Genomic DNA, 105443 nt, shown 5'->3' on the forward strand with positions numbered 1-105443 from the left:
GGCGTTCACGGAAGCAAAATCCAAACGGGATCAGTCTGCCGTTGTATGTCAACTCCAGCAATGGATTGCGAGTTTGCCCAATTATATCAAGGCTTTGTTCGGAAAATTAAGCTGCGAAAGTTGAGTTACGAATAAATTGCGCATCTATTAAGTTAAGTGCGTCGACTGCCAACCAATAATTTACTTTACTAAAGCGACGATCGAGGCGTATAATCCGTTCAGACATCAGAGAGAGCAGGGGGAATGAATGATGAACAACGGATTGATCAACGCGATCATCGCGTATATCATGTGGGGGGTTCTCCCTCTTTATTGGAAATTGTTTGACCATGTGCCGGCAGGCGAAATTCTGTCACACCGGGTTGTCTGGTCGTTCGTCTTCATGGGTATTCTCGTCGCCGTCCAGCGCCGCTGGGGCGACATGAAGCGGATTGCGGCTAGCCGCTCGCTCCTGCTAGCGCTCACCGCCAGCGGGCTGTTGATCGCCGCTAATTGGCTCATCTTCATCTGGGCAGTCAACAACGGCCATGTCGTCGAGACTAGTCTCGGCTATTATTTGAACCCGCTGCTGAACGTCCTGCTAGCGGTCTTCTTCCTTCGCGAGAAGCCAAACCGCGGCCAATGGCTCGCGATTGCCATCGCAGGCGCCGCGGTGCTCATCATCGCCATCGACTACGGGCGGTTCCCGTGGGTCGCGATCTCGCTGGCCGCGTCGTTTGGCTTGTACGGCCTCGCGAAGAAAAAGATCGTGCAAGACGCTTCCGTAGGCTTGTTGTCGGAGACGGCTGTCGTTTTGCCCGTCGCGCTCGGCTACTGGATCTATTTGGCCGCCGCGGGAAAGGCGACGGCATGGACGCTGCCTGCGTCCATGTTCGTCGAACTGCTTCTTTCCGGCGTGGTAACGGCGCTGCCGCTGCTCTTTTTTGCGCGGGCGGCCGCCCGGATGACGCTGTCCGCGCTCGGCTTCGTACAATACATCGGGCCGACGATCATGTTGCTGCTGAGCGTATTCGTGTTCAAGGAATCGGTTTCGCCGGTTCTGCTCATCGGCTTCGCGCTCATCTGGACGGCGCTCGTTGTATATGGTGCGGCATCGGTTCGCGGCACGAAAATCGCAAAGGCGGCTGACGGCAAAGGCGTCCCGGTTCCGTCAAACCGCAATATGCGATCAAGCCGTTAATGAAATGACGGAATTGTTCGGAGAGTAACTTTCCCGTGAGAAGCCAGTTGCCCTGTTGGGCAGCTGGCTTTCATATGGTTCGTCCGGATGGCTAAAGATCAGAAAGGTTAGCTGAACGGAATCCGACGGTCCCCAGCCCAATGACTAACGGATAGTTCTCTCGTAAAAGCATCGAGATGTAGTTCAATACCGGGGGATGGATGCTGCGCAGCTTGTTTCAAACAGCAATTGGCACAGCATGATGAAAATTGACATTGGATGCCTGAATTATGGTACATTAATACCAAGTTCGAAAGATCGGGAGTTGGACAAGTTGCTCTATAAATTCGGTTTTTCCCAGTATGAAAGCAAAGTTTATGAAACGTTGGCGCAGTCGGTGCAGCCGATGGACGCGACGATGATCGTCAAATATTCGGGCGTGCCCAAGGCAAAAATCTACGAGGTCATTTCCCGGATGGTAGAGAAGGGGATGGTGCTCGAGTCGATTTCCGAAAAGAAAAAGCTGTATACGGCGCTGCCGATTCCGCTTGTCGTCGAAAAACTGACGGCCGAGTTTCAGGCGGATATCCAGGAGCTTGAGCGGCAAAAGCCGAAAAAAGAGATCGTGGACGACCGCGTCTGGAGTTTGAAGGCCGACGCCTCGATCCACGCCCAGATCAAGCAAATGCTGCTGGAAGCGAAAAGTTCGATCCGCTATTCGTCGTGGAAGGACGATTTCCAAACGGTTTTGCCGATCCTCGAGGAAAAAGAGCGCGAAGGCGTTGCCGTCGAGGCGCTATCGGTCGGGGAAGTCCAAAGCGGGCTGAAAAAACTGGCCGTGATGGAGCCGAACGAGCAGCATGTGACGCTGGAACGATTCAGGCTGCTGATCGTGGACGACGCGGAAGCGATTTTTGCGGGCATGGAAGACGGCTCCTGGCAGGCGATCAAAACAAGATCGCAGCCGTTTGTGCGCGTCTTTACGGATTATTTCCACCATGACGTGCTGCTGACCCAAATTACGACCAAATATCATGATGTTTTGATGAACGACAAGGAAATCATGGCCCAGCTCCTGCAGCTGCGGTACTGATCCGCGTCGGACGCTGACAGACGATCCCCTCAAGCGGGCGGAGCTTATGCTCTGCCCGCTTTTTTATGCGATCCGCCGGAAGACGAGTCAAAAACGGCTCATGAATCGCCGGATGCGACTTCTTGGGCAGCTGAGCCTGGAAGGAAAAAAATGTGCTTGCTCACGAATTTGATATAAGTTACTATTACGGTAGTAACCAAAGAGCGACAACCAGAGAGAAGGGAGCAACACCGGCATATGAATTTTAAAATTTACATTTTGGCGATAGCCTGTTTCGTGACCGGCATGGTCGAGCTGATCGTCGGCGGCATTTTGGATTTGATCTCCAGGGATCTTCACATTTCCCTAAGCGCCGCCGGGCAGCTCATTACGCTGTATTCGATCGTGTTTGCGATTTCCGGCCCGCTGCTGCTGACGGCAACGGCACGCATGGAGCGGAAGCGGTTGTACCAATGCGCGCTCCTCGTCTTTATTGCCGGGAACGTCCTGTCGATGGTCAGCCCTAATTTTGCGACGATGGTCGTCGCGCGGATTTTGTCGGCGGCCAGCAGCGCGCTGATTACCGTATTGTCGATCACGATGGCTTCAAGAATGGCCAGCGAGGAATTTAAGGCCAGAGCCATCGGCGTCATTTTTATGGGCGTGAGCGGTTCGCTGGTGCTGGGGGTGCCGCTGGGCATGATGCTTGGAAACGCGTTCGGCTGGCGCGCGCCTTTCGTGATGATCACGGTGTTGTCCGTCGTTTCGCTTGTCGCGATTCAGCTTTTGATCCCGAAAACGGAGCCGGAGCCGGCCATTCCGCTGCGCCGTCAGCTGGCTTCCCTGAAGAACGGAAAAATCATTTTCGGGCAGCTGATCTCGGTCTTGATGCTGACCGGACATTTGACGCTTTACGCGTATTTGACGCCGTTTTTGCAGGAGACGCTGCATTTGAGCCCGTCGGTGCTCAGCTTGTTTTATCTCCTGTTCGGCATTGCGGCCGTGCTCGGCGGCGGATTCGGAGGCTGGGTGACGGATAAGTTCGGGGCGGAAAAAAGCATTTTGGCGATCGTAAGCGTATTTGCGGTCATTATGTTCCTGATGCCGCTTTCGACCGTTTCGATGTATGTATGCCTGATCGTCATGCTGGTGTGGAGCGCGCTCAGCTGGTCGATCTCTCCGTCGATGCAAAGCTACCTGATCAAGTCGGCGCCGGAATCGTCCAACATTCAGCAAAGCTTGAACAGCTCGGCGACGCATGTCGGGATCGCCGTCGGTTCCGCGGTCGGCGGGATCGTGATCGAAAGCTCCTCGGTCTATTACAATGCTTGGGTCGGGGTGATTTTCGTCATCCTGGCGCTTGCAAGCGCCGTGGCGTCGATCAAGTGGAAGTCCGCCCGGACGGCAGCCGCCGATGCGGCGGCGACGGCACGGACGCTGCACTAACCATGGATGGGAGGGAATGCCGTTCCCGGCAGTTCGGCGGGGCGGCGGAATGATGAGCGGATCCTATCTTTTGGAATCGGCCAAATCCATGGCTTTGACGCTGCAGCTGATGCAGGGAACTCCCGGGATGGATGGCGGTGCGGCCATGGGCCAGGATCGCCCGGCAGCGGTGTGCGAGCAGCGCGCCGAAACGGCCGCCGCCGGGGCATCGGCAGAAAAGGGCGCCCAAACTCCGGTTTGGCCTGCGGATCAAGCCCGGGGGGAGATCAGCCGGCAATCGCTGCTGGATTTTTACGATCAATTGGCCTTGCTGCGGAGCGATCCGCTGATCAACGGACTTTTGGTCAACGGGGAATTTAAGCTGGCCGCTCCGGAAGATGCCCATGTGTTCGCCTATGAGCGCAGCCTTTCGGGCAGGCGTTTTCTGATCGTATCGAACTGGAGCAAGGAGCCGCTTGATTTTGCGCTCGGCCGCGATTTCGTCGAGGGCAAAGTGCGGGTGACCGTTTATCCGGAAATCGTTTTGACGGAAAAGATGAGGCTGCGGCCATACGAGGCGTTTGCGGTGCTGGTATAGCCCGATATTCATGCAAGGTTATAAATGATGCGAGGCGAACGATTCCGGTTACGGGCGTTCTTTCGATCGCTGCTCTAAGAAAAGGCTTGGCTTATCCGCCAACCTATCAGAGAAACCCTGTCCTTCTTACGGAGGAACAGGGTTTCTTTTTGCGATCTTTGACGTCCATCGCCGCTTTCGTCGTTTTGATGGGCGGTTATTTGATATTATGCATAATTCCACGGTAAAGAAAATCTGCCAAATCCTCATTGCTGTATTGATGAAAGTAATTTTTGAACCGGGCATCGAATTTGTAGGTATGGGCAATGCAAGCCAGCAACTCTGCATCGCACGGCATGAATTGCATTAACATGTTTTTCCACTCCCCGATCCATCGCTGCACTTCATCGGAGGAAGGATCCTGATGGATGCAAGACGCAATTTGCCTGAAAATTTCCTCCATGGAGGAAAAAAGCTTTTCTCTTTCATCTGGACATATTTGTTCCAACGTTGCATTATACGATTTGTACGCCTCGGTTTCGCCGTAAACCCATCTTGCCTCATTCGCGTATTGTTCTTTCAAGGGCAAAGCGGAGGTCGTGTTGAAGATCTGCAAATGACTAATATCATTACCCGATACATATTCTTCGAGAGCTGCCATGATGGTTTCCAGTCTTTGTTTTTTCGATAATAAGGTTTGTCTTTGTTTTTTCAATGTTTGTTGCTGTTCCTGCTTGGGCAACTTTAAAAAGTCCGCAATGTCTTTCAGGGAAAAATCCAATTCCTTTAAAAACAAAATGGTTTGAAGTTTTTCCAAACTGCTTCGGTCGTATAGGCGATACCCTTTTTCCGTCAGATGCGTCGGTTTGAATAAATCAATTCTATCGTAATAATGCAGGGTCCGGCTGGTAATGCCCGTAATCTGGACAATATCATTAACCGTTAATAATGGTTTCTTCATCCCAAAATCCTTTTGCTTCGTCAAGTATTTGATCAGCAGGCGTTAGGGTGGCCTCAAAGATCGTTTTTCCTGTTTTTCTTAAATAATATTGGATCAAATAATATCCGCAAGCGTAACCGGCGCTATAAGGCATATGGACCGGTGTAAAGTTTTGAAGTTTCGCGATCTCGTCGCCGTAAAGATACGGAGCGATTTGATCAAACCCGGTTACGTTCAATTTCTCTCTAATCACAGGCTTGATGTGCCTGTTCAGCGTGTCTGCGTTTGTTTTCGTTACCCAAGGGCCGAGCCATTCTTCGCCAAACATGAGCGTGGCATAGTTTTCAGCCAATCCTTCGCTGACAATGAGTTCGCCCAAATGAACGGTATGATCCCACCGAATAAATTGATAACGCACGTTATGGTTGCATTCATGCGCCAGCGCAACCTTCATCCGGGGAATCGTGTACCCATTCGGCAAGAGCGTGCCCCAGATAAACCCGGGAATGCCCCCGAAGCCGCTGTATCCTTCGTTTATAGTTAAGGAACGGTTTTCAGGATTCCCGAGTTGAACGGTAAACAGATAATCGGTTACGGGGAGGTTTATTCCATGCTCTACAAATAGAGACAAGCTTTTCTTCACAGCCTCCTCACACTCTTGCCAAAAGGATTCGGACGAAATCAGCCCGATCTCTTCCGAAAGCAGAGGGGTAATCTGATCAGGGGACCGATGCATCATGCTATTAAACGCAATCACATCAAACCCATGCGGCTCTTCAGCTTTAAAAGGGATCTGTTGAATTTGCCATTGCTTCATAAAGGGGGCCATCATTTCGTTTCGGAACAATTCAAGTTTTTCTTCGGGCGAAGCCTGGGCAACTTTTTGGTAAATCCGATCTGAACGCAGTGTTTTTATATTCATAACTCTCACTCCAAGTCGTTTAATAGTGAGAATTATGCGCTATGACCTAACGTCATAGTCAAGTACCTTGGATCAAATTCTGAACGGATTTGTTTTTTAACAGTTACGGTCAAGCTTTTTGCAGCCGGCTTATTCCTTTGACTGCTGCAAAATGCCGCTCATGTTGACCTGCTCGATCATATGCCCGATGTTGCCTTCGCCTGCGTACAAGGTCATGTCGAAAAAGTTTTGGCCAAGATCGCTCCAATACAGCTCGTTTTCGTCGCCCACGGCATCGACGTCGCGTTTCAGCCTGCCGGCATACACCTCGACGTAACAGTGCTCAAATAATACGTAAAATCCATGACGTGATGAAGCGTCACGTCTTCCGGGGAGATCCCGGTTTCCTCCATAAGCTCCCGGTAAGCGGCATCCATGCCGCGCTCGCCGGGTTCGATTTTCCCGCCCACCAGATTGCTTAAGCCTTTGTACGGATCTTTCAGGCGTTTGCACATCAGCAGCCGGTCCATGTCTTTGCTGTAGATCATGACGACATTGTATCCTTGCATGTTCGATTCTCCTTATACAGAACTGCATATTTGATCATGACGATAGCATAAAAGAGGGGGGGGCGGACAATGCAAAAGGCGTGCCTGTCGGGAAAACCCGGGCAGCACGCCTTGTTTCGTTTTATCTTGCCATCCAGCCGCCGTCCACGCAGAGGACATGGCCGTTGACGTAATCGGATGCGGAAGAGGCGAGGAAAATCGCCGCGCCCTGGATATCCTCCGGCGTTCCCCAACGTCCGGCGGGGATCCGTTCGGTGATGGATTTTTTGCGTTGTTCGTCGGCCAAAATTTGCGCCGTATTATCCGTGATCATGTATCCCGGCGCGATGCCGTTGACCTGTACGCCGCTGGCGGCCCATTCGTTGGCAAGCGCTTTGGTCAAACCTGCGACGCCGTGTTTGCTTGCCGTATATCCCGGCACGTTGATGCCGCCTTGATAGGAGAGCATCGAGCAAATGTTGATGATTTTGCCGCTGCCGCGTTCGATCATATGCCTGCCGGCTATTTGCGACAGCAGGAACACGGAGTTCAGGTTCAGGTCGATGACGTCGAACCAGTCTTTTTCGCTGTGGTCTTTGGCAGGGGTCCGGCGGATGGTCCCCGCGTTGTTGACGAGTATGTCGATGCTGCCCGTCAGCTGCAAAGCTTCGTCGAACACGGCCTGCAGCCCCGAGGCATCGCTCAGGTCGGCCTTGACGGCAGAAGCTTTGCGTCCCAAAGCCGCGGCCTTTTCGACGGCCGCTTCGGATGAACCGCGGGCCACGCACACGACGTTCGCGCCGGCTTCGGCGAGCCCGATGGCGATGCCCTGACCCAGGCCGCCGGAGGTGCCGGTGACCAGCGCCGTTTTGCCTTCCAAACTAAACAGATTCATGCTTTCATCCGCTCCTTGACTGTGACTTTATCCTTCACCGGTCTCCCGCAAGTTCGATCGGAAGGCCGGCTTTGCGGTACTCCGCAAGCACCGCTTCCGGCAAACCGTCGTCCGTGATGAGACCGTGGAGTTCCTCAAGCCGGGCAAAGGTCCGGAGCGCCGTCTGCCCGAATTTATGATGATCCGCCACCGCGATCCTTTCGCGGGCGGTGTCGATGAGCGCCCGTTTGAATGCGAGCAGTTCTCCGGTATAGACCGACAGCCCGTGCTCCAGATGGATGCCGGTCGCCGAAATAAACGCTTTTTGGATGTTAAGCTCTTTGACGTACGCCACGGCTTCGGGGCCGGTCAAGATGTTGCGCACCCGGTAACCGCCCGGAACCACGAGATTGATTTTGTCTTTTTTGGAAAGCTCGCTGATGATATAGACGTCGTTCGTAATGACCGTATACGGCTGGTTGGGCAGCAGGCGCGCGATTTCCAGCGTGGTGCTGCCGCCGTCGAGGGCGACGATGTCGCCGGGCACGATGCGGTTCAGCGCCGCTTGGGCGATGTTTTTTTTCATCTCCAGGTTTTTGGAAATCGGCTCTTTGGAGGGCAATATGCCGAATTGGTCCGCCTGGGCCAAAACGGCGCCGCCGTGAACGCGGCGAATGAGCCCCTGCTCCTCCAGCTTGGTCAGGTCTTCGCGGATGGTTTTGCCCGTGACCTTCAATATGTCGCTAAGCTCCGCCACCGTAACTTCTTGATTTGTCAGCAGCGCTTCCATAATCTTCTCGTGCCGCAGGATCGGGTTCATGTACAAGCCTCATTTCGAATCAGGGTTAAACTTGAATGCATTTACGTACTATTGTAATTCCTTCATGTCCACCGGGTCCATATCGGTATAAATTTTGTTGTCGCCGGCCATGCCCCAAATAAACGTATAATTGCTTGTGCCCACGCCGCTGTGGATCGACCAGCTCGGAGAAATGACGGCTTGCTCGTTCCGCATGACGATGTGGCGCGTTTCGCTCGGCTCGCCCATCAAATGGAACACGACGGCATCGTCCGGCAGGTCGAAATACATGTATGCTTCCATCCGGCGCGGATGCACGTGCGCAGGCATCGTATTCCACATGTTGCCCGTTTTGAGCAGCGTCATGCCCATGACGAGCTGCGAACTTTGGATGCCGTTCTGATGGATAAAGCGGTAGATGGTGCGTTCGTTGGAATTTTCGATCGAGCCGAGATCGGCCGATTCGGCATCGGCGAGCGTTGCCTTTTGGGTCGGGTACGCTTGATGGGCAGGCGCCGAATTCAGGTAAAACTTGGCCGGAGCGGCAGCGCTTTCGCTTTTGAAAACGACTTCCTTGTTGCCCATGCCGACGAACAGGCATTCCTTGTGGTCCAGCTCGTAAGACTCGCCTTCGACGATGACCGTGCCTTTGCCGCCGACGTTGATGATGCCGATTTCGCGGCGCTCCAGGAAGTAACCTACGCCGAGCTCTTTCAAATCCACGTCCAGACGCACCGATTCGTTCACCGGAAACGCGCCGCCGATGATCATGCGGTCTTCATGCGTGAGGACAAGCTCCAGACGGTCCGGGGTGAACAGCACCGGAATGTGGAATTCTTCGCGCAAACGCGCCGTATCGAACTGTTTTACTTCCCGCGGATGCGATGCATATCTTCTTTCCAAAAGAAACACTCCCTTTTCGTTCATTTATGTTCATATCGTTCACATACGTTCACTTTAGCTCTTTTTGCCGTTCTTGGCAACCACTTTTTGCCGCCGGACCAGGCAGGAACTTTCGAAGGCAAACATGCGGCATGCAAAAAATATTTTGCAAATAATGTCCTTGGTGGATGTACAAAACTTAAAAAAGGTGCTACATTGAATATACATAATCACTTGTATATAAAGGGTTTTTAACAATATTAATGTCCTCTGATTGCGGACACATGTATATTTAGGAGGGATTCGCATGCCGAGTCATTCGCTGGACCGGTTTTTAACGGAAAACATCGAGGATTTAAAAAGCAAAGGCTTGTACAACGTCATTGACCCGCTTCAAGGACCCAACGGACCGACCATCCTGATCGGAGGGAAAACGCTGATCAACCTGTCCTCCAACAACTATTTGGGGCTCGCTACGGACGAACGATTGGTAAACGCTTCCATAGAAGCCGCAAAAACCTACGGCGCAGGCGCGGGGGCGGTCCGGACGATCAACGGCACGTTGGATCTTCATCTGGAGCTGGAACGCAAGCTGGCCGAATTCAAACATACGGAAGCGGTCATCGCCTACCAGTCCGGCTTCAATTGCAACATGGCGGCCATATCCGCGGTCATGGACAAAAACGACGCGATCCTCTCGGATGAGCTGAACCATGCCTCCATCATCGACGGCTGCCGTTTGTCGAAGGCGAAAATCATCCGGTTCAAGCACTCGGACATGGAAGACCTGAGAGCGCAGGCGAAAGCCGCCAAGGAATCCGGTTTGTACAACAAAATCATGGTGATCACCGACGGCGTGTTTTCCATGGACGGCGACATCGCGAAGCTGCCCGAAATCGTGCAAATCGCCGAAGAGTTCGATCTGATCACGTACGTGGACGATGCCCACGGATCCGGCGTGCTGGGCGGGGGAGCCGGGACGGTGAAGCATTTCGGCTTGTCGGACCGGATCGATTTCCAAATCGGCACCCTTTCCAAAGCGATCGGCGTCGTCGGCGGTTACGTGGCCGGCTCGAAAAAGCTGATCGAATGGCTGAAGCTGAGAAGCCGCCCGTTCCTGTTTTCGACAGCTTTGCCGCCAGCGCCCGTGGCCGCCTGCATCGCTTCGGTCGACATTTTGATGAACGACAAGACGCTGATCGAGAAGCTGTGGGACAACGGGAATTACTTGAAAGACGGGCTGAAAAGAATCGGCTTCGACATCGGAAACAGCGAGACGCCCATTACGCCGTGCATTATCGGGGACGAAGTCAAAACCCAGGCATTCAGCAAACGTTTGTATGAGGAAGGCGTATACGCCAAAGCGATCGTGTTCCCGACGGTGCCGAAAGGAACCGGACGGATCCGCAACATGCCGACGGCTGCCCACAGCAAGGAAATGCTGGATCAGGTTCTTGCCGTCTACGAGCGCGTAGGCAAAGAGCTGGGGATTATTTAAGCGGGATCGATTGCGGGATGCTGCAAGTCCGGTTGCCGGGAAGCCAACAGGGGAGGAATAACGATGAAAAAAATATTGGTGACGGGAGCGCTCGGCCAGATCGGGTCCGAACTGGTCGCGAAACTGAGACAACTGTACGGCGCCGATCAGGTCGTTGCGACCGATATCCGAATGTCCGGACATGAGGTGACGCGATCCGGCCCTTTCGAAACGCTGGACGTAACCGACGGAAAAGCGATGTTCGAGCTCGCCAAGCGCCATCGGGTGGACACGGTCATTCATTTGGCGGCGCTCCTCTCCGCAACGGCGGAGGAAAAACCGCTGCTCGCCTGGAACCTGAACATGGGCGGGCTGGTCAACGCGCTGGAAACGGCAAGGGAGCTCGGCTGCCAGTTTTTCACGCCAAGCTCCATCGGGGCCTTCGGCCCGTCGACGCCGAAAAGCCATACGCCGCAGGACACGATCCAGCGCCCGACGACGATGTACGGCGTGAACAAGGTATCGGGGGAGCTGCTCTGCGACTACTATTTTCATAAATACGGACTCGACACGAGGGGGCTGCGGTTTCCCGGGCTCATCTCTTACGTGACCCCTCCCGGCGGAGGCACGACCGATTACGCGGTCGAGATTTATTACGCTGCCGTGAGCAAAGGGCGTTATGCATCGTTTATCGACAAAGGCACCTTCATGGACATGATGTACATGCCGGACGCGCTTGATGCGATCGTGCAGCTGATGGAAGCGGACGGTTCGAAGCTCAAGCACCGCAACGCCTTTAACGTGACGGCGATGAGCGTCGACCCGGAAGCGATCGCCGCTTCGATCCGCAAGGTGCTGCCTTCCTTCGTGCTGGAATACGACGTCGATCCGAAAAGACAGGCCATCGCCGAGAGCTGGCCGGACTGCATCGATGCTTCCGCCGCCGCGGAAGAATGGGGCTTCAAGGCGCGATACGACCTGGATGCGATGACGACGGATATGCTGAGCCAGCTCGGCTCCAAAGAGCGGATGGCCCGGAACGCCTGAATATTTTAACCTTCAGCAGCTGAAGCGAGCTGCCTGCCTTGCCCGATCGGGGGCAAACGCAGGCAGCCGTTTTTTTTGCGGGCAAAAGCGGAATTCGCGAGGCATGCCCGAAGTGGTCATCCGGTCCATGGATCGACTATAATATGAAGCAAGCCCCGGTTTGACCGGAGGTCCATTTTCAGGGAGAAGGAGTTGCATAATCATGATCCAATTTCCGAGGCCTGACGTAGAGCAGTTTTTTCAAACCTATCTCATTCGTTCCTTCGGCATAAGCAAAGATGAAAAGCGGCTGGTTTTCAGCAGCACGCTGAACGGCAAATTCAATTTGTGGGCGATGGATTTAAACGGGGATACGCAGTACCCGTATCCGCTCACGTACAACGATCAGATGTGCAATTTCGTGAAGCCGGACCCGCAGGGCAGACATCTGCTTACGGCCTTCGACCGGGACGGGAACGAAAACTACCAGCTGCACGCCCTTCGCTGGAACGGCGGCGAGCCGCTCCCGCTGTTCGAAAACGCATCGCCGGACGAAAAACATGAATTCGTGCATCTGTCCGAAGACGGCAACCGCGTTTATTACACGACCTCCAAAGACAATCCGAATTTCCTTAACTCCCGTGTTTACGATCTGGAATCGAAGCAGGACAGGCTGCTGCTGGAAGGCAAAGACACGGTGACCATGATCAGCGCCGTCAGTCCGGACGAAAAGACCTTTGCCTACACCAAAATGTACGCCAATACCCACTACGTAAGTTATCTTTTGCTCGAAAACGGCCAAGAGGTCTGCCTTACTCCGTCTCCGGAGCGGCCCCATATGTCGGGCAACGTGCAGTTTCTGGATAACGACAACGTCGTGTTCGCGACGGATTACGATTCGGATTTTACATACATGGCGCATTTCAGCATCAAGGAGGGGGCTTTCAAACGGCTGTGCGGGATCGACCGGGAATCGATCGGCGCCCTTCGCTTGCATAAGGAAACGCAAACCGTCTATATCGTGACGGAAAAAGGCGTCGAAGACCGCCTCTACGCATACGCCTTGGACAGCGGGAAACTGACGCCGATCCCGCTTCCGGTCGATATTCTCGAGCAGATGTTTGTCGCGGCTTCGGGCAACCTGTATATCCTGGGACGAGGCGCGGTGAAGCCGTTGAACATTTACCGCTACGACGGAAGCGGGTGGACGATGCTCACCAAAAACGTGCTGACCGGGCTGACGGAGGAAGATCTTGTCGCGCCGGAAGTGGTGACCTATGCATCCTTTGACGGCATGGAGATCGAAGCGCTCCTGTTCCGGGCCAAAGCGGAAGCCGCCAACGGCTGCACCGTCTTTTGGCCGCACGGCGGGCCGCAGGCGGCGGAACGCAAGCAATTCCGCGCGATGTTCCAATATATCCTGGCCGGGGGATACAACATTTTTTGCCCGAATTTCCGCGGCAGCACCGGTTACGGGAGCTCGTTTACGAAGCTGGTGGAGCAGGATTGGGGCGAAGGGCCGCGGAAGGATTGCCTGGCCGGAATGGATTGGCTGTTCGAGCAGGGCATTTCGAGCCCGGATCGCCTGTTCGTGGTCGGGGGCAGCTACGGCGGCTACATGACGCTGCTGCTGGCCGGGCGGAATCCGGAATATTTCAAGGCGGCCATCGACATTTTCGGCGTCAGCAACCTGTTTTCGTTTTACGGTTCGGTGCCGGACCATTGGAAACCGGTCATGGAGCAGTGGCTTGGCGATCCGGAGCGCGACCGCGAACGTTTCGTCAAGGATTCGCCGATTACGTATCTCGACCAAATGGTCAACCCGATGCTCATCATCCAAGGCGCAAACGATCCGCGCGTGGTCAAGGCCGAATCGGACCAAATCGTGGAGGCGCTGCGGGCGAAAGGGCGCGACGTCGAATATATCGTCTTTGAGGATGAAGGCCATGGCATAACGAAAAAGGCGAACGAAAAAGTCGCTTATGCGCGGATGGTCGAGTTTTTGGACCGCTGCCAAGCGGCCGTTCTTAAGCCGTAAACGGGAGTCTCCCGTTTTAAAGTTCCTACGTAACGCAGATTCCATCGATCAGAGGCGGGGAGCGGCTGCAGCCGGCAAGTTGGGCTGGGGCCGCCCTTATATAAACCGGAGAAAGAACATAGGAAGATGAACGCTTATGCTTTGGCTTACATACTGGATGTATCATATTAGGTATATAGTTTGCATATACAAACCTTAATTTGATATAATCAATCGAGGCATTAGTATGTGAATAAAAGGACAGACTGGAAGTGAGTGGGATGCAGTCAAGCCAAAAACCGCTATACATGATCATCATGGAAGACTTGAAGGAAAAGATCCTCACCGGTCATTACAAAGAAGAAGAGCAGCTTCCGACCGAAGTGGAGCTGGCCGAGCAGTCCGGCGTCAGCCGGATCACGTCCAAACGAGCCCTGATCGAGCTGGAACGCGAAGGCCTGATCTACCGCAAGCGCGGCAGCGGGAGCTACGTCAAGAAGCAGGAGCCGAAACACGCGTTCGAAGGCGGCGCTGCGTCCACGGCCGCTCCGATCATTTCCATGGTTTTGCCCTACATGGCGACAAGCGAGCTTGATTTCATTAAAGGCGCAACGGATTACCTGGATTCGAAAGGTTATTATTTGAGCATCCACAACAGTAACTGGAGCAGCGAACGCGAGCGCGAATTTCTGCTCCGGATTCCGAAAAACGGCTCGGCGGGCATCATCCTGTATCCGATGAGCACAAGCAGCAACATCGATTTGCTGAACATGCTGTATTGGAACGACTATCCGCTCGTGATGATCGATCAGTACGCCGACAGCCTGCCGGTGACGAGCGTCGTCTCGGACAACGTCAAAGGCGGCTACATGACCGCAAAACATCTGCTAGAGCTGGGGCATGAACGAATCGCGTTCATATCCAGCATCAGCATCGATTTCCGCAGCACGGTCCGCGACCGGTACCAAGGCTACTGCAAAGCGCTGCGGGATCACGGGCTGCCGATCGATCCCGAACTTGTGATCACCGACTTTTACCGCGAAGCCGACAAGGACGCGAATGCCTTCTACCCGAAACTCGTCGCCAAGGCGATGGAGCTCGGGGTGACGGCGATTCAGGCCGAACATGACCATTTGGCGGTCGAGCTGCTGCGCAGCGCCATCGGGCTAGGCATTGACGTGCCGGGGCAGCTGTCCATCGCCGGATTCGATAACCATATGATTTCGAGCCTGGTCGAAGTGCCGCTGACCACCGTCGCCCAGGACTACAGCGAAATCGGCCGCAAAGCGGCCGAGCTGATCGCCTCGCGGATCGAAGACCGGGGCAGGCCCGGCGAGCGGGCGCTCGTGCCGGTGCGGCTGATCGAAAGGGCGTCCACCTCCGCGATCGCAACCCGTGTTTCCGAACAGCAACAAACCTGAACTTCGCGGCGGAATTTTTGCCAATACCGTCTTAACCAGCGGGCCCCGGAACGATTTCCGGGGTCCGTTTTTTTGGGGGCGATATCGGGTTCATGACGTTCCCGTTTGTCATTCTCCGATCCTAGTTTTTATTGGCCTATTCGGCTTTGAGTATAATTAATATTATAAAAATAGAATATAAGATATATTCACTATTTACAAAATCTAGGTACCCGATTATAATAACTCGTGTAAGCGGTATAAAAGATATATCTAATATGATATATGACGCAGTTCGTTCTGACTTCCAAGGCTTCAGAATCGCTTTGCATATCGCTTATTTTTTTGTGCAATTCATGTAAGCGCATTCTTTTTGCGGGTTCCGCAAGCGTGCAAAGGGGTGATCCGGTTTTATTGCTTTGAAGTTTCATCGGTCTTTTCTGTATTGGCGATTCAACAATTCTAATCCGAAACGGAAAAAATGGGGGATGAACGCGTGAAGAAGATGAAAGGACTTTCCATGCTGCTTGCAGTGCTGCTGTTCGTATTCGTGATTGCAGGATGCTCGGGCGGCGGCAACAGTGCAAGCGGTTCCAACGAGAGCAATAAAGCCGCGCAGCAGGAGCCTGCGCAGGAGACGGCCAAAGAGCCCGACAAAGACCAGCCGGCCGCGGCGGAAGAGCAAAAAATCGATCTTGGCGGGGACACGATCAAAATCGGCGTATGGTACGACGATGCCGATCCAAGATTGCTGAAGGAAAAAAGCCCTGCGGATGAAGAGCAAATCAAGCTCATCGAAGAAGTGGAAAAGAAATACAACACCAAAATCGAATTCGTCAAATTCGGCGACTACAACAAATACGTCGAAAACTTCACCACGACCTCCCTTTCGGGCGAGCCTTTTGCCGACATCGTGCTGCTGGAGCTGTTCTGGGCTTTCCCGACGCTCGCCAACAAGGATTTCATCCAACCGATCGACGACAAGCTGGATTTGAACGATCCGAAGTACATCGACTGGATGAAAAAAGGCGGCAGCTATAAAGGCAAGCAGTACGGCATGACCGATTCCTCTCCTTCGCCGTACGGCCTGTTTTACAACAAAACGCTCGTGAAAAAACTCGGTCTCGAAGATCCGTACGAACTCCAGCAAAAAGGCGAATGGACATGGGAAAAGTTCCGCGACTTCGCCAAGAAAGCGACGAAAGACACAAACGGCGACGGCAAAACGGATATTTTCGGCATCGCCGGCGCTTACGGCAAAACGAATTATTTCACGGAGCAAATGGTGTACTCCAACAAAGGCTCCGTCGATAAGGATGCCGAAGGCAACATCAAATTCTCCCTGAACAGCGAAAACGCGATCGAAGCGCTTCAATTCGTCGCCGACCTGTACAACAAGGACAAATCCATCATGCAACCCGTTCCGGAAGACGCAAGCAAGGAATTCGTCGCCGGCAAAGGCGTCATGTACGGCGGCTTCAGCTGGGAGCTTGGCGGGCTTCTCGACAACATGAAAAACCAGGAGCTTGGATACGTCTTTTTCCCGAAAGGGCCAAAATCGGATAAATACGTTTCTTATACGCCGTTCGGCAACATGTTCATGGTCGCGAAGTATTCCAAGCATGCCGACGTGGCCGCAAAAATCATGGATGAAATCAGCCTGCACGATGCGGGCAGAAAGCTTGCGCAGCAATCTTGGGAAAGCTCCTACCCGAACAAGGAATCGCTGGATACGCGCAAACAAATGGCGGACAGCATCGATTACATTTCCTACTACGCCATTCCGGACGGCGGAACGCTGTTCGAAAGCGTCGTCAAAGATATCACCGCAGGCAAAATCTCTCCTTCTACCGCCGTCGACAAGGTGAAACCGCAGTTCGAAGCCAACATCAACAAGCTGCTTCAGGACAGCAAATAACCGCGCGGCAGATAACAGCTCTATAACGCATGCCTCTGTTTCCTTTGGATGAAGAAAATGGGGGCATTGCTCAAGAGAAAGGGGGAGCCCATGCACAGACCGATAATGAAGGCAGCATCCGTCCTGCTTGCCGCAGCGATCTCCGCAAGCATGATCGCCGCCGCGCAAGGGCCGCTTTCCCGCGATGTTTCGGCTTCGGCCGCGCAAACGCCGGAAAGGCTGGACTTGAGCGGCATCAAGCCATCCGTGAAAGCGGGCGGATACGAAGCATATTTGTCCAAGCATCAACATGAGGAGCCTTCCGCCGAAGACGTCGTCATTGAAGCAGATGCATTCAGCAAGGCCGAAGGCATGCAGGTGTCCGTCCTGCAGGACTATGAAGGCGAACCGGGCAAGTCCATCCGTACGGCGGATGCCGGCACCGTAACTTGGCAGTTCGATGTGAAGCAGGCGGGGCTCTACAACATACGCCTGAAAATGTTCACGGAGCCGGGCAAAGACTCCGATATCGAGCGGGAGCTGGCCATCGACGGAGCCGTGCCGTTTTCGGAAGCCAAAAGCCTGGTGTTCAACCGGGTTTGGAAAAACGAAAAACAGGAATTCGACCGGGATGCATCCGGCAACGACCTGACGCCGGGGCAAGTCGAAGAGCATGTATGGCAGGAAATCACTTTAAAGGATAGCGCCGGCTCTTATGAAGAACCGTTTATGTTTTATTTTTCCGCAGGCAAGCACAGCTTGTCGCTGACTTCGATCAAAGAACCGATGGTGATCCGTCAAATGACGCTTTTGGCGCCTGCCGGCGCGAAGACGTACGATGAGGTCGCGTCCGAATACGAGCGGCAAGGGATTCAGCCGGCATCGGGCGTTTTCATGAAAGTGCAGGCGGAAAAGGCGGCGTACAAATCTTCGCCGAGCCTGCTTCCGTACAACGACAGGTCCAATCCGGCCGTGGAGCCGTTCCATGTTTCGAAGCTGCGCAACAACGCCATGGGAGGTTACGGCTGGCGGCTGCCGGGGCAATGGATGGAATGGGAAATCGACGTGCCGCAGGACGGATTGTACCAGATCGCGATTAAACATCGGCAAAACTATCTGCGGGGCCTTTCCGTGCTTCGTTCGATTTACATAGACAGCCGGCTGCCGTTCAAGGAGATGCAAAACGTCGCTTTCCCGTACGGCAGCGCCTGGCAAACGAAAGTGGTCGGCCCCGGCGGGGGCGAACCCTATCTGTTCCATCTGACGCAAGGAAAACACCGGATCCGGATGGAGGTGACCCTCGGGGACATCGCTCCGATCCTGCGTTCCGTGGAATCGAACATTTTGGGACTCAACGCGATGTACCGGAAAATCATCAGCTACACCGGCACCGTTCCCGATACGTTCCGCGATTACAACCTGGAGCAGCGCATTCCGGAGATGACGAAAGTATTCCGCGAATCCAGCGAGCAGCTCGAGGCAATCGCCAAAGCCATCGAAGGGCCGTCCGGGCAAAGCGACGAGCGGACCTCGATCATCCACACGGTCGCTTACCAGCTGAAAGACATGGCCGATAAACCGGAAACCGTGCCGTCCCGCGTCGAAACGTTCAAAACGAACGTCGGGGCGCTCAGCTCCTGGATGCTGACGGTCAACGAGCAGCCGCTCGCGCTCGATTACCTGATCGTAAGCTCGCCGGGAAGCAAGCTGCCGGAGGCCCAGGCCGGGGCCTGGAAGAAGCTTGTCACGGGAGTCGACGCTTTTTTTGCTTCGTTTTACGAAGATTATGACGACATTTCAAGCGATGCCGACGGCAAAAACAGCGTTTCCGTATGGGTGACCTCGGCCCGGGACCAGGCACAGGTCATCAAACGCCTCGTCGAGGATCAATTCACGCCGCAGACGGGGATTCAGGTGAACCTGAAGCTGGTGGCGTCGGACGTGATCCTTCCTTCGACCGTCGCGGGCAAAGGGCCGGACATCGCCCTGCAGATCGGGAACGATCTTCCCGTCAACTATGCCAGCCGCAGCGCGCTGCAGGATTTGTCGGCTTTTCCGGACTTCGGCGAAATCAAGGACAGATTTCATGCGAGCGCTCTCGTTCCGTACGAATATAACGGTTCCTATTACGCGCTGCCGGAGCAGCAAACGTTCCCGATGCTTTTTTACCGCAAGGACATTATCGAGGACGAGCTGCATTTGAAGGTGCCGCAGACGTGGGACGACGTATACGAAATGCTGCCCGTGCTGCAAAAGCATAACCTGCAGTTCGGACTGCCGCAGAAGCCGCTCGATTCCTTCGGCAACGAGGTGTCGAACGCCAATATCGCCACGATGGCGCCGAACCCCGCTTTTGCGATGTTCCTGTTCCAGAACCAGGGGCGGTTTTACAAGGACGGCGGCATGGCCGTCGACCTCGATTCCGAGACGGGAATCCAGGAGTTCAAGCAATGGACGGATTTTTACGTCAATTATAAACTTCCGATTTCGGTCGATTTCGCTAACCGGTTCCGCACCGGGGAAATGCCGATCGGGATCGTGGACTACACGATGTACAACAAGCTGAGCGTGTTTGCGCCGGAAATCAAAGGGCTGTGGTCCTTCGCGCCGGTGCCGGGAACGCCCGGGACGGACGGCAAGCTCCACCGCGAGGTCGGCAGCAGCGGGTCGGCGACGGTCATGTTCAAAGGGGCCCGCAATAAGGACGCCGCCTGGCAATTCATGAAATGGTGGACCAGCAAAGAAACGCAGATCGCCTACGGACGCCAAATGGAAATCCGCATGGGGGCTTCGGCCCGTTATCCGACGGCGAACAAGGAAGCCCTGGCCCAGCTCCCGTGGCCGACGCAGGATTTGCGCAAGCTGCAGGATCAGATGCAGTGGGTCAAAGGCATTCCGGAAGTGCCCGGCGGTTATTTGACCGGCCGCAACATCGACAATGCGTTCCGCCGCGTCGTCGTGCAGGGCGAGGATCCGCGCGAGACGATGGATAACTACGTCAGGGCGATGAACGAGGAAATTACGCTCAAACGCAAGGAATTTAATCTCCCTACCCAAGAAACGAGGGACCTTCCATGAAACAGCAAATCGCCAAACGTCCCGTCATGGCGGGAGCGAACGCGCCGGGACGCGGCAAGCCGGGGCGCATGCTCCGGAGCAAGGCCGTCCGGGTATGGACGGAAATGAAAAAAAACAAGCACGCTTATGTGCTGATGGCGCCTTATTTCCTTATTTTTTGCACGTTCACCGTCATTCCGGTGCTGCTGTCCTTCGCTTTAAGCTTCACGAACTTTAATTTGCTGGAGCAGCCCCGGTGGATCGGCTGGCAAAATTACGCGAGATTGTTCGTCCAGGACGACATCTTCCTGATCGCCTTGAAAAACACGCTGCTGTTCGCGGCGATTACCGGACCGATCAGCTACATGGCCTGCTTCATTTTCGCCTGGCTCATCAACGAGCTGCCGCCAAAGCTGCGGGCGGTGCTTACGCTGGTGTTGTACGCTCCTTCCATCTCGGGCAATACCTATTTGATCTGGACGCTGCTGTTTGCGGGCGATTCCTACGGGTATGCCAACTCGTTTTTGATGAAATGGGGTTTCATCATGGAGCCGATCCAGTGGCTGCAGGATACGCGGTACGTGCTGACGATCCTCATTCTGGTTCAGCTCTGGCTCAGTTTGGGGACGTCCTTCCTGGCGTTTATCGCCGGACTGCAAAACGTCGACCGGACGATGTACGAAGCAGGCAGCATCGACGGGATCCGCAACCGCTGGCAGGAGCTGTGGTTCATCACCCTTCCGGCGATGCGCCCGCAGCTGATGTTCGGCGCGGTCATTCAGATCGCTTCGGCGTTTTCGGTCGCGGAAATATCGATCTATCTGCTCGGCTTTCCGAGCGTGGACTATGCCGCGCATACGATCGTCACCCATTTGGTCGACTACGGCACGATCCGGTTCGAAATGGGGTACGCTTCGGCCATCGCGACCGTGTTGTTCACGATCATGCTGACCGTGAATCTCGTAACCCAGAAGCTTCTAGGAAAAGTGGGTGAGTAAAGCGTGAAATTGGTTTTGAAAATGCCGAAACGATTGAACAGGTCCTGGGGCGTCGACATTTTGCTGTTTTTGCTGCTGGGAGGCGTGGCGTGTTTTATGGCGCTTCCGCTCGTCTTTACGATCAGCAACGCGTTTAAGCCGATCGACGAAATTTTTACGTTTCCGCCCAAGCTGTTCGTGCGCAATCCGACCTTCAAAAACTTTACGGACCTGGTAGGGATCTTCAGCGACTCCTGGGTGCCGTTTTCCAGGTACGTATTCAACACGTTTTTTATCGCGATCGCGGGTACGGTCGGCCATGTCATTTTGGCTTCGGCGGCGGCGTATCCGCTGGCGAAAATCCGTTTCCCGGGCAGAAAGCTGCTTTTCAGCATCGTGGTGCTGTCGTTGATGTTTACCGCCTACGTCACCCAGGTGCCGAACTACATGATCATTTCGTACCTCGGCATGATCAATACGTATTGGGCGATATTGCTTCCGGCTTTCGGGATGACGCTCGGGCTGTATTTAATGAGGCAATTCATGGAGCAGATTCCGGACGCGCTGCTTGAAGCGGGGAAGATCGACGGAGCGAGCGAATACCGGATTTACTGGCAAATCGTCATGCCGATCGTGCGGCCCGCATGGCTGACGCTCATCATTTTTTCGCTGCAAAGCCTGTGGACCAACGGCTCCGTCACGAGCCACAAATTTATTTACAGCGAGCAGCTGAAGACGGTGGATTACGTGTTCGGGCAAATCGCAAGCGGCGGCCTGGTCCGGACGGGACCGGTCGCGGCCGTGACGCTGCTGATGATGCTCGTGCCGATTACGGTGTTTATCGTCACCCAGAGCAGCATCATTCAAACGATGTCCACGTCGGGCTTGAAGGAATAACGGAGGGGGCTAACAGATGAAGAGATGGTTCGCTGCATTCATGATCGCGCTGCTCTTGGCCTCCGGCACCGAGGCGGCCCCGGCGTCGGCCAACGATGCTTACAACTACTCGTATTGGGGAACGCCGGTCCCGGCCCCCGATCCTTACGCCTTGGAGCGGGTGATATACGGAAACGAATGGAGCGCGGGCCCGTTGTCCGCGCCCCAGGATCTGTACGCCGGTCCCGGAGGCAAGCTGTACATCGCCGATACCGGCAACAATCGGATCGTCATTTTGGATCGGGATTTGCAGCTTGCGGGAGTCATTGGCGAATTCGCGCATGAGGGCAAAAAAGACGGCTTGAACCAGCCGCAAGGCGTTTTTGTCGACCCGGACGGGAACGTTTACGTTGCCGATACGGATAACCGCCGCATCGTCGAGTTTGACGCAAGCGGTAAAGCGAAAAGAATCATAGGGGAACCGAAGTCGACGCTTCTCCGGCAGGGGTTCCAGTATACGCCGACCAAGCTTGCCGTGGATCAGGCCGGGCGGCTGTACGTGATCAGCCAAGGCAGCTACGAAGGCATCATGGAATTCGAGTCGGACGGCACGTTTAGCGGCTTTATCGGCACCAATCGCGTCAAATTCAGCCCGGTGGATTTGTTCTGGAAACGGATATCCACGAAAGCGCAGCGCGAGCAGATGCAGCAGTTTATCCCGATCGAATTCAACAACTTGGACGTGGACGAGAACGGATTCATCTATACCTCGACCTCCGAGGAAAATTCCGACCAGCCGCTCAAGCGGCTGAATCCCTCCGGCACGGACATTTTGCGCAGCAAAGGATATTTTCCGCCGAAAGGGGACGTCGGCAACCTCGAAGGGGGAAGCGTCACCGGCAGTTCGATTTTCGTCGACGTGACGCCGGACCGGGCCGGGATGTACAGCGCGCTGGATGCGAAGCGGGGCCGAGTGTTCACCTACGACAAGGACGGCAACCTGCTGTATGAATTCGGCGGCCTCGGCAGCCAGCAAAGCAATTTCCGGACGCCGGTGGCGATCGATCTGCTCGGCGACCGGATGGCCGTGCTCGATAAGGACAACAACCGGTTGTCGGTATTTGCTCCGACCACCTACGGCAGCCTGATCCGCAGCGCGGTCGTGGCCTTGAGCGAAGGGCGGACGGATGCGTCCACCGCGGCCTGGAGACGGGTGCTCCAGCTCAACGCGAATTTCGACGTCGCTTATATCGGCATCGGCAAATCGCTGCTGAAGCAGGGCGACAACCGCGAAGCCATGAGCTACTTCAAGCTCGGCAACAGCCGCGAGTATTATTCCGAAGCTTTCAAGCGTTACCGCAAGGAGGTCGTGTTCGAGCATTTCGGCACGATCGTGCTGGTCATCGCAGCGGCGATCGCCGTCGTAGCCGCGGCCGTCAAGCTGGCCGGGCGCAAGGCCAAGGGGCAGTTCTATCGGGAATTCGGCATTATCCGGAACCCCTTCTACACGCTGCTTCATCCGTTTAACGGGTTCTGGGAAATGAAATACGAACGGAAGGGAAGGCTCAGCGTGGCGTTCGCCATCGTGGCGCTGCTTGTCGTGGCGATGATCGTCAAACGCCAGCTCGGCGGCTTTGTCATTAACTTTAACGATCCGGATCAATTGAGCACGCTGAACGAACTCAAATTCATCCTGCTTCCGTTCCTCCTTTGGTGCATCGCCAACTGGTCGCTGACGACGCTGATGGACGGGGAAGGAAAATTTACCGAAATCATGACCGCGACGGCGTATTCCCTGCTGCCGCTGGTGCTCATCTATTTTCCTCAGGTGCTGTACAGCAACGTCATTACGGCGGATGAGAGCTCGTTTTATTATTTGCTGGATACGATCGCGATGATCTGGTTCATTTGGCTGCTGTTTACGGGAACGATGACCGTGCACCAATATTCGGCAGGGAAAACGGTCGTCACGATGCTGCTGACCCTGGTCATGATGGGGATCATCATTTTCCTCGGCGTGCTTTTCTTCAGCATGCTTCAGCAAATGATCAATTTCGCAAGCTCCATCTATAGGGAAATTACATTCAGGCTGTAGGAGGGATGAAACGTGGGCATTCGCAAAAAACAAGCGGCAGGCTTCCTGTGCGTTTTGCTCCTGACGGCGGCGGTTTGGGGCGCCGCGGACAGCGTGCCGCCGCGCAAAGAGGCGGAAGCTTCCGGAGCTCCGACCTCCGAAACGGCGGCTGCGAAATCCGCAGCGCCGCAAACGGATCCGGCCGGTCACAGCGCCATGCCGGCGCTCGCGCGCCATGCGCAGGCCGCTCCAAACACGCCGCAAGAGCTTGCAGCGCTGGAAACGATGGAGGTTGCGGCGGAAAATGAGCGGCTGAAGCTGTTCGTCAACCGGGAGACGGCGGAAATCGCCGTGCAGGAGAAGGACAACGGATACGTATGGTTTTCCAATCCGCCCGGGCGAAACGAAGACCCGAAAGCGTCTCCGCTGTACAAATCCGAGCTGTCCGCACAGGTGCTGCTTACGTATTACAACGACAAAGGCCAGGTCAATGCCTTCAACAGCTTTGACGACAGCGTGGCCAAACAGCAGTTCAAGCTGACGCAGGTCGAAAACGGAATCCGGGTGGACTACCGGATCGGGAACGTGAAGCAGTCCTTCCCGAACATTCCGAAGGTGATCGGCAAAGAGCGTTTCGAGCAGGACATCCTCGCCAACATCCAGGATCCGGACCAGCGGGACGACATCAAATACAAATTCCGCTTCGACGAAAAAAAGCAGGTATACGAAGTGCGGAAGCTGCAGGATTACGTAGCCGAGGAAGTGTCCGCCGTATTGGAGGCGGCAGGCTATACGGCGGAGGATGCCGCTGCCGACAACCAGGCCAACGGAGCGGGCGGCGAGGCGGCATCCGAAGAGCCGGAATTTGCCGTCCCGGTCGTTTATGCGCTTGACGGGGACAGCCTGGTCGTATCGGTTCCGGCAAAGGAGCTGAAGGCCAACAAGTCGTTTCCGATCGCCTCGCTTCAGCTGTTGAAATTTTTCGGCGCGGCGGATACCGGAAAACAAGGATATATTTTTGTGCCCGACGGCTCCGGCGCACTCATCCATCTTAACAATCAAAAGCTTCATGCCGAAGGGTATGACCTGCCGATCTACGGGAATGACGGGGCATTCGACGTGAAGGAGAAAATTCAGACGAACGAGGCGTCCCGCCTGCCGGTGTTCGGATTAAAGCAAAACGACCATGCGCTCGTCGGCATCATCGAGGACGGGGAAGCGGGAGCCAGCGTTGCGGCCGACATCAGCGGGCGCAACGATTCCTACAATACGGTCGGCGCCAAATTCCAGGTCACGGCGATGGACTATTACACGCTGTCGTCCGGCACGAAAACGAGCGCGGTGCCGATGTTCCAAACGGGCAAATATGAGGGGAACCTGCAAGTCCGGTATGCGTTTTTGTCCGGCGATGACGCCGATTATACAGGGATGGCCGCGGCTTACCGCACATACTTGGAAGGCAAATACGGCTTGAAGCCGCTGCAGGCTTCGTCCGGCAGCCCGTTCGTGCTCGAGCTTGAAGGCGCGTTCCGCAAACAGAAATCGATGCTCGGCATTCCTTACCGGTCGACCGAAACGTTAACGACCTTTGAGGAAGCGCAAACGATCGTCGGCGAGCTGAAGGCTGCCGGGGTCCAGAACATCGACCTGCGGTTCGTGGGCTGGTTCAACGGCGGCATTCGCCATGGTTCGCCGGACGACGTTGAGGTGACCGGGGCTTTGGGCGGCAAAAAGGGATTGCTGAAGCTCTCGGACTATATGAAGCAAAACGGATTCCGGTTTTACCCGGACGCCGCGTTCGTGGAAAAATACAAAGGCGGTAAAGGCGCGGCTACGCTCCTCGACCGCAGCAAAGCGGAGGTATTCGCTTATAATCCGGTGACGCATGCGAAGGATACGAGCAAATTTTCGCACTATCTTCTGTCGCCGCATCGGCTGCCCAAGCAGGCGGACGGATTTTTGGCCGATTATGCCAAGCTGGGCGTTCCCGGGCTGTCGCTGCGGGATTTGGGCCGCGAGGTCCATTCCGATTTCGACCCTGCGCATCCCGTGAGCAGGCAGGATTCGCTCAAAGCATCGGTGCAAGCCATGGAGCTTCTCAAAAATAAGACGGGCTCGCTGATGGTTGAAGGCGGCAACGCCTACAGCCTGCCGTATGCCGACGTGATCGTCGATGCGCCGGAGCGCAGCAGCAGGCTTAACATTACCGACGAAGAGATTCCTTTTTTCCAGATCGCGCTCCACGGCTATTTCGATATTGCCGGAGCCCCATACAACATGGGCGGGCTGCAAAATCCGCGCCTGTCCATGCTGAAGTCGCTGGAAACCGGCTCGGCCGTCTATTACCAATGGTTCGCAAGCGACGCGTCCAAGGTAAAGGATACGGACTATAACCACTTGTACGCGCTGAACTACAAGGATTGGATCGGCGAGGCGGCGGAATTGTACAAGGAGTCGAACCGGGTGCTTGCGAAAGTGCGGAATCAGGTCATTACGGCCCACGTCCGCCTGGCTCCGGGCGTCGTCAGAACGACGTACGCAAACGGCCTAACCGTAACCATCAATTACAATCGGGCGGCGGTGGCCGTGGACGGCCTGCAGCTTCAGCCGCAGAGCTATCACGTAGGCGGTGAATAACATGTTCAGAAAATCGTTAACCTTGTCCCAGAAAAAGCAGCTGTACGGCCTGCTGTTCGTCACGCCGCTTATTTTGGGGCTCGTCATCCTGTTCCTGCTGCCGCTGATCCAGTCCTTCCGGTTCAGCCTCAGCACCATTCGGCTCGTTGAAGGCGGCTTTGCCGTCGATTACAAAGGATGGTCCAACTACGGCAGCCTGTTTACGACCAACCCGGATTATCCGCGCAAACTGACCGAATCGGTCGTCAACATGGTCGTCAACGTGCCGATCATCATCATTTTCAGCCTGTTCGCCGCGGTGCTGCTCAACCAGAAGTTCCGGGGGAGGGCGCTTGCGCGCGCGATATTTTTCCTGCCGGTCATTTTGGCGTCCGCGGCGATCGCCAACCTGGATATCAGCAGCTTTGTCGGGGGTTCGACCCTGTCCGGAAGCAGCGGCGAAAGCGGAGGCGGGATGCTGCAAAGCTTCGAGCTCAAAAAAATGCTGACCGAATCCGGGCTTGCGCCGGTGTTCGTCGATTACATTACGGGCGCGGTGGACCGCATATACGAAATCATCAGCTCGTCCGGGGTGCAAATCCTGATTTTTCTTGCCGGGCTGCAGTCGATTTCGCCGGCCTTGTACGAGGCGTCGCGGATCGAAGGGGCGACGGGCTACGAAATTTTCTGGAAGGTGACGTTTCCGATGATGACGCCGCTCATCCTGACGAACACGGTGTATTCGATCATCGATTCTTTCAGCCGGAATTCGATCAATTCCCTCATTTCCGAAACGGCGTTCAAATCGTTCGAATTTGGCCAAAGCGCGGCGATGTCCTGGGTGTATTTCGCGGTCGTGACGGCGATCCTGGGCATTTCGACGGCCATCATTTCCCGAAAGGTATTCTACTATGACTGATAGGAGGAGAAGGCCATGAAATCGCCCGCCGCATACGCGGATATCATCCAGTACCGATTCAATCCCCTGGAAAAATCCAAGCTTTGGCTGTGGAAAGCCGTGCGCACCGTCATGATCGTCGGCTTTTGCTTCATTATTTTGTTTCCGCTGTTTTTGCGGCTCTCGGTAGCCTTTCGCAGCAAAGCCGACATTTACGATCCGACCGTGCTTTGGATTCCGCGGCATTTTACGCTCGACAACATCAAAATCGCGATGGAGGCGACCCAATATTTCCCGGCCCTCCTGAACACGTTCCTCATATCGGCCGGAACGACGATCGTCCAGCTGGCTTCGTGCGCGCTTGCGGCGTATGCCTTTGCAAGGCTGAAGTTCCGGGGCAGCGGCCTGCTGTTCGGCCTCGTCATTTTCACGATCGTGGTGCCGCCGCAAACCATCATGATTCCGCTGTACCTGACGTACCGCTATTTCGATTTGTTCGGTTTGATCAAGCTGTTTACGGGCAAATCCAGCCTGAACCTGATCGATACCTTCTGGCCGTTCCTGATTTCCTCCGCAACCGCGATGGGGCTGAAAAACGGCTTGTACATTTACATTTTCCGCCAGTTTTTCCGCGGGATTCCGAAAGAAATCGAGGAGTCGGCCTTCGTCGACGGCGCGGGCGTGCTGAGAACCTTTTACCGGATCATGCTGCCGAACGCCGTGCCGGCCATCATTACCGTCGTTTTGTTTTCGTTCGTCTGGCAGTGGAATGACAGCTATTACGTGTCGCTTTTCCTGAGCAAGGTCAAAGTGCTTTCCACGCAGCTGATGGACATGGGGTCGGCGCTTGGCAAGGAGCCGGATCTGGTCTACCAGTCGATGCTCCTGAACACGGGCGTGCTGCTCCTGACCGCGCCGCTGATCATTTTATACCTGTTCGTGCAGCGGTATTTCGTGGAAAGCGTGGAACGGACGGGCATCGTCGGTTAAACCGGCACATACGATCGCCTGTTTCATGCATGCGGCCTGCGCATCGTTTGATCGAGGAGCGTTGGCGGACCCGTCATGCGTCATAAGAAAAAATCTTAGAATGGAGAGCGGAATATTGGCACAATCAAAGACGGTACATATCGTTTCGCACACGCATTGGGACAGGGAATGGTATCTGCCTTATGAAAAACATCATGTGCGCCTGGTCAAGCTGATGGACGAGCTGCTGGCTATCCTGGAAAAGGATCCGGATTTCAAAAGCTTTCATCTCGACGGGCAAACGATCATGCTGGACGATTATGTGCAGATCCGCCCGGAAAAGCGGGAGCTTCTCGAGAAATACGTACGCGAAGGCCGCATCCATATCGGCCCGTGGTATGTTTTGCAGGACGAGTTTCTGACCAGCAGCGAAGCCAACGTGCGTAATCTGCTATACGGTCACCGGGATGCGGCCCGTTACGGCGCGATAAGCAAAACCGGGTATTTCCCCGACTCCTTCGGCAATATGGGGCAGGCGCCGCAACTGCTGCGCCAGGCCGGCATCGGGAACGCCTTTTTCGGACGGGGGGTCAAGCCGACGGGGTTCAACAACGAAGTCAGCGAGGCGGCGGCGTACGAATCGCCGTATTCGGAAATGATCTGGGAAGCTCCCGACGGTTCGCGCGTCCTTGGCATTTTGTTCGCCAATTGGTACAGCAACGGGAACGAAATGCCCGTGGAACCCGGGGAAGCGGTGGCCTATTGGGAACAAAAGCTGCAGGATGCGGAAAAGTACGCTTCAACGCCGCATCTGCTGATGATGAACGGATGCGACCACCAGCCGGTGCAGCAGACGGCCGCCGCGGCGATCCAAACGGCGCAAGCCCTGTTTCCGGAACAACGTTTCGTCCATTCCAACTTGGCGGATTACGCCAAGGCCGTATCCGAAAACGTGCCGGAGCATCTGTCGGTCGTCCGCGGCGAACTTCGCAGCCAGCATACGGACGGCTGGTCCACCTTGGTCAACACCGCGTCGTCGAGAATATACCTGAAGCAAATGAACAACCAGGGACAAACGCTGCTGGAAAAAACGGCCGAACCGCTCGCCGTTTTCGCCCATTTGACGGGGAAAGCGCCGTATCCGCATCATCTGTTCGAATATGCCTGGAAAACGCTGATGCAAAACCATCCCCATGACAGCATTTGCGGCTGCAGCGTGGACGAGGTGCATGACGAGATGGTGGCCCGGTTCGCCAAAAGCAGGCACGTGGCCGAAGCGATCGTCAGCGACAGCCTGGACGCGCTTGCGGATGAGATCGATACGAGCCGGTTCGGCCGGTTCCTTCGGGAAGGGGAAACCGCACATCCGCTGGCGGTATGGAATACGACCGGCTGGAAACGTTCCGGCGTGGCGACGGCGGAGCTTGAGATCGAGCGGATCTATTTCCGGAGCGGCATCGGTTTTGCCGAAATGAAAAAAACGCTGAAGACGCTGCCGATCGGCCGGTTGCGCATGATCGATCCGGACGGGGAAGAGGTGCCGTTTTCCTATGAGGACCTCGGCATCGCGTTCGGCTACGACCTGCCCGATGACCGCTTCCGCCAGCCTTATTTCGCAAGGAAAATCCGGGTACGCTTCGAAGCGGGGCGCGTGCCGGGGATCGGGCATAAAACGTTTGCCGTCGTCCGCGGAAAGCAAGGAGGCGCGGGCATCGCAGGCCGAACCGCCGCCGGTCTCGCACCTGCCAATGCTCCGGCGGGAAACGATGCGCCCCGTCCATCGCTGGTGACCGGACCTAACCGCATGGAAAACGAATATTTGGCGGTGACGATCGAACACGACGGTTCACTGACCGTCATGGACAAGGCAACCGGCCGGATGCTGCGGGACCTGTGCATCTATGAGGACACCGGCGATATCGGCAACGAATATATGTACAAGCAGCCTGACGGCGATCTGCCGATCACGACGAAGGGCCTGGCCGCCGACGTCACGTTGGCCGAAGACGATCCGTACCGGGCTTCCTTCGATATTGCGCATACGCTTCGCATTCCCGTTTCCGCGGACGACACGCTCGGGGAGGAGCAGCGGGAGCTGGTTTGGTTCACGGGACGAAGGGCAGGCCGTTCTTCCGTCATGACGGATTTGCGCATCTACACCCGGATCACGCTCGAACGCGAAGGCCAAGGCATCCTTGTCGAGTCCGCGTTCGACAATCAAGCGGAAGACCATCGGCTTCGGATGCTGTTCAAACCGGGCATCGTCGCCCAGACGCACAAGGCGGATTCGATCTTCGAAGCGGCGGAAAGAAGCAACGTCCCGGCCGCGGAATGGAAAAAACCGAGCAACTGTCATCATCAACAGGCCTTCGTATCGATCCGGGACGAACGGCAGGGCCTCCTGATCGCCAACCAGGGGCTGCCGGAATACGAAATCATGCAGGAGGAATCGACGGCGGGAATTGCCGTCACGCTGCTGCGGGCGGTGGGGGAAATGGGAGACTGGGGCCATTTTCCGACGCCGGGGGCGCAGTGCAAAGGAAAACATACGGCGCGCCTGATGATCGTCCCTTTTTCGCCGGATGAATTAGGTCAGGGAAAAGGAGGTTTGGACGAGGAGGGCGCCATGGTTCTGGCGCATCAATTCCAGGTGCCGTGGCTGGCGCAGCAAACGGGGATGCATGGGGGCCGCCTTCCGGCCGTTCATTCTTATCTGTCCTGGGAAGGGAAGGGGCTTCTGTTCTCGGCGCTGAAAATGTCCCCGGAGGATGCCGTTGTGGCTCGGTGGTTCAATACCGAAAAAGACCCGCGGCTTCTGCGCATCGAACCTTCTTTTGCCGTTCAAGAGGCAAGGGAAAGCAACATTATGGAGGAGCCGCTGGAACGGGTGGATCTCGCGGAGATCGCGGCAGGGCCCGCGGAAATCAAAACGGTTTTGCTTCGGCCCAAGACATAAATGCTTGCAGCCGCTGCAGGGACGCCCCGCGTCTTCTGCGGCGGTTTTTTGTTTCGGTTCGGGGAGGCGCATCCGGCTTGCGGAGTCCAGGCTGCCAAGGCGGAAACGGTTGCTGAGGTGCCCGATTTCTCCCGTTTATCGGGAACCCGGACGCGGGACAGTTTCCGTTGACGGTTTTCGACGGTGGCGGTTAGTATAGGTTATGACTTGGGGAACAGCCCCGGGCCGAGGAGATCTTACGCGGGGGGAATTCGATGTTGATCCGTACTTTAGGTTCCCGAATCAAAAGCAAGTCCTTCGTTTTGCGGCGCTTGTCGATCAAAAACCGGCTGCTGGCCGCCTTTGTCATTACCTCGCTTTTGCCGGTCGTTATCGTCAGCGTTTATTCCAACATGAAATACCAGGCTTCGGTAACGAACAAAATCAGCGCATACTCCATGCAGATCCTGGACGAGCTTTCCCAAAACGCCACGCGCGAGCTCGAGCAATATGAAACGTTAAGCGAAAACATCATCATCAACCCTTCCATCCAGGACGGCCTGCGGCGTTTCGATACGATGACCGACTACGAAAAAAACCAGCTGAAAGTCCGGATCGGAAACGAGATGGGGCAGCAAATTTTCCAGCTCGGCAACATCAGCAACGTCATGATTTTGAACAGCAGCAGCGAGACGTTTTTCGATCTCGGCTTCGAGCTGTATCCGTCGGCTTCCATTCAAGCCATGCTGGAGCAAACAAGCCACTCCATTGGAAACGCTTACTGGACGTATCTTCGTTCCAGCCGGGGGACCAATACCATCGCGCTTAGCCGGATCATTTATTCGGAGGACGCGCTGAACAAGCAGCTCGGATACGTCATCATTTTTATCGACGAAAAAGTGTTTTCGCGCAACATTTATAAATTCGTCAATTTGGGGACGGGCAGCAGCATTTATATTACGGACGCCAGCGGCATGGTGATTTCGTCGCTATCGGAAGACATCCCCAAAGGAAGCCGCTTTGCGCCCGATGAAATCCATGCGGTCATCGACCGGCAGTTTCACCGGGAGGGGAGGCTGGCGACGTTTCATGCCAACGTCGATAAACACGAGTATCTCGTCGGCAGCGCCTATATCCGCTCGGCCAACTGGTTTTTCGTGGGCATGATCCCGCAAAAATTCATCGTGTCGGAGCTGTCGGAAATGCAGCGGAACCTGGTCTTTATTTGTCTTTTGATCGTGCTGTTGTCCGGCATGATTTCGATGTGGATTTATTTTACGATCCATAGTCCGATGCGCTCGCTGCTCATGTACGCCAAGCAAATCCGGATGGGGAGGCTTGTAGCCAAAGCCGAGGCGCGTTCCAAGTACCCGGACGAGATGGATATGTTGACCGAAACGATCGACGGGATGGTGGAGCAGCTGAAGCGGCTGATCGCCCAGGTGCAGACCGAGCAGCAGGCCAAACGCGACGCGGAACTGAAAATGCTGCAGGCGCAAATCAATCCGCATTTTTTGTTCAATACGTTAAACTCCCTGAAATGGTCCGCGATGCTTGGGGGAAACGAATCGGTCACGAGCGGCATCGAGTCGCTTTCGGAACTGCTCCGCAGCACGATCATGGTCAAGGACGAATTCATTCCGCTGCGGACCGAAATCGAAAATCTGCGCCATTACGCCAACATCCAGCGCATACGTTACGGAGATTCTTTCGTGCTGCATACCGACGTGGACGAGGAGCTTTCCGAGACGCTGGTGCCCAAATTCATTTTGCAGCCGATCGTGGAAAACTCCATTCTGCACGGCGTGGGAGACGATGAAAAGCGGGTGGGCATCACGGTCAAAGCCACCTGCCGCAATCATGTGCTGGCCATTCGGATTACCGATGACGGCAAAGGGTTCGACATGAGCGCGGTGAAGCCGAAACAGGCTTCGCGCTCGAAGCTGTCGGGCCTCGGGATCGCGAACGTTCATGAGCGGATCAGGCTGCATTTCGGCGCGAATTTTGGGCTTGCAACGACCAGCACGGTCGGGGAAGGGACCGAGACGGTCATTACGATTCCAATCTATCGAAGCGAGGGGGAAGGGGAGCATCATGTATAAAGTGCTTATCGTCGATGACGAAATGATCGTCCGTCATGCGGTGAAAACGCTGATCCGCTGGGAAGGCAGCCGTTTTGCGTATTCGGGGTCGGCGTCCAGCGGGGCGTCCGCGCTGAAGATGGTGCGCGAGCAGCATCCGGATATCGTCATCACCGACATTAAAATGCCCGAGATGGACGGGATCGAGCTGATTAAACACCTTGTGGCCTCCGGCTTTGACGGAGAGATCCTGGTGCTGAGCAACTTCAACGATTTCGAGCTGGTGCGCGAAGCGCTGAAATGCGGCGCCCATGACTATATGTTGAAGCTGACGCTCAAAAGCGAAAATTTCATGCAAACCTTAAACGAAATCGCCAGCAAGCTGGACGAAAAAAAACGCCAGCCGGGCGTTGCTCTTACGGTGGAGCGGAAGGACCAAACAAACCGGATTCACGATCTGCTTCTCGCCCTGCGCGATTCCGTCGACGCGGCCCAGCTTCCCGGCCTGAGCCCGGAAGTCGCATCGGAACTGCTGCCGCCGGGTCACGGCGTGACCCTGTTCGCCATTCAAGTGGATACGGCAGGGGAAAAAAGGGACGAAACCTCGCTGACGCGTGCTCTCAGCCAGCTGTGGAGCGACGTCTACCCGGGGAGCAGCTGGCAATGTACCGTGGCGGAGGAGGAACGCAGGTTCCTGCTCGCCGCGGCTTATCCTGCGGATACACAAACGGTAGAGCCGGCCGAGATGGCAGGAAGGATCGCCAGCCTGGCCGCCATGTACTACAGCCTGAACGTCGATATCGTTTACGGGAAACCGGCATTCGGCCTGGAAGAGCTGATCGATGAAATGAGGCGCTGCCGCAAAGCCAGGACGTTGTTGTTTTACCAAGAAGCCGGGCGGGTGTGCTTGCCCAGCGATACCGAAGCCGCCGAATATGATCCTGCGTACGAACGGATGGAATCGGAGTGGACGGAGGACATCCGCACGGGCCGGCCGGAGTTTGCCGCCGAATGGGAGCATCGGGCGCTGCGGCTCATCAGGGAAGGCGCCGCGCGCAGGCTGCTGCCGCGGGTCGTCAAACGGACGGTATGCGAGGGAATGTGGACCTTAAGCCGCAAGTTAGGGCTTGAGCAGCGGCGGGAGTTCGACCATTCGCTTTGGCTGGAACGGATTACCGGAGCGGGTAGCGACACGGAGCTGCTTATGCTCGTCTCGGAGCTGGCGCAGGACGTGCTTGCCCTTGCAGGGAGCGACGCGAAGCTTCGGGCGATTCGGCCGGAGATCCGAAAGGCGCTCGGCTACTTGGAAGAGCATTACGCCCAAGCGGTTTCGATCCGGGACGTGGCGTCCCATGTCAATTTGTCGGAAACGTATTTATTCCAGATTTTCAAAACGGAAACCGGAAAAAGCATCATGACTTACCTGAATGAGCTGCGCATGGCCAAAGCGTATGAGCTGCTGTCCTCGGGCCAGCTGCTGGTCAAGTAGGCTGCGGCCGAGGTCGGCATTCATGATCCGTTTTATTTCAACCGTTTGTTCAAAAAGCATTTCGGCATCGCGCCAAAACACGTCAAACCGAAAGAAAATCCAGCTTTAAGATAAAAGTTATGCCAAAATGCACCATTTTACGTTGCCATCCTAAAATCGTACAGGTACGGCGCGAGCGGTTTCAACATGAGCATAAAATCGTCCATGTCATTCATTCCGTGCTCCATTTGGCGCCGTTTGAGGCAGAGGTATAATGACAACAAGGAAAAAGGAGGTCATGGAATGAAATGGAATAAGTTTCTCACCGTTGTAAGCGCTTGCGCATTGTCCGTATCCCTCATTGCAGGCTGCGGTAACGGCGGCAGCAGCGGTGCTTCCGGAGCGAATGAAGGCGGCAAGGACGCGGCGGGATCGGGCGGCGACGGTTCCAAGCAAGTCGCCAACGGCGAGCTGAACGTCGCTGTTTTCCAAGGCGGCTACGGCCGCGAATATTGGGATCAGGTCATCGAAGCGTTCATGAAAGATCATCCCGGCACGAAAATCAATCTGACGGCCAGTCCGAAAATCGCCGAGCTCGTGCGTCCGAAAATCGTAGCGGGTAATCCGCCGGATCTGCTGTACATCGCGGGGGGAGACAACATCCCGCTGCTTGACGGACTGATCAAGGACAAGGCGCTGCTGGATTTGATGGATATTTTTAATGAAAACGACGGCAGCGGTCCGCTGAAGGATAAAATTCTTCCGGGCGTGTTGGAGTCGCGCGCGATGTCCCCGTACGGCGACGGAAAAATCTATCTGGCGCCGTTCAACTTCGGCGTGCTGGGCCTATGGTACAACAAGACGCTGTTTGACGAAAAGGGATTCCAGCCGCCGAAAACCTGGGATGAGCTGTTTGCCATGAATGCGGCGGCCAAGGAGAACGGCAGGGCGCTGTTTACGTATCAAGGGATCTATCCGGGTTATCTGGAAGAAGTCATCGTTCCGGCCATTTACGACCTTGGCGGGCAGAAGGCGCTCGACCAATTTTTCAATTACGACCCCGAGTTTTGGAAAAGCGACGTGTTCAAGCAGGTATGGGGCAACATCCTCAAGTTCGCAAACGAAGATAACGGCTTGATGAAAGGCACGGTCGCGCTGAACCATACGCAGGCGCAAACGGCGTTTATGCAGGGCAAAGCGATGTTTATCCCGAACGGAACGTGGTTCGAGGATGAAATGAAGGATGCGCCGCGCGAAAGCGGCTTCCAGTTCGGCTTCCTCGGCATCCCGTCCTTTAGCGGCGGCAGCGTTAAAGCGCAAAGCAATATCGAACAAATCGTCATTCCGGCGAAAGCCAAAAATCCGGAGCTTGCCTCCGAATTCCTGAAATACATCTACTCAGACGAGAGCATTAAGCTGAATGCCGAAAAATCCAAGGCGGTCATGGCGGTCAAAGATGCGGCCGATTTGGCGAAGCCGTATATTTCGGAATCGACGTACAATGTTTACAAAGCCGTGGACAACGGCATGGAACTGGTCAACGGAACGTTTCAAACGGTAGCGAAAGGCAGCAAGTACAATCCGAAGGACGACGTATACAAAGCGATTTCTTCCCTGGTCAACAAACAGATGACGCTCGAGGAATATGGACAGAAGATGTACGACATGTATACGGAGGTCAGCAAGGAATTAAAACAAGCCCAGTAGTTCCCGCGCCCCCATGGGAAGCTAACGTGAAAGCAGACAAAAACAGGCCGTCGCGACCCGTTAGGACGCAAATGCCGATTCGGGTTGCGGCCGGCTTAAAGAACCCAAGTGGAAGGACGTGAGGGAATGACGCTGAAAACGAGGCGGCTTCTGTTTATGGCCGTATGCCTTGTTCCGGGGTTGGCCATGTTTATGCTGTTCAAACTGTACCCGACGATCCAAGTGTTTTACAAATCTTTTTACCTATGGACGGGAATCGGGGATAAGCCCAAATTCATCGGCTTCAAAAACTTCGTGGACATGTTCCGCGACGATGCGTTTCTGCTGTCTCTCCGCAACACCGGGTTTCTGATGGTCATCGTTCCCGTATTCACCCTGCTGATTGCCCTGGTCAACGCCTCGATCTTGACGCGGACAAAGCTGAAGGAGCGCGGGCTTTACCGTACGCTGTTCTTTTTCCCGAGCATTTTGTCTTTTGTCGTCATCGCGATTCTCTGGTCTTTCATTTACCATCCGACGCTCGGCTTTTTGAATTCGGGACTGGAACTGACAGGACTCGGGCAATACGCGATGCCGTGGCTCGGCGATTCCCGCACCGTATTGTGGGCGCTGGCCGTAACGATGATCTGGCAGGCCGCCGGATATTACATGGTCATTTACATGGCGGGCATCGACGGCATATCGCCCGATTTGTACGAGGCGGCGAGCATCGACGGCGCAACGCCCATGAAGCAATTCATTCATATCACGATTCCGATGCTGTGGGAAATCATCCGGATCACCATCATTTTCAGCATCAACGGCGTTTTGTCGATCAGCTTCGTCATCGTGACGATCATGACGGCGGGCGGGCCGGACCGGCATTCGGAAGTGGTCATGACTTACTTGTACCAGCAGGCGTTTACGAACTCCAATTTCGGTTACGCGATGGCCATCGGCGTTTTCGTTTTCGCATTTTCCGTGCTCCTGTCGCTGATCAGCAACAAACTTACGGAAAGGGGTTCCTACTGATATGGCACAAATTCAGACAAGCGCGGCGTTTCCTTCCCCAAGGGAACGTCGGCCGGCGAAAGCGGCTGTCATCGTCCGCAACGGGCTCCTCCGGATCTTGCTCATCCTTCAGGCGCTGGCGGTCGCGTATCCGCTGCTGTGGAACGTGATGGCTTCCTTCAAAACAAACGAAGAAGTGATGGAAAGCCCGTGGACTTTGCCGAAATCGCTGCAGTGGGACAACTACGTCCGGGCTTTCACGACCGCCAAAATCGGCGATTACATGCTGAATTCGGTGCTGGTTGTCGTCTTGTCCATGATCATGCTGATCCTGATGGCGGTGCCGACCGCTTACGTGCTCGGGCGGATGCGTTTCCGCGGGCAAAAACTCATTTCGAACCTGTATATGGCGGGGTTGTTCATCGGAGGAGTGTATATCATCGTGCCGCTGTTCATCCTAATGAACGACCTGCATATGCTCGACAACCGGTTTTGGCTCAGCGCCGTGTATGCGACGGGCACCCTTTCCTTTTCGATTTATTTGCTTACCGGCTTCATGAAATCGATCCCGTCCGATTTTGAAGAGGCCGCGATGATCGACGGCTGCGGATATTTTTCCACGTTGTTCCGGATCATTATGCCCATGGTGCGTCCCGGCATCATTACGATGGTCGTATTCAGCTTTTTCGACTTTTGGAACGAATACGTGCTTGCCATGACGCTCGTGACGAGCGACGCCAAAAAAACCATTCCGATCGGCCTCAGCAATCTGATGCAAATCCAGCAGTTTGCCACGGATTGGGGCTCCTTGTTCGCGGGACTCGTCATCGTTCTGGTTCCCACGGTCGTCATTTATACGCTGCTGCAGAAGAAGCTGACCGAAGGCCTGATGCTCGGCGGGGTCAAGGGCTGATTTTTGCGGAAAAATTGTCAAAATAGTTCTCCCAATTGCCCTCATTCTGGCTTATAATAAGCCGGATAGGGCTATTGGCAGGAAAGGCCAAAAAAAGGCACCGAGAGGGAGAGATCGAACGTAATGGCAGAATTCAAGGTTCAAGGAAACGATTTTGTTTATGAAGGGGAACCCCTTCGCATTTTTTCCGGTTCCATCCATTATTTCCGCGTGGTACCTGAATATTGGCGCGACCGGCTGCTGAAGCTGAAAGCCTGCGGTTTTAACACGGTCGAAACGTACGTGGCGTGGAACATCCACGAACCGGAAGAAGGAAAGTTCGTGTTTGACGGATTGGCGGACATCGAAGCGTTCGTCCGGTTAGCCGGCGAATTGGGGCTTCATGTCATCGTGCGTCCAAGCCCGTACATATGCGCCGAATGGGAATTCGGCGGACTTCCTGCCTGGCTGCTGGCCGATTCCTCGATGCGGCTTCGCTGCTTCGACCGTGCGTTCCTGGACAAGGTCGACCGTTATTTCGACGAGCTGCTGCCAAGATTGAAACCGCTTCAATGCACGAACGGCGGCCCGATCATCGCCATGCAGATCGAAAACGAATACGGCAGCTACGGCAATGACAAGCAATATTTGAATTACTTGAAAGAAGGCATGATCAGCCGCGGCATCGACGTGCTGCTGTTCACCTCCGACGGCCCGGAAAACCATATGCTTCAAGGCGGCATGGTGGAAGGCGTGCTGGAGACGGTCAACTTCGGTTCCAGAGCAAAGGAGGCGTTCGCGAAGCTGCGCGAATACCAGCCGGAAGGCCCGCTGATGTGCATGGAGTTTTGGAACGGCTGGTTCGACCATTGGACGGAGGAGCATCACACCCGCCCGGCCGAAGACGTGGCGAAAGCGCTCGAAGAGATGCTGGAGGAAGGCGCATCGGTGAACTTTTACATGTTCCATGGCGGCACCAATTTCGGGTTTTACAACGGGGCCAACCACGGACAGCAGTTCGAGCCGACGGTCACGAGCTACGATTACGATACGCTGCTGAGCGAGTGGGGGGATCCGACGCCGAAGTTTTATGCCGTACGCGAGGTGCTTTCCCGTTACACGGACCTGCCGGAGCTGGAATTGCCTGAGCCGATCCGCAAAAAGGCGTACGGCACCGTGCAGATGACGGAACAGGCCGGACTGTTCGGCCAGCTGGATCAGTTGTCGCAGCCGATCCGCAGGGCGTGTCCGGAGCCGATGGAGAAGGTAGGCCAAAATTACGGCTTTATCCTTTATTCCACGCGGATCAGCGGTCCGCGGCACGGCTTTGAGCTGGTGCTGCAGGACGTGCGCGACCGGGCGCTCATTTTTGCGAACGGCGAGTACGTCGGCACGGTGGAACGCTGGAATCCGGCAGGCATCCCGCTCGAAATCCCGGCCGAAGGACTGCAGCTTGACGTGCTCGTGGAAAACATGGGCCGCGTCAACTACGGCCCGCTGATGAGGGATCCGAAGGGCATCACGGAAGGCATCCGCCTCGGCAACCAGTTCCTGTACGACTGGACGATCCGTCCGCTGCCGCTTAGCGACTTGTCAGCGTTGTCTTTTGCGCCGCTGAAGGAAGAAGGAGCTTCCGTTAAGGGCGGAGCGCCGGCCTTTTACAAGGGAACGTTCGAGGTCGACGACAAGGCGGATACCTTTATCCGTTTGGACGGATGGACGAAAGGCGTCGTCTATATTAACGGCTTCAATCTCGGACGATACTGGGAAGCGGGACCGCAGAAAGCATTGTACATTCCGGCGCCGCTGCTGAAGACCGGCAGCAACGAGCTTGTCGTCTTCGAGCTTCACGGAACAAGCAATCCGGAAGTCAGCTTGGTGGACGTGCCGGATCTCGGATAGTAAACAGGGACTGTCCCGATCCTGGGGCAGTCCCTGTTTTATAATATCAGAAAGTATTAACTACAGAGCGATTGCATCCTGATATTGCAAGAAAAACTTCAACTAAACGCGGTCTGTCTACTGAGAAAGTACATCGATAGACGTTTTTCTTATTCTTCCTCTCCGTCCGCGTACCACGGATTCAAATGCACCATGACGTCCCCGACGTGTTTCATCCGCTTCATGATGCTTTGCTTCACCTCGCGGCTCACGTCATGTCCTTCCTTCACGGTCAATTGATTCGGGACGCTGACCTTCACGTCCACGATAATCGCATTGCCGAGCTCCCGGGCGCGGATGCTGTCCACCCGTTTGACGTTCGGAACCGAATAAATGATCGAGGTCAGCTGTTCCAGCTGCTCGTTCGTGACGTTTTTGTCCATCAAAATGTCGATGGCTTCGCGTCCCATTTTATAGCCGAGCCGGATGACGAGATAAGAGACGATAATGCCCGCGGCGGAGTCGCCGTATTCCGTATACGCGATATGGTATTTGTCGCCGATCAGCGCAATGCCGATCCCGATCACGGCCGCTGCCGAAGCGTAGACGTCGGCAATATGGTCATAGGCGGTCGCGATCAGGCTGCGGCTGTTTTCCGCTTTTCCGATCCGGATGCAGTACATGTACAGTGCCTGCTTCCACGCCAAGGAAACAAAAGCGGCCACAAGCGATATCCAGCTGGCTGCGGCGGGGGGCGAAAAAAAGGATTCGACGGACTTGTAAACCATCAGCAGCGCCGCCATGATCAAAATGATGGACACCAGTCCGGAAGCGATCGCTTCGGCTTTGCCGTGGCCATAAGGATGGTCTTCATCGGCCGGTTTCCTGGCGACGAGGGCGGAAGTCAAGGCGGCAACGGTTGCCACGACGTCCCCGGCGTTGTGAATCCCGTCCGCGACGAGAACTTTACTATTAAATACAAGACCCGTGACGATTTTGAGCGCCGTCAGCACCACGTTACTGATCAAGCTGATCCAAACGGCAACAATGGTTTTATTGGCCACCTGCTCTACTCCTTAAGGCAAATTAAAAATCGTTCGACCTCTTACAATATGTACCATTCATAGCGGAGAGCTTCAAGTTAAAAGTATTCTGCATATGAATAAATGTTATTCATTCCGGAAGGAACGGGCTGCCTTTTTTTGGCTTGAACAGGAAAAAACTCTCCCGACGCGCACATTTCCCGCATAGGGGGATGTGCTTTTGCGCTTGGAGAGCTTTTTGGATCATTTTTGAATGGGGACGCTTGTGCTACTGGCGATGTTTGTTTACGCAATCGGAATTTTGAACGATTTTTTGATGATGGGGTACAGCCACTTCACGCCGCTTGGCGTCAGCGAATCGGCGACCAGATGCGACAGGTATCCGGCGGTGGCCACCAGCATGATGCCCTCCACCTGAAGCTGCTTCTCTAAGCCCGAACCTATGTATGCCCATAGTCCCAGCGCCCAGACCGTGTGCGTTAATCCCCGGTGCTTCAGCCAAGGGGCGACCGCCACGAACAACCCGAATCCGAGAAGCCACGTCATCTGATGGGACAGGCCGATATACGCAAGCGCGCAGCCGATCACGCTGACAAGGATGTTGCGCATGAGTCCGTCTTTAATAATCAGTCCGAGCAAAAACAAGCTAAGCGCCGCGAGCGAATATTCCACGACAAACAGATGTTTCGCGAAATAAAGCCAGATAAGCATGACGATCAGAAGCAGGCCTGACCAGTACAGCATCTCCCGCAGCCACTTGGAAAACTGCCCGATCTTTGAACTGAGCATGCTGGGCCCGTCCAGATCGGGGCTGAGCGCCGACAAGGCGGAAACCGCGATATAAAGCGCGGCATGCTGCAGCGTAAATGGATAGTGTGCAGCCGCAGCCGCTCCGATGGCGACGCCGATCGCCATATGCGTTGAACCTTTCATGATGCCTCCTCTGACTGACCACGTGGATATAGGCAAACATATGTTTGCTATCCTATTATACATGCCGGGAGCGAGGCGCGCAAAGGTTCTTTTGATAAAAAAGGAAGTCTTATAGAACAGCTAGTTGTGGATCAATATGTATGTATTCTGTATCCAAGCCTAACCAATGCCAATGTATCCGCTTTAAATTTGTTGCAGGCCGTGCATTGCGGAGGTTTCATTCTTTCGAATCGGCGGGTTCCGTTCCGGCCGAATCCTTGGGCGACGCCCCCCTTCCCAAAAGGTAATCAATTGAAACCTGAAACAGATCAGCCAGCCGGTCCAACGTTTCATAGTCCGGCTTTCTCCGGTTTTTCTCATAATGAGACAGCGCCGCTCTGCTGATGCCGATCGAGGCAGATAACTGCTCTTGAGTCCAACCTTTCTGCTCCCGCAACTCTGCGATCCGGTGACCGTTTTTCATTCGTTCCCACCCTCCGTACATGATTCCAAGGCAATCAACTCATGCTTGGTGTGATACAAAACTGTATTTTGAAAATAACGATGCCATCAATGAGCCATTCCCAATTGAAGACGAAGAACCTGACAATCCAGACAATGGCTATCAAGTTTGAGCAGTAAACAAAGTCTTCCGGTTAGCCTTTGATCGTATCAAGGATCATGCTTGTCAGTTGATGTACCGTTTGCCCGTGCAATGGGCGTCGAAGCTGATAAAAGTCTGTCACGCCTGCCAGGCGTGCCGTCGTTTCAAAGTGCCATGACGTTAAACCGCTGTTTGGAAGGAAAAAGTTCCGATATGTATGGCGATGCAGAAGCGGCAAGCGCTCAAGCTTTCCAACCGGCCGGATCTCGGCGTGGCTGCATTCAGTCTTCATCAATTCGAAAATACCTGCTAGTGGAAATGCGCTTGCTGAAAAGCGGGAATCTACCGGAATGGCGAATTTCGTTTCGCGCTCGAACAATGGGCGATACCTGTCCGAACGCATGCCGAAAGCATCAAGACTCTCCTGCCAAAGCTTCTGTTGCGGGTAGGAGGGGGTGACGTATGGAATGTTTCGATGATCCAGTGTAACCGCGATAACATCATCGGTCAATAAATGAAACCCTCTATGCAGAAAAGCGGAAGCCAACGTCGATTTGCCGTGACCGGAATGACCGACGAAAGCATAAGCTTTATTATCGATGACAATGGCACTGCCATGTAAGGGAAGGACCCTTCTTTGCAGAAGAACGGCTCCCATGCATGTACCCAGAACGTATAATCTGATTTTATCTTCATCCGCATTTTGTTCGGGGGAAATGGTGATGGACGTTCCTCCATCTACGGCAAATATGGCCACATCAGGGACCCAAAACATGATCCGATCTTCGGTAACCGATACTTTTTTTGGTAGCTCAGAAAGTCTAATGCGGTTGTTTGATAAATCGGCATAACGAATAAATATGTCAGCGGTACAAGTAGCGGACCCTAATTTTTTTAATTCGGGCAAGGGAATATCACTCTGAATAGAGTACCCGAATGCGGTATATATGTCGTGCTTTGCCGTTATCAACAATGCGCTCACTCCATCGTCTAGAATGATGAGAGGGGGTAACCCTTTACCCGTTAAGGCGCTATGAGTTTCCCCCTTTAATTTAAGAACGTTTGCTTTATGTACTAGCTATGATGTACAGTTTCGTCTGGATCTGGTTGTACTCCGTCCGGGAGTGCTTCGCCGGGACCTGCCATCGTCATGTTCACATCAAGGATTTCTAAAGCGGGTGCTTGCCATTCTTTCTTCATGGTTTATCACCTCCTTTCAAAAGTTATTTTGTAGAAAACGATACAGGATTAAGCTCCGCATCAATAACTTGATGGAAGGGCCGTAGGCCTGATTGGGGCTAATGCCTTGGCGTGCTTCCTCCAAAGCACTTTCCAGGACAGGCATGTTTATGATTTGCTGCATTCGCGAATCGCTTCTTAAGCGGCCGAGTTCGCCAACAAAAGCAGGCCAATCCTTTGACATTCTATGGATCGAATCGGCGGCCTGAATGCCCCTTGTTCGCTGATTAAGCCGAATGGAGTCCGGAAGCCAACCTTTGGTTGAACGCCGGATTAAAGCCCGATCCATGCCATCCTGAACGAATTCTTCCATCGGGACGGACAGGCAAAAACGAATAACCCGCAGGTCGTTGGTAGGATCATGGCCATATACGGAGTAACGAAGGGAGAGCTTGCATCCGGTCGTTCCGGTCGTGCTCCACATATTTACGCGTTCAAAATGTTGTTTTCTCGCCTCAAGCGGATCCGATGGGAGGTCCGACGTTGAGCCGATCCTTGTAAATTTGTCATCTTTGAGTTTTTCGTCAATGCCTGTTTGCTTTGCAAAATCCAAATTGATTAATGTCGGAATCTCATTTGAAGAACGGAAAGGTCTCAAATGATTCATCATTGGGAATGCCTTTCGGCATACGGCGGAATAAAGGCGTTTGCGTCCGATTCCGGCATTTTTGCTGTACATATTGACCTCGCGCTTCAATCGAAGCCAGCTAATGTTCCTCATTAGTTTGGCGTAGTATTCGATTGCAGGCCCCCAAGAAATGCTATAGTTCCCTCTTGAACCTTGAAGCAGAACCCCTATCCCTTGCTGTTTCGCTTCTTCGTAAATGCCTCTTAACCAAAAAGTGTTGTCGAAAAATTTATATGGGGTTTCCAACATGTCGAGCCAATCATCAATTTCCGAAAAGGGACTTCTTCCTTTAAAGTCCAGATAATGATCATGAATATTGCCTACGAATTGTACAGTCTGTTGAATGAGCGGCCTTTCATCGGCCAATCGATGCTTGGGTGTCCAATCCGAAAATCCTTCTTCGGGCACATAACTGAACGTATGAAGTTTACGTTGTTCCTTTGCCAGCGCTCGGGCAGCGAAGCTGACAACGGACCCGGAGTCCAACCCTCCGCTTAGATGGGCGCCGATATTTTGACGGGTACGCCGTAGCCTAGCTGTTACCGCCTTGTTGTAGACTTCCTGAAACGCTTCCACATATTCCTGGGAAGAAGCAAGCCTTAAAGGGGCAACATCTGCCAGGCTGTTGTATCTGCAAATGGTCACTTGATTATTCTTGATGGTCAGGGTATGCGATGGGGGCAGTTGTTCTATACCTTTATAAACGGTGGTTGAAAGATCAGGCGGTTCGAAGACACCGCTTATGGCAAGAAATTCGGCCAGCCATCGATCGTTTAGCTCTTTATTTATGTAAGGTATCGATAATAAAGGTGCAATTACTGTACAAAACGATAGCTGATGGTTGTCACGGTGAAAATAGAGTGTTCGCGATCCCGAGAAGTCTCTTGCTCCGAAAAGCTTTTTCTTTCTCTCGTCCCAAACAACAAAAGCAAAATCTCCTACCAGCCGCTGGACCATTGGTTCGCCCCATTTTTCATAAGCCCGCAGTAAGATCTCGCTGTCCGTGAGATTTCCCCTTAAGGAATGGGGGATTTCCAACTGTACCATCAATTCATCGCGGTTATCGATGATGGCATCTGCAGTAATGGCAAGGCCGCGTTTCGAATCGTAGTAAGGCAACGTTTCCTGAGAGGACTGGCCGGTCAACCATTGTGCATGACAGCCCAGCATCACATGGTCCTTTTGCCAAACCGCGGTTTGATCGGCCGGATAATGTTCCAATGCATCCATCATAAGGTGGCAATGTTCAGGTTGCACAGGATGTTGGTTAAATCGGTAGATGCCGGCGATTGCGCTCATTGAATTTTCCTCCATTGGTTAACGCCTAGCGACATGCGCTGGTAAAGTCATCTACTTTCGGATATATCATACAACATGTTACATTATGTATCAATATTTTATTGTGATTTATTTTTATTTCTTAATCGACCTTGCATCTTTCCGAGCAACATGCAAAATTTTGCAACCTAGAAAGGCGAGATAAACACCAGTTGTATCGATCAGGGCATCGTAAATCCGGCCTCCCCGAAAAAAATACAGCTGAAGAATTTCCGTCATGACAGCGTAAAGGATCGAGAGAAAAAATGCCGGTCTGTATTTGCCGAAATTGGAGCCGATGACCGCGAGGATAAAGAAGCCTGCGAGATGGCCTGCTTTTCGTTGAACCCAATCCGCACTCGACCAGTGAAAATCAAATTTCATTAGTTCAAGCCAATCCGGGGAGGGGTTAAACCTAAAATCAACGATATGATGGTGGATGAGCATATGGAAATTAAGCGAGCAAGTAAAGATTAAAAGGATTAACGCCCATACGACGGTCAAAACAATGCGCATAGTTACTCCCTTGTCGAAATGTAATCTTGAGGATACATATCGTATCGTTTGAACAGAAAGTATCACAACTGCAGTCTTATTTCAAGGCATTTCATTTTTTATGAACGTTGGGAATTTGTACTGAACCATTTATGGAATGGATGATTACTATAGGAGTAAGGAGGAGATCATATGACGGGTCCGTATACGAATTTCATGAAAATGAAAAAGTGGTCGGGAAATGAAACGATCGCACCCCAAGATCTAAGCTCTAATTTTGAAAAGCTCGATGATGATTTGGCAAACCGCGGTATCAATGTTAAATGGTTTGGGGCTGTCGGAGACGGGGTTACGGATGATACGGCGGCTTTCCAGGCTGCGATGGCAGCCTGTGCGAAGCGATATAAACTATTTATGCCTGCTGGCGATTACCGGATCAGACAAACGATCGAGAACAATAGCCGGGGGATGTACGGTGTCGCGCCTTTTGTGGATAGCAAGCATCAAGGCACCCGTCTCATTTGGGACCCGATCGACAAAACAACGGACTTGCTCCCCTGTATACGAATCCAAGACGGAGGGATTAAAGCCGTATTCGAGGACTTCTCCGTTCATGGCGTTGTAGATTACAACTCTAAGCAACTTGGAACTTGGGTAGATAAGGCATTATTCGAACAAAACTTGTATGAAGCTTTTGGAGTAGGGGCAGCGGCTATTGAGATAGCCGGTTCTTCTAATCCGATATTCAGGAACATCGCTACATCGAAAGTGAAGGTCGGACAATTGTTGAATAATATGAATGGGCATATATCTTCATACGATTGCATGTGGAATGGGTTCATCGGTGTCTATTGCCGAAATAATTCAGGAGATTATTTTTTTCAAGGCGGGACGATTACGGGAGCATTTACGGGGGTCCTGTTGGGTACCAAGTTGGCTGCGGGTCATCGCGGGGGATTCAGTGCGCTTATTCATAGGACGCATCTTGGTTTTTCGCCGTATGCCATTTACCAGACCATTGACGGCGGACTGGAGGATTATAACAAAGCTCCTACGGTGCTAGGGTTAAGCGGAATATATATGAATGCCCAATTTGAACAATGCGGGGAAGCGGCAATAAAATTGCTTCCTAAATCGACCACCTCTAATATAAGAATATTTGGTTTCGGATTTACGTGGTCGGTAACAAGTTATTCAAATACTTCATCGGGCTGGGAATATGCGCTGCCGGATGATCTGAAACCGCCAAGCGAAAAACAGCAGTATGCAGCTTGGTTCGGAACGGTTTCAACGCCAGCAACATTCACGGATGACCTCGGTAAATTGAAGAAATCCACTGCGCCGGGGGCCGTTGGATCAGCCTATATCGATACATTAACTGGAGACAGGGAATCCGACCTCTCCGGATTGTCGATTGCCGATACCGTTATTCGGAGAAAGGTGACGCCTTTATACAAATCCGTTGACTTGCAGGCTCGCATGCAAGAAAGAGAGCATCGGGCGCTTATGCCGGTTTCGGCTCCAAATTTGCTTAGAAATCCGGAAGTGCTGTCGAATTGGACGGTGGCAAACGGATCAATCAGTTTAGTCACGACCGATCAAGTACCAATACCCATTTCAAACGAAATGAAACAAGTTATTGGCAACAATCCCGCAATACTAAAAGTAACGCCTGACGGAACCGAATATCCGAGCCTCAGGATTAAATTCAATGCACAAACATTACCATTCCACGGCGATGCCAATCGTAATTTGGCCATGCAATATTTTATACTTGAAACCGAGTATACAAACGCCAGCGACTATATGTCGATCGGGCGGATTGCTGCCCAGAATGGGGAGTACATTTTTAATGATGCTGCCGCTTGGAGGGACAAAGGCTGGAAACATCTTCGAGGGAGAGAAATGGCAAGCAAGACAGGCTTGTTGTATGAATTCAGCATCGGATTCATCCCGAAAAAAGGCGAAACCTATATTGCTGGCGTGATGGTGACATGGGACCATATCGGTTCATATTCCCCATACCCCCATCACTATGTAGCAGGGCCATTGGAAATTGGCGGACAAGGGCTTATACTGACCGATTCCGTGACGAACAGTAGGTATCAACTTACCATCCGTAACGGCAATTTGCAGATTACTCCGGTATGATAAGCGTTTTCAAAAAATCAAGTATGGCTCACGCAAAGTTGGTTTTTGTTGATTCATTCAACATGACCAACTTTTTTATTTCAAAAAAATGAAAATCCATTCTTGACATGATACATATTGTATCTTAGAGTATGGGTTGTAAATATACATATTGTATCAATCGGATTTTTTAAGCAACAATAATTGACTCACAAACTAAGCGTTTTTTATTTCAAACAGTATGAAACGGAGGGATGCAAGAGTATGGAACTGAAACAATACTTTAAGATCATTCAAAAAAAATGGTGGTTAATCGCGATCATCGTAGTCATTGCAATCACCGCCGCATGCGTAAAAAGTTTTTACTTTACCACGCCGATCTATGCCGCCAACGCCAAGTTGATCGTAAACCAGAAGGGATCGGCGGATGGCATTCTCAACACGGGGACGATACAAACAAGCATTTTCCTCATTAATTCTTATAAAGAAATTATCAAGTCATCGGCAGTCATGGATAAAGTGGTGGAGAAATTTCCTGACTTAGGGGCTACTGCTGGAGAAATCGCCGCAGGAATCTCTGTCACGTCTGCTAACAATTCACAGGTCATGAACCTGGTATACAAAGATATGTCTTACGCTAAAGCAGCCGCCATAGTAAATGCCGTCTCCAAGGTGTTCAAAGATCAAATTCCCCACATCATGAATGTCGACAACATTACCATTTTAAGTATGGCAGAAACGAAAGCGACTCCCGCTCCGATCAATCTCAACCCGATGATGAACATTCTGATTAGTCTTATCGTCTCCCTCATTTTAGGGATCGGGCTGGTATTTTTACTGAATTATCTTGACGATACATTGCGAACGGAAGCCGAAATCGTTGAGATTTTGAATGTACCTGTTCTTACTGCAATCGGTGAAATAACCAAGGGAGATCTGAAGGCGTCTCGCAAGGTGGCATCCGTGCAAAATTCAAAAGTAGGTGAGGGTAAGTATGCGGCGCTCAATCAATGATAGAAGTTTAATCGTATCCGCGAATCCTATGTCCCCCATATCAGAAGTATATCGTTTGCTTCGAACAAAAATCCATTACTTGTCCAAAGATCATGAATCAAGTGTCGTCATGGTTACTTCCTCGCAGGCGGGAGAAGGAAAAACCACGACGATCTGTAATTTGGCGGTTACCTATGCTCTTGAAGGCAAAAGGGTGCTGCTTATTGATGCCGATTTACGCAAACCATCGCTTCATCGAATTTTTTCTTTATCGAATGACCACGGTTTGAGCACGCTTTTAACGGGAAACGCGAACATGGAGGACGCGATCCAAGAAACGATGGTGGCCTGTTTGTCGTTGCTTCCTTCCGGACCGGTTCCTGCCAACCCTTCGGAGCTCATTGCTTCGGCAACACTGCAGGAGTTACTCGAAAGTGTAAAGCAGGAATATGACATGATTCTTGTTGACACTCCGCCTGTGCTCACTGCAACTGATCCGGTTATCACTAGCACGCTGTGCGATGGCGTTGTCATGGTGGTCGCTGTGGGAAGGGTTAAGAAGGATCATCTCAAGAAAGCCAAGGAACAATTAGACCATGTCAACGCCCGCATGTTGGGCATTGTTCTTAATCGAATCAACCGAGATGACCAGCAGTTATTTTACATGAAACATTATGGAGCGAAAGGCTAGTCGTTGTTCACGTGAAACGAAGGTAATGTCTACTGCACCTTTATCACTGTAGACACTCGGTCACGCTGTGGGTCTGATAAGACCTTAGACATGATTGTCAGGGGTGTGATGTGAGGGGGGGTTGAATGCCCTATTTGCTTCATTTATTTGTATTAAGAATAAACAAAGATGGGTAGAGGATGAAGATGAGAAAAGTTAAAAAAGCGATTATTCCTGCAGCAGGACTTGGCACGCGGTTTTTGCCAGCCACCAAAGCGATGCCAAAGGAAATGCTTCCGATCGTTGATAAACCCACGATCCAATATATTGTGGAAGAAGCCGTAGCATCCGGGATCGAGGATATCATCATCGTGACCGGCAAAGGCAAACGTTCCATTGAAGACCACTTCGACCATGCGTTTGAACTGGAAAATAATTTGTTCAGCAAAGGCAAGTTCGACCTGCTAGATGAGGTGCGTCGTTCTTCTAACGTAGACATTCACTACATTCGCCAAAAGGAACCAAGGGGGCTTGGTCATGCCGTTTGGTGCGCCAGAAATTTTATTGGCGACGAGCCTTTCGCCGTACTGTTAGGGGATGACATTGTGCAATCCGAAACGCCGTGCATCAGGCAACTTGCAGATCAGTTTGAGCAGGTGCAAAAATCGGTGATCGGAGTACAAACCGTTCCTTATGACCAAACGCAGCGTTACGGCATCGTGTCCGTTCTAGGCAAACTCGGCCATTTATATGAGGTTAACTACGTGGTAGAAAAACCTACGGAAGGTCAAGCCCCGTCCAATCTGGCGATCATGGGCAGATACATATTGACTCCGGAAATATTCGGTTATCTGGAATGTCAGGAAGAGGGATCCGGCGGAGAAATTCAGCTGACTGACGCGATTCAAAAATTGAACGAGGCCCAAGGAGTGTACGCTTTTGAATTCCAAGGCACCCGGTATGACGTGGGTGAGAAGCTAGGATTCATTATGACAACGCTCGATTTTGCGCTTCGAAACGAGGATTTGCGAAAACCGTTATTACAAGGCATGGAAAAGATTATGGAACGGGAACATCTCGGCAAAATAAATCGCTAATGAGGTGAACTTAAAGTGCCTCCTACGTTGCAACAAAATGAAATGGAAGTTGTATTTGACGGTGAAACCGCCGATTTGAAATATTCCTTTGAAAAACGGCGGTCCCGAGTTTTGTATATTTCAGCGAAGCGAACAATGGATTTTATCGGGGCTATCCTTGGCCTCGTATTACTATCTCCTCTATTTTTAATCATCGCCATAATGATCAAGCTGGAGGATCCTCGGGGGTCTGTCTTTTATTGTCAGATACGGATCGGAAAAAACGAAAAACCGTTCAAAATGTATAAATTTCGCTCGATGGTTTCCAACGCAGAGGAGCTTCTGGAAAAGCTGCTTGTCCAAAATGAAGTTAAGGGCGCCATGTTCAAGATGAAAGAGGATCCGCGGATTACAAAGGTCGGAAAATTCATCCGCAAAACAAGCATCGACGAGCTTCCGCAGCTATGGAACGTGATCCGCGGCGAAATGTCTCTTGTGGGACCAAGGCCCCCATTGCCTAGGGAAGTTGAGTTATACAGTAATTACGATAAACTCCGCTTGAAAGTAAGCCCAGGCTGCACGGGGTTATGGCAGGTTAGCGGCCGGAGCAATCTGAGTTTTGACGAAATGATTGAATTGGATTTGGAATATATCGAAAGTAGAGGGCTCTGGTTGGATGTGAAATTAATACTGCGCACAATCAAAATCATGATATTTCCCAATTCGGCCTATTAATGGAGCGTGTAAATCATGAAATTATCCATAAGTGTGGTCATTCCTACCTATAACAGAGTGGACGCACTGGTGAAATGTATTGAGGGAATACGTTGTCAAACCCGGTTGCCGGATGAAATCGTCATCGTCGTTAGAAGTTCAGACCGTACTACGCAGCAGTTCCTATCCTCCATTGAAGCGGGCAATCTAAACGTTGCTTTAGTCGATCAGGGTGGAATGATAGCGGCGCTGAACACAGGAATTTCAAAAAGCAAAGGTTCGATCATTGCTCTTACGGATGACGATACCGTCCCGCATCCGGATTGGCTGCTGAACATGGAACGACATTACATAGAAAGGCCTGATGTTGGCGGGGTTGGCGGAAGGGATATTGTTTTTCATGATGGGAAACCGGTTCCGCCTCAAAAACGTCAGGTAGGAATGATAAGACCATACGGCCGTATTATCGGCAATCACCATATTGGTATGGGCAATGTTCGCGAAGTAGATGTTCTCAAAGGAGCCAACATGAGCTTCAGAAGAGAGGCTATCCGTGGACTGGCCTTCGACGAAAACCTGAAAGGGACAGGGGCGCAGGTTCATAACGAGCTGGATTTCAGCCAGGCCGTCAAAAAGAAGGGATGGAAACTTCTTTACGATCCAAGTGTGCTGGTAGATCATTATCCGGCAGTGAGATTCGATGAAGATCAACGAAACGGGTTCAATGAAACAGCCTTTTTTAATGCCGCCCATAATGAAACCTACGCGATGCTTAAGCACCGGGGGCTCCTCGACAGAATCATATATCTGGTTTGGGTTGTGACGGTAGGAAGTAAGGCGTCGCCCGGCGTGGTCCAGGGCTTAAGGATGCTTCCGCGTCAAAAGGGCACGGCTTTGAAAAAAGTAGTGCTGGCATTTAAAGGCAGATGGGGTGGCTGGAAAACATGGAGAGGATCTTTGGAATAAGTACTGGGAGGATAACGTTCCCCCGTATGACGCTTTTTGCGGTAAAGATAACAGGTCTTATCACAATGGGAGCAGCTATCGGTTATGCCAGTTCTATTGTTTCGCTGCATATGAAACTGTTAGAAATGACATTTCTGCTCCTTGGCTTGTTGCTGGGTCTGCATATTTATAGTAAAAGTCCCCATAATCTTATCCCCTATACACTCTTCATTTGGACGGTCAGCCCGGAGGCACGGCGTTTGCTGGACTGGACATTTCAAACCTACAGCGATACTTCGATTATCATGCTGACACCTCAATGCGTTAGCTTAATTTTGCTTATTCCTACCCTAAAACATATTAAACGGATTAATTCCCGAGTAAGCCTGGTATTGAAAATTACTGGAGCTGCAATCTTGTACGGTTTTTTTCTCGGGCTTTTGAAGTACGGGCTATCTTCAGTGTATGAATTGCTAAACATAATCGTCCCATTTTTGGCGTTAGTCTATGTTCAGGTCAACAAATTCGACAGTACCGTTTGGGATAGGTGGTTGCGAAGCTTTACCTGTCTCGCTGTCCTGGTCGGAGCCTACGGGATATATCAATACTTGGTTCTTCCGCCATGGGATCATTTTTGGATGGTTAATGCAGATATGAATTCGGTTGGACTTCCCGAGCCCCAAGAATTCAGGTTGTTTTCCCTTTTGAATTCACCGGGTCCGGCCGGGATGTTCCTTGGATTCGCTTTATCGATCATGATCGTACAGAAGAAATGGAGAGCATTCGGACTTTTAGGCACGATGATCGTAGCGTTTGCGCTATTACTGACATTGGTCCGGGTAGGCTGGATTAGCAGCATCATCATGATTGTCGCGTACTTTGCCCGTTCTCATTTAAAGAGTAAAGTTCAACTGTTAATTCTTGCTGTGTTTCTGGCCCTGGCTTATGTATTTGTTCTCCCGGCATTGCCTGGCGCAAGCGAGGTGTCTTCTCGGATCAGTACGTTCGAATCATTAGAGGAAGACCATTCGTTTAATGAACGGCTGTTGTTTGCCAAATATATTATTTCGGATGTCGTATCCCACCCCATCGGAAGAGGAATAGGCAGTTCAGGATTGGGGGTTAAACTGACTCAAAGCGCTGATACGTTAAAGGTTTTTGATAATGGATATTTGAACCTGTTTTATTTATTCGGCTTACCGTTGGGGCTTGGCGTAATCCTAATGTTGATCTATATTTTCTTCCTTTTATTTAAAATCAGTAATACGGACAAAATGTATGCCCCTATTTCATTTGCAGCCATCAGCGCTACCTTATTTCTACTGTTGGGGAGCAATGTGCTTAGCGGGTTGACAGGGTACATTCTAATGCTTGTGATTTCGTTTGCTTTTTCGCATACGTCAATAAAGCGGAGGGACATGTAACATGCAGATCGTTTTTATAGGGGACTCCATTACCGAGGGGTTGGGTGTGATAAGGTCTAATACAAATTATGCGAATTTGTTGCAAGCCCAACTTAAATCCTTGATGGCCCAGCCTGTTGATATCGTAAACTTCGGTTCTAGTGCCATGCAGGTAAACGAGTCCAGAGAAAAGTACGAGCAACGCATCTTGGAAATGCAGCCTGACATCATCGTATTTGCCCATGGAATTACCGAAGCGATTGTTCGTGTGCAGAAGAAGTATTTAAAATGGATGCCTATGCGCTGGAGAAGACCAGGCTGGATGGATCCAAGGCCGTATTATTCGACTCGAAGATGGCGGAGGTGCCTGGAGAAGGTTGAATCGGGAGTGCGCTGGCGTGTGAAGGTTGCCCTAATCAAAATGTTTGGAGGCAAACCATGGATGAGTTTGGAGGAATTCAGGCGGCACACGACGGAGTTTTTACGGAAAGTATTGGACGCTAGCCCGAAGACCAGCATCATTTTGCTTGCTCCGAGCGATATTGAGGAGAAATACTTCCCGGGATCGTCAGAATCAATACGGATATACCGCCGAGTGTTTCATGATATTTGCAACAATGCCCAATCGGAGAACCGAATATTTTTATGTGATGCCTCTCAATTCTTGCATAAATGGAATGACTATTTGGAAGATCGTTTTCACCCTAACGAATTGGGGCATGGCAAAATAGCGAAGGCACTGTTGAATACCCTATTGGAGCACTCTTTGGGAAGTCGCATTGTAAAGGAAGAGATTGTCCGATGAGAATTTGTTTTGTTACACATAAGGTATTAAAGGGAGACGGACAAGGTCGGGTTAACTATGAAGTTATTGTCAAGGCGCTGAAAGAAGGCCATCAAGTCATCGTCATCTCTTCGGAACTGTCCGAAGATTTGCAGAACCATTCATCCGTGGAATGGATAAAAATCCAAATTCCTAAACTGCCGACCGTGCTTCTGAGGTACCAATTGTTTGCCATTGTCTCTGCCTTTTCAATCTGGCTGCGCAAAAATAGTATAGATCTCATTGTTGCTAACGGGTTTATAACTTATGCCCGTTCCGACATTAATTGTGTGCACTTTGTCCATAGCGCCTGGGTGAAATCAAGTTATCATCCGATTAGGCAGCAGAAGGATATCAGGACTATGTACCAGTTTGTATATAATCGATTGAATTCGATGCTTGAGCGATTTGCGTTAAAACGCTCACGGTACATCATTGCTGTTTCAGAACAGGTTAAACAGGAGCTTGTACTTGATGCCAAGATGACGGAACATCGGATTTCGGTTATTCATAATGGGGTTGATATTGGCGAATTTTACCCAAGGCAGATGAATCGGAACGATTACGGTCTGGATGAGGATACGATTTATGCGCTTTTTGCCGGTGATTTGAATTCGGGAACCAAAAACTTGGATAATGTTCTTCATGCAGTGCATGACGTTGAGGGGGTCCACTTGCTTGTACTCGGGAACGCAGAGCGGAGTCGGTACCCGAAAATAGCAGAACAGTTGGGTATCGGACACCGGGTGCACTTTCTCGGTTACAGAAAAGACGTTGCGGATATTATGTCCTTAGCGGATTTATTTATTTTCCCTTCCAGATATGAGTCTTTTTCGCTCGTGATCTTGGAGGCCATGGCTTCGGGCTTGCCCGTCATCATGAGCAACCGCTGCGGAGTAGCCGAACTGATATCTGATGGAGCTGCAGTCATAATAGATGACCCTGAAGATAGGGAAGGCTTGGTTAGGGTGCTTAAGGAACTCGTTACTGACCCGGAACGACTGAATGCTATGGCATTGCAGGCACGGGACATAGCGGTGAAAAACCATTGGGGAGTAATGGCGGACAAGTATATGAACATATTTAACCAAATAGTCAATCCATTGTCAGTGGTTAATAAGGTCCGAAGGGAAGCACTGAAATGACAATATTACAGTTGATAAAACCAAGGAAGATCCGGGGAAGCATAGGGAACGTACTCCAAATTTTTGCCTCCAATATATTCATGCTCGGGATTAATGTACTGAACGGTATCATGATCGCAAGGTTTTTAGGCCCCGAAGGACGTGGCGAACAAGCAGCTATCATTATGTGGCCGCAATTTCTGGCTTACTGTTTAACTTTAGGTATTCCTTCGGCATTGGTTTATTACATGAAGAAAAAGGAAGAGGATCAGGGGACCCACTATATTACAGCTTTTTATATGAGCGTTATTCTCGGAATCATCGCGATGGTAATCGGGGCTGCATTGATTCCTCTTTGGATGAAAGGGTATTCCCAAGACGTTACTGAATTTGCAGTTTGGGCATTGGTAATGACGCCTGTAGCTATGGTCGGTACGGTGAACACGGCCGCGTTACAAGCAAGAGAAGAATTCATGCTTTACAGTGTGTCCAGATATTTCCCATTGGTTGGCACCATGATCTTGCTCAGTGGCCTGATTATCACGGGACATTTCACACCTTTTTTCTCGTCGGCGGCCTATCTTTTTCCCGTGCTTCCGGTCGCCATATGGATCACATGGAGACTCGTCTCGCAATACAAAGTGAGGCAGAGGAACAAGCTGAAGTCAAGCCGAAAACTGTTGAATTATGGGATCCGTTCCTATGGAACGGATATCGCGGGTACCTTCTCCGGATATATTGACCAAATACTGGTGGTTGGTCTTCTTTCTCCGGCAAGTCTGGGTTTGTACGTGGTTTCGTTGAATCTATCCAAAATTGTAAATATGATTCAAAACTCGATAACATCGGTTCTTTTCCCCAAGGCTTCAGGACTCGGGCAATCCGAAGCCATTCATTTAACATTTAAAGTCTATCGTATCAGTACCTTGGTGACAATTTTCGTGGGTTTCGGTGTGTTCGTGGTTGCACCGTATTTATTGATTCTATTGTACGGAAAGTCATTTGGAGGTGCCATTCCGGTATTTCGTTTACTGATCTTTCAGACGGCGATTGCTAGCTTGTCCTGGGTCCTTTCACAAGGCTTCATGTCCACGGGTAAGCCCGGAACCGTTACGATCATCCGTATATTGTCCCTTGGACTTAACGTTGCACTTATGAGGGTGCTGATTCCGATGTTGGAAATCAAGGGTGCAGCCATTTCACTGTTAATAACAAGCGTTATTGAGTTTTTGGCCATACTTTCGATTTATCGGTTCAAGTATTCCATGAAGCTAAAAGACTTCATCGTCTCAAAAAGCGATATTTTATGGTTATTCCGGCAAGTTCGGGGCCGGGGTAAAATGAACGAAGTAAATTCATGAAAATCCTAGGTTTTTTCTGAACAGGTTCAATAAATTCAAAAGTGTATAGGGTGACGATAATATGGAGATTTCGGTTGTTATTCCTACCAGAAACAGACCTAGTAAATTACAAAAGTGTCTTGAAGCATTGGAGAAAGCACGGGAATTTATTAACTTCACCGTATTTGTATGCGATTCGAGTACGGATGACGAAACGTATCAAAAGGTTGTTGATGTATGCGGTTCTTTTGATTTTGTTAAGGTATTCAGGCATGAAGGAAAGAACGTTGCCGCTGCCAGAAATACTTGTGCGAAAGTTGCCACGGGCGACGTCATCGTGAATGTCGATGATGATATTTATGTTGAACCTCAATCGATCCTTAAGCTTTATAATAAATACATTTCTGAGCGGGGATGGAGAGTCGTGGCCGGGAGCGTTGCTTGGAGCAATGATTGGAGCACACCCGTGATCATGAGACCGATAGGGTACGCTCGAAAAATTAAACCCGGCGAAAAACCGAGTTTCATTATCGGTGCTTTCTTTATATATTCAAAGGATTTGGCTAACTCACTCCCATGGAACGAAAGGGTTCGTACCTCGGATGACAGATTTATGGGGGCGTTGTGGCGTAGTAAAGGGATTCAGATGTTATTCGAACCAGATGCCAGAGCATTCCATGATCATCAGCATACAAGTTACGAGGCGGAACATTACGAATCACATATTTATGTGAATATGTTTGACGCCATCATTTCCAATTTTAATTTTTCGAGGATACTGAGCTATCAGGTTTTAGGGTTTTTGGCGGGAGTTAAGCAATATAGAAGGAATCTGGGTGATATGGGCAAGTTTGTTAGATCATGGTTCAAAGGAAACTATAAATTCATCAAAGATTTGAAATATCTCTACGGCTATAAGAAATTAGAGCTTGAAAATAATGTTCACTACTAGAATATTTTTTTGACGGGGAGACAAGAGCGATGGCTATGAATGTGCTTTCGACCGGCATGGGCTGGATTGATCATCAGCATGGCGGGTTGAACCGCTATTTCGCGGATTATACCAAGGCTATGAAAGAATACGGCCATACCGAACTGGGATTCGTAGTGGCCCCGCAAAGAGCGGAAATGCCCTCGGACCGGAACATCAGCAACGCAACGAAAGAACTTCGCATGAACCACTTCCTTCCCCGCATGAAGTCGGTCCAGAAGCATACGATCCAGGCAATCCGAAGCTTTCGTCCGGATGTGTTTAATCCACATTTTGCTTTTTATACGACGATGGTCACAAGAAACCATATACCTTCCCATATCCCGATCGTCACCCATTTTCATGGACCATGGGCCATGGAGTCCCGGGTCGAAGAGAAGGACGGCACAGGCCTTATTCAAGGGATGAAGTATTGGGTTAAAAAACAGGTGGAATTGTTGACCTACCGTCGTTCGGACAGCTTCATCGTACTCAGCGAATATTTCCGGGACATTTTAAAGAACAATTACGGAGTGGATGATCGAAAAATCCACATTATACCGGGGGCCGTCGATCATCATTTGTTCCGGCCTCATCCGGATCGGGAGAAGTTGCGCTCACAATTGGGCATCCTTCCGGACCAGCCCGTATTGTTCTGCATTCGCAGGCTTGTTCGCCGAATGGGGATCGACCGGCTTATACACGCCATGGTCGCCGTTATTCGCGAACACCCGAATGTCCGTCTGTATATTGGGGGAGACGGCCCGATGCGGAATGAGTTCGAGGCGCTTATTGTTCAGCTGGGGCTTGCCTCCAACGTCCATTTGCTCGGACGGATTACCAACGAGGAACTTGTATCGTATTACCAGGCGGCCGATGCGAGTATCGTTCCGACGTTGACACTTGAGGGATTCGGCCTGATTACCGTAGAGTCGCTTGCTTGTGGAACGCCTGTTCTCGGAACTCCTTATGGGGGAACGAAGGAAATTCTTCATCGTATATCGGATGACTTGATGTTCGAGGACGGAACCTCAGAGGCGATGAGCCGAAAAATCATCGATCTGCTTAATCGGAATATGTACCTTCCTTCCCGAGAAGCTTGCCGGGAAGAGGTCCTGCGCCGGTATACATGGAACCGCGTAGCTGAAGCTGTAACCGAGGTGTTCAACGAGGAAATTAATAAGAGAAGGATGTTTCGGAAATGAAGATTGCTTTTTATAACCATACGAGCACGATTAGCGGCGCAGAAATCAGCTTGCTCCTAACCGCCAAGCACCTTACAAGAGTGCAGCCGATCATATTCGCTCCAGAGGGAGAGCTTCTGGAGAAGGCCCGGGATCAAGGGCTGGAGGTTGTACCCCTCCCAAGCTACCGTGCAAGGTTAACCCGCAATCCGTTTTTAATGACAATATATGTTTTCGGTATGCTTATAGCCGGTTGGCGTCTGGCACTTCTCATGAGGAAAAGCGGGGTGGACATGATTCATGCCAACTCTATACGCGCTGGCATTATGGCCGGGCTGTTCCGTTGGTATCATAGGAAGCCGGTCGTATGGCACGTCAGGGATATGCCACCCAAAGGAATCATTGGCAGAGTGATCCGGAGGTTCGCGGGCAGCACGGCCAGTGCGCTTATTGGAATCTCCGAACCAGTCATTCAAGCGTTGAACCACCCGGCAGTAGCCGGAAACTGTCATCTTGTACATAATGGAGTCGAGCTCAGGCCATACCGAGCCGAAGAGCGGCAGAGCATTCGCCAGCGAATTCGAAGGGAGCTGGGGTTGCCGCAGGAATCGGAGGTCATGGTCATCATCGGCCAGATTGCGCCTTGGAAGAGACAGGAAGACGCCGTTGAGGCGTTCTCCCGCCTATTCCGGGAAGGGCGGCAAGCCTATTTGCTAATCGTCGGTGAAGCGAAGTTTCGACAGGAAAATGAAGAGTATCTTATTAGTTTGAAGCAAAAAGTCAAAACCTTGCGCCTGGAAGACAAGGTCATATTCACCGGGTTTAGGGAGGATGTTTTGGAGATCTGCTGCGCAGCGGATCTCCTTTTATTATGTTCGGACCATGAACCCTTTGGCCGCGTCATTATCGAAGCGATGTCGCAAGGAACGCCGGTGGTGGCCACCCGGGGAGGAGGCGTTCCGGAGATTATTCAAGATGGCGTGAGCGGGTTGATGTACGAAATCGGGAATGTCGAGGAGCTTCAAGATCGGATCCGCGACATCCTTGATAACGAGACTTTGCGGCTGGCTCTTCGCCGGAACGGACCGGAGAGGGTCAAGGAGAAGTTTTCCATTGCGCACACGTCCCAAAAAATCGAGCTTATTTATGACCAGCTGCTGGCAGCTTCAAACCACGAATATTTGGACCGGCCGCGTACGGGGGAGATGTTGGAATGAATGATTTAAAGGTTGCAATCGTCCATGACTACCTGAATCAAATGGGAGGCGCCGAACGGGTCGTGGCCGTCTTTCACAAGATGTTTCCGCAGGCGCCGATTTATACGACGATTGCGGATGGCGATAAGCTGCTTCCGGAACTGGCGGATGCCGTCATCAAGGTCACCTGGATGCAGCGGATTCCATGGGTGTTATCCAAATTCAAGCTGTTTTTCTGGTTATATCCGTTTGCGGTCCGCTCCATGAACGTGAAGGGATACGACCTGATCCTCAGCTCCAGCAGCGCGTATGCAAAAGGGGTGCGAAAGGGCAGGGCAAGCGTCCATGTCTGCTATTGCCACACGCCCATGCGATTTGCGTGGAATTTTGAGTCGTATATGGAGGGAGTCGAGGTCCCCCCTTCCGTCAAACGGATCGCAAAATGGCTTACGCACCCGCTGCGGATCTGGGACCGGCACAATTCCAAAAAGGTGGATCGGATCATCGCGAATTCAACGATCGTCAAGGAGCGGATCGGCCAATGTTACGGCGTCCATTCGCCCGTTATTTTTCCTCCGGTGGATATCAGCCGATTCAACATTGCTGAGCAGCCGCCTGAAGATTACTTTCTTGTCGTTTCGCGGCTGGTGTCTTATAAAAAAATCGATCTGGCGGTTGAAGCCTGCACGCTGCTCGGACAGAGACTGCTGGTCGTGGGGGACGGACCGGACCGGCAAAGGCTCGAAAAAATCGCGGGGGCGACGGTCACGTTTCTGGGAAGGCGGAGCGATGAAGAAGTCGTCCAATATATGCAGCGCTGCAAAGCGCTGATTTTTCCCGGCATTGAGGATTTTGGCATTACGCCGCTTGAGGCGAATGCGTGCGGCAGACCGATCATCGCTTTTTGCGGGGGCGGTGCCCTGGATACGGTCGTGCCGGAAAAAACGGGACTCTTTTTTAAGGAACAGCGGATCGGTGCATTGATGGAAGCCATTGAGCGGTTCCATCGATATGATTGGGATCCCGCCTATATTCGGGCGCATGCCGAGCAATTCGGCGAGCATGTGTTTATGGCGCGGCTCCGGTCCAGCATTGAGGAGCTTGTCCTGGAAAAGACGAGTCGCGAAATGACTATGGAAGCAAAAAGGAGCTACTGATGATGCATATCATTTTGTTGTCCGGCGGAAGCGGAAATCGATTGTGGCCTTTATCGAACGATACCCGGTCCAAGCAGTTTCTGAAAATTTTGGAATGCGCGTCTGGCCAGCGGGAGTCGATGGTGCAGCGCGTCTGGGGCCAACTGGGACAAAAGAATCTCCGGGAGCGTTCCGTTTTGGCGACCGGGAGGAGCCAGGTGGAACTGATCCAGAGCCAGCTTGGACCCGAGGTGGAGTTGATTGTTGAGCCGGAGCGCAGGGATACGTTTCCGGCAATCGCTTTGGCTGCCGGTTATTTATACTCCGTCAAAGGCGCCGCACTCAGCGATGTCGTGATCGTCCTTCCGGTGGATCTTTTTGTGGAGGACCTGTTCTTCGATAAAGTGAAAGAGCTGGAGTCGCTAATGGTACATACGAAGGCCGAGCTGGGCTTGATGGGCGTTTCGCCGGACCATCCATCATCTAAATTCGGTTATATCGTGCCCCAATCGCCCATAACCGAAGCGCATGGAACGGAGTTCTTCCGGGTCAGCCATTTCGTCGAAAAACCCGACGGACCGGCGGCCCTTCGCTTGATGGAACAATCGGCCATATGGAATTGCGGCGTATTTGCTTTCCGGCTGGAATACATGATCGAACATCTGATCCAGCGTTCCCTTCCCATTCAATATGACGAATTGTTAAACCAGTACAGCCGGATGGAAAAAATCAGCTTTGATTATGCCGTCGTGGAGCAGGCAACAAATATTGTCGCCATGCCTTACCGCGGGATCTGGAAGGATCTCGGCACCTGGGACGCGCTGACGGAAGAGGTCCGTACGCCTTTGATCGGGAAAGGAACGTTGACCGAAGATTCGACCCGTACGCATGTCATTAACGAGCTGGACATTCCGATCACGGTCATTGGAGCTCCCAACTTAATCGTGGCGGCAAGTCCCGACGGCATTCTCGTATCCGAAAAAAACGCCAGTATGCGCATCAAAGACGTGATGAAGTTCGGCGAGCAGCGTCCCATGTATGAGGAGCGCCGCTGGGGCCGCTACCGGGTGCTGGACTATATCAAGTATCCCAACGGGAATGAAGTATTGACGAAGCGGATATGCATACTGCAAGGGAAAAATTTGAGTTATCAATATCATTTGCATCGCAGCGAGGTGTGGACCGTCGTGTCCGGCGTCGGGGAAATGGTGCTGGACGGCAATGTGCGGAGCATTGGAAAAGGGGACGTCATCGTCATCCCTGCGGGTGCGAAACACAGCCTGCGCGCCATTACGGATATTGAAATGATAGAGGTGCAGACCGGCAGCGAATTGGTCGAGGAGGACGTCGTGAGACTGGCGATGAAATGGGAGGAAATCGAAGTCAATGTGTTGAGCTGACAGCGGAAATTACGAAACGGCGAAACAGCGAATTCTATTATAGAAGGAATGAAGCGAAAATGAAAATTGCGGTCATAGGAACAGGTTACGTTGGATTGGTTTCGGGCGTATGTTTCTCCGAGCTTGGGAACGAGGTGGTTTGCGTCGATAAGATTGCGGCTAAAATCGAACGCTTGAACGGTGGCGAAGTGCCGATCTACGAACCTGGACTCCAGTCCATGATAGCTTCCAATAAAGAAGCGGGCAGGCTTCGTTTCGCGACGGACCTGAACGCTTCCGTGAAATGGTCGGATATCGTCATCATCGCGGTGGGAACGCCGTCCCTGCCGAACGGGCAGGCCAATTTGGGGTATGTCGAGGAAGCGGCCCGGGAGATCGGAAACGCCATGAACGGTTATAAAATCATCGTCACCAAAAGCACCGTTCCGGTGGGCACGAACGAAAAAATCGCCAACATCATCGCGAACCATACGGAAAAACCTTTTGACGTTGCATCCGTTCCCGAGTTTCTGCGCGAGGGAACCGCGATCCAAGATACGCTGCATCCGGATCGTATCGTGATTGGCACGGACAGCCCAAAAGCGAGGGAGCGGCTCGTCGAACTGCATAAAAGCTTGACGCCCGATATCATCGTAACCGATATCCGCAGCGCGGAAATGATTAAATATGCCTCGAATGCGTTTCTTGCAACCAAAATTTCTTTTATCAACGAAATCGCGAATATATGCGAAAAGGTCGGAGCCGATGTGACGAAAGTAGCCTCCGGAATGGGCTACGACAAGCGCATAGGCTCTTCTTTTTTAAAAGCGGGCATCGGTTACGGCGGTTCTTGTTTCCCGAAAGACACCCAGGCCCTTGTCCAGATCGCGGGCCAAATGGATTATGATTTCAAGCTTCTGAAGTCCGTGATCGAAGTGAACCGGGATCAGCGCCTGAACGTCGTTCGCAAGCTGGAGTCCTTGCTGGACGGACTGGCGGGTACGACGATCGGAGTTTGGGGACTTGCGTTTAAACCCGATACGGATGACGTCCGCGAGTCCCCGGCATTGGAAATCATCGCCGCGCTTGAGCGGCGCGGAGCACAGGTGAAAGCGTATGATCCAATCGCCGGGGACAATTTCAGGGAAATTTACGGTTCGAACACCGTGATCTACTGCGACAACGCGAAGGAAGCGGCTTGGCAATCGGATGCGCTTTGCATTTTGACGGAATGGCAGGAATTTCTACAGATTCCGTTAACGGATATCGAAGGCTGGCTGAAGCTGCCGTATTTGATTGATGGCAGAAACATTTATGACGAAGGGCAAGTGGCAAATACGAATCTTGTTTATTATTCCGTGGGCCGGCCCGGCATGAATCGGGGCGCGAAGGAACAGGCGCCGGTCTTATAAATGGAACCTATTCGATTGGAGATAGCGGGGGAGGAATCTTTGAGAGCAGAAGCCATGGAGTTGGACCTCAGCGGTTTGCCGGAAGAATTGATTTTTTTATTGAGCTTGTTGGGGAGAACATCCCCGGATCAGCATCTGATTCGGGAGCTGGGAGCGGTGCTGGACTGGGATCGGTTCATGAAGCTTGCGATGCACCATCGGGTATATCCCCTGGCATATATCAAATTAAAAGAAGCGTATGCCGCCTCGGTTCCTCCGGGCGTCATGGAATCCTTGCATCGCCAGTACCAAAGCAATACCGTCAAAATGCTCCATCTCAGCAGGGAAATGAGCCGCGTCTACGAACGTTTGGACGAAGCAGGGGTACGGACGCTTTTGTTGAAGGGGCCGGCGCTCGCCTTCCAGCTGTACGGAGATTTGGCCCATCGGACATCCAAAGACCTGGATATTCTGGTGTCGCCGGATGAAGTGGAACGGGCGGAGGACGTACTGCTGCAGCTAGGTTATGAACTGATGGATTACCGCGCCTTGGGCAATTGGAAAAAAAAGTCCCATCATCTTTCGTACGAACACAAGGAGCACCGGACGCAAGTGGAAGTGCACTGGAGATTGAATCCTCACTTCAGCAAATCGTACTCGTTCGAAAAACTATGGGAGCGCAAGCGCGCCGTGGCCCTGGCGAACCAAACCTTCCACTGCCTGGGAAACGAAGATCAGCTTCACTACCTGACGGACCATGGGGCAAGGCACGGCTGGTTCCGGTTGCGGTGGTTAATGGATATCGAACGTTTGCTGCCTCAAATCAGCGGAACCCGGCTCAGGGACGTTCTGAAACAGCATGGCGGCAAACATCACGTTGGGCAGGCGCTGATCTTATCGTCCCAGTTGCTGTCGGCGGAGATTCCCGGTGAACTGGAGGAGCTGGCAAGGGATGCGAAAGCGCGCCGGCTTGCCGACCAAGCCCTTTTTTACGTTTCGCGCATCGTCCAATTAAACCCCGTACCCGAAAAAAGCGTTGCCTGGCATTATTACCGTTACCTTTTTTCGTTAATGTCAACCCGACAAAAGATCGCCTATCTCCTTAACAAAACGCTCCCCAGTTCGCGGGATGCATTATTGCTGCCGCTGCCGAAGCCGCTTTATTTTCTATATTACCCCCTTCGGCCGTTGCTATGGTTCTGGAGGCGGTTCAGGCAACAGTCCGCATAATACCGTCTGGCGGTTGTATACAAAACAACCTGTTTTTGCTATAATGATACAAAATGTATCATCCAAATGCAGTGCGCAAAATCCAATTAGAGGAGGCTCGCTTTATGGGCGTCGACGTGATTTCATCAGATGTGTTGGTCAAACAATCCGAAGGTTTTTTGGTCAGTGAAATGGATGGCGAAAAGGTGATGCTGAGCATCGAAAACGGAAAATATTATAATTTGGGGCAGACCGGAAGCCGGATCTGGGAGCTCATTGCTTCCCCCGTAACCATTTCCGGGATCGTGGATCAATTAGTGGAAGAGTTTGAAATCGGGCGGGAGGCCTGTGAGCAGCAAGTATTTGCTTTTCTGAGGCAGCTTGCGGCGGAGAAACTGATACAGGTGTGCTTTAAGCGATGAGCTTCTATCAAAAAGTGCATCGTTTTATGAATGATCCCGTGCAAGTCAAGGGGATGTATGCCGAAGCTTACGTTTACCTGGCGTGGGGGAGGATTCTTAAGCTGCTCCCCTTCCACAAAGTGGCCCCGACCTTGGGGGAGAAAATGAAAGAGACCCCCCATACCCATAGTACGGACCAGGAACTGCAGCTGTTGCGAACGGTGTCCAGAGCAGTCCATGCCATGAGCAGGCTCACATGGTGGGAAAGCCAATGTCTCGTCAAGGCGATTGCCGCGATGAAGATGTTGGAGAGAAGAGGGATTCCAAGCACGCTCTACTTGGGCAGCGCCAGAAACAACGAAGGACAGATGGTCGCCCATGCATGGCTGCGAAGCGGTTCGTACATCGTAACCGGGAAAGAAGGCCATGAAAAATACACGGTCGTAGGAATATTCGGGAACGGGATGGGCGCTGAAGGTTACAGGGACGTGAAGTGAAGCGCCGCCCGGAATCCGCATAAGGAGCTTTGCATAATGAAAGAGCTGTTTTATTATGTTCGCAAAATGCATCATTTCGCGGGCTTTAAACTATACCTGAACATGTCCATGGTGTTGCTCATCAGTTTGCTGGACGGCTTCGGCATCTATTTGATCGTGCCCCTTCTGAGCATCATCGGGGTATTTCCCATGGATACGTCAAGCATACCGCTCCTGTCCGCTATGATTAACATCATCGAGTCATGGTCGCTTGATTTGAATTTGCCGATCATACTTGCTTTATACATCGTGATCGTAGGGGGGCAGGCATGGCTTCAACGGAGCCAAGCCTTGCTGAACTCAAGGATATTGCAAAGCTTTATCCGTACGCTCCGCATGGAAACGTACCGTGGCCTGCTGCAAGCCAAATGGGAGTTTTATCTCCGGAAACGGAAATCCGAATTCAACCATGTCATGTCCAATGAGCTGGGCCGGGTAAACTTAGGCACATCTTTATTCCTGCAGGCGGTTTCTTCTTTTTTATTCACCCTTCTTCAAATCGCCATTGCCCTGTGGCTCGCCCCTGTTTTAACCATAGCCGTACTGATCAGCGGCGGTCTGCTGGCCTTGTTTTCACGTAAATTCATCAAGAAATCCAAACGGATCGGGGAACAGACAACGGAGCTCTCCAAATATTATTTTTCAGGCATCAGCGAGCATTTTAACGGTATCAAGGATATCAAAAGCAACAGGCTCGAGCAGTCCCACATCCACTGGTTCAACAAACTGACCGAACATATGGAACGGAATTTTATCCAGTTTGGCCGGGTGAATTCGTTGTCGCAATTCATCTACCGCGTCTCCTCTGTCGTACTCATTGCCGGCTTCGTTTATCTGGCGCTCGAAATGATGCATACCCCGGCACAACAATTGGTAGTGGTCGTGCTGATTTTCTCGAGGCTGTGGCCGAGATTTATCGGCATGCAATCGAACATGGAGCAGCTCGTTTCTTGTCTTCCGGCTTTCCACACGATGCGTCAACTGCAAAAGGAATACGAGGCCGACCAGGAGCTTAGCAAAACGGCGTTCGAAGATGAGCCGGAGGATTTCCGGTTTGTGGACGGGATCGAGTGTTTGGACGTGGATTACCGCTACGACCCCCATGCTTCCCAGTACGCTTTGCGCAACGTTAACGTACATATTCCCGCGAACCGCATGACGGCCATCGTAGGCAAATCCGGTTCTGGCAAAAGCACGCTTATCGATATGCTCATGGGTTTGATCCAGCCTGAATCAGGACAGGTGCTTATCGACGGCGTATCCCTTCGGGACGAGCGGAAGCTTCTGTCTTTGCGCAGCGCCATCGGTTATGTACCGCAGGATCCTTTTCTGTTCAATGAGAGCATCCGGTACAATTTGAAGCTGGTCGATCCGGAGGCCAGCGATGAACAGCTGTGGAGCGCTTTGAAATTCGCCGCCTCCGACGAATTTGTGCGCCAACTTCCCCAAGGACTGGATACGGTCATCGGCGATAGGGGCATCCGGTTATCGGGAGGGGAACGGCAGCGAATCGTATTGGCAAGGGCGATCTTGAAGCGCCCCGCGATCCTCGTCCTGGATGAGGCGACAAGCGCGCTGGACAGCGAAAACGAACGATTAATTCAGCAGGCTCTGGAAGAATTGAAAGGGAGCGTGACCATTATCGTCATCGCCCACCGTCTTTCCACCATTCGCAATGCCGACCACGTGATCGTCATGGATCGCGGCCGGGTCATTCAACAAGGCGGATACACGCAGCTGTCGCAAGAGAACAAAGGCGCCTTTAAGCTCTTGCTTAACTATCAGGCCGGATCCCAGATGTAGAATCCTTTTATCATACCTGTGAAAAAAAACAAAAGCAGGAGGCTGCGGACGTTGTACGTCCGCGCATCCTGCTTCTCCCCGTAAAAATCGTTAATACACCCGGTGGATGATATCCTCGAAATCGGGTTCCTCCATATGAATGTCCGCAATTTCTCCCCAGCCGCCGACCATCCGCAAAATGTCCATCGCCTTGGCCTGTTGCCGGTTCGCTTCGATCAGCACCTCGCTGCTGCTCGCTTCGATGATTCGGAATTCGCCCTCCGCGCCGTCCAGGCGGAGTTGCAGCGGCATCCTCGCGCCTTCCTGCGCCGGCAGACGGTAGGAGCCGCGGAAGACGATCCGGATGACGGTCGGGAGCCCGATTTTGTCCCGCAAATGCTCGATGGTTCCCTCGTAGCTGAGTTCCCCGTGATTGATGACCATGACCCGCCGGCAGAGCTGTTCGATGTCGTCCATGTCGTGGGTCGTCAGCAGAATCGTTTTTCCGAATTCACCGTTCAGCGTTTTCAAAAATTCGCGAATGCTCCGTTTGGCGGTTACGTCGAGGCCGATCGTCGGCTCGTCCAGGAACAAAACGTCCGGATCGTGCAGCAGCGAGGCAGCAATATCGGCGCGCATCCGCTGCCCGAGCGACAGCTTGCGGACCGGCGTCTCCCAAAACTCCTTCAGGTCCAGCAGTTCGCCGAGCTCGGCCAGGCGCCGCTCTTTTTCGGCAGGGGCGACCCTATACATATGGGCCAAAATGTCGTAGGAATCCTTGACGGGCAAATCCCACCACAGCTGGCTGCGCTGCCCGAACACGACGCCGAGCTTTTGGGCCACCCGGCGCCTGTGCTTATGGGGATCGACCCCGTTGATTTTGACTTCGCCCGCAGAGGGGTGAAGAATGCCCGTCAACATTTTGATCGTCGTCGATTTGCCGGCTCCGTTCGGGCCGATGTAACCGACGAAGTCCCCTTTTTGGATCGTAAAGCTGATATCCTTCACCGCTTCCTTGAGGCGGTATTCCCTCGTAAACAACGTGCGGATGCCGGCGAAACGGCCTTCCTTGACGACCGGCGTCCGGAACTGCTTATGAAGCCCGCATACTTCAATCATTGCTCCCATGATCAGAACTCCTTTTCCTTAGCTTCCCGTGCTTTGATAACGCGAAAGCCCGAATTTCCAAAATGTAAGCGCAAGTCCCAGTACGCAGGCGGCAAGCAGCGCGACGGCCAAAATAAGCCAAGGGCCGTATTCTCCCCGCAAAATGAACAGGGAGGGGACATAATTGACAAAACCGACGGGAATGGCGACAAGCAGGAAGGAGCGGAGCCACGACGGGTACAACACCAGCGGGTAACGGGCCGCCGTTTGCGAAGCGTCTTCCGTCAGCGTCTGCAGCTCGTTGATCCGCGTCATCCAAAAACCGACCGCGGCGGTCGCCAGACCGATCGCGAACAGGATCACGGCACCGGTGATGATCGCAAGAAGGGTATACGGCACGGCCGTCCATGTGATCTGCCCCGCTGACATCAACCCGTGCAGCGACCAATACAACACGGCGCTTCCTTGGAGCAATTCGGCGGGCATCAGCCGGACGTTTTGGCTCATCAAAGCAAGCAGGACCGGCATCGGCCGGGTCAGCAGCTGGTCAAGCTCGCCGGTCGTCAAATACCTTTCCAGGTGGTGCACGTCGCTGGCAAAGGTGCGATACAGCGTTTTGGACAACGTCATGACGGCAAACAGGTAACCGACTTCATGGAGCGACCATCCCTTGACGGCCCCGAATTTGTTCAAAATGATGGCGATCATCAGAAATTCCGCGATTTGGATGAGGGAGGCGAGGAGGGTGCCGAGCACGAAGTTCATCCTGTACTGCATCCGGCTTTGGATGCTCGAACGGATTAATACGGCATAAAGGTCGAACCAATGCTTCATCGTCATCCTCCCTGCACCTCGACTTTCCGCCTGACCGCAGCGGTGACGAGCAGACAAAGCAGCGTGAGGAGCATGCACCAAGCAACTGAACCGAGCAGGATACCCGGTTGTTCATAACCCATGTAGATGCGCGTCGGAACGTACAACAGATACGGATAAGGCGACAACCAGCCGACCGTCTGCAGCCAAGACGGCAGCCATTCGACCGGAATCAGAAACCCGGCGAGCAAATTGATGAGCGCATGGTTGACCCAGTACAACCAGCTTGATTCGGTGGTCCACAGCGACGTCGCCCCGATCATGTAGTTGATGCAGATCGACATATAACCCGCAGCCGCAAGGGCGACGGCCGCAAACAGGAGCGTGTCCGGCCGGGTAGGCAGGGACAGCTTGAACGCGAGCATATACAGCAGATAGATCGGGACGGATTTATAGACGAACTGATACGCGATCTGTCCCCATTCCCTGCACATGCACATGACAAACAAATGGACAGGCCGCATTAAATCGAGGGAGATTTGGCCTGTCCTGACCGCTTGCGGTATGCCGAGCCCGTTGCTCACGAAGCCGGACACCCACAGCGATGCCTGATTAAAAGCAATGTAGCCGACCATGCCGTGCACGCCGTATTCGCCAAGCGGGTGGTCCTGTCCGATCCCGATCCAGATGCAGGCGTACAGATAGCCGAAGAGAGCGCTTGCGACATTGTGCAGCATGTGCGCCCCGCGGTAGTGCAAATTGCGGGCGTACGCTTTTGAAGCCAAAGTGAAATAGAGCATTGAACACCTCCGATAAGTTTTGTGGCGACGAAAACCGTCAACTTCAGTCAAGGCGTAACGAGTGAGAAGGACTCCATCATACCAAAATCTGGTGGACGGCGCAATCACCATTTTCGAAAGGCGTTCAATTGCTTTGCAAGGCGGTTATGACACGGAGGCGAGCTGCGTTTTTGCGTTTTGCAGGATGCCGCCGATTTGATTTTCCAGCGATAGAATCCTCTGCTTCCGTTCCTGGATTTGGCGGAGCTGGGAGACAAGGGTGTTCAGCGCGTTATACACTTGTTTGCCGTTCCCGCCTTTAACGGCTTGGGTTACGTTTCTCCACAGCGGGCTTACGTTTTTGTTCAGGCTGCTGGCCGTGCTTTTTTCGGCTTTGATCCGGATGCGGAGCGGGTCGGCCTGCGCCATGATGCCGCGGATTTTCTTCTGTGCGGCGGTTCGTTTCGTTTTGGCCGCGCTGAGCGCCTGCTCCTTGTTTTTGATGTCCGCTTTGGCGATTTGGACCGCGACTTTCATCGTGTCGGCCTGGGCTTTCAGCGCGGAGGACAGCTGCTTGTTTTTGAGCTTGTTTGCGGTTTTGACCTGCTGGTTGATCGAGGTGTACATCGAAAACAAAGGTTTGTATTTGTCCTTTGCTTGTTTGGCCGCGGCTTCCAGTTTGGCGATTTTGTCCGCGTCGATCATTTTGACCTGCTTGGTCAGGCCGGACTTGGTTTCTTCGTTTTTGTAATGCTGGGCGTTGATGTTAAGGTCGCTTTGGCGCAGCTGTTCCTGCACATCGGTAAACGTGCGGTACAGCGAAGAAAGCTGGCTGCGAAGGACGCCGTCCGAGGCCGTGGCGCGGTCCACCGCCTGCTGCTGGGTTGGGGACCACTGCATGGAGGCCGCCGCTTCGGCCATCCGGGAGTCGTATAAAGACAAGGCGATCAACAGGGACAGAAAAACAGCGGCGATTTTTTTGACGGGATTCATGGACATTCTCCTTTGCGATAAAAATGGGATGAGCGGCAAAGGGACTAAAAGAGGCCAAAAGACGCAAAAAGCACCCGCAAAAAAAGGCAGGGAGCCTTTCCTTACGAGTGCTTCACGTAAGCCGATCATCGAATAAAATCGATATTACTATAAAACAGATTCCTAAATATGTCAACAACAAAACATACGTGCGCAAATTTTATTCTGCTCAGACTAAAAAAGTACACAAACAAAAATAAAACAACATTTATATTTTTGTTTATGTTGACTTGGCGGATTCCCGGGAGTACGATGAAGGTGAAAAATACAGATCAGATCAAAGGAGAGGCTTACCGTGAGCACGACAATCATTGCATCGGACCGGCATCATGTTTCAAATACCGCGATCCCTGCGGTCCGCGAAATGGCAGAGATGGCTTACCATATGTGGACGCTCGGTTGGGACGAACGGAACGGCGGGAATATCAGCCGCATATTGGAAGAAGAAGAGGTTGCCTCTTACCTCCGCCTTGGCGAAGTCGGGCGGACGATCGCTTTATCGTTTCCGGTTCCCGAGCTTGCAGGCAAAATATTCCTCGTGACCGGCTCCGGCAAATATTTCAGGAACATCGTTTCCGATCCGGCGGGGAGCCTCGGCATCATCCGCGTAACGGCAGACGGGGAACGCGCCGAAGTATTGTGGGGATTCGAAGGGAATGCTTCGCCGACAAGCGAACTGGCCGCGCATTTTATGAGCCATATCGAACGTTTGCGGGCGGACCCCGAACACCGGGTCGTCATGCATTCCCATGCCACGCATGTCATTACGATGACCTTTGTTCACGACTTGGATGAGAAAAAATTCACAAAAACGCTTTGGCAAATGTGCACCGAATGCATCGTCGTGTTCCCGGAAGGAGTGGGCGTATTGCCGTGGATGGTTCCGGGAGGAGCGGATATCGGGCGGAAAACCGCAGATAAAATGAAAAAGACAAAAGCGGTGGTGTGGCCGCATCACGGCATTTTCGGCAGCGGATCAACGATGGATGAAGCCTTCGGGTTGATCGAAACGGTGGAAAAGGCGGCGCAGGTGTACATGCTGACGGCAGCCCACGGAATCAAACAGTCGATAACCGACCGGGAGCTGTCCGAGCTGGCCGCGAAGTTCGGCGTGATCCCAGCGGCCGGAATTCTCGGGGCATAGAACGGTTTTGAACCGATGCAACCCATGATGCGCCGTCAGAACAAGGCTGCTCAAGTCCGGGGAGCTTTGTTTGCGATGTTCGCGAGGGAGCTTTCGTTCATGAGCCGCGACCTTACAATATATCGCTTTCGGCAAGGGATTTCCACGTGAATTTCCACAAATATTTTTGTGATCATAAGGCCGGTTGCCCTTATTGACTCGTGACCCTTTGCGAGTAGAATGATGATCAAGACAAGAAAAAGAAGGCATCCGCCCCATATTTGAAATCCGGAACCAACATACGGGAGCTCCGAAGGAGAGTACATCATGATTTCATTAAGAACGAGACGGCAGTACGCGCGCAAAAAATCGATTCAGCGCAAAAACCTGAGAATTGCCACGATGGAAGGCGTGCCCGCGGTGATGTTCCAGACGCTGCTCGGGGGACAATTCCTGACGGGATATCTGCTGTATCTCGGAGCCGACTCCAGTCAGCTGGGCTTCGTGCTGGCGATCACGACGTTCGTCAATATTGCCCAGCTGTTCGCCGCATTTTTGATCCAGCGGCTGCACAGCCGCAAGTGGACGCTTGTCCTGTTCGTGGCCATACACCGGATTTTGTGGGGCAGCACGGGACTGATCCCGTTTTTGTTTCCCAAACCGCTATGGGTCACCGCCTTTATCATTTTGTATACGCTTGCTTTTACGTTTAACACCGTCGGGGGGATTTTGTGGAACTCGCTGATCAGCGATATCGTTCCCGCCCGTGTCCGCGGGCGGTATTTCGGGATCCGCAACACGATGCTGAACGCTTTGGGGACGCTGGTCATGTACGGCGGGGGGATGCTTCTGGACCATGAACCCGGAGGCACGGGCTACCTCATCCTGTACGTGGTCGTCTGGATTTGCATCGCCGCCAACATTGCGATGTTTTTCTTTTATCCCGATATGCCTTTCGAGCATTCTTCGGAGCGCCGCTTCGTTCCGATGCTGAAAAAGCCGCTGAAGGACGGCGCGTTCATGAAGTCGACCCTTTTTTTGGGAAGCTTTCTGTTTTTGCAAAACCTGGTCGTGCCGCTGTATTCCTTCGTCATGCTCCAGCTGCTCCATGTCAACCATCAAACGCTGTCGCTGCTTAACGTGGCCCAGACCGTGTTCATGATGGGAAGCTTTTACGTTTGGGGCAGCCTGAACACCCGCTACAGCAACAGGCGCCTCCTCTTTTGGACGCTGCCGGTCATCGCCCTTTCGTGTTTGATGTGGGGGTTGTTGTCCGCGCTGCCGATGCTGCCGGTCCTGTTTGCCGCCCATATCGTCTTTGGCATCGGGGTCGGGGGCTTTAACCAGCTGGCCTTCAATTTCATGATCGGCGACACGCCGAAAAGCGAACGTCCGATGTACATGGCGATGTACGCGGCGATTACGGGAGTGGCCGCTTTTTTCGGCCCTCTACTCGGCGGCAACGCCTCCGAGGCGATCCGGCATTGGCCGGATTGGACGCGGGTGTACGGCATGCAGCTGATCGTGGGGCTGTCGATGCTTGCCGTGATATTCACCTTCGGGAGAAAAATATTGGGCAGAAGCTAACCGTCATCCGCCGATTTCGTTCGCGGGGACAAGAAGCCATCCTTTCCGGCAGGAACGGGTGGCTTTTTGGCATTTCATGCCATGTGCTCCTGCCGACATTGACGGCACGGCCTATAAAAAGGGTATATTTATAGGTATGAGGGTTTTGCAAAATCCTGATGGAAAAAGCGCAAGTTTCGAAGCACGGCGGACCTTGCATCTCAAACAACTCTGTTAAAAGCAGCCGGTCTTCTTTGAAATGCATCGATAGACGTTTTAAGTTCCGGGTGCGGCAGAAGCATTTTTCGATCCATATCAGCCTTCGCAGGAAAGGGGAGACTTACGGATGTATATCCAGAACATGTATATTAATGGCGAGTGGATAAGCTGCCGGGAGGAGCTGGAGGTTCGGAACCCGGCGACGCTCGAAGTGATCGGCTCGATTCCGAGAGGCGGCGCGGACGCGGCGCGCCAAGCGGCGGACGCGGCTTATGCGGCGCTGGCCTCCTGGTCCGCCTTGACGGCGAACGAACGGGCCGGATTGCTGATGAAATGGCATGCGCTGATCGAAGCGCACACGCAGGAGCTGGCCCAAATCATGACGGCCGAGCAGGGCAAGCCGCTCAAGGAAGCGGCCGGAGAAATCGGGTACGCGAACAGCTTCGTTTCCTGGTACGCCGAAGAAGGCAAACGGGTATACGGGCAGACGATCCCGGCTTCTTCCCCGAACAAAAGAATATGGGTGCACAAGCAGCCGGTAGGCGTCATCGCGGCAATTACCCCGTGGAATTTCCCGGCGTCGATGATCACGCGCAAGGTCGCTCCGGCGCTGGCCGCCGGATGCACGGTCGTGCTCAAACCGTCGGAGGAAACGCCGTTTACGGCCTTGAGGCTGGCCCAGTTGGCCGAACGGGCGGGCATTCCCGCGGGCGTATTCAATGTCGTGACCGGGGATGCGGCTCCGATCGCCGAAGCATGGCAACAGGACGAACGGGTCCGCAAAATTTCGTTCACGGGATCGACGGCGATCGGGAAAATGCTGATGCGCGGCGCGGCCGGCACGGTCAAAAAAATATCGCTCGAGCTGGGCGGCCACGCACCGTTTATCGTGACGGCGCAGGCCGATCTGGATCAAGCGGTCGAGGGGCTGATCGCCTCCAAATTCCGCAACGGCGGACAAACCTGCGTATGCACGAACCGGGTTTACGCGGAGGAATCGATCGCCGACGAATTCGCGAAAAGGGCGGCGCAGCGCGCATCCCGGCTTAAGGTCGGAAACGGCATGGAGGAAGGCGTGGACATCGGTCCGCTGATCAATGCCAAAGCCGTCGAAAAGGTGAAGCGCCAGATCGAAGACGCCAAAGCCAAAGGCGGGACGATTCTGACGGGCGGGGACGCGCCGGAGGGCGCCAAGGGTTATTTCATGAACCCCACGGTCGTGATGAACGCCACCGACGAGATGGAATGCATGAACGAGGAGACGTTCGGCCCGCTCGCGCCGATTACGACCTTCCGCACGCTGGAGGAGGCGGTCGAACGCGCCAACCGCAGTCCGTACGGGCTTGCGGCATACGTATTCACGGGAAACATCAAAGAAGCGCTGTATGCCGCGGAAGCGCTGGAATACGGCATCGTCGGGGTCAACGACCCGCTTCCGTCCACGGCGCAAGCCCCGTTCGGGGGCTTCAAGCAGAGCGGGCTGGGACGCGAGGGCGGCCATTTCGGCATCGAGGAATATTTGGAGATCAAATATATTTCTTTGGGACTATAACCGGCAGCATGTTTTTTCGAAAAACGGGCGGCTTCATGGATTCTACACATTTATGGCCTATACTGGACTCTGGACTCGCGATAAAATCCGGCTGCCGAAACTCCGCGAACGGCTCGCGGGTGCAGCCGGGGGAATGCCTAGAGGGAGCGAACGATGGCAATGAAAAGATGGAACCGGATCGACGTCAAGCTTGGCGCCGTCATGCTTGGCATGTTCGTCGCCGTGCTGCTGCTGTTGGGCGTCGTGATGGGCGGATTGTTTACCAAGTTCACGACGAAACAAAGCCATCACGAAGCGGAAGAGCTTGCGGCTCACGTCGTGCACATGCTGCAAAAGCAATCGTATGCCGCCAACGATCTGATCGGCACGATGGCCGAATTTTCGAACGTGGACATTTTTTTGCTGCGGGCGGACGGCACGTTTTCCAAGCGGGATGCCGAGTTGATTCGGCAGAGGCAATACCCGGACGGGATTTGGGACCGCCCGAATTTGCTGGCTTCCCGTCAGGTGGAAACGGAATTTTCCGCGGACGGCAAATGGCTGCTGCTGCACGGCAAACCGATGACGGACGAAAACGGCAGGTTCATCGGAGGCGTGTATGTCATCAGCTCGCTGGAGGCGATGAAGCATTCGATCCGCTCGATCCGGACGATGATCGCCCTGACGGGAGCGGGCGCGTTCCTCGTCACGCTGGGCCTTGTGTTCATGCTGTCCAGGAAGCTGTCGCGTCCCCTGCTGCAGATCGAAAGGGCGGCGCGGCGAATTGCCAGGGGAGAACTTGAAACCCGGCTGCCGGTCACGAGGAAAGACGAGATCGGGTCGCTGATCGGGGCCATCAACGATTTGGCCGGAGAACTCCAGCGGTACAGGGATACGAGAAACGAGTTTTTTGCGAACATCTCCCATGAGCTGCGGACCCCGATTACGTACCTTGAGGGGTATGCCGACGTGCTTTCGAAGGGACTCGTTCATGGCGAAGAGGAACAGAGAAAAACGCTCGACATCATCGCCCAAGAAGCGCGCCGCCTGATGGTCCTGATCCGCGAGCTGTTCGATCTGGCGAAAATGGAGGAAGGCCGGATCGATCTTTGTCCCGAATGGGTGGAGGTCAACGGCTTGTTGGACAAAAGCGCGCTGAAGGTAAAGCTTCGGGCGGAAAGCAAGGGCATCGGCATTCATGTCCGCCATCCCCGGAAGGAGCAATATGTCTGGGCCGACGGCAACCGCATGGAGCAAATATTGATCAATCTGCTGGATAATGCCGTCTCCTTTACGACGAAAGGCGAGATTGTGTTGAGCGCCGCAAGCGAGGGGAACCGGATCAGGATCGAAGTCAGCGATACCGGACCCGGTATTCCCGCGGAGGAGCTGCCCTACATTTTCGAGCGTTTTTACAGGGTCGAAAAGTCGCGTTCCCGGCAGCACGGCGGGAGCGGCCTCGGCCTTTCCATCGTGAAAAAACTGGCGGAGCTTCAGGGAGGAACGGTCGAGGTTCGCAGCACGCCTGGAACGGGAACCTCGTTCATCCTCACGTTTCCGGCCGGAGACGCCGCTGAAGGGAAAGGAAACGGAAATGGGAAAAGACCGGGTTTTGATCGTTGATGACGAATGGAACATGCGCAATCTCCTGCGCATTTATTTGGAGCAGGCGGGGTTCGGCGTCAGGGAAGCGGCAAGCGGGAGCGAAGCGCTGGACCTGCTGCGGGCCGGCGCATTCGATGCCGTCGTGCTGGACGTCATGATGCCCGACATGGACGGGTGGCAGGTATGCGAGGAGCTGCGGGGATTTTCCATGGCGCCGGTGCTGATGCTGAGCGCGCGTTCCGATACGAAGGACATCGTGAAGGGGATGAAAATCGGCGCGGACGATTATTTGCCGAAGCCGTTTCAGCCGGAAGAACTGACGGAACGGCTTCGCGCCTTGATCCGCAGATCGAGGCAAGCCCGGCTTCAGGCCGGTCATGTCCGAAAGCTGGACATGCCGGGGTTGACCATCTATCCGGAAGGCCGGGAGGTGCTCGTTGAGCATACGCCGCTGGATTTGACGCAAAAGGAATTCGACATATTGCTGCTGCTGGCGGAAAACGAACATCGCGTCTACTCGCGGGACATGCTGATCGAAAACATCTGGGGCAACGATTATGCAGGGGATTACCGGGTTGTGGACACCCATGTCAAAAACATCCGCGAAAAGGTTCAACGCGCCGGACTTTCCTATACGCCGATCCAGACGGTGTGGGGAGTCGGATACCGGTGGCATAGAGGCTGACGTCGCCAAAATCCCGAAATGCTTATCCTGAACGCAAAAAAAGGATACGCCGCCTGGCGTATCCTTTTTGATGTACCGATTATTTGCTTTCTTCTTTGCTGGAAGCTTCCGCTTTTTCCAGGGTGTTCGTAATTTTCGCTTTTGCCTTGATGTCGGCGAGCCAAGTCGGAGCTTTTTGCATGAGCTGCTGGAAGATCAGCTGCTCTTTGATGTCCGCTTTTTTCTCGTCGAGCGTTGCCGCATGGGCTGCTTTATAACCTGTTCTCTTGATGATATGGTACCCGAAATCGGTCTTGACGACGCCGCTCAGTTCGCCGTCCTTCAGCTTAAACGCCGTATCTTCGAACTCCTTGGCCATTTTGCCGCGAGGGAAGTACCCGAGATCGCCGCCTTGATCCTTGGAGCCCGGATCCGTCGATTTTTCCTTGGCCAGCTTCGCGAAATCCGCGCCGTTTTTCAGCTGCTTCAGGATGTCTTCGGCTTCTTCCTTGGTGGCTACGAGGATATGGGATGCTTTGACTTCTTCAGGCGTGTCGTAGGAAGCCTTGTTTTCTTCGAAATATTTTTTCGTGTCTTCGTCGGTGACTTTGACTTCCGGCTCCAGCAGCTTGCGCAGCTTGGCCTGCATTTCCATTTGATCGTTGAAGTCTTCTTCGGACATGCCGCTTTGCATCAACGCCGATTGGAACGTTTCTTCGTCGCCGTATTGTTTTTTGATGAACTCTTTTTCTTTATCGATATCGGCTTGAGCAACCTTGAGGCCTTTTTTGGAAAGCTCCTGGTTCAGAAGCGTTTCCGAGATCAGGTTGTCCAGCGTTTGCGTGCCGCCGACTTTGACCAATGCGCCGTAAAGCTTGTCTTTCGTAATTTTTTCGCCGTTGACCGTTGCGACCGCTTCGCTGCTGCCGCCTTTGGCGAACGGTGGTTTGATCAGCACGACGACCAGCACGATCGCCAGCACCAAGGAAACGACCATCCACAATTTGTTGCCCGAGGCAGGAGCCGGCGTCGGCGGTATGGAACCCGCTTTAGGCGTTTTGGCTGCGTGGGCGGAGGCCGGAGCGTCCTTGTCTGTCTTTGCCGGAGCCGGCTTTTCCGCGGCAGGCTTATCCGATGACAGCGCGTCCTGCCCTTGGTTTACCCCCGATTGCTCTTCAGGTGTGAGGTTTTCTTCATTCAATGTGTCTTTTTCTTTTTCCGACATTAAATCTAACTCCTCCTTTGATATAACAATAACACTTATGCGTATCACTTTACCAGATTCGGGAGCATTTATCCTTAAGAAGAAATAAATTGTGAACAAAAAATTTTAATGAGGTTTTAAGAAACGGCAAAAAAACATGGCCGTTGTTCCGCCATAAGCAGCAAAAACAGCCATGTTTGCCATCCGATTTATTTTTCCCGTTCGATGGACACCGCGTGGGCGATGCACGGGATCGATTCGTTCTGCTGATAAGACAGCGGGGACAGAAGGGCCCCGGTAGCGACGACCAAAATCCGGTTCAGTTCGCCGCGGCGCATCCGGTTCAGCAAATGGCCGTAAGTGACGACCGCCGAGCAGGCGCAGCCGCTCGCCCCGGCTTGCACGTTTTGGGTTTTGTAATCGTAGATCATCATGCCGCAGTCCGAGTACGTCGTTTGCTCCATCGGGATGTTATGTTTTTTGAACAAATCGCAGGCGATTTCATATCCGACCTTCGACAGGTCCCCGGTCACAATAAGGTCGTAATAACCGGGTTCGATCTGAAGATCGCGGAAATGGGCTTCGATCGTGTCGACCGCGGCAGGCGCCATGGCGGCTCCCATGTTAAACGGATCCGTCATGCCCATGTCGACGACGCGTCCGATCGTAGCCGACGTGACGTACGGCCCGTTCCCTTCCCGCCCTAGCACGGCGGCGCCGGCCCCGGTAACGGTAAATTGGGCCGTCGGCGGTTTTTGCGACCCGTATTCGGTCGGATACCTGAACTGCTTTTCGACGCTTGCGTTATGGCTGCAGGTGGCGGCAAGCGTATGTTTCGCCCCGCCGGAGTTGACGACGTAAGCGGCGAGCGCCAGGCTTTCCATCGACGTGGAGCAGGCGCCGAACAGCCCGAAATACGGAATCGCCAGCGTTCGGGCGGCAAAGCTGCTCGAAATGATCTGGTTCATCAGGTCGCCGCCGAAATGGAACTGGATTTGCCCTTCGGTCAATCCGGCATGCTGGATCGCCATTTTGGCCGCTTCCTCAAGGAAGGCCTTTTCGGCTTTCTCCCAGCTGTCCTGCCCGAGATACAGCTCGCTGTGGACGATATCGAAGTCCTCGGCGAGCGGGCCTTGTCCTTCAAAGGGCCCGACGGACGTCGCGGCGGAAAGGATGGAAGGTTTATTGTCAAAAACCCAGCTTTGATGGCCTTTCAGCATGTTCGGTTCAACCTCCTACGATGTTGGGATCAAAGATGATGTGGGCGATGCCGACGGCAAATGCCGCTACCGTGCCGAACACGATCACGGGTCCGGCGACCTTGAAAATGCTCCCGCCCATGCCGAGCACGATTCCGTCCCGGCGGTATTCGATGGCGGCCGAGGCCATCGCGTTGGCAAAGCCGGTCACCGGCACGGCCGTGCCCGCCCCGGCCCATTGGGCGATTTTATCGTATACTCCGAGGCTTGTCAGAATGACCGAGATCAGAACCAGCACGCCGGTGGTCGGGCTGCCGGCCTCCTTGATGCTGAAACCGCCGAAATGAACGAACAGCTGCTGGATGATTTGTCCCAAAAGGCAGATGAGGCCGCCAACCAGGAAAGCTCTGCATAATTTAATGAAAGCAAATTTGCTCGGCTCGCGTTTTTTGGCCAGGGCTTGATATTCCTGCATGACAGGGGTGAGCTTTTTTTTCTTTTTGCTGACCATTATTTTGTCCTCCTAACGCGTTAATAACGGCTTGACGTCGGAGATGACCTGTTCAAGCTGGTTTGAGCATTGCTCATACAGCGTTTTGGCCTCCGCCCGGTCCGTGGACAATCCGAACATTTCAAGATCCGCCTGGCATTTTTTCAGATTCGCGTACAGCGATGCTTTTTGCTGCGGCTGGGGAACTTTGACCTGATCGTCGAACAAATCGACGTACAGCTGGCCGTAGGCATCCACTTGTCCGATAAACACGTTGTCGAGCGAAACCCCGAGTTTTTCAAGCTCCGTATGAAGCCAGCTCCGGTTGAGCCCCCGCGTCGCCAGGGGTTCGTCCATCACCTTGCCGTCGAGGATGACGGTTTGCGGCTCGGATTCGGGCCCGACCTTAATGCCCAGATGCGTCGGCGTAAGCGGCTGGTTTTCCTTTTTGAGGAGAACGTTGATTTCGCCGTTGGGTTCCATGAGAGCAAACTCGACTTCTGCCGCTTTGAAGGCATTTTTGGTCCGGAGTAGCTGCATCAGCTCCTCATTGGACAGCCGCTCTTTTTTGAGATTGTCCTCCATGATTTTGCCGTCCTTGATCAGGATCGTGCTCGTGCTGTCGATGAAATCCCGCGCCTTTTTGCTCTTGAGCTGCAAAAATTCGATGCCTAACGATACGAGCACCCACACGGTCAATGAGATGACTCCCAAATACCAGGCTTCCTTGACGTTAAGCGAGATTGCCGCCGCCAGATCCCCGATCGTAATCCCCGTAATGTATTCGAAGAAGGAGAGCTGGGAAATCTGCCTCTTGCCAAGCAGCTTGGTTAAACCAAACAATACGATGATCGATGCCAGGGTGCGGACAATGACCTCGACCCATTCCGGCATAACATAACCCCCATTTCAGTCTGAATAACCAAATTATTTGCATCGTTCCTTCATTTTATGAATTTTTTCAATCCATGCAGGTTAGATTATGATTCGTACTTTTGCATTCGAAGGAGGTGTGACCGAGATGACAGTAGCTTCCCAGGTTAAAACGACTCTCGCTTCTCTGAAGAGCGCTCAAGCAAGCCTCGAGACGTTTGCGCTCAGCACGCAAAACCAAGAGGCCAAAAACCTGTTCACCGCTGCCGCGCAGCAAACCCAGCAAATCGTGCAGCAGGTGGAGAGCAGAGTTCAGCAGCTTGAAAACGAAGAACCGCAATACAAAGGATTCTAATCCTTTCCATCCGAAGGGTCTTGTTACATACCGGACTCGACCCCGAAACGAAGCAGCGGCCGACGGCCGCTGCTTCGTTGCATTTTAGGGACGCTTACGCGTGACAAAAGCATATGGTTTGTGGATAATAATGAAGGGCTGCAAGAAGCCTGATCCAAAAGACGGGAGGAAATTCGAAATATGACATTAAGGCGCGAACGGCTGCGAAAGTTGATTACCGCCGCGTTTATTTTTGCCGTATTGTTTTTGATCGTGGCCGTTTTGATTGAGACCGGTCACATCGCATGGTTCGACGATGCCGTCATCTCGGCCGTGCAGGGGTTGGAGAACGACGGACTGACGCGCGTCATGAAATGGTTTACCTTTTTAGGGTCCTCGCTGATGGCGGTCATCCTTTCCGTCTTGGCATTCTTTTTCCTGATGGTCGTCCTGAAGCACCGGCGCGAGCTGCTGATGTTTTTGACGGCGGTAGGCGGTTCCGAGCTATGGAACCTGCTTCTGAAGTATGCCATTCAGCGGGACAGGCCCAATACGCACCGGTTGATCGAGATTACGGGCTACAGTTTTCCGAGCGGCCATTCGATGGGAGCCTTTTCGCTGTACGGCGCGTTTGCTTTTTTGGTGTGGAGGCACATCCCTTTTCTTGCTGGAAGAATCGCCATGATCGCGGCCGGGGTTGCGTTAACGCTCCTGATCGGCATCAGCCGGATCTATTTGGGGGTTCATTACCCGAGCGACGTGCTTGGAGGATATTTGGCGAGCGCCGCATGGCTGATGGTTTCGATTCTGTTGTTCGAAAAATATTGGAGGCATTCAGGAAACTTGCATGGAAAGCCGGGCCTCGCGTAATATGGAAGCATAGAGAACTTTGCAAGCCAAACATGGAGAGAAACTTTAAAGATAAAAGGAGAATGATTGCAAAGCAATGACGTCGATGAAAGAAGTGCTGCAGCTTCCTGCCGTAAAAAGAGGCGTGGTGCTCATCCTGCTCATCCTGTTCATGTACCTGTTCAGAAGCATGATGAACCTGATCCTGATCACCTTCATTCTTACATACCTCGTGAACCGGGTGCATTCTTCCGTGACCCGGCGTTACACGAACCGGATGGGGATCAGCAAAAAAAATCGCGCTCATCCTGATCTACGTGCTGTTTGTGGCCGCATTGTCGATCGGGGCTTACATGTATGCGCCCAAGCTGATCGCGGAGCTCAACGGCCTGATCAACCAGGTCATTTATTTTTACAGCAATCCGTTGGTGCTGACGAACAATGAAGTCATGAATTATATTTTGGATTATATCCACAAAATCGATATTGCGGCCTACATCAAACAGGGGTTTGACATCGTATCCAGCACCATCTCCAACGTCGGAAAGTTCAGCTTGAATTTGGCGCTTGCCATCATCATGAGCTTGTTTTTCATGCTGGAAAAGGAGAAAGTGACAAGTTTCACGGGAAAATTCAGAACAAGCAAATTATCCTATGTATACGACGAGCTGGCCTACTTCGGAAAAAAATTCACGGATTCGTTCGGCAAAGTGATCGAGGTCCAATTTTTGATATCGGTCATCAACGCGGTCTTTTCGACGTTGTTCTTATGGATCATGGGCTTTTCGAATTTGTTTGCGCTCGGGATTATGATCTTCCTGCTCGGACTCATTCCGGTCATGGGCGTGATCGTTTCGCTTATTCCGCTCTGCGCCATCGCCTTCAGCATCGGAGGGCTCCCGAAGGTCATTTACGTCTTGCTGATGGTGGCCGTTCTGCACGCGTTCGAAGCTTACGTCATGAACCCGAAGTTCATGTCCGACAAGACGCATCTTCCGATTTTTTACACGTTTGCGGTGCTGATCGTTTCCGAGCATTTCTTCGGGGTGTGGGGTCTGATCCTCGGCGTGCCGGTGTTCATGTTCCTGCTGGATCTGCTGGATGTGCCGATCAACAACCACCTCAGGGAACCGCGAAAAACCCGGCAGAAGACGGACGCGAAAAAAAGGGGATAGCAAAACAAAAAATCCTAACGAAGTCCGTTAGGATTTTATTGTGCCGCAAAAAAGTCAAATCGCGGAGTGGGCGGCCGGCAACCGGCGTTCCTGGCTCGGATGGTACTGATGCTGCGTGAAGCGTTTCAGCATGCCCGGAAGCTTTTTCTTCAGCTGCTCCGCCTGCTGGCTCGTCATTTTGCCGTCTTTTACCGCCTTATCGATTTTGGCGCTTTGCACGGCCGCGAGCTTCTGCACGAACACTTCGGCATCCCAGTTCTTTTTCTCTTTGGCGATTTGCTGGAGCGTTTTGCCCTGCTTCCATTCCTTTTTCAAATCGGTTTCGGTCATATCCAGCAGGGTGGCTGCGTCCTTGAACAAGACGAATTTGCGGCCGTGATGCCCGTGGCGTCTGTGATGCTCCCCATCGCGTTTTTCGGTTTCCGTCCCGGGTTTCACCTCGGAGGGCGTTGTCTGCGCCTGCTCCGCCGCCGCTGTATGCCCGAAGGACAAAGCCCCTCCGGCCAAAATGCAGGAAAGGGCTCCTGCCAATATCGTTTTTCTGAACGGGTTCATCTTGTCACCTCTTTGATGTTATGGTCATTCTTTCATAAGACTCTACTTATTATGGGCCTTTTTGGAAAAAACATACTTTCTTTTTTGGCGGCAAGGACCGAGGAAGCGGGCTGCATCAGAACCAAAAACATCGGGTAACATTTCGTATAGAGGAAAAATGAAACAGGGACCGGTTTTTTATCGTATAAATCATTCAAATTGCGGATTCAAAATGAGGAGGAGATGAAGCCGTGACATTCGGAGCGCGAATGTTAAAGACGGGAATCGCCGTCACGCTCGCATTATACATCAGCATGTGGCTGCATTTATCCTCGCCGGTCATCGCGGCTGTAGCAGCCATTTTTGCGATGCAGCCGTCCATTTACCGTTCCTGGCGTTATTTTTTGGACCAACTCCAGACCAATACGCTGGGCGCTGTGTTGGCTCTTATTGCGGGGCTGGTGTTTTCGAACGAACCGATCGCGGTCGGACTGGTATGCATTATCGTCATCATGATTTGTTTGAAGCTTAAAATGGGGGATACGATCGGATTGACCCTCGTCACGGTCATCGTCGTCATGGAAGCGTCCGGCCAGTGGCAATTTGCTCTGACGCGTTTTTCCCTTAGTTTGATCGGGATCGTGTCGGCGTTTTTGATCAACATCCTGCTGTTCCCGCCGAAGCCGAAAGTGCAGTTTACCGCCCAGATCCAAACGACCTTCGACCAGATGTCGCTTCTGATGCGCACGGCGATTTCCGACGAGATCAAGGAAAACATTTTCCGCGACAAAAAGCGGGCGCTCGAAGATTCCATCAAATCGTTGACGGATAAATACAAGCTGCTCGAAGAAGAGCAGAAGAAGATGAAACGGGCTTCGTTCAGCCAAAACCGCCATCTGGTGGTATACAAGCAAATGCTGAATGCGCTGCGGAAAGGGCGGGAAGTGCTTGATGCGGTGGAGGAGCATTATTTCCAATCGGAACGTTCGGAAGAAACCGACGTTATGTTCGATACGCAGCTTGAAAAGCTGATCAAGCTGCACGAGCATGTGCTGCTCAAGTTCGAGGATAATTTGAAGCCCAACAGCGTGGAAACATGCCAATTGCTGCAGGAGAGCGAGGAATTCGTGAAAGATGTGCTCCGGTATTCCGCGGAACAGCCGGAAAGCCGGCTGCGCCTGTCGATCGTCGCTTCGACCATGTACGATTACGGCTACCAGCTGGAACGGCTGAACCGGCTTGTAGAGCATTACCACAAATCGGATGACGATGAGGCGCTGTGGTTGTCCTGGCTCAAAAAATAAGCGGCGTTTGCCGTAAGAATCGTTCGCAGTAAGAAAAAGAGGCTGTCAAAGGAGAAGGGATTCTCCAAGACAAGCCTCTTTTTAAATGAAGCCGTTTATTGGGATTGAAGCGGAAGCCGGACGATAAACTCGGTCTGCTGCGGATTGCTGAGCGCCAGAATGGTTCCTTCGTGGAGTTCGACAATGCTTTTGACGATGGCGAGCCCGAGACCCGCGCCCCCCGTATCCAGCGAACGGGATTTTTCCACGCGGTAAAACCGGTCGAAAATGTACGGCAGCTCCATGGAGGGAATCGGGGGACCGAAATTAATGACCTTTACGACGGCGTGGTTATTTTCTTTCGATGCATGAATTTCGATTTTTTTGCCATCTTTGCCGTAGCGGATCGCGTTCGTAATGAGGTTCTCGAAAGCCTGCATCAGTTTGTCTCCATCTCCGAGGACAAGCAGCTTCTCCTGCGGAGGATGCCATTCGATTTCCATCTTGTGGTTTCGGACCTGCAATGCGAATTCGGCCGTCAGCTGGCCGACCAGCTGCACGAGATCGATGGAAGTCCGGTTTAGTGCGATTTGGCCGAAACCCATGCGGGTATAATCGAACAGGTCGCTCACGAGCCGGTTCATGCGCTTGGATTTTTCGTAGGCGATATTGACGTAATACCGGAGCTCGACCTCGTCCTTATATTTATCCTCTTCAATAAGCCGCAAATAACCGATGATGGAAGTCAGCGGCGTCCGCAAATCATGGGATACGTTGGTGATCAGCTCGTTTTTCGCCTGCGTCGCCATCCGCTCCTCCGCCAGGGACAGCTGAAGCTGCTCGGCCATCGCGTTGATCTGGTCCGCAAGCATGCCGATTTCGTCGCTCGAGCGCACCGGAATCCGCTCATCCAAATGGCCCTCGGCCATTTTTTTCACCCCGCGGATAATCCGGGTCAATTTTCGCGTCGTTCCCCAGCTCAGCAGCATGACGTAAAAAATGAAAAGGAAGATAACGACAACCGATTGCCACAGCGAAAAACCGACGTAGCGATTCACGCTGATAATCCGGAGCACAAGCGGGTACAGCTGGGGCCTATACCGATGGTATATTATATCCAGAACCTGAACCATTACATAAAGCGTGGCAAACGTCAAACCAAGGCTGAAAAAGAACAGCAGGATGATCTTCCACTGTAGTTTATTAAAGAAACTATGCATCGATTTTATAACCTACTCCCCACACGGTTTGAATCAGCTTGTAGCCGAGCTCCTTCTCCAGCTTGTCCCGCAAATTGCTGATATGAACCATGACCGTATTGTTGGATACATAATATTTTTCCTTCCAGACCCGCTGGAAAATTTCCTCCGCGCTGAACACCCGCCCCGGATGCGACGCAAGCAGGCTCAAAATGTCGAACTCCCTTCCGGTCAGCTGGATGTCGTTGCCGTCGGCGATGACGCGGTGAGTGCTGCGGTTGATTTCGACGTCCTGGATGCGCAGGACCGCGTCATCCTGGCTGCGCGTGTCCGTGTTGTATTGAAAGGTGCGGCGCAGGAGGGTTTTGACCCGAACGGTCAATTCCAGCGGATTAAAGGGCTTGATCATATAATCGTCGGCCCCGGTCATGAGGCCGAGAATTTTGTCCATGTCCTCCGTTTTGGCGCTGAGCATCAGGATCGGGATGACGGAGGCGGTGTCCCGTACCTGCCGGCAAACCTCCAGCCCGTTCATTTTCGGCATCATGACGTCGAGGATGACGAGATCGAACGCCTCGTTCGGATCGTTCAGCAGTTTCAGCGCTTCCTCGCCGTCATGGGCGCAGCGGATGTTAAACCCTTCGTTCTTCAAATAAATAGAGATCAAATTCGCGATTTCCTTGTCGTCGTCCACGACCAATATATTTCTCATTCCATGATCCTCCAAGTCAACAATTCACGGATTATTCTGCTGATGCAAACCATCTCCCGACCACGGGAATGCCGCCGCCTTCAAAGGCATAGTTGAACATTTTGGCGGCGTCCTCAAACCGTTTTCCGGCATCGGGCGCTCCCATGACGACGGCGACGAACCGCTTTCCGTCCCGTTCGGCCGTTCCCGTAAAGCAGTAGCCGGCCCTTTGGGTATAGCCCGTTTTAAAGCCGTCGTTGCCGCCGTAAGCAAAAGCCTCGCCCGGAAGCATGGCGTTGGTCGTATGCAGCGTCATGCGTTTCTCGGGAATGTGCAGCTCCGTTTTGGCGGTAACGTCCAAAATCTCCGGATAAGTCCGGATCAGGTAACGCGTCAGGATGGCCAAATCCTTGGCCGTCATCATCGTTTCCCGTTCCGAAGCCGCCGATTTGAACGGGCGCAAATCCTGCGAAGATAACCCGGTCGCATTGCCGAACACGGTTTGCCGCGATAATCCGATGTCCCGGGCCGTTTCGTTCATGAGTTTCACGAATTCCTGCTCGCTTCCGCTGATATGCTCCGCGAGGGCAATGGCGGCGTCGTTGGCGGAATGGATGGCCATCGCCTCGAACATCGTCCGTAGCGAGAGCGATTCCCCGGGCTTAAGCCCGACCTCCGCCCCGGTTACGTTGGCGGCATACCGGCTGGCCGTGACGGTTTCGTTCCAGGAATGGCGCCCTTCCTTGACGTTTTTCAGCACCAGCAGTTCCGTCATCATTTTCGACATGCTAGCAGGCGGCAGCGCCGCCGATGCGTTATGTTCATAATATACCTTTCCGGTCTTTACATCCATAAGCACGGACGCGGAAGCGTCGATTTTGAACGTCGGAAACCGGAGGGATGACGCCGAAGCGGCCAGCGCCGCCAAAAACAGCAGCGACAGCGCAAGCACGTGTTTTCTCTTTTTTTTCTTACGGATAACCTTCATTTCACTCTACCCCGCTTAACTATGTATTTCACAAATTTATTATTTCCATCTTATCCGCGACAGTTTAAGCTCCGGCTAAGAAAATCTTAAGATTTTTAAAGAATTGATTTTTGCTTCCGGACGGATGTATGATGATGAGAATTGGTCGTTACGTTGGATTGAGGTTTGGTTAAAGAGAAATGGAGGGTTTACATTGAAAAAGACAGCATGGGGAAGACGCCCTTTCGCGGAATGCGTGCCGGAGCTGGTGGCCGCCGCCCGCGGCGATCTGGAAGCGACTTTGGTCATTCAAAACATCCGTTTGGTGAACGTCGTATCGGGCGAGATCCTTCCGGGCATGTCGATCGCGGCAAGAGGCGCCCGCATCGTATACGTAGGCCGGGACGTGAGCCACACGATCGGCGAAGAAACGAAGGTCATCGACGGCGGAGGCAGATATGCGGCGCCGGGTTTGCTCGACGGCCACTGCCATATCGAAAGCACGCAAATGACGGCGACGGAGTTTGCCCGGGCGGTGCTGCCGCTTGGCACGACCGGAGGTTTTTTCGATGCCCATGAAATTTCCAACGTGCTGGGACTGGACGGGCTCCGGTTTATGCTGGAGGAAGCGAGATCCACTCCGCTTGCGGCGTATATGCAGGTCGCGTCCTGCGTTCCTTCGACGCATCCGGGCCTCGAAACGACGGGGGCTTTCATCGGGCCGGAAGAGGTTGCCGAAGCGCTGGGCTGGGGAGACGACATGATCGGCCTCGGCGAAGTGATGAATTTCCCGGGCGTCGTGTACGGCGACGATAAGATGATCGGGGAGATCCAGGCGACGCTGGCCGCGGGGAAATTCGCCGACGGGCATTTCACATGGAAATCGGACGATTGGCGTCTGCCGGTATACGCGGCCAGCGGGGTGAACGGCGACCACGAATGCGTGACCGCCGAAGACGTCATCGAACGCGTCCGGCTCGGCATGTACGCCAAAATGCGCCAAGGGTCGGCTTGGCATGACGTGGCCGCAACGATCAAAGCGCATACCGAAGGCGGTTTGGACACGCGGCGGATGATCCTGGTTACCGATGATCGCAGCTCCGAGTCGCTGATGAACGAAGGTCACATGAACTTCGTCGTCCGGCATGCGATATCGCAGGGCGTCAAACCCGTGACGGCTTTCCAAATGGCCACGATCAACACGGCCGAAAGATTCGGTTTGTCACGGGACATCGGGGCGATCATTCCGGGAGCCTATGCCGACATCATCCTGCTGGACGGGAATTTGGCGGACGTCAACGTGACGATGACGATTGCCGCGGGGCAGGTCGTGGCGGAGAACGGCCGGATGACCGCGGATTGGGAACGCTATAAGCTTCCCGCGACGGCATATCATACCGTCAAGCTGAACCGGACGCTGACGGCGGACGATTTTGCCATTGCGGCGCCTGTCGCCGACGGAATAGCCGTGGCCCGGGCGATTGAAGTCGTCGAAAACCATGTGGACACCCTGGAACGGCATGTAGAGGTGAACGTGAAAAACGGAAAGGCGCTGCCCGACCCGAAAGACGACCTGTGCAAGATGGCGGTGTTTGAACGCCATGGCAAAGGCGGCGGACACGCGCTGGGCATCGTAAAAGGGATCGGGTTCGTGAAGCCGGCAGCGATTGCGATGACGGTCGCCCATGACAGCCATAACTTGACGGTCATCGGCAATGACGACGAGTTGATGGCGCGCGCAGGCAACCGGGTCGCAGAAATGCAGGGCGGCGTGGTCATGTGGACCGAAGAAGGCGTAACGGAGTTTCCGCTAACGGTAGGAGGCATTATGTCGGACAAGCCGTTCGAAACGGTAGCCCGCGAGTCCGAGGCGATCAGCCAAGCGCTCCTTCAGGCGGGTTGCCCGCTGAACAATGCGTTTATGACCTTGTCTTTGCTGGCGCTGGTGGTCATCCCGGAAATTCGCTTGTCGGATAAAGGCTTGGTACGAATTTCGGCGGAAGGCATCGACATCGTGCCTTTGTTCCTGTAACCGCGAATCGGAGTTGAATCGATTCCGGCCATTCAAAAAGGGGAGCCCATCGGCTCCCCTTAAACGTTTGATTTTCATGATGGTTCTTGATAAAATAGAACATACGGCCCTACAAATGGAGAGATATGCACAGAGATTGCTTTTTCATTTTAACATATGGGAAAGATATTGTCAAATATATAAAGGGGATGAAGACAGGCATGGACTTGAACGATCAGGATTGGCAGGACGAACAGCGGCGGGTCGATTCGGTTACCCGGAAAATCGCCGTCCGCAAAGAAGCGCTTGAGGCCGACGTAGGCGTCGTCCGGGGCGATGTCGTCGAGCTGCGCAAGGATTTCTGGGACGAAGTCCGGGTCAATTTCAGCAGTTCCGACGATCTGGGAGAAACGTCCACCAGCTTGCGTCAGCAATCCCAAGTGTTGTCCGAGCGCGAACGGGCGCACCTGCAGGCTTCGGAAACGCTGAAGAAACTGAGGCTGCTCGTCAAATCGCCGTATTTCGGACGGATCGATTTTAAGGAAGAAGGACAAACGGGAACGGAAAAAATCTATCTCGGCATCGCCTCGTTCCTTGACGACGATCAGGAAACGTTCCTCGTGTACGACTGGCGCGCCCCGGTATCGAGCCTCTATTACGACTGGGCGCCCGGCCCGGCTTCCTACGAGACGCCAAGCGGCGAAATCAGCGGCCGAATGGAGCTTAAACGCCAGTTCGTCATCCGCGACGGACGCATCAAGGTCATGTTCGACACCGGCGTCACCATCGGAGACGAGCTGCTGCAGCAGGTGCTCAGCCATTCTTCCGACAACCAGATGAAAAGCATCGTGGCAACGATCCAGAAGGAGCAAAACGCGGTGATCCGCAACGACAAAAGCCGGATGCTTATCGTTCAGGGTGCCGCCGGAAGCGGAAAGACCTCGGCCGCGCTCCAAAGGGTCGCCTATTTATTGTATAAATATCGGGAATCGCTAAAGTCGGACCAGGTGATCCTGTTTTCCCCGAACCCGATGTTCAACAGCTACGTTTCGACCGTGCTGCCCGAACTTGGGGAGGAAAACATGCTGCAGACCACCTTCCAGGCTTATCTGGAGCACCGGCTCGGCCGGGATTTCGACCTGGAGGACGTCTTTTCGCAGATGGAGACGATTTTGAAGGCCGAGGAAGGTCCGTGGCTGAAGGTCAAACGCGCGTCGATCGCGTACAAATCGTCTACGGCGTTCCTCGATACGATGCAGAGATACAAGGACCGCTTGGAGCAAAGCGGAATGAAATTCAAGCCGGTCCGGTTCAAAGGCCGCCTGATCGTTTCCGAGCAGGCGATGCAGGAGAAATTTTACGGCTTCGACCCGGGGATCCGTCTTGCCAACCGCGTGGAACTGCTCAAGGATTGGCTGCTGAAGGAGCTTGCGCAGTTCGCCAAGCAGGAACGGAAGGAGCCCTGGGTCGACGAACAAATTCAGCTGCTTGACCCCGACGAATACCAGAAGGCATATACGCGCGTCCGCCGCAAGCAAGGGGCCAAAAGCGAAACCTTCGACGACTTTGACCGCGAACGCAGCCTGCTTGCGAAAATGGTCGTCAACGAGTGGCTGAAGCCGGTGCGGAAATGGATCAAGCGGATGCGGTTCGTGGACGTGAAGGCGATGTATCAGGAGCTGTTCCTGAACCGGGACTTGTTCATAAGCGTCAGCGCGGACGGCAAGCTCCCGGAAGAATATGAGGAAATCGGCAGGCAGACGGTCGGGGAGATGAACGAAGGAAGGCTTCCTTATGAAGACGTAACCCCGTATCTGTATTTGCAGGATCTTCTGAAGGGGTTCCAAACCAACAACGTCATCCGCCATGTTTTCATCGATGAAGTGCAGGATTACTCCCCGTTCCAGCTGGAATACGTCAAACGGATCTTCCCGCGTGCGCGGATGACGGCGCTCGGGGACCTGAACCAGGGAATCTATGCGCATACCGATGCGCTTGAAGGCAGCTTGGAATCGCTCAAAAAGCTGTACGGGGAGGAGTCGACCGAGGTCATCTCCCTGACGCGAAGCTACCGTTCGACGCTTGAAATCGTCGAATTCACGCGAAGCATGATGCCGGGGGGCGAATCGATCATTCCTTTCAACCGGCATGGGGAAAAACCCCGGCTGCATCTGGCGGGCGGCAGGGAAGAGCTGCACCGCGCCATCGTCGGGCATATCCAAAACCTGAACAGCCAAGGCTACGAACATACGGCGATCATATGCAAAACGGCCGAGGAATGCGAGCAGGTCTACGAGGCTTTGAAAGAGCGTCTTCCGCTGAAAAAAATCGCCAAAACGACGCCGTCGTTCGTCACGGGGACCCTCGTGATTCCGTCCTATCTGGCCAAAGGCGTGGAATTCGACGCGGTGGTCATCTATGACGCCTCGGCGGACTCGTACAGCCGGGAATCCGAGCGCAAGCTGTTTTATACCGCCTGCACGCGGGCGATGCATCAGCTCCGCATGTTCAGCCTGGGCGAGCCTTGCCGCTTTATTCAGGACGCGGACCCGGATAAATACGTCGTCGAAACATAAACAGGCTGACCGAAATGCCGCCGTCCCAGCGTTTGCCGCTTGGGGCGGCGGTTTTGCATAGTTCCGGACAAAAGAAACCACAATATAACGAGTTGGTAACCGAACATAAAAGGTGGTTTAGTCATGGAAGACAAAAAATGGGATTTGGCGGCCTTAGCCTCCATTCCTTTAATCATGACCCTCGGCAACTCCATGCTGATTCCCATTTTGCCGCAAATTTCGCAGCAGCTCCATGTCGGTCCGTTCCAGGTCAGCATGCTGATTACCGTCTACGCGGTGGTTGCCATCCTTCTGATTCCGATCGCGGGTTATTTATCCGACCGCTACGGCCGGAAAACCGTCATCATCCCCAGTTTGATCATTGCCGCCGTCGGTGGAGCGCTTTCCGGAGCGGCAGCTTGGATGACGGAGGGGCTCGCGGCTTATTGGATTATCCTTGGCGGCCGTTTCCTTCAGGGCATCGGAGCGGCCGGGGCTTTTCCGATCGTGCTGCCGCTCGTCGGAGACATGTTCAAGGAAGAGGACGACGTCAGCAAAAGCCTGGGGATCATCGAAACTTCCAATACCTTCGGCAAAGTACTGAGCCCCATCCTGGGAGCGGCTTTGGCTAGCGTGATCTGGTATTTGCCGTTTCTGAGCATCCCGGTCTTATGCGTGATTTCATTGCTGATGGTTCTGTTTTTCGTCAAACCGCCCAAAAAGAAGGATGATCAAGACCACTCGATTGGCAGCTTCCTTCGCGATACAAAGGACATTTTGCGCGAAAAGGGAAGATGGCTGTACGCCATTTTTGCGGTCGGCGGCATCAGCATGTTCATTTTGTTCGGCGTCCTGTTTTATTTATCCGAAACGCTTGAAAGCAAATACAGACTGGGCGGCGTCATCAAAGGGCTGGTGCTCGCGATTCCGCTTGCGGTGCTTTGCCTTGCGTCGTTTGTGGCCGGCAAAGTCATCGGGAAAAACAAGAAGCGGATGAAATGGACGGGATTCTGCGGCATGGCCGTACTGACCATATGCCTGGTCATTACCGGCTTCAGCGACCAAATCATTTTCGTCGTCGCGTTTTTTTCGTTATGCGGAGCCGGAATCGGCACGGTCCTGCCGTGCATGGATGCGCTGATCACCGAAGGCATCGACGAGAAGCAGCGCGGAACCATCACTTCCCTCTACAGCAGCATGCGTTTCATCGGGGTGTCCTTGGGCCCGCCGGCCGTTTCCCTTCTCATGAAAACTAACCACTGGGTTTTGTTCGGCGTCATGGCTGCGGTGGGCGCGGTCGGGGGATTGCTGACGCTGTTTGCGGTCAAACCGGAGGAAAATAAGACCGATAACCCGACGGAACGCAAATTCAAGCCATCCCCAGGCATGGCCGTAAAACGGGCCAAGGCCAGGTAAGCTCTGCGAAAAAAACGCAAAAAGATTGTCATGTCTTCAGGCGCCGCCTTATACAATATAGTGATGTCCCCGTCCCTTGCGCCATTTGTTCCGCGTCTTGCCGTGTAAAGCGGCCGTGGAACGCCGCCCTAACCTTGGCCGGGAGCCGGCCCGCGTCATGGACGACAACCGGCGGAACTACGAAAACGCACCCGTGCAACGCGGTATCCCATGCCGATACGGACGAATGATGCATCGAATCAGCACTCTTCCCGCGGCCCCAAGTGATGGTCGGGCTCCCGTCGTTCCAAGGGAGGGACATCCGGTTCGATGGAACGGCCCCAAAATGATATTTTGGGGCTTTTTGCGGTTCGGATGCGGTTTCGGATTACGTTTTCGGATCGGATTATGTTCATAGACAGGCTGCCCATCATTCAAAGACGCAACCGCACTCCGGTTTCCGTCTTTTTTTGTTTTTGCGGTTTATGCGAATGAATCAAATATAAGAACAAAAAAAACGGGTGCCAAAACAAACATTATCTGTTATAATCAAGTCAATTCAAACATAAACAAATGAAAACAAAACAATTCGGTACGGGAGGCATCATTCATGGTTCAAAGTCTTTGGAATAACGCAGAAGCATCCAAACATAAAGCGGGCGTGGAAGAGCTCGTATACCGCTCCAACCTGATCGGCAGCGACCGGAGCGTATGCAACTGGGGAGGCGGCAATACGTCGCTGAAAACGGTGGAAAAGGATTTTCGCGGCCGAGACGTGGAGGTCATGTGGGTGAAGGGCAGCGGCTCCGACCTGGCGACGATGAAAGCCCAGCATTTTACGGGACTTCGGCTTGAGGATATCCGGCCGCTGATCGAACGCGACGAAATGCCGGACGAGGAAATGGTCGCATATTTGTCCCACTGCATGATCGACAGCAAACATCCGAGAGCTTCGATCGAAACGCTGCTGCACGCATTCCTGCCTTACCCGCACGTGGACCATACCCATCCGGACGCCATCATCAGCCTGTGCTGCGCGGATAACGGCAAAGAAATCGCGAAAGAAATTTACGGGGATACCTTCGTGTGGGTGCCGTACATCCGTCCGGGCTTCACGTTATCGAAAATGATCGCCGAAGGCGTCAAAAACAACCCGAACGCCCAGCTCGTGCTAATGGAAAAACACGGCCTCGTCACTTGGGGCGAAACGTCGGAAGCGTGCTACAACCAAACGATCGCGATGATCCAAAAAGCCGAAAGCTACATCAACGAACGGATTCAAGAGGATCGGGTGTTTGGCGGACGCCAAGCGGAAACGCTGCCGGAAGAGGAGCGCAAAGCCATCCTCGCGGAAGTGATGCCGGTCATTCGCGGCGCGGTCAGCGACGGCAAAAAAATGATCTGCACGTACGATGACGGGGACGACGTGCTTCAGTTCGTCAACAGCAAAAACGCCAAAGAGCTTTCCCAAGTCGGCGCAGCTTGCCCGGACCATCTGGTGCATACGAAACGCGTTCCGCTGTACGTCGAATGGGCGCCGTCCACCGGGGCAGCCGGACTGAAGGAAGCCGTTCGCAGCGGAATCGAAGCCTATAAAGAGGAATATAAAGCTTATTTCGAACGGAACAAACACGAGGGCGACGTCATGTTCGAAGCGGCTCCGCGCGTGATCCTCATCCCGGGGATCGGCATGGTGAACACGGGAAAAAGCGTGGCGATGGCCGGCGTCAGCGGCGCGCTGTACCACCGCGCGATTGCCGTCATGAAAGGCGCAACGGCGCTGGGCGAATTCGTGTCGCTGAACGAAAACGAATCCTATAACGTGGAATATTGGCCGCTTGAGCTGTATAAGCTGACGTTGGCTCCGGCCGAAGCGGAATTTTCCCGCAAAGTCGCCTTCATCACCGGCGGCGCCGGCGGCATCGGCAGCGAAACGGCGCGGCGCCTCGTTTCCGAAGGGGCTCACGTCGTTTTGGCCGACCTCAATCTTGAAGGAGCCGAGAAGGTTGCGGCCGAAATCAACGCGCAGTATGGCGAAGGACGGGCCAAAGCAGTGAAAATGGACGTTACCAGTGAAGAAATGGTGATCGCGGCGTTGGGCGAAACGGCGCTGGCATACGGCGGCGTGGATATTATCGTCAACAATGCGGGGCTGGCGACTTCGAGCCCGTTCGACGAAACGTCGCTCAAGGAATGGAACCTGAACATGAACGTGCTGGGCACGGGGTATTTCCTTGTGGCACGCGAGGCGTTCAAGCAAATGAAAGAGCAGGGGCTCGGCGGCAGCATGATTTTCGTCGGCTCGAAAAACTCCGTTTACGCAGGCAAAAACGTGACGGCCTACAGCTCGGTCAAAGCGCTTGAAGCGCATCTGGCGCGCTGCATCGCCGCCGAGGGCGGGGAGCACGACATCCGCGTCAACACGATTTTGCCGGACGCGATCCTGCAGGGCTCCGCGATCTGGAATTCGAACTGGCGCAACGAGCGCGCCGCGGCTTACGGCATCGAACCGGACCAGCTGGAAGAGCATTACCGGAAGAGAACGACGCTGCTCGTCAACATTTATCCGAAGGACGTGGCGGAAGGCATCGCCTTCTTCGCATCGTCGAAAGCCGAAAAAACGACGGGCTGCATGCTGACGATCGACGGCGGGGTGCCTGCCGCGTTCACGCGCTGATTCCCGGTTTGCGCCCGGCTCACGATTATCTTTTGATCCCATGAACAACGCAATCCCCGCCATGTCCGAAAAGAGCGCCGTACACGCCTCGTCCCCGGGCATGTGGGGATTGATTTTCTATCCGGGCCATGGGCCGGCTCGAATGTTGCGCTTAGCGCAAAGGAGGAGAATGCTAGGATGAAAGTGTCGCTTTTTATTACCTGCATCAGCGATGCGCTGTTTCCGCCGATCGGCGAAGCGATGTCGCAGCTGCTTGCCCGCTACGGCGTCAGGCTGGATTTTCCGAAGGTGCAGACCTGCTGCGGCCAGCCGGCCTTCAACAGCGGTTATTGGGACGAAGCAAAAGCTTCGGCCAAAACGATTTTGGAAGCGTTTGACGACAGCGATTTCGTGATTGCGCCTTCGGGTTCGTGCACGGGCATGATCCATCATTATTATCCGAAGCTGTTCGAACACGACGCCGCACTGCTTGAAAAAAGCCGCCGGCTTCAAGAAAAGACGTACGAATTTACCCAATTCCTCGTCCAGGTGCTGGGCGTGACGGATGTCGGGGCGTATTTTCCGCATAAGGTTACCTACCATCCTTCCTGCCACGGCACGCGTCTGCTGGGAATCAAGGACGAGCTGATGGAGCTGATGAGCCATGTCGAAGGCATGGAATACGTTCCGCTTCCTTATGCCGAAGACTGCTGCGGTTTTGGCGGGACGTTTGCCGTCAAGATGAGCGAAATTTCCGGGGCGATGGTCGAAGAAAAAAGCCAGCATGTGCTGGAGACGGAAGCCGAGGTGCTCGTCGGCCTGGACATGGGCTGCCTGCTGAACATCGGCGGCAACCTGAAATTCCAGGGGAAGCCGGTCCGCGTGATGCATCTGGCCGAACTGCTGTACGAAGGGGTGAGGAACCGTGAGCAAACCGCAGGGGTCTAACGTCAAGGAGCGCGCGAGAACCGCCCTCCAAGACGAATTTCTGATCGATGCCGTCAAATTTACGACGGAAAGGCTGAAAAACGGCAAAAAAGCGGCGACGGCCGAACACGGCAACTGGGAGGAATGGCGGGAGCGCGGCCGGCAAATCCGGGCCCACACGGTTGCCCATCTGGATTATTATTTGAGCCGGTTCATCGAAAATGCCCGCGCCCAAGGCGTCCACGTGCATTTTGCGCCGGAGGGGAAGGATGCGGCACGGATCGCCATGGACATCGCGAAACACCGGGGCGCGAAATCGGTCGTCAAATCCAAGTCGATGGTGTCCGAGGAGGTCCACATCAACGAGGCTTTCGAACAGATCGGCATCGAGTCGATCGAAAGCGATTTGGGCGAATACATCATCCAGCTGGCCAACGAACCGCCGTCCCATATCATTATTCCGGCCATTCACAAAAACCGCCGCCAAATCGCGGAGCTGCTGTCGAAGGAAGCCGGGGAGACGCTGCCGCCCGAGACGCAGGTGCTCGCAGGTTTTGCGAGACGCAAGCTGCGCGACAAATTCCTTGAGGCGGACATCGGGCTGACGGGCTGCAATTTCGGCATCGCCGAAACGGGGACCGTCGTCATTTTCGAAAACGAAGGCAACGCCCGCATGGTCAGCACGGTGCCTAAAATCCAGATCACGCTGATGGGCATGGAACGTCTGATTCCGACATGGGACGATCTGGAGGTGATGGCCACGCTGCTGCCGAGATCGGCGACCGGCCAGAAAATGACCATGTACATGTCCGGCATTACGGGCCCCAAGCGGACGGAGGACGGGGACGGTCCGGAGGAAATGCATGTCATCATCGTCGACAACGGCAGGTCGCTGCAGCTCGGGGACCCGGATTTCCAGGAGCTGCTCAACTGCATCCGCTGCGGCGCCTGCTTGAACGCTTGCCCGGTGTACCGGCATATCGGGGGCCATTCTTATCCGGGAACCTACAGCGGCCCGATCGGTGCGGTGCTGACCCCGGCGCTCAACAAAAATGCGGAGGAGTGGCATGACATCGCCAATGCGTCCAGCCTGTGCGGCGCCTGTTACGAAGCCTGTCCCGTCAAAATCCCGCTTCACGACATGCTCGTGTACCTTCGCAACCGGAAAGTGGAACGAGGGGTGACCGCGCCCGGCGAAAAAATGGCGATGAGAGGCTTCAAAATGCTGATGGGCAGCCATGCCTGGTTCGAGAGGGCGGTAAAAGCAGGGCAGCTGGGCCAAAAGCTGCTGGTTCGCGGCGGAGTCATCAAATCCAGGATCGGCCCGCTCGGCGGCTGGACGGCATACCGGCATATTCCGGCGCTGCCTAAAAAATCGTTCCGGGAGCAGTGGACGAAAGTGACGGCGGAGGCCGAAAATTCGTTCAAGCCGATGACGGATGAAATGAAGTCCCGCATGGAAAAGATCGTTCAGTCGCGGGCGAAGGGAGGGCATTAAACATGGCCAAATCCGATCCGGAATTTCTTGCCCGATTAGACCGCGAATCGCGGGAGGCGGAAAAGCGGTTTATCGGCAACATCGCACACAGGCTGGGAAGACCGGCCGCCGGTCCGGCTCCGGTGCATCCGTACCGGGGGGCGCCGGATTTTTGGGCCTCCTATGAGCTGGGGACCGAAGAGAAAATCGGTCGTTTTATGGACAATTGGCGGGCTGCAGGCGGTTATCCCGAGCGAATCGCGTCCATGTCGGGCGTGCCTGAGGTCATCGCCCGCATCGCCAAAGAGCGGCAGGCGCGGTCGACGATCCGGCAAAACCTGCCGGAGCTGGCAAGCCTGCAGCTGGAGAGCGTCCTGCCGGAGCTTTCGCATCATGCCTGGAACGGCCGGGATCACGAAGGCTCCCTGAACATTTGCGAGCAGGCGGACGTGGGCATCGTCCTCGCGGATCATGCGGCGGCTTATACCGGCACGATCGTCGTTGCGTCCTCCGCGGACAAAGGCCGCTCGGTATCGCTGCTGCCGAACGTGCTTATTGCCGTTATCCCGGCGGAACGCATGTACACCCGGCTCGGCGAGGCGATGAGCCGGGTCGCAAGCATCCCGGCCGAACGTTTCCCTGCCGGAGTCCATTTTATTTCCGGACCAAGCCGGTCGTCGGACATCGAAAACGACCTCACGATCGGCGTGCACGGCCCGGGCGCGGCCTATGCGCTGATCGTCGGATAGACCTGTAGCGGGACATGCGCCTGCATCCTGAGATTTGGTATAATAGGTTTTGTTTTCATGAACATTCCACGTTGTGATTCTGGCTGGCGGGAAGGCCGGCGATGAAAGAGGGTAGCTATGTTAGTTGCGGAAAGATACGATAAAATCGTAAGCCTCGTCAACGAAAGAGGCAGCATCCGGGTATCCGAGCTCAGCGAGCTGTGCGGGGTCACGGAAGAAACGATCCGCCGCGATTTGGACCGTCTGGAGCAGCAGGGCAAGCTTCGGCGCAGCCACGGCGGGGCGGTGAGCGTCAAGGAGACGCAGGCCGAAACCCCGTATTTCGAGCGGGAAGTCATGCATCAGGAAGAGAAAAAGCGCATCGCCAAAGCGGCAGTCGCCCGGATCGAACCGCATGACCGGATCGCGCTGGACGCCAGCTCGACGGCATGGTACATGGCATCGATCCTGCCGGATGTTCCGCTGACGGTGCTGACGAATTCGATCAAGGTAGCGCTGGAGCTGTCGTCGAAGGAAAAAATCGAGGTGATCTCGACCGGCGGCATTTTGGCGGCAAGATCCCTTTCATATGTCGGTCCGATGGCTGAGCGCAGCCTGGAGGCCTATTACGTCGAAAAAGCGTTCGTTTCGTGCAAAGGGGTGCACCCGGAGCGGGGCATCAGCGAATCGAACGAACTGCAGGCCATGGTCAAGCATAAGCTGATCAAGCAGGCCGCCAGCGTGTATTTATTGGCCGACGCCAGCAAAATCGGCGTGCAGGCTTTTACGCATGTGGCCGGATGGGAAGAGATCGATGCGGTCATTACGGACAGCCAGATCGAAAGCGCCGATGCCAAGCTACTGCGGGAAAAAGGGATCGAGCTGATCGTCGCGGAGTAAGCGGCTCCAGGATTGCATACAAACGAAAGGCTGCGTAAAAAGCGCCTGTTGGGCGTTCTTCGCGCAGCCCGGCTTCCATTAAAAAACACGGGCATCCTTCAAATCGGATGCCCGTGTTTTTTGCGCTGCCGTAAAAAGGTAAGGAATGCATCGCCGTTATTCCCGTTTCGGCAGCAGCTTGACGTATTCGTCGGACAATTTCATTTGCGACAGGTTATAGTCGTAATCTGGTTTGTACTTGGCGAAATCGGCGACGGGTTCAAGCGTATCCAAATCGGTCGCGCTGCCGTCCTCGAACGTTTTGCCCGGGACGTACAAAATGTCGTCGTTAAAGAAGGAACCCGTCGGCAAATAATACCGGCTGCCGACGATGTTATGGTCGATGTTCAGCAAATCGTGGCCGAACGCGGTAAAGTTTTCTTCCTTCAGCGAGATGCCGAGGAGATTGGCTAGCGTCGGCATGATGTCCACCTGCCCCCCGACCTGCTTCACTTCCTGTCCCTGCACGCCGGGTACGCGGATCAGGAGCGGGATGTTGAACCGGGTGACGCGCGGATCGTATTTGATGCCAAGCGCCTGGCTGATCATCGCCGGATCGTTATCCTGCGGCTGCAGGCCGAAATGATCGCCGTAGATGACCAGGACGGTGTCGTCCCACATGCCGTTTTGCTTCAATTGGTCGATCAAGGTTCCGATCGCGTAATCCGTGTAATTGACGGCAGCCAAGTAATTGCCGAGCTGCGTCCCTTTCAAGGCATCCGGGATGCCGATTTTCATCCGGTCCTCGGGCACGTTGAACGGAAAATGGCTGGACACCGTCACGAACTGCGCGTAAAAAGGTTTTTTCTCCCGATGAAGCTTGGAGAGCGTTTGGATGCCGAATTTGTACAATTCCTCGTCCGAAGCGCCAAATTCGTTAAAATGGTCGTTTTTATAATACGGCTTGTCGTAGTAATGGGTAAACTTCAAGGCCGGGTACAGCTTGTCCCGGTCCCAGAATTTGACGTCGTTCACATGGAACGTGGCCGATTCGTAATTTCTTTTTTCGAGCAGGCGCGGCATGCTTGGAAGCACGCGGTCGCCGTAACCCGTCGACATGGCCACGGCCGCCGTCGGATAAATCGAGGTGTTGCTCATGAATTCCGCATCGGAGGTATTGCCTTGGCCGATCTGCTGGAATACCCGCGAGAAATAGAAGCCGTCCTTGGAAAGGCCGTTCAGCACCGGCGTCAGCTCCTGGCCGTTTAGAGACAGATGGACCGGGAAGTTTTGGAAAGCCTCCATCTGAATGACGATGACGTTTTTGCCTTTGGCTGCCCCGAAAAATTTCGGCTGCGCTTGCGGATGGTCCTGGTATTTGAACATGGCTTCCTTCGATTCGATTTTCTTGACCGTATCCTTGATATTGCCGGAAGCGACGGCGACGGCTTCTTCCTTGGCTTTGAGTCCTGCGGCTACCTGGTAATTAAAAAAACCGAGATGCTCCGCTTGGAGCACTTCGTTCGTGATGCCCCGGTCTTTGGCGATAAACCATGCCGTCGCGCAAAGGGCGACCACGCCGACGACCGCCGGCCATCTTTTGCGCAAAGGTGCGGACATGCTCGGCTTTCGCCCCATCAGCCTGCCGGCGATCCATACCAGCGTCATGACGACGATATCGGCAAAAAAGAGGTAGTTCGCCGTTTGGATGGTCGACTGCACGCTGTCCTTGATCCCGCCGACCTGCTTCAGCTCGGAAAGGGCTGTATACGTCGGAACGGTGTTGAAATGCTGGAAGTACACCGCCGAGGCAAAAAAGATCAGCGAGCACAGCACATTGAAGATCCAGTACACGATCCCCTTCGCTTTCGAAGGGACGACGAGCTCCAGCAGGGACAGAAGAACCAGCAGCGAAGCGGCATCGGCCGCGATCCGGCTCCACATGATCTCGTGGAAGAAAAAATAGCGCAAAAGCAAAAGCTTCAGCAGCAAAAGAATGAAGATCCCGACGACGGGCGTTTTTGGTTTCGATGATCGCATGGAAAAGTCTATCATTCCGGCTCCTTTCATGGCGTCTGTTAATTTTTTCCTGAATGCTTGTTAACCAATACTATATAGGGCTTGCTGAACAAGATTCGTTCCATCTACACCCAACGCAAGTCTCTAAACCCAAGCAGTCTGAAAAAATGCAAAAAGAGAACACGCAGTCGCCGCTCCAGATTCATGACCAGAAACTGAAGGGCGATGACGGTCAAACTGGTTTCGGCGCCACGCGCCCGAATGCGACCTAGGCCCAATTTGCGCTTGCCTTCTCCAAATTTTCCTTCGATCGCATTACGCTGTACAGCGTCCTGGCGCTCTTGCCGACGATCGGCGACTTCACTTTGCTCTTTCGGGGGTCTGCCGAGCTTCGGGCCACTAAGGCGAATCCCTAGCGTTTTGCAATAGTTCAGGTTGTCTCGATTGCGGTAGATTTTATCGGCTAGAATGACGGCGGGATAATACCCGAATCGCTGTTTGTAC

Annotated in this window: 87 protein-coding genes and 2 pseudogenes; 61 read left to right on the forward strand and 28 right to left on the reverse strand. The window is 53.4% G+C overall.

What is annotated here, in order from left to right; genetic code table 11:
- The first annotated feature begins 250 nt into the window (after nt 1–250).
- The 4 genes from rarD (at nt 251) to KI367_RS15700 (ending at nt 4254) form a co-directional block, all read left to right on the forward strand.
- Nucleotides 251–1180, forward strand: coding sequence for an EamA family transporter RarD (gene rarD / locus KI367_RS15685; protein ID WP_212950798.1), 930 nt, complete (start codon nt 251–253; stop codon nt 1178–1180).
- A 313-nt stretch (nt 1181–1493) separates the two neighbouring features.
- Complete coding sequence (locus KI367_RS15690) at nt 1494–2252, forward strand: TrmB family transcriptional regulator (RefSeq protein WP_036706774.1); 759 nt, start codon at nt 1494–1496, stop codon at nt 2250–2252.
- Between the two features lie 237 nt (nt 2253–2489).
- Nucleotides 2490–3677, forward strand: coding sequence for an MFS transporter (locus KI367_RS15695; protein ID WP_212950800.1), 1188 nt, complete (start codon nt 2490–2492; stop codon nt 3675–3677).
- 52 nt (nt 3678–3729) lie between these two features.
- Nucleotides 3730–4254 (forward strand): hypothetical protein, encoded by a 525-nt coding sequence (locus KI367_RS15700; protein ID WP_212950801.1) that lies wholly within the window; start codon nt 3730–3732, stop codon nt 4252–4254.
- A gap of 196 nt (nt 4255–4450) precedes the next feature.
- Here the strand turns inward: KI367_RS15700 and KI367_RS15705 are convergent, their stop codons facing one another.
- The 7 genes from KI367_RS15705 to kduI form a co-directional block, all read right to left on the reverse strand.
- Nucleotides 4451–5194 carry a MerR family transcriptional regulator gene (locus KI367_RS15705; protein ID WP_036706776.1) on the reverse strand — a complete coding sequence of 248 codons (744 nt, stop codon included), beginning with the start codon at nt 5192–5194 and terminating at the stop codon, nt 4451–4453.
- On the reverse strand, nt 5169–6095 hold the full coding sequence (locus tag KI367_RS15710) for a DUF2268 domain-containing putative Zn-dependent protease (RefSeq protein WP_036706779.1): 927 nt from the start codon (nt 6093–6095) through the stop codon (nt 5169–5171). Before KI367_RS15710 ends, KI367_RS15705 begins: the two co-directional genes overlap by 26 nt.
- A gap of 129 nt (nt 6096–6224) precedes the next feature.
- On the reverse strand, nt 6225–6401 hold the full coding sequence (locus KI367_RS27205; protein ID WP_246537005.1) for a hypothetical protein: 177 nt from the start codon (nt 6399–6401) through the stop codon (nt 6225–6227).
- Nucleotides 6383–6643, reverse strand: coding sequence for an NUDIX hydrolase (locus KI367_RS27210; protein WP_246536992.1), 261 nt, complete (start codon nt 6641–6643; stop codon nt 6383–6385). The genes KI367_RS27205 and KI367_RS27210 overlap by 19 nt, the downstream gene beginning before the upstream one ends.
- 121 nt (nt 6644–6764) lie before the next feature.
- A complete protein-coding gene (kduD, locus tag KI367_RS15720) occupies nt 6765–7517 on the reverse strand; it encodes a 2-dehydro-3-deoxy-D-gluconate 5-dehydrogenase KduD (RefSeq protein ID WP_212950803.1) in 753 nt (250 codons plus the stop codon).
- A 34-nt stretch (nt 7518–7551) separates the two neighbouring features.
- Nucleotides 7552–8316 (reverse strand): DeoR/GlpR family DNA-binding transcription regulator, encoded by a 765-nt coding sequence (locus KI367_RS15725; protein WP_036706788.1) that lies wholly within the window; start codon nt 8314–8316, stop codon nt 7552–7554.
- Between the two features lie 48 nt (nt 8317–8364).
- A complete protein-coding gene (kduI, locus tag KI367_RS15730) occupies nt 8365–9198 on the reverse strand; it encodes a 5-dehydro-4-deoxy-D-glucuronate isomerase (protein ID WP_212950804.1) in 834 nt (277 codons plus the stop codon).
- A gap of 286 nt (nt 9199–9484) precedes the next feature.
- Between kduI and KI367_RS15735 the strand changes: the two genes are divergently transcribed.
- From KI367_RS15735 to KI367_RS15830, 19 genes and pseudogenes are all read left to right on the forward strand, one after another.
- On the forward strand, nt 9485–10675 hold the full coding sequence (locus KI367_RS15735) for a glycine C-acetyltransferase (RefSeq protein WP_212950806.1): 1191 nt from the start codon (nt 9485–9487) through the stop codon (nt 10673–10675).
- Nucleotides 10676–10738: 63 nt separating this feature from the next.
- Complete coding sequence (locus KI367_RS15740; protein WP_212950808.1) at nt 10739–11701, forward strand: L-threonine 3-dehydrogenase; 963 nt, start codon at nt 10739–10741, stop codon at nt 11699–11701.
- A 202-nt stretch (nt 11702–11903) separates the two neighbouring features.
- Nucleotides 11904–13718 carry a S9 family peptidase gene (locus KI367_RS15745; protein WP_212950810.1) on the forward strand — a complete coding sequence of 605 codons (1815 nt, stop codon included), beginning with the start codon at nt 11904–11906 and terminating at the stop codon, nt 13716–13718.
- A 260-nt stretch (nt 13719–13978) separates the two neighbouring features.
- Nucleotides 13979–15118: a GntR family transcriptional regulator gene (locus KI367_RS15750; protein WP_212950812.1), complete on the forward strand. Its 1140-nt coding sequence runs from the start codon at nt 13979–13981 to the stop codon at nt 15116–15118.
- A gap of 484 nt (nt 15119–15602) precedes the next feature.
- A complete protein-coding gene (locus KI367_RS15755; RefSeq protein ID WP_246537001.1) occupies nt 15603–17015 on the forward strand; it encodes an ABC transporter substrate-binding protein in 1413 nt (470 codons plus the stop codon).
- A 90-nt stretch (nt 17016–17105) separates the two neighbouring features.
- Nucleotides 17106–20072, forward strand: a complete 2967-nt coding sequence (locus tag KI367_RS15760) for an extracellular solute-binding protein (RefSeq protein ID WP_212950816.1) — start codon at nt 17106–17108, stop codon at nt 20070–20072.
- 68 nt (nt 20073–20140) lie between these two features.
- Nucleotides 20141–21049 carry a carbohydrate ABC transporter permease gene (locus tag KI367_RS15765; protein WP_246537002.1) on the forward strand — a complete coding sequence of 303 codons (909 nt, stop codon included), beginning with the start codon at nt 20141–20143 and terminating at the stop codon, nt 21047–21049.
- 3 nt (nt 21050–21052) lie between these two features.
- Complete coding sequence (locus KI367_RS15770) at nt 21053–21925, forward strand: carbohydrate ABC transporter permease (RefSeq protein WP_246536993.1); 873 nt, start codon at nt 21053–21055, stop codon at nt 21923–21925.
- Nucleotides 21926–21941: 16 nt separating this feature from the next.
- Complete coding sequence (locus KI367_RS15775; protein ID WP_212950817.1) at nt 21942–23999, forward strand: YIP1 family protein; 2058 nt, start codon at nt 21942–21944, stop codon at nt 23997–23999.
- Between the two features lie 12 nt (nt 24000–24011).
- Nucleotides 24012–26615, forward strand: coding sequence for a DUF5696 domain-containing protein (locus KI367_RS15780; protein ID WP_212950819.1), 2604 nt, complete (start codon nt 24012–24014; stop codon nt 26613–26615).
- Between the two features lies 1 nt (nt 26616).
- Complete coding sequence (locus KI367_RS15785) at nt 26617–27513, forward strand: carbohydrate ABC transporter permease (RefSeq protein WP_036713845.1); 897 nt, start codon at nt 26617–26619, stop codon at nt 27511–27513.
- Nucleotides 27514–27528: 15 nt separating this feature from the next.
- Nucleotides 27529–28482, forward strand: a complete 954-nt coding sequence (locus KI367_RS15790; RefSeq protein WP_052147280.1) for a carbohydrate ABC transporter permease — start codon at nt 27529–27531, stop codon at nt 28480–28482.
- A gap of 100 nt (nt 28483–28582) precedes the next feature.
- The gene (locus KI367_RS15795) at nt 28583–31417 is read left to right on the forward strand and encodes an alpha-mannosidase (RefSeq protein ID WP_444544269.1); all 2835 of its coding nucleotides are present in this window, start codon (nt 28583–28585) and stop codon (nt 31415–31417) included.
- Between the two features lie 254 nt (nt 31418–31671).
- Complete coding sequence (locus KI367_RS15800; protein ID WP_212950823.1) at nt 31672–33498, forward strand: sensor histidine kinase; 1827 nt, start codon at nt 31672–31674, stop codon at nt 33496–33498.
- Nucleotides 33491–35080: pseudogene (locus KI367_RS15805) on the forward strand (response regulator). The gene KI367_RS15800 and the pseudogene KI367_RS15805 overlap by 8 nt, the downstream one beginning before the upstream one ends.
- Nucleotides 35081–35248: 168 nt before the next feature.
- Entirely contained in the window at nt 35249–36652 is a 1404-nt protein-coding gene (locus KI367_RS15815; RefSeq protein ID WP_212950827.1) for a carbohydrate ABC transporter substrate-binding protein, read from the forward strand.
- 126 nt (nt 36653–36778) lie between these two features.
- Nucleotides 36779–37663, forward strand: coding sequence for a carbohydrate ABC transporter permease (locus KI367_RS15820; protein ID WP_212950828.1), 885 nt, complete (start codon nt 36779–36781; stop codon nt 37661–37663).
- A 1-nt stretch (nt 37664) separates the two neighbouring features.
- Entirely contained in the window at nt 37665–38555 is an 891-nt protein-coding gene (locus KI367_RS15825) for a carbohydrate ABC transporter permease (RefSeq protein ID WP_081992665.1), read from the forward strand.
- A 123-nt stretch (nt 38556–38678) separates the two neighbouring features.
- Nucleotides 38679–40436, forward strand: coding sequence for a glycoside hydrolase family 35 protein (locus tag KI367_RS15830; RefSeq protein WP_212950830.1), 1758 nt, complete (start codon nt 38679–38681; stop codon nt 40434–40436).
- A 149-nt stretch (nt 40437–40585) separates the two neighbouring features.
- On the opposite strand, the gene KI367_RS15835 is transcribed toward KI367_RS15830, so the two are convergent.
- The 7 genes and pseudogenes from KI367_RS15835 to KI367_RS15865 all read right to left on the reverse strand — a co-directional run bounded on the left by KI367_RS15835 (nt 40586) and on the right by KI367_RS15865 (nt 46674).
- Nucleotides 40586–41479, reverse strand: coding sequence for a cation diffusion facilitator family transporter (locus KI367_RS15835; protein ID WP_212950832.1), 894 nt, complete (start codon nt 41477–41479; stop codon nt 40586–40588).
- Nucleotides 41480–41743: 264 nt separating this feature from the next.
- A complete protein-coding gene (locus KI367_RS15840) occupies nt 41744–42391 on the reverse strand; it encodes a metal-dependent hydrolase (protein WP_212950834.1) in 648 nt (215 codons plus the stop codon).
- 259 nt (nt 42392–42650) lie between these two features.
- Nucleotides 42651–42854 (reverse strand): annotated as a pseudogene (locus tag KI367_RS15845) (helix-turn-helix domain-containing protein); the annotation flags it as partial.
- Between the two features lie 172 nt (nt 42855–43026).
- Nucleotides 43027–43947 carry a phosphoenolpyruvate carboxykinase (ATP) gene (locus KI367_RS15850; RefSeq protein WP_036713855.1) on the reverse strand — a complete coding sequence of 307 codons (921 nt, stop codon included), beginning with the start codon at nt 43945–43947 and terminating at the stop codon, nt 43027–43029.
- 101 nt (nt 43948–44048) lie between these two features.
- Nucleotides 44049–44174 carry a paeninodin family lasso peptide gene (locus tag KI367_RS15855; protein WP_036713858.1) on the reverse strand — a complete coding sequence of 42 codons (126 nt, stop codon included), beginning with the start codon at nt 44172–44174 and terminating at the stop codon, nt 44049–44051.
- A gap of 16 nt (nt 44175–44190) precedes the next feature.
- Complete coding sequence (locus tag KI367_RS15860; RefSeq protein ID WP_212950836.1) at nt 44191–46140, reverse strand: asparagine synthase-related protein; 1950 nt, start codon at nt 46138–46140, stop codon at nt 44191–44193.
- Between the two features lie 114 nt (nt 46141–46254).
- Nucleotides 46255–46674, reverse strand: coding sequence for a VanZ family protein (locus tag KI367_RS15865; protein WP_052147283.1), 420 nt, complete (start codon nt 46672–46674; stop codon nt 46255–46257).
- Nucleotides 46675–46845: 171 nt separating this feature from the next.
- Between KI367_RS15865 and KI367_RS15870 the strand changes: the two genes are divergently transcribed.
- The 20 genes from KI367_RS15870 to KI367_RS15965 all read left to right on the forward strand — a co-directional run bounded on the left by KI367_RS15870 (nt 46846) and on the right by KI367_RS15965 (nt 69076).
- On the forward strand, nt 46846–48804 hold the full coding sequence (locus KI367_RS15870) for a glycosyl hydrolase family 28-related protein (RefSeq protein ID WP_036713860.1): 1959 nt from the start codon (nt 46846–46848) through the stop codon (nt 48802–48804).
- A 243-nt stretch (nt 48805–49047) separates the two neighbouring features.
- Complete coding sequence (locus tag KI367_RS15875) at nt 49048–49797, forward strand: YveK family protein (RefSeq protein WP_036713863.1); 750 nt, start codon at nt 49048–49050, stop codon at nt 49795–49797.
- A 55-nt stretch (nt 49798–49852) separates the two neighbouring features.
- Nucleotides 49853–50467 carry a CpsD/CapB family tyrosine-protein kinase gene (locus tag KI367_RS15880; RefSeq protein WP_306433242.1) on the forward strand — a complete coding sequence of 205 codons (615 nt, stop codon included), beginning with the start codon at nt 49853–49855 and terminating at the stop codon, nt 50465–50467.
- Nucleotides 50468–50652: 185 nt separating this feature from the next.
- A complete protein-coding gene (gene galU / locus KI367_RS15885; RefSeq protein WP_036713868.1) occupies nt 50653–51543 on the forward strand; it encodes a UTP--glucose-1-phosphate uridylyltransferase GalU in 891 nt (296 codons plus the stop codon).
- Nucleotides 51544–51558: 15 nt separating this feature from the next.
- Nucleotides 51559–52257, forward strand: coding sequence for a sugar transferase (locus KI367_RS15890; RefSeq protein WP_036713870.1), 699 nt, complete (start codon nt 51559–51561; stop codon nt 52255–52257).
- Nucleotides 52258–52272: 15 nt separating this feature from the next.
- Complete coding sequence (locus tag KI367_RS15895; RefSeq protein WP_036713872.1) at nt 52273–53202, forward strand: glycosyltransferase family 2 protein; 930 nt, start codon at nt 52273–52275, stop codon at nt 53200–53202.
- A 26-nt stretch (nt 53203–53228) separates the two neighbouring features.
- Nucleotides 53229–54605, forward strand: coding sequence for an O-antigen ligase family protein (locus KI367_RS15900; RefSeq protein ID WP_156124691.1), 1377 nt, complete (start codon nt 53229–53231; stop codon nt 54603–54605).
- 1 nt (nt 54606) lies between these two features.
- Entirely contained in the window at nt 54607–55389 is a 783-nt protein-coding gene (locus KI367_RS15905) for an SGNH/GDSL hydrolase family protein (RefSeq protein ID WP_036713877.1), read from the forward strand.
- A complete protein-coding gene (locus KI367_RS15910; RefSeq protein ID WP_212950838.1) occupies nt 55386–56552 on the forward strand; it encodes a glycosyltransferase family 4 protein in 1167 nt (388 codons plus the stop codon). The genes KI367_RS15905 and KI367_RS15910 overlap by 4 nt, the downstream gene beginning before the upstream one ends.
- Nucleotides 56549–57892: a lipopolysaccharide biosynthesis protein gene (locus tag KI367_RS15915; RefSeq protein ID WP_212950840.1), complete on the forward strand. Its 1344-nt coding sequence runs from the start codon at nt 56549–56551 to the stop codon at nt 57890–57892. The genes KI367_RS15910 and KI367_RS15915 overlap by 4 nt, the downstream gene beginning before the upstream one ends.
- A gap of 61 nt (nt 57893–57953) precedes the next feature.
- Complete coding sequence (locus KI367_RS15920; RefSeq protein WP_212950841.1) at nt 57954–58823, forward strand: glycosyltransferase family 2 protein; 870 nt, start codon at nt 57954–57956, stop codon at nt 58821–58823.
- A 29-nt stretch (nt 58824–58852) separates the two neighbouring features.
- Nucleotides 58853–60046: a glycosyltransferase family 4 protein gene (locus KI367_RS15925; protein ID WP_246536995.1), complete on the forward strand. Its 1194-nt coding sequence runs from the start codon at nt 58853–58855 to the stop codon at nt 60044–60046.
- Nucleotides 60043–61242, forward strand: a complete 1200-nt coding sequence (locus KI367_RS15930) for a glycosyltransferase family 4 protein (RefSeq protein ID WP_212950843.1) — start codon at nt 60043–60045, stop codon at nt 61240–61242. Before KI367_RS15925 ends, KI367_RS15930 begins: the two co-directional genes overlap by 4 nt.
- Entirely contained in the window at nt 61239–62378 is a 1140-nt protein-coding gene (locus KI367_RS15935) for a glycosyltransferase (RefSeq protein ID WP_212950845.1), read from the forward strand. Before KI367_RS15930 ends, KI367_RS15935 begins: the two co-directional genes overlap by 4 nt.
- 2 nt (nt 62379–62380) lie before the next feature.
- Nucleotides 62381–63757 (forward strand): sugar phosphate nucleotidyltransferase, encoded by a 1377-nt coding sequence (locus tag KI367_RS15940; protein ID WP_036711662.1) that lies wholly within the window; start codon nt 62381–62383, stop codon nt 63755–63757.
- Nucleotides 63758–63816: 59 nt separating this feature from the next.
- A complete protein-coding gene (locus tag KI367_RS15945; RefSeq protein ID WP_212950847.1) occupies nt 63817–65148 on the forward strand; it encodes a UDP-glucose dehydrogenase family protein in 1332 nt (443 codons plus the stop codon).
- A 39-nt stretch (nt 65149–65187) separates the two neighbouring features.
- Nucleotides 65188–66357 (forward strand): nucleotidyltransferase domain-containing protein, encoded by a 1170-nt coding sequence (locus KI367_RS15950; RefSeq protein ID WP_212950849.1) that lies wholly within the window; start codon nt 65188–65190, stop codon nt 66355–66357.
- 104 nt (nt 66358–66461) lie between these two features.
- Nucleotides 66462–66758, forward strand: a complete 297-nt coding sequence (locus KI367_RS15955) for a lasso peptide biosynthesis PqqD family chaperone (RefSeq protein ID WP_036711668.1) — start codon at nt 66462–66464, stop codon at nt 66756–66758.
- Entirely contained in the window at nt 66755–67234 is a 480-nt protein-coding gene (locus KI367_RS15960; protein ID WP_036711672.1) for a lasso peptide biosynthesis B2 protein, read from the forward strand. Before KI367_RS15955 ends, KI367_RS15960 begins: the two co-directional genes overlap by 4 nt.
- Before the next feature lie 36 nt (nt 67235–67270).
- A complete protein-coding gene (locus tag KI367_RS15965; protein WP_036711676.1) occupies nt 67271–69076 on the forward strand; it encodes an ABC transporter ATP-binding protein in 1806 nt (601 codons plus the stop codon).
- Between the two features lie 90 nt (nt 69077–69166).
- Here the strand turns inward: KI367_RS15965 and KI367_RS15970 are convergent, their stop codons facing one another.
- From KI367_RS15970 to KI367_RS15985, 4 genes are all read right to left on the reverse strand, one after another.
- On the reverse strand, nt 69167–70174 hold the full coding sequence (locus tag KI367_RS15970; RefSeq protein ID WP_036711786.1) for an ABC transporter ATP-binding protein: 1008 nt from the start codon (nt 70172–70174) through the stop codon (nt 69167–69169).
- Nucleotides 70175–70201: 27 nt separating this feature from the next.
- A complete protein-coding gene (locus tag KI367_RS15975; protein ID WP_212950850.1) occupies nt 70202–71002 on the reverse strand; it encodes an ABC transporter permease in 801 nt (266 codons plus the stop codon).
- On the reverse strand, nt 70999–71775 hold the full coding sequence (locus tag KI367_RS15980) for an ABC transporter permease (protein ID WP_036711680.1): 777 nt from the start codon (nt 71773–71775) through the stop codon (nt 70999–71001). The genes KI367_RS15975 and KI367_RS15980 overlap by 4 nt, the downstream gene beginning before the upstream one ends.
- A 144-nt stretch (nt 71776–71919) precedes the next feature.
- Nucleotides 71920–72747: a hypothetical protein gene (locus KI367_RS15985; protein ID WP_052147082.1), complete on the reverse strand. Its 828-nt coding sequence runs from the start codon at nt 72745–72747 to the stop codon at nt 71920–71922.
- A 334-nt stretch (nt 72748–73081) separates the two neighbouring features.
- Here KI367_RS15985 and rhaD point away from each other — a divergent pair, with 334 nt between their 5' ends.
- From rhaD to KI367_RS16010, 5 genes are all read left to right on the forward strand, one after another.
- Entirely contained in the window at nt 73082–73930 is an 849-nt protein-coding gene (rhaD, locus tag KI367_RS15990; protein WP_212950852.1) for a rhamnulose-1-phosphate aldolase, read from the forward strand.
- A 306-nt stretch (nt 73931–74236) separates the two neighbouring features.
- Nucleotides 74237–75496, forward strand: coding sequence for an MFS transporter (locus KI367_RS15995; RefSeq protein WP_212950854.1), 1260 nt, complete (start codon nt 74237–74239; stop codon nt 75494–75496).
- Between the two features lie 325 nt (nt 75497–75821).
- Entirely contained in the window at nt 75822–77246 is a 1425-nt protein-coding gene (locus tag KI367_RS16000; RefSeq protein ID WP_212950856.1) for an NAD-dependent succinate-semialdehyde dehydrogenase, read from the forward strand.
- A gap of 153 nt (nt 77247–77399) precedes the next feature.
- Complete coding sequence (locus tag KI367_RS16005) at nt 77400–78848, forward strand: sensor histidine kinase (protein WP_246536997.1); 1449 nt, start codon at nt 77400–77402, stop codon at nt 78846–78848.
- On the forward strand, nt 78820–79515 hold the full coding sequence (locus KI367_RS16010; RefSeq protein WP_212950858.1) for a response regulator transcription factor: 696 nt from the start codon (nt 78820–78822) through the stop codon (nt 79513–79515). Before KI367_RS16005 ends, KI367_RS16010 begins: the two co-directional genes overlap by 29 nt.
- Nucleotides 79516–79594: 79 nt before the next feature.
- On the opposite strand, the gene KI367_RS16015 is transcribed toward KI367_RS16010, so the two are convergent.
- The 4 genes from KI367_RS16015 to KI367_RS16030 all read right to left on the reverse strand — a co-directional run bounded on the left by KI367_RS16015 (nt 79595) and on the right by KI367_RS16030 (nt 83281).
- Complete coding sequence (locus KI367_RS16015; RefSeq protein ID WP_212950859.1) at nt 79595–80719, reverse strand: peptidylprolyl isomerase; 1125 nt, start codon at nt 80717–80719, stop codon at nt 79595–79597.
- 188 nt (nt 80720–80907) lie between these two features.
- Nucleotides 80908–81918 carry a stage V sporulation protein AD gene (spoVAD, locus tag KI367_RS16020; protein WP_212950861.1) on the reverse strand — a complete coding sequence of 337 codons (1011 nt, stop codon included), beginning with the start codon at nt 81916–81918 and terminating at the stop codon, nt 80908–80910.
- Nucleotides 81919–81925: 7 nt separating this feature from the next.
- Nucleotides 81926–82408, reverse strand: a complete 483-nt coding sequence (spoVAC, locus tag KI367_RS16025; protein WP_212950863.1) for a stage V sporulation protein AC — start codon at nt 82406–82408, stop codon at nt 81926–81928.
- 12 nt (nt 82409–82420) lie between these two features.
- Nucleotides 82421–83281, reverse strand: coding sequence for a DUF421 domain-containing protein (locus tag KI367_RS16030; protein ID WP_036711706.1), 861 nt, complete (start codon nt 83279–83281; stop codon nt 82421–82423).
- A gap of 127 nt (nt 83282–83408) precedes the next feature.
- Between KI367_RS16030 and KI367_RS16035 the strand changes: the two genes are divergently transcribed.
- The 4 genes from KI367_RS16035 (at nt 83409) to KI367_RS16045 (ending at nt 85618) form a co-directional block, all read left to right on the forward strand.
- Nucleotides 83409–83615: a DUF1657 domain-containing protein gene (locus KI367_RS16035; RefSeq protein ID WP_036711707.1), complete on the forward strand. Its 207-nt coding sequence runs from the start codon at nt 83409–83411 to the stop codon at nt 83613–83615.
- Between the two features lie 180 nt (nt 83616–83795).
- Nucleotides 83796–84464 carry a phosphatase PAP2 family protein gene (locus KI367_RS16040; RefSeq protein WP_036711708.1) on the forward strand — a complete coding sequence of 223 codons (669 nt, stop codon included), beginning with the start codon at nt 83796–83798 and terminating at the stop codon, nt 84462–84464.
- A 76-nt stretch (nt 84465–84540) separates the two neighbouring features.
- Nucleotides 84541–84888: a hypothetical protein gene (locus KI367_RS27515; RefSeq protein ID WP_306433243.1), complete on the forward strand. Its 348-nt coding sequence runs from the start codon at nt 84541–84543 to the stop codon at nt 84886–84888.
- Nucleotides 84770–85618 carry an AI-2E family transporter gene (locus KI367_RS16045; protein WP_306433244.1) on the forward strand — a complete coding sequence of 283 codons (849 nt, stop codon included), beginning with the start codon at nt 84770–84772 and terminating at the stop codon, nt 85616–85618. Before KI367_RS27515 ends, KI367_RS16045 begins: the two co-directional genes overlap by 119 nt.
- 54 nt (nt 85619–85672) lie before the next feature.
- Here the strand turns inward: KI367_RS16045 and KI367_RS16050 are convergent, their stop codons facing one another.
- On the reverse strand, nt 85673–86173 hold the full coding sequence (locus tag KI367_RS16050) for a hypothetical protein (protein WP_036711710.1): 501 nt from the start codon (nt 86171–86173) through the stop codon (nt 85673–85675).
- A gap of 230 nt (nt 86174–86403) precedes the next feature.
- Here KI367_RS16050 and KI367_RS16055 point away from each other — a divergent pair, with 230 nt between their 5' ends.
- Nucleotides 86404–87456, forward strand: coding sequence for an FUSC family protein (locus KI367_RS16055; protein ID WP_036711711.1), 1053 nt, complete (start codon nt 86404–86406; stop codon nt 87454–87456).
- 95 nt (nt 87457–87551) lie between these two features.
- On the opposite strand, the gene KI367_RS16060 is transcribed toward KI367_RS16055, so the two are convergent.
- Genes KI367_RS16060 through KI367_RS16070 form a run of 3 tightly spaced genes read right to left on the reverse strand, consistent with a single transcriptional unit; the run spans nt 87552 to nt 90313 of the window.
- A complete protein-coding gene (locus KI367_RS16060) occupies nt 87552–88655 on the reverse strand; it encodes a sensor histidine kinase (RefSeq protein WP_212950864.1) in 1104 nt (367 codons plus the stop codon).
- Nucleotides 88648–89346, reverse strand: coding sequence for a response regulator transcription factor (locus tag KI367_RS16065; RefSeq protein WP_036711714.1), 699 nt, complete (start codon nt 89344–89346; stop codon nt 88648–88650). The genes KI367_RS16060 and KI367_RS16065 overlap by 8 nt, the downstream gene beginning before the upstream one ends.
- Nucleotides 89347–89377: 31 nt before the next feature.
- Entirely contained in the window at nt 89378–90313 is a 936-nt protein-coding gene (locus KI367_RS16070; RefSeq protein WP_052147083.1) for a D-alanyl-D-alanine carboxypeptidase family protein, read from the reverse strand.
- Between the two features lie 193 nt (nt 90314–90506).
- On the opposite strand from KI367_RS16070, the gene KI367_RS16075 reads away from it, so the two are divergent.
- From KI367_RS16075 to KI367_RS16110, 8 genes are all read left to right on the forward strand, one after another.
- A complete protein-coding gene (locus KI367_RS16075) occupies nt 90507–92324 on the forward strand; it encodes an adenine deaminase (protein WP_246536999.1) in 1818 nt (605 codons plus the stop codon).
- A gap of 200 nt (nt 92325–92524) precedes the next feature.
- Nucleotides 92525–94879 carry an RNA polymerase recycling motor HelD gene (gene helD, locus KI367_RS16080; protein WP_212950866.1) on the forward strand — a complete coding sequence of 785 codons (2355 nt, stop codon included), beginning with the start codon at nt 92525–92527 and terminating at the stop codon, nt 94877–94879.
- A gap of 123 nt (nt 94880–95002) precedes the next feature.
- Nucleotides 95003–96274, forward strand: coding sequence for a bacillibactin exporter BcbE (gene bcbE / locus KI367_RS16085; RefSeq protein WP_212950868.1), 1272 nt, complete (start codon nt 95003–95005; stop codon nt 96272–96274).
- Nucleotides 96275–96863: 589 nt separating this feature from the next.
- On the forward strand, nt 96864–98930 hold the full coding sequence (locus KI367_RS16090) for a bifunctional aldolase/short-chain dehydrogenase (protein ID WP_212950870.1): 2067 nt from the start codon (nt 96864–96866) through the stop codon (nt 98928–98930).
- 177 nt (nt 98931–99107) lie between these two features.
- Complete coding sequence (locus tag KI367_RS16095; RefSeq protein WP_212950872.1) at nt 99108–99857, forward strand: (Fe-S)-binding protein; 750 nt, start codon at nt 99108–99110, stop codon at nt 99855–99857.
- Nucleotides 99835–101334 (forward strand): LutB/LldF family L-lactate oxidation iron-sulfur protein, encoded by a 1500-nt coding sequence (locus tag KI367_RS16100; protein WP_036711719.1) that lies wholly within the window; start codon nt 99835–99837, stop codon nt 101332–101334. The genes KI367_RS16095 and KI367_RS16100 overlap by 23 nt, the downstream gene beginning before the upstream one ends.
- Nucleotides 101335–101336: 2 nt before the next feature.
- On the forward strand, nt 101337–102062 hold the full coding sequence (locus KI367_RS16105; RefSeq protein ID WP_212950873.1) for a LutC/YkgG family protein: 726 nt from the start codon (nt 101337–101339) through the stop codon (nt 102060–102062).
- A gap of 117 nt (nt 102063–102179) precedes the next feature.
- Nucleotides 102180–102941, forward strand: coding sequence for a DeoR/GlpR family DNA-binding transcription regulator (locus KI367_RS16110; protein ID WP_036711728.1), 762 nt, complete (start codon nt 102180–102182; stop codon nt 102939–102941).
- A 156-nt stretch (nt 102942–103097) separates the two neighbouring features.
- On the opposite strand, the gene KI367_RS16115 is transcribed toward KI367_RS16110, so the two are convergent.
- Nucleotides 103098–104960, reverse strand: a complete 1863-nt coding sequence (locus KI367_RS16115) for an LTA synthase family protein (RefSeq protein ID WP_212950875.1) — start codon at nt 104958–104960, stop codon at nt 103098–103100.
- 104 nt (nt 104961–105064) lie between these two features.
- Nucleotides 105065–105443, reverse strand: a 379-nt coding sequence (locus KI367_RS16120; protein ID WP_212950877.1) for a transposase, incomplete at its 5' end; no start/stop codon positions are given.

The organism is Paenibacillus cookii, assembly GCF_018333375.1.
Classification (GTDB): Bacteria; Bacillota; Bacilli; order Paenibacillales; family Paenibacillaceae; genus Paenibacillus_AQ; species Paenibacillus_AQ cookii.

Bases quoted from the DNA above. Each gene is read 5' to 3' on its own strand.
- KI367_RS15935 (WP_212950845.1), top strand. From the start codon at position 61,239: ATGAATGATTTAAAGGTTGCAATCGTCCATGACTACCTGAATCAAATG.
- KI367_RS15985 (WP_052147082.1), bottom strand. From the start codon at position 72,747: ATGAATCCCGTCAAAAAAATCGCCGCTGTTTTTCTGTCCCTGTTGATC.
- KI367_RS15860 (WP_212950836.1), bottom strand. From the start codon at position 46,140: ATGAGCGCAATCGCCGGCATCTACCGATTTAACCAACATCCTGTGCAA.
- KI367_RS16095 (WP_212950872.1), top strand. From the start codon at position 99,108: ATGAAAGTGTCGCTTTTTATTACCTGCATCAGCGATGCGCTGTTTCCG.
- KI367_RS15915 (WP_212950840.1), top strand. From the start codon at position 56,549: ATGACAATATTACAGTTGATAAAACCAAGGAAGATCCGGGGAAGCATA.
- KI367_RS15750 (WP_212950812.1), top strand. From the start codon at position 13,979: ATGCAGTCAAGCCAAAAACCGCTATACATGATCATCATGGAAGACTTG.
- KI367_RS15980 (WP_036711680.1), bottom strand. From the start codon at position 71,775: ATGCTCTATTTCACTTTGGCTTCAAAAGCGTACGCCCGCAATTTGCAC.
- KI367_RS15760 (WP_212950816.1), top strand. From the start codon at position 17,106: ATGCACAGACCGATAATGAAGGCAGCATCCGTCCTGCTTGCCGCAGCG.
- KI367_RS16000 (WP_212950856.1), top strand. From the start codon at position 75,822: ATGTATATCCAGAACATGTATATTAATGGCGAGTGGATAAGCTGCCGG.
- KI367_RS15840 (WP_212950834.1), bottom strand. From the start codon at position 42,391: ATGAAAGGTTCAACGCATATGGCGATCGGCGTCGCCATCGGAGCGGCT.
- KI367_RS15820 (WP_212950828.1), top strand. From the start codon at position 36,779: ATGACGCTGAAAACGAGGCGGCTTCTGTTTATGGCCGTATGCCTTGTT.
- KI367_RS16030 (WP_036711706.1), bottom strand. From the start codon at position 83,281: ATGCCGGAATGGGTCGAGGTCATTGTCCGCACCCTGGCATCGATCATC.
- KI367_RS16105 (WP_212950873.1), top strand. From the start codon at position 101,337: ATGGCCAAATCCGATCCGGAATTTCTTGCCCGATTAGACCGCGAATCG.
- KI367_RS15815 (WP_212950827.1), top strand. From the start codon at position 35,249: ATGAAATGGAATAAGTTTCTCACCGTTGTAAGCGCTTGCGCATTGTCC.
- KI367_RS15910 (WP_212950838.1), top strand. From the start codon at position 55,386: ATGAGAATTTGTTTTGTTACACATAAGGTATTAAAGGGAGACGGACAA.
- KI367_RS16070 (WP_052147083.1), bottom strand. From the start codon at position 90,313: ATGAAGGTTATCCGTAAGAAAAAAAAGAGAAAACACGTGCTTGCGCTG.
- KI367_RS15905 (WP_036713877.1), top strand. From the start codon at position 54,607: ATGCAGATCGTTTTTATAGGGGACTCCATTACCGAGGGGTTGGGTGTG.
- KI367_RS27515 (WP_306433243.1), top strand. From the start codon at position 84,541: ATGACGTCGATGAAAGAAGTGCTGCAGCTTCCTGCCGTAAAAAGAGGC.
- KI367_RS16110 (WP_036711728.1), top strand. From the start codon at position 102,180: ATGTTAGTTGCGGAAAGATACGATAAAATCGTAAGCCTCGTCAACGAA.
- KI367_RS15785 (WP_036713845.1), top strand. From the start codon at position 26,617: ATGTTCAGAAAATCGTTAACCTTGTCCCAGAAAAAGCAGCTGTACGGC.
- KI367_RS15765 (WP_246537002.1), top strand. From the start codon at position 20,141: ATGCTCCGGAGCAAGGCCGTCCGGGTATGGACGGAAATGAAAAAAAAC.
- KI367_RS15795 (WP_444544269.1), top strand. From the start codon at position 28,583: ATGGAGAGCGGAATATTGGCACAATCAAAGACGGTACATATCGTTTCG.
- KI367_RS16005 (WP_246536997.1), top strand. From the start codon at position 77,400: ATGGCAATGAAAAGATGGAACCGGATCGACGTCAAGCTTGGCGCCGTC.
- KI367_RS16010 (WP_212950858.1), top strand. From the start codon at position 78,820: ATGGGAAAAGACCGGGTTTTGATCGTTGATGACGAATGGAACATGCGC.
- KI367_RS15945 (WP_212950847.1), top strand. From the start codon at position 63,817: ATGAAAATTGCGGTCATAGGAACAGGTTACGTTGGATTGGTTTCGGGC.
- bcbE (WP_212950868.1), top strand. From the start codon at position 95,003: ATGGAAGACAAAAAATGGGATTTGGCGGCCTTAGCCTCCATTCCTTTA.
- KI367_RS15870 (WP_036713860.1), top strand. From the start codon at position 46,846: ATGACGGGTCCGTATACGAATTTCATGAAAATGAAAAAGTGGTCGGGA.
- galU (WP_036713868.1), top strand. From the start codon at position 50,653: ATGAGAAAAGTTAAAAAAGCGATTATTCCTGCAGCAGGACTTGGCACG.
- KI367_RS15790 (WP_052147280.1), top strand. From the start codon at position 27,529: ATGAAATCGCCCGCCGCATACGCGGATATCATCCAGTACCGATTCAAT.
- KI367_RS15895 (WP_036713872.1), top strand. From the start codon at position 52,273: ATGAAATTATCCATAAGTGTGGTCATTCCTACCTATAACAGAGTGGAC.
- KI367_RS16040 (WP_036711708.1), top strand. From the start codon at position 83,796: ATGACATTAAGGCGCGAACGGCTGCGAAAGTTGATTACCGCCGCGTTT.
- KI367_RS15735 (WP_212950806.1), top strand. From the start codon at position 9,485: ATGCCGAGTCATTCGCTGGACCGGTTTTTAACGGAAAACATCGAGGAT.
- kduD (WP_212950803.1), bottom strand. From the start codon at position 7,517: ATGAATCTGTTTAGTTTGGAAGGCAAAACGGCGCTGGTCACCGGCACC.
- KI367_RS15875 (WP_036713863.1), top strand. From the start codon at position 49,048: ATGGAACTGAAACAATACTTTAAGATCATTCAAAAAAAATGGTGGTTA.
- KI367_RS15995 (WP_212950854.1), top strand. From the start codon at position 74,237: ATGATTTCATTAAGAACGAGACGGCAGTACGCGCGCAAAAAATCGATT.
- KI367_RS15830 (WP_212950830.1), top strand. From the start codon at position 38,679: ATGGCAGAATTCAAGGTTCAAGGAAACGATTTTGTTTATGAAGGGGAA.
- KI367_RS15975 (WP_212950850.1), bottom strand. From the start codon at position 71,002: ATGACGATGAAGCATTGGTTCGACCTTTATGCCGTATTAATCCGTTCG.
- spoVAD (WP_212950861.1), bottom strand. From the start codon at position 81,918: ATGCTGAAAGGCCATCAAAGCTGGGTTTTTGACAATAAACCTTCCATC.
- KI367_RS15755 (WP_246537001.1), top strand. From the start codon at position 15,603: ATGAAAGGACTTTCCATGCTGCTTGCAGTGCTGCTGTTCGTATTCGTG.
- KI367_RS15940 (WP_036711662.1), top strand. From the start codon at position 62,381: ATGCATATCATTTTGTTGTCCGGCGGAAGCGGAAATCGATTGTGGCCT.
- KI367_RS15970 (WP_036711786.1), bottom strand. From the start codon at position 70,174: ATGATTGAAGTATGCGGGCTTCATAAGCAGTTCCGGACGCCGGTCGTC.
- rarD (WP_212950798.1), top strand. From the start codon at position 251: ATGAACAACGGATTGATCAACGCGATCATCGCGTATATCATGTGGGGG.
- KI367_RS16015 (WP_212950859.1), bottom strand. From the start codon at position 80,719: ATGTCGGAAAAAGAAAAAGACACATTGAATGAAGAAAACCTCACACCT.
- KI367_RS15955 (WP_036711668.1), top strand. From the start codon at position 66,462: ATGGGCGTCGACGTGATTTCATCAGATGTGTTGGTCAAACAATCCGAA.
- KI367_RS15710 (WP_036706779.1), bottom strand. From the start codon at position 6,095: ATGAATATAAAAACACTGCGTTCAGATCGGATTTACCAAAAAGTTGCC.
- KI367_RS16060 (WP_212950864.1), bottom strand. From the start codon at position 88,655: ATGCATAGTTTCTTTAATAAACTACAGTGGAAGATCATCCTGCTGTTC.
- KI367_RS16090 (WP_212950870.1), top strand. From the start codon at position 96,864: ATGGTTCAAAGTCTTTGGAATAACGCAGAAGCATCCAAACATAAAGCG.
- KI367_RS15705 (WP_036706776.1), bottom strand. From the start codon at position 5,194: ATGAAGAAACCATTATTAACGGTTAATGATATTGTCCAGATTACGGGC.
- spoVAC (WP_212950863.1), bottom strand. From the start codon at position 82,408: ATGGTCAGCAAAAAGAAAAAAAAGCTCACCCCTGTCATGCAGGAATAT.
- KI367_RS15965 (WP_036711676.1), top strand. From the start codon at position 67,271: ATGAAAGAGCTGTTTTATTATGTTCGCAAAATGCATCATTTCGCGGGC.
- KI367_RS15960 (WP_036711672.1), top strand. From the start codon at position 66,755: ATGAGCTTCTATCAAAAAGTGCATCGTTTTATGAATGATCCCGTGCAA.
- KI367_RS16065 (WP_036711714.1), bottom strand. From the start codon at position 89,346: ATGAGAAATATATTGGTCGTGGACGACGACAAGGAAATCGCGAATTTG.
- KI367_RS15725 (WP_036706788.1), bottom strand. From the start codon at position 8,316: ATGAACCCGATCCTGCGGCACGAGAAGATTATGGAAGCGCTGCTGACA.
- KI367_RS15930 (WP_212950843.1), top strand. From the start codon at position 60,043: ATGAAGATTGCTTTTTATAACCATACGAGCACGATTAGCGGCGCAGAA.
- KI367_RS15920 (WP_212950841.1), top strand. From the start codon at position 57,954: ATGGAGATTTCGGTTGTTATTCCTACCAGAAACAGACCTAGTAAATTA.
- KI367_RS15700 (WP_212950801.1), top strand. From the start codon at position 3,730: ATGAGCGGATCCTATCTTTTGGAATCGGCCAAATCCATGGCTTTGACG.
- KI367_RS15825 (WP_081992665.1), top strand. From the start codon at position 37,665: ATGGCACAAATTCAGACAAGCGCGGCGTTTCCTTCCCCAAGGGAACGT.
- KI367_RS15900 (WP_156124691.1), top strand. From the start codon at position 53,229: ATGACGCTTTTTGCGGTAAAGATAACAGGTCTTATCACAATGGGAGCA.
- KI367_RS15740 (WP_212950808.1), top strand. From the start codon at position 10,739: ATGAAAAAAATATTGGTGACGGGAGCGCTCGGCCAGATCGGGTCCGAA.
- KI367_RS15695 (WP_212950800.1), top strand. From the start codon at position 2,490: ATGAATTTTAAAATTTACATTTTGGCGATAGCCTGTTTCGTGACCGGC.
- KI367_RS27210 (WP_246536992.1), bottom strand. From the start codon at position 6,643: ATGCAAGGATACAATGTCGTCATGATCTACAGCAAAGACATGGACCGG.
- KI367_RS15865 (WP_052147283.1), bottom strand. From the start codon at position 46,674: ATGCGCATTGTTTTGACCGTCGTATGGGCGTTAATCCTTTTAATCTTT.
- helD (WP_212950866.1), top strand. From the start codon at position 92,525: ATGGACTTGAACGATCAGGATTGGCAGGACGAACAGCGGCGGGTCGAT.
- KI367_RS15800 (WP_212950823.1), top strand. From the start codon at position 31,672: ATGTTGATCCGTACTTTAGGTTCCCGAATCAAAAGCAAGTCCTTCGTT.
- KI367_RS16035 (WP_036711707.1), top strand. From the start codon at position 83,409: ATGACAGTAGCTTCCCAGGTTAAAACGACTCTCGCTTCTCTGAAGAGC.
- KI367_RS15745 (WP_212950810.1), top strand. From the start codon at position 11,904: ATGATCCAATTTCCGAGGCCTGACGTAGAGCAGTTTTTTCAAACCTAT.
- KI367_RS15775 (WP_212950817.1), top strand. From the start codon at position 21,942: ATGAAGAGATGGTTCGCTGCATTCATGATCGCGCTGCTCTTGGCCTCC.
- KI367_RS16050 (WP_036711710.1), bottom strand. From the start codon at position 86,173: ATGAACCCGTTCAGAAAAACGATATTGGCAGGAGCCCTTTCCTGCATT.
- KI367_RS15925 (WP_246536995.1), top strand. From the start codon at position 58,853: ATGGCTATGAATGTGCTTTCGACCGGCATGGGCTGGATTGATCATCAG.
- KI367_RS16115 (WP_212950875.1), bottom strand. From the start codon at position 104,960: ATGCGATCATCGAAACCAAAAACGCCCGTCGTCGGGATCTTCATTCTT.
- KI367_RS15855 (WP_036713858.1), bottom strand. From the start codon at position 44,174: ATGAAGAAAGAATGGCAAGCACCCGCTTTAGAAATCCTTGATGTGAAC.